Source organism: Micromonospora sp. NPDC049301 (assembly GCF_040678715.1).
Lineage (GTDB): Bacteria > Actinomycetota > Actinomycetes > Mycobacteriales > Micromonosporaceae > Micromonospora.
Window position 1 is genome coordinate 427,950 of the sequence record NZ_JBFAQO010000006.1, and the last position, 112,044, is coordinate 539,993.

Sequence of the window (112,044 nt, forward strand, 5' to 3'; positions counted from 1 at the left end):
TCGCCGAACCACCCGAACGGCGTGAACACCGGCAACGGGCTCAGCCGGACTCCCGGCGGGTGGTTGCGGAACGCCGGTGGCCACCGGCCACCCCGCCCCCGATCACCCGTACGGGTCAGACCTTGGCCTTGCCAAGAATGCGGTTCACTGTTGTGCCGCATACCGGACACTTGCCCTTGGCCATGTTCATTCCGGTCTTCGAGACCTCGACGTGCCCCTCGAAGTCCCGCTTCTCCTTGCACTTCACGCAGTAACCGTTGTAGGTCTGGGCCTGGTCGGCCACGGTGCCCTCCTCGTCTCGTCCGCCGGTCAATGCCGTCCCGGCGGGGTGCCCGGCGGCGGGCCACACGGGGCGCCGGCGCTGGGTCTCACTCCGCGGTCACCCTCGTGACCGCTGGTCCGCGGACCCTACCCAGGTCTGGGCAGTTCCATGTCAGCTGTGCATCGACACTGTGAGCAAGTCGACGTCGAGAGTGTGCATGGCGAATTAGGTCGGATAAGTCAGTTTGGCGGGGACACGCCGACCAAACCCTCTCAGCCACCCGTGCGGGTGCCCCCGAGGCGGCGCCGAGCAGGGTGATCACCTACGGTGGAGGGGGACCGGACGGGGCCGCCATCGCTGTTCACCAAGGGTGACGAGATGGCGCGGCGGCGACCCGGCCAGAAATTTTTCGGGACGCCCAGCGACCAATCACCATTTTCTGGGCGCGTGTCGGGTGGTTGACCCTTGCGGACCCCTGGTCAGTACGCATTAGCTTTCCTTCGTGACACGTAGCCGAGGCTGCGCGGGCCAGTGATGGCGGGGACGCGCAAGCCGGTCGTCGAGGTGCGGCGCAGCCAGCGCCGGCGACGCACGGTGTCTGCGTACCGTGACGGTGAGCGCGTCGTCGTCCTCATCCCGGACCAGTTCTCCCGGGCCGAGGAGAGCGAGTGGGTCGACCGGATGCTGGCCCGGCTCGCCGCACGGGAGGGCCGGCTGGCCCGCTCCGACGCCGAGCTGCTCGCCCGGGCCACCCGACTGATCGACCTCTACCTCGCCGGGTACGGCGCACAGGCGGTGCCGGCCAGCGTCCGGTGGGTCACCAACCAGAACGGCCGATGGGGCTCCTGCACGCCCGCCGATCGCAGCATCCGGATCTCGCACCGCGTACAGGACATGCCCGAGTGGGTGATCGACTACGTGTTGCTGCACGAGCTGGCCCACCTCATCGTGCCCAGCCACAACGCCCGGTTCTGGGCGCTGGTCGGCCGCTACCCCAAGGCGGAACGAGCCCGTGGCTACCTCGAGGGCGTGGCCGCCGCCTCCTGCGCCCCCGTCTCCAGCTGACCCCCTCCAGCTCGCCGCAGGGCCCTGGATCGCCGGCCGGCTGGCGGCGGCGCCTGGCTGGCGGCGGCCGGGGTGAGGCGGGCTGGCTGGGGCGGGCGGGGTCGGGGCGTTAGGGTCGGGGACATGGCACGGCGGGTCGTGGTGGCGTTGCTCGGGCCGGTCCACTGGGCGCCGCCCGGCGTCGACCGGGCGGATTGGCGCGCGGCGCTCGCCGAGGACGTCGTCGACCTGATCGCCACCCTCAACGAGGTGGACGTCGCCGTCGCGGTGACCCCGGCCGACCGTGCCCTGGCCGACGCGCTCGTCTGGCCCGGCACCACCGTGTACGAGGTGGCCGAGCCGACGCCGAACGCGGTGTTCGCCGCGCTGGACGGCTACGACCAGGCGGCGGTGCTCGCCGGCGACGTGCCCGACCTGCCGGCGCTGACCGTCGGCAAGCTGCTGCGCCCGCTCACCACCCGGCCGGTCGCGGTGGCTCCGGTGGAGGGCGGCGGCCCGGGCCTGCTCGGGGTGGCCGTGAGACTGCCCGTGGCGGATTGGCTACCTCCGCTGGACCTGGACACGGCGACGCCGGCCGACGCGCGGGCCGGCGCGCCCCGACCCGGGGACGTCGCCGTCACGGCTGGATGGCGGCGGCTGCGCGGGCCTGCGGACCTGGCCACCCTGGACCCGGCCTTCGAGGGCTGGGAGGCCACCCGCGCCCTGCTCTCGGGCTCGGGCCGACCCGCCTGACCCGACCGCCGGCTCGTCCGCCTGACCCGACCGCGAGTGTGGCCGACCGCGGTGAGTCGCCCGGTGCCCGCCACCGATCGGTGCGGGCACCCGGGCTCGGTCGTCAGGGCTTGGCGTCGCCGTCGGTGTCGGTGTCGTCGGGCTGGCCCGGGGCCTTCTCCTCCGCCCCACCGGGTGCGGTGAAGTCGAAGTTGTCCAGCTCGCTGAGGTCCATGTCGTTCATGGCGAACGCTACCGGGTCGGCGAAGTCGTCGTCCGACGGGAGCAGGTCCGGGTGACCCCAGACGGCGTCCCGGCCGGCGATGCCGCGGTGCTGGGTGAGCGCGGCCCAGAGCGCCGCAGCCTCCCGCAGTCGACGCGGGCGCAGCTCCAGGCCGACCAGGGCGGCGAAGGTCTGCTCGGCGGGACCGCCGGCGGCCCGGCGGCGGCGGAACGCCTCACCCAGCCGGACGACGTTGGGCAGCCGGTCGCTGGCGGCGCTGTCCACCACGTGGCACACCCAGCCCTCGACCAGGGCCAGCGCGGTCTCCAGCCGGGCCAGTGAGGCCTTCTGCGCCGGGCTGTCCTCCGGGGTGAAGATGCCCTCCAGGGCGATCGCCTGCATCGACTCCGGGTCGGTCGGGTCGACCCGCCCCATCGCCTCCTCGATCGCCTCCCGATTGACCCGGATGCCCGAGGCGTACATCTCCACCGCGCTGAGCACGTGCCCGCGCAGCCACGGGACGTGCTGGAACAGCCGCTGGTGGGCTGCCTCGCGCAGCGCCACGTAGAGGCGTACCTCGTCCTCGGGAAGCTCCAGGCCCTCGCCGTACGCCCGGATGTTGGCCGGGATCAGCGCGGCCGTGCCGGCCGGGCCGAGCGGCAGCCCGATGTCGCCGGCGGAGAGCACTTCCGCGGCCAGCGAGCCGAGGGCCTGCCCCAACTGCCCGCCGAAGAGCGCGCCACCGAGGGTGGCCACCATCGACTGCATCGGGCCGAGCTGGGCGCGCGCCTCCGGCGGCACCAGGTCGCCCATCGCGCCGACCATCCGGCTGGCGACCGGGTCGCAGAGCTTGCGCCACACGTCCAGCGTCTTGAAGATCCACTCATTGCGGTTCCAGGCCACCGGGGTCTGGATGCCGGACGGCCACGCCGAGGCGGGCTCCAGCCACAGGTCGGCAAGGCGCAGCGCCTCTTCCACGGCGTTGCGCTCGTAGGGCGACACCGCCGGGTCGCCGGCGGCCGCCAGCTGGCTGGCCGCCACCTGCCGGGCCAGGTCCCAATTGACCGGCCCGCTGCCCGGCGCGGAGAGCAGGTGCTGCAACTGCGACATGAACTGCTGCATCTGCGCGGGATCGTTGGGGTCTGGTGGTTGCCCACCCGGTAGCGCGAAACCGAACGGAATATCAGGCACGACGTCTACGGTACGCGCGCCGCGCCCCTGGTCGCCGTCGCTGGCGTTGCGCTGAGGGCGAAGTCGCGCGGCGCATCCGCCAGCCGGGCCCCGAGCGGTCGGTACGCTCTGCCGCATGAGACGTCGTGGCCTGACGGTCCTGCTCGGTGCCCTGTTCACCGCCCTGCTGAGCATCGGGGTGCTCCGGGTGCCGATCCCGTACGTGGTGCTCGGCCCGGGCCCGACGGTCAACACCCTCGGCACCGCGGACGGCAAGGAGGTCATCCAGGTCTCCGGGCGGGAGACGTCCACCTCCGCCGGCCAGCTCCGGCTGACCACGGTGGGTGTGCAGCCGACAGTGCGGCTCCGGGGGGCGATCGCCGGCTGGTTCTCCGACGACGAGGCGGTGGTGCCGCGCGAGCTGGTGTACCCGCCGGGGGAGTCGACGGAGCAGGTCGAGCAGCGCAACGCCGAGGACTTCAAGGTGTCGCAGACCAGCGCCGAGACCGCCGCGCTGCGCGAACTGGGCTTCCCGGTGCAGGTGGTGATCAAGACGGTGGCCGCGGACGGCCCGTCCGCCGGGGCGCTCAAGGTCGGTGACGTGGTCACCTCGGTCGACGGTCAGCCGGTGCCGGTGGCCTCGAAGGTCACCGAGCTGGTCCGGGCCAAGCCGGCCGGCACGGCCCTGACCATCGGCTACACCCGCGACGGCGCGCCGGCCACCGCGACGGTGACGAGTCAGGAGCAGGACGGCCGGCCCCGGATCGGCGTCGAGATCGACCAGCAGCAGCCGCACCCGTTCTCGCTCAGCATCGACCTGGAGGACATCGGCGGGCCGAGTGCCGGCCTGATGTTCGCCCTGGGCATCGTGGACAAGCTGACCCCGGCCGACCTGACCGGCGGCAAGGTCATCGCCGGCACCGGCACCATCGACGACGAGGGCAACGTCGGCCCGATCGGCGGGATCGCCCAGAAACTGGTCGGTGCGAAGCGCGCCGGGGCCAAGGTCTTCCTCGTGCCGGCGGACAACTGCGCCGAGGCGGTCCGCAATCCGCAGCCCGATCTGCCGTTGCTGCGGGTGGGCTCGTTGGACGAGGGGCTGACCGCGCTGGAGACGCTGCGGGCGGGGGGCCAGCCGACCCGCTGCTGACGCGCGTGACCGTGCCCCGCCACGTTCAGGAACACCCCGTACTCTGGGTGCCTGGTCGGAGCCGATCACAGTCGAGCGTGCGGAGCCAACAGTGGTAATGCGTAGCAGCAGCCCCCTGCCGAGGATGAGCCGGCGCGGCCGAGTCACCATCGCTGTCCTGGTCGGGGTGTTCGTGCTCTTCACCCTGCTCGGCTGGGGTGTCCAGGCGTGGACGGACTGGCTCTGGTTCGACGAGGTCCGCTACACCGAGGTCTTCACCGGCGTGCTGGTCACCCGGCTGCTGCTCTTCCTCGCCGTCGGTCTCGGCATGGCGGTCGTCGTCGGCGGCAACCTGTGGTTGGCCCACCGCCTACGCCCGCGGCTGCGTCCGCACTCGGTGGAGCAGGCGACCCTGGAGCGCTACCGGATGGCGCTCAGCCCGCGCCTCGGCACCTGGATCGCGCTGACCGCCGCCGTGGTCGGGCTCTTCGCCGGCCTCTCCGCGCAGAGCCGGTGGAACCAGTGGCTGCTCTTCCGCAACGGCGGCGACTTCGGGATCAAGGACCCGGAGTTCGGGATCGACATCGGCTTCTACGTCTTCCAGTTGCCGTTCTGGCGCTACCTGCTCGGTGTCGCCTTCACCGCCGTGGTGCTGGCCGTGATCGGCGCGCTGGCGGTGCACTACCTCTTCGGCGGGGTCCGCCTCCAGGGCGTCGGGGACCGGATGAGCAACGCGGCCCGCGCCCACCTGAGCAGCCTCGTCGCGGTGTTCGTGCTGCTCAAGTCCGTCGCGTACGTGCTGGACCGGCGCGCGATGCTGCTGGAGTACAACGAGGGCGCCAAGCTGTACGGCGCCGGCTACGCCGACGTCAACGCGCTGCTGCCGGCGAAGGAGATCCTGGCCTACATCTCGATCGTGGTGGCGATCGCGATCATCGTGTTCTCCAACGCCTGGATGCGGAACCTGGTCTGGCCGGGCATCTCGCTCGCCCTGCTCGGCGTGTCCGCAGTGGCCATCGGCGGCATCTACCCCTGGGCGGTGCAGACCTTCGAGGTCAAGCCGAGCGCCAAGGACAAGGAGGCGCCGTACATCCAGCGCAGCATCGACGCGACGCGGGCGGCGTTCGGGCTGGCGGTCACCGAGACCACCCCGTACGCGGCGAGCAACCTCACCCCGCCGGCCAACCTGGCCACCGACACCTCCGTGGTGTCGAACGTGCGGCTGCTCGACCCGCAGCTGGTCAGCGAGACGTACACCCAGCTCCAGCAGGTGCGTGGCTTCTACGACTTCGGCCCGAAGCTGGACATCGACCGGTACGGGGTGAACGGCAAGACCTCGGACTACGTGGTGGGCGTCCGCGAGATCAACTACGGCGAGCTGACCGACCAGCAGAACACCTGGATCAACCGGCACACCGTCTACACCCACGGGTACGGGCTGGTGGCCGCCCCGGCGAACCAGGTGGTCTGCGGCGGGCAGCCGTTCTTCGTCTCCGGCTTCCTCGGCGAGAAGACCCAGGAGGCGTGCTCCTCGCAGACCGAGCAGATCCCGGCGAAGCAGCCGCGGATCTACTACGGCGAGCGGATGGCCGCCGACGACTACGCGATCGTCGGCCAGTCCGACCCGGACAAGAAGGCCGAGTTCGACCGGCCGGTCGGTGAGGGCGGCGGCGAGTCCTACACCTACACCGGTGAGGGCGGCGTGGAGATCGGCTCCTTCACCCGGCGGCTGCTGTACGCCATCAAGGAGCAGGAGTCGAACTTCCTGCTCTCCGAGGCGGTCAACGAGAACTCCAAGCTGCTCTACGTGCGCAACCCGCGCGACCGGGTGGAGAAGGTCGCGCCGTTCCTCACGCTGGACGGGGACCCGTACCCGGCGGTGGTCGACGGCCGGGTGCAGTGGATCGTCGACGGCTACACCACGGCGGCGACCTACCCCTACGCCGAGCGGGTCAACCTCCAGACGGAGACCACCGACGAGCTGACCAACCGGGGCACCTTCCAGCTGGCCCGGGAGAACGTCAACTACATGCGCAACTCGGTGAAGGCCACCGTCGACGCGTACGACGGCACCGTGAAGCTCTACGAGTACGACGACACCGATCCGGTGCTCAAGGCGTGGAACAAGGCGTTCGGCGGTGACCTGGTGCTGCCGAAGAAGGACATCCCGATCGAGCTGACCGAGCACCTGCGCTACCCGGCGGACATGTTCAAGGTGCAGCGCAACCTGCTCACCAAGTTCCACGTGACCAACCCGGGCGACTTCTACTCCGCCCAGGACTTCTGGCAGGTGCCCAACGTGCCGGACGCACCGGACAGCGGCCAGAAGCAGCCCCCGTACTACCTGTTCACCCAGTTCCCCGGGCAGGAGAGCCCGCGGTTCCAGCTCACCTCCGCGGTGACGCCGAACGGCCGGCAGAACCTCGCGGCGCTGATCTCCGGCTCGTACGTCGAGGGGCAGCCCCGGCTGGAGGTGCTGGAGCTTCCGGACCAGACCCGGATCTCCGGCCCCGTGCAGGTGCACCAGCAGATGACCAACAACGCCAACATCCGCCAGCAGCTCAACCTGCTCTCCAGCAACCAGGCGCAGGTGCAGTACGGCAACCTGCTCTCGCTGCCGTTCGCGGACGGCATGCTCTACGTCGAGCCGGTCTACGTGAAGAGCAACCAGCAGGACGCGTACCCGCTGCTGCAGAAGGTGCTGCTCTCCTACGGCGACGGCGGCTCCTTCGTGGCGCTCGCCGACAACATCAACGACGGCATCAAGCAGTTGGTCGACCTGGGCAAGCGGGCCGGGCAGGGCGCTCCGCCGCCCCCGACGACCGGGGGCAACCCGCCGCCGCCGACCACCGGCGACGGCACGCCGCCGCTGACCGGCGAGCTGGCCGCCGCGGCGGACCGGGTGCAGACCGCCATCACCGAGGTCCGGGCCGCCCAGACCTCCGGCGACTTCGAGCGGTACGGCCGCGCGCTCAAGGCGCTGGACGAGGCGCTCACGGCGTTCCAGCAGGCGCAGCAGGTGGCCAACCCGCCCACGGCGCCCAGCGGGAGCCCGTCGCCGAGTGGCAGCGCTCCACCGTCGCCGACCGCCAGCCCGACCGCCGCCCCGGGCGGCTGATCCGCCCGGGCCGTACCTCCCGGAGCCCTCGTCGTCCGGACCGCACCGGTCCGGACGACGGGGGCTCCGCCGTGTCCGCCCGGTGTGCCACCTGTCGCCTCTGCGACAGGTCCGGTGTGCCCGCAACCTGCGGGACCGGCCCGTCGTCCTCACTGCAACGGGGTGCGGACGAGGGGAGCAGTCGTGAGGGATGCGCAGAGCTTCGACGAGTTCTACCGCAGCACCGCCCGGCGGATGTTGCGGTACGGCTACGCGGTCGCGGGCGACCACACCGAAGCACAGGACCTCGTGCAGGAGGCGTTCGCCCGGGCCTGGCGCCAGTGGGGGCGGCTGGCGGCGCATCCCGCACCCGAGGCGTGGCTGCGCCTGGTGGTGGCGCGGTTGGCGACCGACCGCTGGCGGCACCTGCACCGCCGGCGGGCGGTGCTGAGCCGTACCGGACCCCCGCCGCCGGCCCTGCCGCCGAGCGAGGACGGGGTGCTCCTGGTCCACGCGCTCCGCCGGTTGCCGGCCGCCCAGCGGCAGGCGCTGGCCCTGCACTACCTCTTCGACATGTCGGTGGAGGAGATCGCCCGGGAGACCGAGGTCCCGGTCGGCACCGTGAAGTCCTGGCTGTCCCGTGGCCGTTCCCGGCTGGCCGCACTGCTGCCCGACCTTCGCACCGTGAAGCTGGAGGCGAACGATGTCAGCTGAACTCTCCGACCTGTACCGGTCGCTCGGCGCCGCTGCCGACGACCAGGAGCTCACTCACCCCGAGTTGGTTCGGCGGCGTGCCGACCGGCGCGCCCGGGTCCGGGTCGCCGGGGGAGCGCTCGCGGTGGCCGTGCTGCTCGGCGGGGTGGCCGTCGGTGGCCGGCTGGTGTTGTCGGCGGACGGCGCCGCGCCGTTGCCACCGCCTGCCGACACCCCCGGCCCGGTGCCGACCCGGTCGACTCCGTCCCCGTCCCTGTCCTCGTCGCCGTCGGCTCCGACGCGCAGCACGCCGAGCGGTACGCCGCCGGCCCCCACGACGGGCGCGGCCGTCCCCCGGCCGCCGACCTCGATCCCGGACCGTGCCTTCTTCGTCCTGGCGGCCGCGAACCAGACGGGCGTGGAATCGCGGATCGAGGGGCCGGCGCTGCCGGTGCTCTGCGCGGCAAGCTATCCCAGCGAGTCGGCCGTGGTGCAGCGCCGCGGCCGGTACCTGGCCTACAAGCGGTCGGAAACCCCGAAGGGATACGTGCCGGACGGCAGCTACCGGCACACCATCACCATCTACCGGACCGGCCGTGCCGACGACGCGCTGCGGGAGCTACGGCAGGCCGTCCGCGACTGCCCCGAGCAGAAGCTGCCCGACGACGGCGGGAGGACCTGGCGGCAGCGGCTGCTGGGATCGGGGAGATACGGGGACGAGTCGGTGCTGTTCGAGATGCGGGCGCCGTACCCGGAGGGCAGAGGTGACCCCGGTGCGGACGAGGTCCGGTTGGTGCGGTTGATGCGGGTCGGTGACGTGGTGACGGTGCTCTGGGAGCAGGGCTGGGAGAGCACGTCCGCCGAGCGCGCCCAGGTCGACGCCGACAGTCGGCGGGCGGTCGCGGCGATCGAGGACTGGCTGGATTGACGAAGGCCCAGGTCAGCGCGGTGGGCGGCAGCGGTATCAGGGTCGCTTTGCGGTGCTCCGGGTCGGTGCGCTACCGTTAGCGAGCCGACGCGGGGTGGAGCAGCTCGGTAGCTCGCTGGGCTCATAACCCAGAGGTCGCAGGTTCAAATCCTGTCCCCGCTACGAGAGAAACACCGTTCAAGAGTCCGTCTCCTGTTCCAGGGGGCGGGCTCTTGTTCTCTGTCCGGCTGTTCTCTGCGCGGCCGCGTCAGTCCGGTGCCCAGGCGGGCGGGCCTGATTCGCTGGCTTCCGAGCCGATGCGGGCCCCGCTGATCATCACCGGACCGGATGGGTTAGGGTTAACCAGTCGACGCGGGGTGGAGCAGCTCGGTAGCTCGCTGGGCTCATAACCCAGAGGTCGCAGGTTCAAATCCTGTCCCCGCTACCACGACGAAAGGCCCCCGAGGAGAAGATCCTCGGGGGCCTTTCGCATTTCCCGCCCCCGGCCGCCCGGCCGATCTCCGTCGCACGATTCGGCGTGGACCAGCGTGCCGAGGTTGCGCCCTTCGGCGAGGATGGGCACATGTCTTCATTCGGCAAGTGGTGGGGCCGGCTCAGCGCGGTCCTCGGTGCGGTCGTGCTGGCGGTCTTCGTGCCCGTCGCGGCCTGGGCGTCCACGGGTACCGGCGAGCTGGTGGTGGAGGCCGCCCGCCGGCGGTCCCGCGGCGGCGGCTTCGGTTTCCTCGGCCTGCTCTGCTGCCTGGTGGTGGTGGCGATCATCGTGTTCCTGGTGCTGCGTCTGACCCGCAACCGCCGGGGCGGCCCGCCGCGCTGACCCGGTCGGTGGTCAGGCCGCCAGGGCGCCGTTGGCCTGGGCGATGAACCGGGAGGTGGCCGCGCGGGTGCCGGCGCGCCCGGAACGGACGCTCTCGGCGGCGTTGACCAGCAGGGTACGCACCTTGGCGTGCCCCTTGGGTGGTGGCGCCGGCGCCGGCCCGAGCTGTTCGGCGATGCTGGCGTTGAACGCGGCGGCCCGCCGCTGGGCCGGGTCGGTGATGCTGCCCTCGGTGTAACGCCGGGCGGCGATGCTGGCGTTGAGGCCGCGTTCGTGGCCGAGGACGGTGCCGGCCTCGCCGTTCGTGGTCAGGAAGTTGATCACGTCGATGACGGTGTCCGGGTGACGGGTGCCGCGGAACCCCGCCCAGTACATCGACGCCCGCGCCCACTGCGCGCCCGGCGGGCCCGGGAAGCCGACCAGCCCCAGCTCGGCCTCCGTGAGGCGCTGCAACTCCGGTAGCTGGTGGGACCAGGCGAACGACGCTGCGGTCAACCCGCTGACCACCAGTTGCCGGGCCGGCTCCCCGCTGTCGGCCTGCTCGACCAGCGCCGCGGCCGGCGTGGCTCGCCCACCCCGGGCGCGCTGCCACAGCTCGAACCAGCCGATCAGCTCGTCCGCGCCGAAGCCGAGCTGGTGCCCCCGGTAGAACTCGCCGCCCTGCGAGCGCAGCCACAGCCAGAGCGCGCGGTAGTCGCCGGACGGGTCCATGGTGCCGGCCACCCGGCCGTCGCTGGCCTCGGTGACCTGCGTCGCCCAGGCGATGTAGTCCGCCCAGGACATCCCGCCGCGTGGCTCCGGCACCCGCAACTCCCGCAGCAGGTCCCGGTTGAAGACCACCGCCGCGAGCGTCTGCCCGCCGGCCACCGCCATCGTCCGCCCGTCGACCGTGCCGTAGCGGATCAGGCCCTCGGGCAGGCCGCGCAGGTCCAACCGGTGGTCGGCGACCGGGTCGCTGAGGTCGAGGAGGATCTGGCGCTGGGTGTACTCGGTCAGCACGGCGTCGTCGAGCTGGATCAGGTCCGGTACGTTGCCGCCGGCCGCCTGGGTGGCCAGCCGGTCGTAGTAGCCGTCGGCGCCCTGCCAGGTGACTCGGAAGGCGACCCGGGGATTGCGCTCCGAGTAGAGCCGCAGCACCTTCTCGGTGAGCTCGGCCCGTTTCGCCCCGCCCCACCAGAAGACCGACAGCTCGACCGGCCCCTCCTCGGTCGACGTGGCGGCGTCGTCGCTGCACCCGGTCAGCCCGCCGGCCGCCAGCAGGGGGGCGCCGAGCAGCGCGCCGAGCACTCGGCGCCGGCCCGGGTCGGCACCGAGGCGGTGGATCGGGGGGCGAACAACGGGCACGGGGTCTCCTGGCACCTGCGGGCGGGCGGTCGGACCATTCACGCAGGCGGCGCAGGAGGGTGTCAACGTCCGTCCGGGCACCCCTGCCGGGAACGGCGGCGCGGGTGGTCGAAGCGGGCACCCCGGCGCCGCGTGGTGTACTAGGGCGCGTGGAACTTCTGCACTCGGGCAAGGTCCGGGACGTCTACGCCGACGGCGACGACCTGATCCTGGTCGCCTCGGACCGCATCTCGATCTACGACGTGGCGCTGCCGACGCCGATTCCGGACAAGGGTCGACTGCTCACCGCGCTCTCGCTGTGGTGGTTCGAGCAGCTCGCCGACCTGGTGCCGAACCACGTCATCTCGGCCACCGACGTGCCGGCGGAGTTCGCCGGCCGGGCGATCCGCTGCCAGCGGCTGGACATGGTCCCGGTCGAGTGCGTGGCCCGGGGTTATCTCACCGGCGGCGGCCTGCGGGAGTACGAGCGCACGGGCACGGTCTCCGGCGTGCCGCTGCCCCGGGGGCTCGGCGAGGCGTCGATCCTGCCTGAGCCGATCTTCACGCCGTCGAGCAAGGCGCCGGTGGGCGAGCACGACGAGCCGATCACGTTCGCCGACGTGGTGGACAAGGTGGGTCAGGCCACCGCCGAGCGGCTGCGGGAGATCACCATCGACATCTACCGCCGCGGGGCCGAACTGGCCGCCGACCGGGGCATCCTGGTCGCCGACACCAAGATCGAGCTGGGCTGGGCGCCGGACGGCACGCTGGTCCTCGCCGACGAGCTGTTGACCTCCGACTCGTCGCGGTTCTGGCCGGCCGAGTCGTACCAGCCGGGTCGGGTGCAGTTCTCCTACGACAAGCAGTACGTGCGGGACTGGGCCACCGGCAGCGGCTGGGACAAGCAGGGTCCGGCGCCGGACATGCCGGCCGAGGTGGTCGAGGCCACCCGGGCCCGCTACGTCGAGGTCTACGAGAAGCTCACCGGCAACCGCTGGAGCTGAGCCGGGCGGGTCGCAGCGGGTGCTCGGCTCGCCGTCCTGGACGCCCCCGGACGCCCCCGGGTGGACGCCCCCGGGTGACTGTCGCGCGCCCTTTGCTCTGCTTCACTCAACGCAACACGGACAGCACCCTTTCGTTGCGCCCGTTGAAGCAGAGCAAAGGATGCGCAAGCTGGAACGGCCACCCGGATTTCCCCGTGCACGAAGGGCCAGTGAACGAGGTTCGTGATCCGTGCGACGGGATCCAGGCGAGCCCGGTGGAATTCACTCCACCCAGTCGAGGGTGCGCTGTACGGCCTTGCGCCAGTTGTGCAACTCCCGGTCGCGCAGCTCCGGGGCCATGGCCGGCTCCCACTGCGCGTCCGAGCGCCACTGCGCGCGCAGGGTGGCCAGGTCCGGCCAGAAGCCGACCGCGAGGCCGGCCGCGTACGCGGCGCCGAGGCAGGTGGTCTCGGTGATCCGGGAGCGGACCACCGGCACGTCGAGCACGTCGGCGAGGACCTGCATGAGCAGCCCGTTCGCGGTCATTCCGCCATCCACCCGGAGCCGGCGCAGCGCCACATCGGAGTCGGCGTTCATCGCGTCCACCACCTCGCGGGTCTGCCACGCCGACGCCTCCAGCACCGCCCGCGCCAGGTGCCCCTTGGTGATGTAGCCGGTCAGGCCGGCAATCACGCCGCGGGCGTCGCTGCGCCAGTGCGGGGCGAAGAGCCCGGAGAACGCGGGCACCACGTAGCAGCCGCCGTTGTCGTCCACGGTCCGGGCCAGCGCCTCCACCTCATCGGCGGATGAGATCAACCCGAGGTTGTCCCGCAGCCACTGCACCAGCGACCCGGTGACCGCGATCGCGCCCTCCAGCGCGTACGCCGCCGGCTGGCCGTCGATCCGGTAGGCGACGGTGGTGAGCAGCCCGTGCGTCGACGGGACCGGGCTGGCCCCGGTGTTGAGCAGCAGGAAGCTGCCGGTGCCGTAGGTGCACTTCGCCTCGCCCGGCTGGAAGCAGGTCTGGCCGAACAGGGCGGCCTGTTGATCGCCGAGCGCGCTGGCGACCGGCACCCCGGCCAGCACGCCGGTGGCCGTGCCGTACACCTCGGCGGAGGAACGGATCTCCGGCAGCATGGCCGCCGGCACGCCCATCGCGTCCAGCAACTCCGGGGACCAACCCAGGGTGGCGAGGTCCATCAGCATCGTCCGGCTGGCGTTGGTCACGTCCGTGACGTGCTCGCCGGTCAGCTTCCAGATCAACCAGCTGTCCATGGTGCCGAAGAGCACCTCGCCGCGCTCGGCGCGTTCGCGCAGGCCGTCCACCTCGTCCAGCAGCCAGCGCAGTTTGGGCCCGGCGAAGTAGGTGGCCAGCGGCAGGCCGGTGCGGGCCCGGAACCACTCCTCGCCGTACGTCGACGCCAGCTCACGCAGCAGCGGCCCGGTGCGGGTGTCCTGCCAGACCACCGCGTTGGCCACCGGGCGGCCGGTGGCCCGGTCCCAGATCACGGTGGTCTCGCGCTGGTTGGTGATGCCGACCGCCGCCAGCCCGGCCGCGTCGGTGCCGGCCGACCGCAACGCCTCCTGGACCACCCGTTGGACGTTGTCCCAGATCTCCTCGGCGTCGTGCTCCACCCAGCCGGGTCGGGGGAAGATCTGCCGGTGCTCGCGCTGTGCCACGGCGACGATCTGCCCGGCCCGGTCGAAGACGATGCACCGTGAGGAGGTGGTGCCCTGATCGATGGCGGCGACGTACTGGGGGGTCACGGCAGCACCGTACCCGGACCGGCCGCGCGGTGCGACCGGCGTCACGGTCGGTTGCGGCCCGCCGCCGTCCCGCGCCGGCCGTTTCGCCTACGATGTGCGAACGTGCGCGACATCGCCGTTTTCAGTGGAACCGCCCATCCCGACCTCGCCGCCGAGATCTGCGCCCACCTGGGGGTGCCGCTGCATCCCGTCCGCGTCTCCCGGTTCGCCAACGACTGCCTGGAAGTGCAGTTGCAGGCCAACTGCCGGGAGCGGGACGTCTTCCTGATCCAGCCGCTGGTGCCACCGGTGCAGGAGCACCTGGTCGAGCTGCTGCTGATGATCGACGCCGCCCGGGGTGCGTCCGCCGGGCGGATCACGGTGGTGCTGCCGCACTACGCGTACGCGCGCTCGGACAAGAAGGACGCGCCGCGGATCTCGATCGGCGCCCGGCTCGTCGCCGACCTGCTCACCTCGGCCGGCGCCGACCGGGTGCTCGCGATGACCCTGCACTCGCCGCAGGTGCACGGCTTCTTCAGCGTTCCCGTGGACCACCTGCACGCGCTGCGCGAGCTGGCCACCCACTTTCGCCGCTACGACCTCAGCAACACCGTGGTCGTCTCGCCCGACCTGGGCAACGCCAAGCAGGCCGCCGCCTTCGCCCGACTGCTGGGCACGCCGGTCGCGGCGGGTGCGAAGCAGCGGTTCAGCGACGACCTGGTCAAGATCAGCGCGGTGATCGGCGAGGTGGCCGACCGGGACGTCATCGTGCTGGACGACGAGATCGCCAAGGGCAGCACGGTCGTCGAGCTGATGGAGCACCTGCGTGGCCTCAAGGTGCGCTCGATCCGGCTGGCCTGCACGCACGGCCTCTTCTCGGGTGACGCGCTGCGGCGACTCAGCGAGCAGGACGGCGTACTGGAGATCGTCTGCACCAACACGGTCCCCATCCCGACCGCCAAGCGGGTCCCCGAACTCCAGGTCCTCTCGGTGGCGCCGGCCCTGGCCGAGGCGATGCGCCGGATCCACAACGGCGAATCCGTCTCCGCGCTCTTCGCCTGACCCGCGGGCCCCCGGGCGGGGTCAGTGCGGGGTGTGGTTGGGGATGACGAGGGCCGAGGTGATGCGGACGGTGGTGCCGGCGGTGCCGGTGGCCACCTCCATGGTGTCGGTCAGCTCGCGGGCCAGCCAGAGGCCCCAGCCGCCCGCGGTGTCCGGAGCCGGTCGGCGCCGGTCGCCGAGCCGCTGCGCGCTGATCCCGTGCCCGTGGTCGGCGACCTCGCAGACCAGCGTCCCCGACTCTCGCCAGAGCCGCAGCCACCCTCGCCCGCCGCCATGCCGCACCGCGTTCGTGATCAGCTCGTTGACCGCCAGCACGAAGTCGTCCAGCCGCTGGCCGGCCAGCCCGCAGGCGTGCGCGCAGGAGGTGACCGAGTGTCGGATCTCGGTCACCTCGGCCTGATCGAAGGCCTCGGCGATCAGCAGGGCAGGTTCGATGGGCACAACCGTACGCGGTGCGTGCGGATCTGCGTTCGTCATGGCCCCGTCCCGACGGCGAATCTCGGAGAATTTCGCGGCTTTTCCACCGTACGTCAGGGTTTCTCGAACCGCACTCGCCGCCGGCCGCCCGGCTGGTCCGACTGTGGCATCCTGACCGCCATGCCGTCGCCGTCGGGTGGATTCGAGGTGCCGCTCTGGCGGGCGCTCGCGGTGTTCCGGTTCGCGTCCCTGGCGTACGTCTGCGTGCTCGCGGTGCGCGATGCCGACCGGTACGCCCACCCGTTCGCGGTCGGCGCCCTGGTCCTGGTGATGATCGCCTGGACGGGGGCGACCGCGATCGGGTACGCGCGCCCGGCCTGGCGGCGGTGGCCGCTGCTGCTGGCCGACCTCGGGGTGGTGATGGCCGTCGTGCTGTCCACCCCGTGGGTGGTCGGCCGGGCGGCGCTCGCCACCGGCGTACCCACTCTGGGTGTGGCCTGGATGGCGGGCCCGGTCCTGGCCTGGGCCGTCTCCGGTGGCCGGCGGCGGGGCACCGTGGCCGCGCTGCTGGTCGCCGGCGCGGACCTGGCCACCCGGGAGCGGATCGCCCAGTCCTCGTTCACCGGGGTGATCCTGATGCTGCTCGCCGGAGTGGTGGTCGGGCACGTGGCCCGGCTCGCGGTGACGGCCGAGGAGCGGCTGCAACGTGCGGTGGAGCTGGAGGCCGCGACCCGGGAGCGGGAGCGGCTGGCCCGCGACATCCACGACTCGGTTCTCCAGGTGCTGGCACTGGTGCAGCGGCGCGGCGCCGACCTGCCCGGCGAGGCTGGCGAGCTGGCCCGGCTGGCCGGCGAGCAGGAGGCCGCGCTGCGCGCGCTGATCGCCGGCGCCGCCCCGGCCGATGGCGGCGCCCCGGACGCGGCCGGCGTCGTGGATCTGCGGACGCTGCTCGGCCGGTACGCCTCACCGGCGGTGTCGCTCTCCGCGCCGGCCACCCCGGTGCCGCTGCCCCGTCGCGTGGCCGGGGAACTGGCCGCCGCGACCGGCGCGGCACTGGACAACGTGGGGCGGCACGCCGACGGGCGGGCCTGGGTGCTGATCGAGGACGAGGGGGCGACCGTGACCGTGTCGATCCGCGACGAGGGGCCGGGCATCCCGGACGGCCGGCTGGCGGAGGCGGCCGCTCAGGGCCGACTCGGTGTGACCCAGTCGATCCGGGGTCGGATGGCGGACCTGGGCGGAACGGCCCGGATCGTGTCGGCGCCGGAGGCCGGCACCGAGATCGAGCTGACCGTGCCGAGGGCCGAGCCGTGACCGCGGTGCGGGTGATGGTGGTCGACGACCACCCGATGTGGCGCGAGGGCGTGGCCCGGGACCTCACCGAGGCCGGTTTCCTGGTGGTGGCCACCAGCGGTGAGGGGCGGCAGGCGATCCGGGTGGCCGCCGCAGCCCGACCGGACGTGGTCGTCCTCGACCTGCAACTACCGGACATCTCCGGTGTCGAGGTGGTCCGGGGGTTGCGCGCGGCGCTTCCCGACGTGCGCGTGCTGATGCTCAGCGCCAGCGGGGAACAGCAGAGCGTGCTGGACGCGGTCAAGGCGGGGGCCACCGGGTACCTGGTGAAGTCGACGGCGCCGGCCGAGTTTCTCGACGCGGTCCGGCGCACGGCGGCCGGCGACCCGGTGTTCACCCCCGGCCTCGCCGGGCTGGTCCTTGGCGAGTACCGCCGGCTGGCCGCCGGCCCGGGGGTGGACGCCAGGTCGGCCGGCGGCGGGGAGCCCGGGGCGCCGCGCCTCACCGACCGGGAGACCGAGGTGCTGCGTCTGGTGGCCAAGGGACTGTCGTACAAGCAGATCGCGCAGCGGCTCGGGCTGTCGCACCGCACGGTGCAGAACCATGTGCAGAACACCTTGGGCAAACTTCACCTGCACAACCGGGTCGAGCTGACCCGGTACGCGATCGAGCGCGGCCTGGACGACTGAGACCGCTCAGACCGAGCGCGGCGGCTCCGTCTCGTGGATGGCCAGCTCCTCGGCGCTCGCACCGCCGCCGGCTGAACCGGCGTCGTACGCCACGGAGTCGGTCTCCTGGTCGGTGTGCGCCCCCTCGTCCGGTTCCACCAGCCGGCCCACCGTGTGGTCGGCCACCGTGCCGAGCTGGCCGTGGTCGTAGAGGGAGACCGGCGAGTTCGGGTCCGAGGTGGGGCCCGGGTCCATCACGTCGGCGTCCAGCTGGGCCTCGGCAGCGGCCGCCTCGTTCTCCGCCTCGAAGGCGATCTTCGGGTCGACCGGGCCGGCCAGCGGGTCGTCCACCGGGCGTTCGAAGCTCTCCCGCTGGAGCTTGTAGTCCAACGACTCACCGTCGAGCTGTTCCTCGGCGGTGGTCCCGAACCGGTCCACCGCCACCGGCGTCCGATCGCCGGGCAGCTGGGCCGGATCGGGACCGTCCGCCTCGCGCCCGGTGAGCACGTCGTCGTTGGCGCTCGAGTCGTCGTCGGCGGTGTCGGGCAGCCCGTCCGCCTCGGGGTCGGACACGGGGGTCGGGTACTCGTTGTCGCGCATGTCTGATCACTACCCGCTGCCCTGCCGCCGTAACCGGGGGACCGCCGCCCCGCTGGTGGTGAGCCGGACACCAGGGCGGCAACGCCCCGTCAGGCCAGGGCGTCGGTTTCGTCCTCGGGATCCAGCACGCACCAGACGACCTTGCCGTCCGGTACGGCGCTGCTGCCCCACCGGCGGGCCATCGTGTCGATCAGCAGTAGGCCCCGCCCGCCGGCCCGGGTCGACGGGGCCAGCCCGCCGAACGTGGGCCGGAGCGGGGAGTGGTCGCGAACCGCCACGCGCAGGGTGCCGGCCTGCGGAGCCAGCCGGATGGTCATCGGGGTCCGGGCGTGCGCCACCACGTTGTTGACCATCTCGGTGATCGCGATGCTCGCCGTCTCGGCCAGCGTCCGCACGTCCCAGTGCAGACAGCCGGTCATGACCAGCTCGCGGGCCTCTCGGGCGGCGCCCACCGTCGGTGCCAGCTCGGCGGTGAGGACCGCCGCCAGCGGCGCCGCCGCCAGCGCGTCGCCCAGGTTGGGCCAGGCCGGGACGCCGGCCAGCGTGGCCTGGGCCCCGCCGGAGCCGGAGACCGCCGGGTCGCAGAGCAGCAGGTCCGCGGCGGGCCAGTCGGCAACCTCCTGGCGGACCTCGGCGAAGACGCCCAGCCCGACCTGGTCGGCGACCCGCAGCCCGGTCACGTCGGCCACCACCGGGCCGGGTCGGTCGCAGAGTCGGGAGAGCAGAGCGTCCCGAACCATGCCCGCGCCGGCGGCGTCGAGCACTCCGGTCAGCCGGACCACCGGGGACGACTCGTCGATCTCCACCAGGCAACGCGCGCGGGTCGACATGATCGCCCCATTGTGCTCCCGGGTGACCGGCGTCGCATCCGGGCGACCGAACCCGGTCATCAGCGCTCCAGCCGCGACCGGCGGCTGATCGCCGCCATCGTGCCGACCGCGGTGCCCGCGGCGGCTAGGCCGAACGCGGCGGTCATGCGTACCAGCTGCCGCCGCCGGCCGTGCCAGCCGCCGTCGCGGCGGCCCTGCGCGTCGGCGTGGAACACGTTGCCGCTGGTGTCCACCCGCGCGCCCGGGCCGAACTGCGCGCGGTGGACGTACCAACCGAGGGCCCGCTCCGCCAGCGCCGGTGCCAGCCGCCACTGCAGGCCGAGCAGCCGGGCGGCGCCGCCGGCGTACGCCTCGCGGCGTGGCCGGCGCAGCAGCCGGACGATGGTCTCGGCGACCACCTCCGGCGGGTAGATCGGCGGCGGTGGCACCAGCTCTCGGCCGCTGTGGTTCGCCGAGTGCCGGAAGAACGGGGTGTCGATGGTGGCCGGCAGCACGGTGCAGATCGACACCTGCCCCCGGCCGGTGACCCGCAGCTCCTGGCGGACGGTGTCGGCCAGCCCCCGGATGCCGTGCTTGGTGGCGTTGTACGCCGACTGGTACGGCATCGCCACCTCGGCCAGCACCGAGGCGTTGTTGACCAGCACCCCGCCGCCGGCCGCGCTGAGGTGCGGCAGCGCGGCCTTGATGCCGTGCACCGCGCCGAGCAGGTTCACCTCGAGCACGCGGCGGAACTCGGCGACCGGGATCTCGTCGAACAGCCCCACCGCACTCACCGCGGCGTTGTTCACCCACGCGTCGATCCGCCCGAACTCGGCCGCCGCCCGGTCGGCCAGCCGCTGCACCGACTCCAGGTCCGTCACGTCGGTCGGCACGGCCAGCGCCCGGCCACCCAGTTGCCGACAGTGTTGGGCGACCTGCCGAAGCGCCGGCTCGCTGCGGGCGGCCAGCACGACGGCGGCGCCCCGGCGCGCCAGGGCGTACGCGGTGGCCGTGCCGATCCCGCTGGAGGCGCCGGTGATCACCACTGTCGAATCGTCCAGGCTCCGGGTCAGTGGCATTCCTGAGCGGTACCCCGGGCGGGCCCCGGTCATACCACCGGCCACTACCCGATCGGTGCGGGATCGGCGCCCCGCGGGGTCGCGGCGGGGCTGACGTGATTGCCGTGGCGCAAGTGTCGGTGGCACTCGCGGGGACTGTTCCCGATCTGCCAGGTTTCGGCTTCTGGTCACCGGGTTAATGGGACGCTCTGACCGGGAGGACCACTGCCGAGGAAAGATCGCAGGGAGGTGACCCATGCGCGTCGGCCTCGTCTGCGCGCACACCAGCTCGTACCGGCACGCCGACGGCCCGCCGGTCGGCACCCGACAGCACATCGCGCGGGTCGCCGCCGAGCTGGCCGGCCGAGGCCACGACGTCCGGCTCTACGAGCGTCGGGACGACCCAGGGCTGCCGGTGACGGTGGACGTCGACGGCTACCGGGTGCACCGGGTGCCAGCCGGCCCGCCCACGCCGCTGCCCACCGCCGGGCTGATCCCACACGTCACCGAGTTCGGCCGTTGGCTGACCGACGAGTGGGCCGGTGCCTGGCGACCCGAGGTGGTGCACGGGCACTACTGGATCGGCGGCCTGGCCGCGGCGCACGCCGTCCGGGAGACCGACATCCCGGTGGTGCAGACCTTCCACTCGCTCGGCGTGGAGCAGCTGCGCCACCTGGGCGGCCGATACGACGGCCCGGGGGAGCGGATCCCGCTGGAACGCGCGCTGACCCGGGCGGTGGACATCGCGGTCGCCCAGAACAACGACGAGGTGGACGAGCTGACCCGGATGGGCCTGCAACGCAGCTCGGTGGCGATGGTGCCGGCGGGGGTGGACACCGAGCAGTTCCACCCCGACGGTGAGGCGGCGCCGCGCGAGCAGCGGGCGCGGATCCTCTCCGTGGGCGGGCTCTCGCCAGGGCACGGCCAGGAGGACCTGATCCGGGCGATGCGGCTGGTCGGCGACGCCGAGCTGGTGATCGCCGGCGGGCCGCTGGTCGACCGGTTGGCCAACCACACGGAGGCGCGCCGGCTGCGGGAGCTGGCCGAACAGGCCGGGGTGGCCGACCAGGTGCGGCTCGTCGGTGCGGTGCCGCACGACCAGATGGCCACCTGGTACCGGTCCGCGGACGTGGTGGCCTGCACGCCGCACTACTCGTCGGCCGGGCGGGTCTCGCTCGAGGCGATGGCGTGCGGGGTGCCGGTGGTCGGCTACGCGATGGGCGGTCTGGCGGACGCCGTCGTCGACGAGGTCACCGGCCGGCTGGTGCCGCCCGGCGACGTGCGGACGCTCGGGGTCTCCCTGCGCCGGCTGCTCGCCGACAACGCCGGCCGGTTCGCCTACGGCCACGCGGCGGTGGACCGGGTCCGGAGCAGTTACACGTGGGAACGGACCGCCGGCGCGCTGGAGCGCCTCTACGAGCGGGTGGTGAGTCGCCGCAAGCCGGTCGAAGCCTGAACAGGGCCCGGCGGGTTGGTGCTCGTCAGCCGGGCTGGCCGACGCCCACCATGGTCCGGTCGCGGCGGCGCGCCTTCGCGTGGTGGTGCTGCGGCTCGGCGTACCGGGTCAGCCCGATCACCGAGGCGAGGGTGACCAGGAAGCCGACCGCGGCCAGCCACTCCCGCCCCGGCCAGATCTTGTCGTTGAGCAGCAGGAGGCCGACGATCGCCGCCGGCACCGCCCCGGCGGCGTCCATGGCGGCGACCGCGGCGGTGGTGGAGCCGCGCTGCATCGCCAGGCCGAGCAGCAGCTGGCCGACGATCGAGTGGACGATCAGCAGGTAGAACAGCGGGTCGGCGAGGAACGCCTCGACGGACGGCGCGGAGGCCAGGGGTCGGGCGGCCACCGCGGCCGAGGAGAACGCCAGCCCGGCCAGCGAGCCGAGGGCCACCGAACCGGGCGCCCCCTGCAACCGGACGGCGAAGAAGCCGAGAACCGCGATCACGCCGAGCGCCACCAGCAGGGCGACCGAGCCGGCGGTGCCGAGCTGCCGGGACGGCGCCGGCCGGGCGGCCAGCACCAGCGCGGTGATCCCGGCGAAGAGCAGGGCCAGCAGCGCCACCTCGGCCACCGGTAACCGCCACTTCAACACCAGCACGCCGAGGATGGCGGTCACCCCGAGCCCGGCGGCCACGCTGGCCTGCACCAGGAACAGCGGCAGGTCGCGCCGGGCCAGGAAGGCGAGCACGAAGCCACCGATCTGGCAGGTCAGCCCGACCAGGTACGTCCGGTGCCCGGCCAGCCGCAGCAGCAGGCCCGGATCGAAGGTGTGGTGCACCGTGGTGCGGGCCGCGGCCACCGACTGGAGCAGGTTGGCGACGCCGTAAGCGACGATCATCGCCGCGAGGAAGCACCAGCCGGAGGAGACCACCTGGCGAGGATAGAGGTTGCCGAGGGTCAGCGCTCGGCTGGCCGATCGAGCCGGGCGAGGATGTCGGCGTGCAGCACACCGTTGGTGGCGACCAGGCTGCTCTCGGTGCCCGGCTCGCCCGCCGGGGCCGGTCGACCGGCCAGATCCGTGACCGTGCCACCCGCCTCGGTGACGATGGGGATCAGCGCGGCCATGTCCCACAGCGACAGTTCCGGCTCGGCCATCACGTCCAGTGCGCCCTCGGCCAACAGCATGTAGCCGTAGAAGTCGCCGTACGCCCGGCTGCGCCAGCTGCTGCGCATCAGGTCGAGCATCGCGTCGAGCCGGCCGGCGCGCTCCCACCCCGTCAGGGACGAGTAGCAGAGGCTGGCGTCGGCGAGCCGCCGCACGGCGGAGACCCTGATCCGCTCGCCGGCGGCGGGGCCCGGCCCGGCGTACGCGCCACCGCCGAGGCTCGCCCACCAGCGCCGGCCCAGCGCCGGAGCGGACACCACGCCGACCACCGGCCGGTCGCCGTCGAACAGCGCGATGAGGGTGGCCCAGACCGGCACGCCGCGGACGAAGTTCTTGGTGCCGTCGATCGGGTCGACGATCCACCGCCGACCATCCGGGTCGGTGGCCGGCTGGTCGCCGTACTCCTCGCCGAGCAGTCCGTCGGCCGGCCGGTGCTCAGCCAGCAGCGCGCGGATCTCCCGCTCCACGGCGGTGTCGGCGTCGGAGACCGGGGTCAGATCGGGCTTCGCCTCGACGCGCAGGTCGAGCGCGCGGAACCGGGCCGTGGCGATGGCGTCGGCCCGGTCGGCGAGCAGGTGGGCGAGGTCGAGGTCGTCGGCGTACCCGGTCATGCCGGCAACCTAGCCGACGCGCGGCGGCTCACTCGTCCGGGCCGCGTCGGTCGCCCTCGCCGGGCCCGCGCTGGTCGGTCTCGCCGCGCTGGTCGCCCTCGCCGGCCCGGGAGGCGAGCAACCGGCGGTACGAGGCCAGCCGGCGCGGGTCGGCCTTGCCGGCGGCCACCCAGGCGTCCAGCCCGCAGTCCGCCTCGTCGGCGGTGTGCGGGCAGTTGGGCGGGCAGTCCACGGTCCCCTCGACCAGGTCGGGGAAGCCGTGCAGCAGGCTGTCGGCGGAGACGTGCGCCAGCCCGAAACTGCGGATCCCCGGGGTGTCGATGATCCAGCCGGGGTCGGTGTCGACGCCGGGCACCGGCGGCAGCCGCAGCGCCACCGCGCTGGTCGAGGTGTGCCGGCCGCGGCCGATCGCGCTGACCACGCCGACGGCACGGGCGGCGTCCGGGACGAGGCGGTTGACCAGCGTCGACTTGCCCACCCCGGAGTGCCCGACCAGCACCGACACCCGGCCGGCGAGCAACGCGCGCAGCGCGTCGAGGTCGGAGTCGGGGCGGTTGAGCACGTACGGCAGCTCCAGCTCGGTGTAGTAGCCCAGCACCTCCTCCGGGCCGGCCAGATCGGCCTTGGTGAGGCAGAGCAGGGGCTCGACGTCCGCGTCGTACGCGGCCACCAGGCAGCGGTCGATGAACCCGGTGCGGGGCGGCGGGTCGGCCAACGCGCTGACGATCACCAACTGGTCGGCGTTGGCCACCACCACCCGCTCCAGCCGGCCCTCGGCGGTGGTCTCGTCGTCGTCGGCGGTGCGGCGCAGCACCGAGCGGCGCTCGGCGATCCGGACGATGCGGGCGAGAGCGCCCTCCGCGCCGGAGGTGTCCCCGACCAGGCCGACGCGGTCGCCGACCACCACCGACTTGCGACCCAGCTCACGGGCCCGCATCGCGGTGACGGTGGGCAGCTCGGCACCGACCACCCCGTGCTCGGCCCCGGCCAGCACACAGGTGTAACGCCCCCGGTCGACGGCGATGACGAAGCCGTCCACCGCGTCGGCGTGCCGGGGTCGGGTACGCGTACGCGGACGCGAGGACTTCCCGGGCCGGACCCGTACGTCGTCCTCGTCGTACTCCCGCCGTCTGGTCGCCAGGACCCGTCCTCTTCTCGCGTCAGCTCTTGCCGGTCACCATCGCTGACCATAGTGCCGGGAACTCGGGCATGGTCTTGGAGGTACAGCCCACGTCGTCGACCTCGATGCCCGGCACGGCCAGCCCGGCCACCGCGGCGGCGTGTGCCATCCGGTGGTCGTGGTAGGTGTGGAAGACGCCGCCGCGCAGCGGCCGGGGCCGGATCTCCAGCCCGTCCGGCGCCTCGGTGATGTCCGCCCCGAGCGCGGCGAACTCCCGGGCCAGCGCCGTCAGCCGGTCGGTCTCGTGGCCGCGGATGTGCCCGATGCCGGTGAAGACCGACGGCGAGTCGGCCAGCATGGCCAGCGCGGTCAGCGCCGGGGTCAGCTCGCTCACGTCGGAGAGGTCGGCGGTGAGGCCGTGCACCACGCCGGAGCCCCGGACGGTCAGCCCGGTGGTGGAGAGGGTGACCTCGCCGCCCATCCGGTGCAGCAGCGAGCGCAGCTGCTCGACCGGCTGGGCGCTGCTGCGTGGCCAGCCCTGGAGGGTGACCTCGCCGCCGGTGACCAGCGCGGCGGCGAAGAACGGGACCGCCCCGGAAAGGTCGGGCTCGATCTCCCAGCCGCGGCCGGTGAGCGGGCCGGGCTCGACGGTCCACACGTCGGGGGTGGTGTCGTCGACGGCCGCGCCGGCGGCGCGCAGCATCTGCACCGTCATCCGCAGGTGCGGCGCGGAGGGCACCGGCGGGCCGACATGCCGGACCACGACGCCCTGGTCGTAGCGCGGGGCGGCCAGCAGCAGCCCGGAGACCAGTTGGCTGGACGCGGAGGCGTCGATCACCACCTCGCCGCCGGTGATCCGGCCGGCGCCGAGCACGGTCAGCGGCAGGCTGCCCGCGCCGGTGACGTCGATCCGGACGCCCAGCGAGCGCAGCGCGCCGATCAGCGGGCCGAGTGGCCGGGTGCGGGCCTGCGGGTCGCCGTCGAAGGTGATCCGGCCGTCGGCGAGCCCCGCCACCGGCGGCACGAACCGCATCACCGTGCCGGCCAGCCCCACGTCCACGTGTGCGGGGCCGACCAGCGGGTGCGGCCGGACCAGCCAGCGCTCGTCGTCGCTGATCGACATGTGTGCGCCCATCGCCCGCAGGCCGGCCGCCATGAGTTCGGTGTCCCGGGCGCGCAGCGGCCCGGCGAGCGTCGACGGGCCGGCGGCCAGCGCGCTGAGCACCAGGGCGCGCGCGGTCATCGACTTGGACCCGGGCAGGCGCAGCGTCGCCGCCACCGGGTCCGAGGCGGTCGGTGCGGTCCACGGCTGAGGCGGCCGGGTCGCGGTCAGGTTCCCCACGGTTACATTCTGCCGTGTCGGCCGGTGGGCGGCGGCGACCGGCGGTCCTGCTCCCGGTTGGCGGGACAGCCGGCAGGGCCCTCGACGGGTTAGCGTGTGCCCATGTGCGGCAGGTACGCGACGACCCGGGGCTCCGGCGAGCTGAGCGCGCTGTTCGAGTCGTCCGACGACACCGACGGCGGGATCCGGCCGGACCACAACGTCGCGCCGACCGACCCGGTGCCGCTGGTCCGGGTCAGCCCAGAGGGGCACCGCAGCCTCTGCGTCGGCCGCTGGGGCTTCCTCCCGCACTGGTCCCGGTCCGCCGCCGGGGCGGCCCGCATGATCAACGCCCGGGCGGAGACGATCGCCACCAGCCGGGCGTACGCCGGGGCGTTCGCCCGTCGCCGCTGCCTGGTCCCGGCCGACGGCTGGTACGAGTGGGTCCGCCAGCCCGACGGTGGGCGGCAGGCGTACTACATGACCCGCACCGACGGCTCGGTGCTCGCCCTGGCCGGCATCTGGTCGGTCTGGGAGTCCGGGGCCGACACCCGGCTCACCTTCAGTGTGCTGACCACCGCGGCGCTCGGCGAGCTGGCCGAGGTGCACGACCGGATGCCGGTGCTGCTGCCGCCGGAGCGGTGGTCGTCGTGGCTGGCGCCGACCGACGAGCCGGAGCGTCTGCTGGCCCCGCCGGCGGCCGACCAGCTGGCCGGGTTGGAGGTCCGTCCGGTCGGGCCGGCGGTGGGTGACGTCCGCAACGACGGGCCGCAGTTGATCGCCCGGGTGCCGCTGGCACCGGCGGTGGCGCCGCAGGAGCTGACGCTGTTCTGAGCCCGTGCACATCGTCGGGCGCCGATTTGCCGGGGTTACGCGTGATTCGTCTCCTGGCCGTTCAGTCATCTTCCCGGCAGCCCCTTGTCCCGGTGTCCGGAAGTGCGATAGAACACAGCGCCGGTAGTGGGTGTCGATTCGCACGGGGCGGACGACATCCATCGATCTTGCCGGTCCCACGGGGGAGGTGGGTGGATGACACGGGCGCGTATGCCCCGCCCGCACGAGGTGGCCGCCGCGCGGCGAGATCCGCGACTGCTGCGGGCCTTGCGTGAACGGCGACAGGATGACGCGTGGCGCACCAGAGGGACGTGCCAGAGCGTCGATCCGGAGACGTTCTTTCCGGCGCCGAACGAACCGGCGGACGCCGCCGTCGCGCTGTGCCGCAGCTGCGACGTGCAGGGGTCCTGCCTGGCCTGGGCGCTGGAGGTGGGTGACTGCCACGGCGTGTGGGGCGCCACGACGCCCCGCGAGCGGCGGGCGATGCTGGTCGCCTGGCGCGGTGAGGTCGAGCCGGATCCGGACGCCGTGGACGAGGCGGGCCCCCCGGTGCGGGACCGCCTGCTCACCCTGGTCCCGCTGAGCTGACCTCCGGCCCGGTCCCGTCCCGGGTGCCGGCGGGGGCGGCGCAGAATGAACCGGTGCTGCCCAGCGACGAGATCGAGACTCCGCGCGGTCCGGCGCGCATCGACACCGACCTGCCGGCCGGGCCGGCCGCCGCCCTGCTGGTGCTCGGGCACGGTGCGGGCGGCAGCGTGGACGCGCCCGACCTGCTCGCCGTGCGCGACGCGGCCGTCGCGGCCGGTCTGGCGGTGGTGCGGGTGACCCAGCCCTACCGGGTCGCCGGCCGGCGTGCGCCGGCCCCCGCCGGGCACCTCGACGAGGCCTGGACGGCGGTGCTCGGCGCGTTGCGCGACCGACGTCCCGACGTCCCGACGCTGCTGGTCGGCGGTCGCTCCAGCGGTGCCCGGGTGGCCTGCCGCACGGCCCGCGCGGTGGGCGCGGCCGGCGTTCTCGCGCTGGCCTTTCCACTGCACCCGCCCGGGCGGCCGGAGCGCTCCCGGGCGACCGAGCTGGCCACCGGGCTGCCAACGCTGGTGGTCAACGGCGACCGGGACCCGTTCGGGGTGCCGGAGCCGGGGCCGGCCGTGCAGGTGGTGACCCGGCCGGGGGAGACGCACGACCTGCGAAGGGATCCGACCGGCACGGCAGCCGTGGTGCGAGAGTGGCTGCGCGCCCAGGGCTGGGCGGCCGGCTGACCCCGCCGGGCGGTGCTTCGGATCGCGCTGCCGGGTGCCCGTCGGGCGAGCCGGGTCGGCCGGGCGAACCGTGTCCGGTGCCGGGCGCGGGTCGTTGCATCCGATGGTGCCGCCAACCGGATTCCGACCGGCGGGGCCAGTCCTCCCAGGCCCTTCCTGGTCCCAGCGCCGGCCACCGCCGGGGCCGGGACCAGGAACGGGAGGGTGGGCCGGAATGCCCCACCCGGCTTTTCGCGTTACTACCTCCGGACAACTTTTCTGCGAGGGGGTGACCGGTGCCGACCGAGACACGGAGCCTGGAACAGGGCGAACGGGACACCTGGCAGCTGAGGCAGCTGCTGGATGGCCCGGACTGGCCCGCCACGGCGGGATCGGGCGAGCTGGGTGCGGTGAGCACGGGCACACCGACCGGAAGTGAATCTGTGGGCAGGTCCGTGCGCGTATCCTCGGCGGGAAAGCATCCGACGCGAGGGGATGTGCGGTTGACCACCGAGAAGACGGACGAGCGCAGGGCCCGTTTCGAGCGGGACGCGATGCCATTCGTCGATCAGCTCTACGCTGCTGGGCTGCGGATGACGCGCAACCCGGCGGATGCCGAGGATCTGGTCCAGGAGACCTACCTGAAGGCGTACGCCGCCTTCCACCAGTTCGAGCAGGGCACCAACCTGAAGGCCTGGCTCTACCGGATCCTGACCAACACCTACATCAACTCCTACCGCAAGCGGCAGCGCCAGCCGATCCAGGCGCCCACCGAGGAGATCACCGACTGGCAGCTCGCCGAGGCCGAGTCGCACACCTCCAGTGGGCTGCGCTCGGCGGAGACCGAGGCACTGGACCGCCTGCCGGACAGCGACGTCAAGGAGGCCCTTCAGCAGTTGCCGGAGGAGTTCCGGCTCGCCGTCTACCTCACCGACGTCGAGGGCTTCTCCTACAAGGAGGTCGCCGACATCATGGGCACGCCGATCGGCACCGTGATGTCGCGTCTGCACCGCGGCCGTCGTAATCTGCGCAAGCTGCTCGAGCAGTACGCCGAGGAGCGGGGCTTCAGTGCCGCCCGCTCCTCGAAGGGTTCTGCCGCTGCCGCTGCCGGCCGGGAGGTGTGACGTGAGCTGTGGGGAGCCGCACGAGACCGACTGCCGCGAGGTGCTCGCGGAGGTCTACCTCTACCTGGATCTGGAGTGCGCCGACGAACGGCGCACGCTGATCCGGCACCATCTCGACGAGTGCGGGCCGTGCCTGCGCGAGTACGGGCTCGAGCAGGAGGTGCGGGCGCTGGTGGCTCGTTGCTGCGGCAACGAGACCGCGCCGGACGAGCTGCGCGAGCGGCTGCGGGTCAAGCTCACCGAGCTGGTGGTCTTCGAGACCAGCGACTCCCGCGAACTGGCCGACTGAGCGTCGGCGTCACGAACGAAACCGGTGGCCCGGGTCGATGTCGACCCGGGCCACCGGCGTACCCGGCGTCCGCCGGGCGGGGCTGACCGGTGACGGGCCTGAGGCCCGTCGGCCCGTTCAGGAGTTGGGACGCTTGCCGTGGTTCGCGGCGCTCTTCTTCCGCGCCTTCTTCTTCCGGGACTTCTTCGCCATGCTGACCTCCTCGTGATGGGTCGGATCCGCCCTGCGCACGACCTCGTGCCGGTGCAGCTACCGGCGGTCCGGCGTCGGGTCCGACCCGCTGATGGTAGTGCGGGCGGCACCCGCCGCCGCGCGCCGGGGCGGTGATGGCGCCGGGCCGTGCCGCTCCGCGCCCGCTGCCGGCCGTCGCATGATTGGATACGTCGGCAGGCACATCGGGAAAAGGGAGGGCCTGGCCATGGCCGAGGAGATCCGCGCCGAGATGGTGGCGAACGTCTGGAAGGTCGTCGCGTCGACCGGCGACACCGTGTCCGAGGGCGACACCCTGGTGATCCTCGAGTCGATGAAGATGGAGATCCCGGTCGTCGCCGAGTCCGAGGGTGTGGTCAAGCAGCTCGCGGTCAACGAGGGCGATGTCGTGCAGGACGGTGACCTCATCGCGGTGATCGATTGAGCGGCCTGCTGGTCCGGCGCGCCGACCCGAACGATTTCCCGGCGGTGGCCCGGCTGACCGTGGCCGCGTACGAGGCGGACGGCCAGCTCAAGGGTGAGCACGGTTACGGCGCGGTGCTGGCCGACGTGTCGACCCGGGCCACCAGCGGCGAGGTGCTGGTCGCGGTGGACGAGGCGACCAGCACGGTGCTCGGCTCGGTCACCTTCGTGCTGCCGGGCACCCCGTTCGCCGAGCTGTCCGGGCCGGGCGAGGCGGAGTTCCGGATGCTCGCGGTCGACCCGGCCGCGCAGGGCCGGGGCGTCGGCGCGGCGCTGGCCCGGGCGTGCGTGGAGCGCGCGGCCGAGCTGGGCTGCACGGCCGTGGTGATTTGCGTCCGGGCGGGGATGGCCGTGTCGGCGCACCGGCTGTACGAGCGGCTCGGCTTCGTCCGTGACCCGGAGAAGGACTGGGCGCCGGTGCCGGGTGTGGACCTGCTCGGCCTGCGGCTGGAGCTGCCCCGACGCTGAGCCGCCGGCCGGTCAGCCCTGCGGGCTCCCCGACGCGGTCGCCGCCGCACTCTCGTCGGGCTCCGCGCCGATCGCGGCCAGCAGCTCGTCGGCCACCTCCAGCGCGATCCGGCGGCGCTCGTCGTCGGTGATGTCCGGCGCCCGGACGGCGAACCAGCTGCTGTGCACGGCGAACAGCGACAGCACGGCGCGCAGCTGTGCGGCGGGTGAGTCGTCGCCCCGGCAGAGCGCGTTGGCCAACTGCATCATCCGGCCGCGCATCTGCTGGCCGGAGGCGAGGCTCTTGAGCACGGTCTGGTTCTGCTCGAAGAAGCGCATCACCGACGGCTGGTCGCCGGCGAACATCGTGTCGGCGTACCGGGAGATCAGCGCGCGCCGGGTGGCCAGGGTCGCGGGCTGCGACTCGGCCCAGGTGGTCAGCGCGTCCATCCGCTCCAGCCGGTCCTCGACGAAGCTGGCGACGATGTCGTCCTTGCTCTTGAAGTGGTAGTAGAGCGCGGCCTTGGTGACGTTGAGGCGCTCGGCGATCTCGCGCAGCGAGGTCTTCTCGTACCCCTGCTCGGTGAAGAGCTCCAGCGCGACGGCCTTGATCCGCTCACGGGTGCCGCCTGTGCTCTCCCTCACCTACACCCTCCAATTGGCTTGACCGTCACTCGGTACCCAACTTACCGTGCGGCTAGTAAGGTGACTAGCCGGGCGGCAAGTAAGTAAGGCAATCCTCGGGGGGAGCTTACCCATGACTCAGGCAACCCAGGCCGGCGCGCGACCCAACGTACGGGTCGTGCTGTTCGGACTGATGATCGCGATGATGCTCGCGATGCTCGACAACATGATCGTCAGCACCGCGCTGCCGCGGATCGTCGGCGAGTTCGGCGGCCTCGACCACTTCACCTGGGTGGTCACCGCGTACGTCCTGGGCACCACCGTCTCGACCCCGATCTGGGGCAAGCTCGGTGACCTCTACGGCCGCAAGTCGGTCTTCCTCACCTCGGTCGGCATCTTCCTGCTCGGCTCCGCGCTCTGCGGCATGGCCGGCTCGGGCATCTTGGGCGGCCCCGAGGACGGCATGGTGCAGCTCATCGCCTTCCGGGCCGTGCAGGGTCTGGGCGCCGGTGGCCTCATGGTCGGCGTGATGGCGATCATCGGCGACCTGGTCCCGCCCCGCGAGCGTGGGCGCTACCAGGGCATGATCGCCGGGATCATGGCCATCGCCATGGTGGCCGGCCCGCTGGTCGGCGGCTTCATCACCGACCACCTCTCCTGGCGCTGGGCGTTCTACGTCAACCTGCCGCTGGGCGGCGTCGCGCTGCTTGTGCTGATCACCACCATGCACCTGCCGAAGTACCGCACCGAGCACCGGATCGACTGGCTCGGCGCCGGGCTGCTCTCGGTCGGCATCACCGCGATCGTGCTGATCACCACCTGGGGCGGCAACGAGTACGACTGGACGTCCCCGCAGATCCTCGGCCTGGCCGTGCTGTCCGCGCTCGCGCTGGTGGCGTTCGGCCTGGTGGAACGCCGGGTCCCGGAGCCGATCCTCCCGCTGGGGCTCTTCGCCAACCGCAACTTCGCGCTGATCTCGCTGATCGGCTTCCTGCTCGGCTTCGCGATGTTCGGCGCGATGAACTTCCTGCCGCTCTACCAGCAGACCGTGCAGGGGGCATCGGCGACCAACAGCGGCCTGCTGCTGCTGCCGCTGATGTTCGGCATGCTGGTCGTCTCGCTGGTCATCGGGCGGGCGATCACGAAGACCGGCCGGTACCGGGCGTACCCGATCATCGGTGGCGTGGTGATGGCCACGGGCATGGCGCTGCTGACCCTGCTCGACACCGACACCAGCAAGCTGCAGTCCTCGCTGTACATGGTCGTGCTGGGTGCCGGCATGGGCTTCCTCATGCAGACCTCCATGCTGATCGCGCAGAACAGCGTGGAGCAGAAGGACCTCGGCGCGGCCAGTGGCGCGGCCACCTTCTTCCGGTCGATCGGCGGCTCGTTCGGCATCTCCCTGTTCGGCGCGATCTTCGCCAGCCGGCTGGCGGGCTCCAGCGCGGGCAGCGCCTTCGGTGGCGAGGGCGGCGGGATGGACCTGGAGAAGCTCAAGGAACTGCCCGCGCAGGCGCGCGAGCTGGTGCTCGGCGGTCTCGCCGACGCGATCTCACACGTTTTCCTCTGGGCGGTGCTGTTCACCATCGCGATTCCGGTGCTCGCCTGGTTCATCAAGGAGATCCCGCTGCGTACCGCGAACGACGCGCCGGCGCAGGCCACCCCGGAGGAGGAGGCCGAGATCGCCCTCGGCAAGGCCCCGGTCGCCTGAACCCGTCACACCCCGCGCCGCGCTGTCCCTCCGGGGGCGGCGCGGCGCGTCCTTTACGAGATCACCGACGGCGGCGTGCGGCGGTGAGGCGTCGCCAGATGCGCCGGAGCGGGTTGCGGGGGCGCGGTAGCCGGGGCGACGCTTCGCCGAGCAGTTCGGTGGCGAGCGCGGCGGTGGCCGGGTCCAGTGCCGGGGTGGCCAGCGCCAGGTGGGCCAGGGAGACGGCGATCGGGACCGGCCGCGCCCGTGCCACCGCCGCCGCGTCGGCCAGCCGCTCGGCCACCACCCGGGCCACGTCCGGTCGCACCGCCGGGTCCACCCAGGCGGCGGTGACCAGGGCGAACAGCGCCGCTTCGGTGACCCAGTCCTCCACGCCCCAGACCAGATCCACCAGCACCCGGCGCCGGGCCGACTCCTCCCACGGCTCGTCGGTGCGGTGGTGCAGCAGCCCCAGGCAGGCCCACACCTGCACGCCACGCACCCAGACCGACGGGTCCTGGGCGGCCAGGAGGCGACCCAGCGCGTTGGCCGGCGCCGCCGGCGGATGCACCAGCATCCCCAGCAGATCGGCCACGTCCAGGCCGGCCAGGCCCACCGCCGCGTCGTACGCCGCCGGCGGGTGCGGCCACGCCGGGTGGGCGACCTGCCCGATCCGCTCGACCGCCGCCGCCGAGGGCGCCGGCAGCGCGGGCGTCGGGACGCCGTCGGTGTAGTGCCAGAGCGGCCGGTCGGACACGCGCCGTGGCTCTCGGGGATCCGGCTCCGGCGTGCCGGCGATCTCGATCCGCAGCCCGGGCGCCGCCGACCTGGCCGTCCGCACGGCGCTCGGCGGGGCAGCCGCCGTCAGGTGTACGGCCCTGCCGAGACCGTTGTCGTCGTCGGCCACCGCCTGGCGCAGCGCGTCGACGAGCGGGCCGCCGGCCGGCGTCAACTGACCGAGCCAGGGCCGACCCCGGCAGCACTGGGCCAGGTCGCCGTGCTCGTGGCTGTCGTCGGGGTGGTCACGGACGAAGTCGGCGAGCGCGACCAGGTGGGCGAGGTCGCCGTCGCGCAGGTGCCGCAGGCGGTGGGCGGTGTGCACCGCGCAGTCGAAGGACGCGTCCCGGGCCAGGGCCCGCTCGGTCCACTCCAGCGCCTCGTCCAGCCGGCCGGTCTCGGCCAGGGTGCCGGCGATGTCGGCGTAGATGGCCAGGTCGTCGGGGTCCAGCGCGACGGCCCGGCCGAGCGCCGCGAGGGCCTCGCGGGTGCGGCCACCGCTGCGGTACGCGTACCCGAGCCAGACCTCGCCCATCTTCGACGGCTGGGACCGTACCCCGCGGGTGGCCCAGCGGATCGCCAGGGTGACCTCGCCGAGCCGTCTGGCCAGCGCGGACGCCGCGCCCAGCAGCAGACCGTGCTCGGGGCGGACGGTGACCGCGTTGCGGGCCAGCGTGAGGTACGGCGTCAGCGCGCCCCGGCCGGCGCGCGGCACCGGATCGGGCAACGCGGCGCAGACCTGCATGAGGACCCGGGCGACGTGCTCCGGGTCGAGCCGCTCGGCCAGTTCGGGCGCGGTCACCCATGGCACGCCGGCCCACTCCGTGCCGGGCGCGTACCCGGTCGCCGCAGCCAGCAGCTCCAGTCCTTCGGCGGGACGGCCGGCGGCGGCCAGCAGGTGGGCGCGGGCGACGACGGCGCCGACGAAGGTGTGGTGGTTGATCGGGAAGAGGTCGAGCCCACCCGAGCCGGCCGCGGCCAGCCGGGCCAACATCTCGTGCACCTCCGGCAGGGTCGGCGCCCGGGCCAGCGCGCCGGCGAGGTGACCGGCGGCGTGGTGGAGGTCGCCCTCGTCCAGTGCCAGCCGGGCCAGGGCCAGCTCCTCCGTCGCGGAGAGCGCGGGGTCGTCCCTTCCCTCGGGCACGTCGTCCTCTCGTCGCAGCGACACCGGGTGAAGCGGGACCAGCCTAGTTGATATTGGGATTGTTCGGTGATCAACTGCGCACTGCTGCTCGTTCGATTGCTGTGATCAGATCAAAGATGCAAGACTGAGCAGGAAACGCGCGGCAATCGCGCAAGGGGGGGAGTCTCCGTGACACGTGCAGGGGCCGGGATGGCCGCGGACATCGAGGAGCAGCCGGCCGGTTACGAGCGCCTGCTCTCCACCGCCAACGCCGGAGAGATCGCCCGGGTGGCGGCTGCCGTCGCCGAGCGGCGGCCGCGGCACGTGGTCTTCACCGCCCGGGGCACCTCCGACCACGCGGCCCTCTACGGCGCGTACCTGGCCGAGATCCGGCTCGGGCTGCCCGCCGGGCTCGCCTCGCCCAGCGCGGTCACCCTGTTCGGCGCCCGCCCCGACCTGTCCGACGCGCTCGTCGTCGGGGTCAGCCAGAGCGGCGGCTCGCCCGACCTGGCCGAGGTGCTGCGCGCCGCCCGGGCCTCCGGCGCGCTCACCCTCGCGGTGACCAACGCCCCGGAGTCCCCGCTGGTCGAGGTGGCCGAGCTGAGCATCGACATCGCCGCCGGGCACGAGCGGGCGGTGGCCGCCACCAAGACGTACACCGCCGAGCTGCTCGCTCTGCTGCTGCTCGTCGAGGGGATCCGTGCCGGCGACGGCGCGCTCCCGGCGGCCGAGCGGGAGGCGCTCGCCGCGCTGCCCGAGCTGGCCGCCCGCACGCTGGCCGACGACACCCCGGCCAAGCTCGCCCCGCGCTACCGCTTCGCCCGCCAGCTGGTCACCACCGGGCGCGGGTACGCCTACCCGACCGCCCGGGAGGCCGCCCTGAAGCTGATGGAGACGTCGTACCTGCCGGCGCTCGCCTTCTCCGGCGCCGACCTGCTGCACGGCCCGCTCGCGATGACCGACCCGGAGGTCCCGGTGCTCGCCGTGGTCGGCTCCGGCCCGGGCGGCCGGTCGATGGGGGAGGTGCTGCCCCGCCTCGGCGAGCGCCGCGCCGACGTCGTGGTGGTCGGCTCCGCCGACGTGCCGGGCGCCACCCGGCTCGCCGTTCCCGAGGTCGACGAGCGGTACGCCCCGCTGCTGGACATCCTGCCGTTGCAGCGGCTGGCGCTGGCGTTGGCGCTGACCAGGGGCGAGGATCCGGACGCACCGCGCGGGCTGAAGAAGGTCACCGCGACGATGTGAGGCGCGGCGTGGCAGGCTGGTCACCGTGTCCACGCTGCGCGACCTCGCCGAGGAGCACACCCATCTCCGTCCGGCCGACATCGACCACCTGCACCGGATCGCCGGCGACTGGCAGCTGCTCTCCGACCTGTCCTTCGCCGACCTGCTGCTCTGGGTGCCGGTCGACGAGGACGGCACGTTCCTCTGCGTCGCCCAGGTCCGCCCGACGACCGCGCCCACCGCGTACCAGGACGACCAGGTGGGGCGGATCGTCGGCGGGCCGGAGGTGGCCCACCTGGGTGTGGCCTACTCCCAGGGCCGGATCTGGCGGGAGGGCGACCCGGTCTGGTACGGCGACGTGCCGGCCCGGCACGAGGCGATCCCGGTCCGTCTGCGCACCGCCGAGGGGGAGGCCGGCGAGGTGGTCGCCGTGGTCGGCCGGGACACCAACCTCTCCACCGCGCGTACCCCGAGCCAGCTGGAGCTCAACTACCTGACCACGGCAGACGACCTGGCCCAGATGATCGCGGACGGCACCTTCCCGCCGCCCCGGCACCCGGGCGAGACCACCTCCGCGCCCCGGGTCGGCGACGGCCTGGTCCGGCTGGACGCCGGCGGCAAGGTCACCTACGCCAGCCCGAACGCGCAGTCCGCGTACCGCCGATTGGGCTACGCCGCCCACCTGGTGGGGGAGGACCTGGCCGCGCTGCACCGCCGGCTGGCCGGCGATCCACTGGACGGCACCGAGGCGGCGAACGGCATCCTCGCCGCGCTGCGCGGCGAGGCGCCACCCCGGCGGGAGATCGACGCGCGCGGGGCCACGATGCTCACCCGGGCGCTGCCGCTGATGCCCGCCGGAGTGCCGATCGGCGCGCTGGTGCTGGTCCGCGACATCACCGAGGTCCGCCGTCGGGACCGGGCGCTGATCACCAAGGACGCCACCATCCGGGAGATCCACCACCGGGTGAAGAACAACCTCCAGACGGTGGCCGCGCTGCTGCGGTTGCAGGCCCGCCGGGTCTCCATGCCGGAGGCCCGGGTCGCCCTGGAGGAGTCGGTCCGCCGGGTCGCCTCGATCGCCCTCGTGCACGAGACGCTCTCCATGTCCAGCGACGAGGCTGTCGAGTTCGACGGCATCGTCGACCGGGTGGCGAGCGCGGCGACCGAGGTCGCGGCGACCGAGGTGAGCGTCGGCATGCGCCGGCGGGGCAGCTTCGGCGTACTGCCGGCGGAGATCGCCACCTCGCTGGTGATGGTCCTCAACGAGTTGCTGCTCAACGCCGTCGAGCACGGTTTCCCGCCGGCCGACGAGGCGGACGAGGCCCTCGTCCTGGCCGCGCCCGCCGCGCCGTCCGCGCCCGCCGCGCCGTCCGCGCCCGCCGCGCCGTCCGCGCCCGCCGCGCCGTCCGCGCCCGCCGCCCCGGAGGTGGTGCCCGCCGTCGTTCCCGGGGCCGATCAGTCGGCTCGGCCGGAGGTGGTCGTCTCGGCACACCGGTTCCGCAAGATGCTGCACGTCTCGGTGGCGGACAACGGGCGCGGGCTGCCGCCCGACTTCGACGCCGAACGGGGCAGCCGGCTCGGCCTCCAGATCGTCCGGGCGCTGGTCACCGGTGAGCTGCGCGGCACCATCGAGCTGCGCGCCGGCGCCAACGGCGGCACCGAGGCGGTGCTGGTCGTCCCGCTGGCGCGCAGCGCGCCCGACGGCCGTTCGCAGTCCTGACGCGCCGGCGACTCCCGCGTGCCGCACGGCAGGATCAGCGCCCGGGACGCCTGGTGAGCAGGGCGACGGTCAGGCCGGAGCGCTGCCAGACCTGTGCGACGGTGAAGTCCGCGCGCAGCGCGTCGCCCTTGGCGCCCGCGACCGTGGCCAGCGGGTCGGCGTGCCGCCCGGCGACGACCAACCAGATCCGTGAACTGCCGGCCAGGCACTGCGCCGGTCGGGGGCACTCGGCGGCCCACAGGTCGCCCCGACGGACCTCGTCCTCGGTGACCAGGACGTCCCGTGGCGGGTCGCCCAGGTGGTACTCGACGCCCAGATCCAGGAAGAGCCAACTGTTCCGGGGCGAGTAGACCACCGCGTCCCCGGGCCGCTGCCCGTCGGCGATCACCCGGGCGGCACCCACGTAGTCCACCGAAGCGCTGCGCGGCCACTCGTGGGTCCGCCGGAGCGCCGCCTGATCGGGCAGACCGAGCAACCCGGCGAGGACCACCACGGCCAGCGCGGCCGGCGCGGTCACACCGGCCAGCGCCGCGCCGGCCAGCAGGCAGGCGAACGGCACCACGAAGACCAGGTACCGGGGTACCCACAGCGGCACGGCCGTGCCGGCGGCGAAGAGCAGCAGTACGGGCAGCAGCACCGCGCTCAACGGCAACAGGGCCCGCCGTCCGAGCCGGGCCACGCCGAGCGCGGCGAGGCCGACCAGCAGGCCGCCCACCACGCTGCTCTGGGCCACCCCACCGGGCAGCGCGCTCAGGTCGTCCAGGCGGGCCGCCGCGACCCAGTCCAACTGCCGGGAGCGCTGCTCGCCGGCCTTCAGCAGCAGCGGGCTCACCAGCAGCGCGGCGGGCAGCAGCGCTACCAGCCACCGCCAGACCCGCCGATCCGGCCGGTCCGCCCCGCCGGGTCGGTCCGATCCGGCCGCGTCCGGTGCGCCGGCCGACGCGGCCACCCCGGCGGCGGGGCCGCGCCACCCGGCGACCAGCACGACCAGCGCGTGCGCGGCGAGCAGGGTGAGCGCGAGCAGGTGGGTGAGCCCGAGCGCGGCCACGGCGGCGGCGTAACCGGCCCAGCGGGCCCAGCCGGGCCGGCGCAGCGCGGTCACCAGCAGCAGGGTGGCGAGCACCGCGAGTGCGGTGGCCAGGGCGTACGGGCGAGCCTCCTGCCCGTAGCGGGAGGTGCCGGGGAGCAGTGCGAAGAGCAGGCCGGCGAACAGGCCGGTACGCCGGTCGACCAGCCGCGCGCCGAGCGCGGCGAGCAGGCCGGCGGCGACCGTCATCGCGAGCGCCGCCGGCGCGCGCAGGGCCACCGTGGAGTCGCCGACGAGCAGGACCCAGCCGTGCATCAGCAGGTAGTACGGGCCGGTCGCGGCGTCGATGGTGCCGGCCAGCCGGGCCAGGTCGCCGGGCGACCGGCTCGCGGCACTCCAGGTGGCCAGCTCGTCGCGCCAGAGCTGGGCCGAGCCCAGCCCGGTGCCGGTAACGGCGAGGGTCAGCAGCGCCGGGGGAAGCCAGACCGGGACGCGGCGCAGCCGGACCCGCGCCGCCTCGGCCGACTTTCCGGACAATATGCCCACGACGCGAGCCTGCCACGACACCGGTGGTCCCGGGCCCGAGCCGGCGGGAGACCCGTCGAAGCCGCCGCCCGTGATGTGGGATCCGGCACGCGCACATTGGCCGGCCCCCTTTCGGTGTGGCAGCATGAGCCCATGACCGCCGCTGTCGTCCGCCGCTTCGTGGCTCGTCGCCACGTCGATTACGGCCGCGTGCGCAGCGCGATCTGTCCGGCTCACTGACGACGCCCGACCCATCCGTCTCGGGCGCGCTCCGCGCCGGCTGTCTCAGACACCGTTGTCCCGCCCGCTCTCGACGGGCCGGCCGCCGCGCCCCGCGCCTGCCCCGAGGCACCGCAGACAACGGAGGACGCCGCGATGGCGGTCAGCAGCATCCCGGCCCGTTCCGAGGACCCGACGTCCCGCCCGACCCGGGCGCCGCGCCGGCCCCGAGGTGAGGGTCAGTGGGCGCTCGGCCACCGCGAGCCGCTCAACCCCAACGAGCGGATCAAGAAGGACGACGACCCGCTCAACGTCCGGGCCCGGATCGAGAACATCTACGCGCACCGCGGCTTCGCCTCCATCGACCCGCAGGACCTGCGCGGCCGGTTCCGCTGGTGGGGCCTCTACACCCAGCGCAAGGCGGGCATCGACGGCGGGCGCACGGCCGTGCTGGAGCCGCACGAGCTGGAGGACGAGTTCTTCATGCTCCGGGTCCGCATCGACGGCGGCCAGCTCAGCCTGGCCCAGTTGCGGGTCATCGCGGACATCTCCCGGGAGTTCGCCAGGGACACCGCCGACATCACCGACCGGCAGAACATCCAGTACCACTGGATCCGGGTCGAGGACATGCCGGAGATCTGGCGCCGACTGGAGTCGGTCGGCCTGCAGACCACCGAGGCGTGCGGCGACTGCCCCCGCATCGTGCTCGGCAGCCCGGTCGCCGGGGTGGCCCGTGACGAGGTGCTCGACCCGACGCCGGCGATCGACGAGATCGTCGCCCGGTACGTCGGCGACAAGCAGTTCTCCAACCTGCCCCGCAAGTTCAAGACGTCGATCTCCTGGCTGGTGGACACCCCGTACGAGTCGAACGACATCGCGTTCCTCGGCGTCGACCACCCCGAACACGGCCCCGGCTTCGACGTCTGGGTCGGCGGCGGCCTCTCCACCAACCCGATGCTGGCCCAGCGACTCGGCGTGTGGGTGCCGATGGCCGAGATCCCCGACGTGTGGGCCGGCGTGGTCGGGATCTTCCGCGACTACGGCTACCGGCGGCTGCGCAACCGGGCCCGGCTGAAGTTCCTGGTGGCCGACTGGGGCGTGGAGCGCTTCCGCGAGGTCCTGGAGAAGGAGTACCTGGGCCGGACGCTGCTCGACGGCCCGGCCCCGGCGTTGCCGGCGAAGCCGATCGACCACGTGGGCGTGCACGAGCAGGCCGACGGGCGGCACTACGTCGGGGCCGCCCCGGTGGTCGGGCGGGTGTCCGGCGGGCAGCTCGCCCAGCTGGCCGACGTGGTCGAGGCGCACGGTAGCGACCGGGTGCGGCTCACGCCGTACCAGAAGCTGCTGGTGCTCGACGTGCCGTCGGAGCGGACGGAGTCGCTGGTCGACGCGCTCCGCGGGATCGGCCTGGAGGCCCGTCCGTCGGCCTGGCGGCGCGGCACCATGGCGTGCACCGGCATCGAGTACTGCAAGCTGGCCATCGTCGAGACGAAGGCACGGGGCGAGGAACTGGTGGCCCGGCTGGAGCAGCGGCTGCGTGACTTCGACGCGGACATCTCGATCCACATCAACGGCTGCCCGAACGCCTGCGCCCGCACCCAGGTGGCCGACATCGGGCTCAAGGGCCAGCTGGTGGTCGGTCCGGACGGCCGGCAGGTCGAGGGCTTCCAGGTGCACCTGGGCGGTGGCCTGGGCATGGCGCAGGGGCAGACCGCCGGCTTCGGGCGCAAGCTGCGCGGCCTGAAGACCACCGCCGAGGAGCTTCCGGAGTACGTGGAACGACTGGCCCGCCGCTACCTGGCCGGCCGGAGCGAGGGCGAGACGTTCGCCAACTGGGTGATCAGAGTCGACGAGGAGGACCTGCGGTGAGCAGCGAGAACCGAGCGGCACCTCTGTACTGCCCGTACTGCGGCGAGGAGGACCTGCGGCCGCACGAGGCGGGGCACGGCGCCTGGGAGTGCCACGCCTGCGCCCGGGTCTTCTCGGTGAAGTTCACCGGGCTGCTCCCGCGGGCGGTGACCCGATGAGCCTGGTCTCCGCCACCGGCCTGGGTCTGGTCGGCCCGGGGGGCGGCCCCACACCGGCCGATCCGGCCCGGCGCAGCCCCGACGAGCTGCGGGCGCTGGCCGAGCGGGCGGGTCGGGAACTGGAGGGCGCCCCGGCGCTGGAGATCGCCCGCTGGGCGGCGCAGACCTTCGGCGACCGGTTCTGCGTCACCAGCTCGATGGCCGACGCCGTGCTGGCCCACCTGGTGTCCCGGGTGGCTCCGGGGGTGGACGTGGTCTTCCTCGACACCGGTCTGCACTTCCCGGAGACGCTGCGGGTGCGCGACGAGGTGGCGCGGACGCTCCCGGTGAACGTCCGGTCGATCCGGCCCCGGCTCACCGTCGGGCAGCAGGACGGCCAGTACGGCCCCCGGCTGTTCAACAAGTCGCCGGACGACTGCTGCCAGCTGCGCAAGGTGGAGCCGCTGGAGCGGGCGCTGACCGGGTACGACGCCTGGGCCGCGGGCCTGCGCCGGGACGAGTCGCCGACCCGGGCCAACACGCCGGTGGTGACCTTCGACCCCCGGCGGGGCAAGGTCAAGGTCAACCCGATCGCCGCGTGGTCGCAGGGCGACGTGGACGCCTACATCGCCCGGTGGAACGTGCCGGTCAACGAGCTGTTCAAGCAGGGGTACGGCTCGATCGGCTGCTGGCCGTGCACCCGCCGTACGAAGGCCGGCGAGGACCCCCGCGCCGGCCGGTGGGCCATGTTCGAGAAGACCGAGTGCGGGCTGCACGTCTGACCTCCCCGTCGACGACCCCGACCGGCCCCCGTGCGGCCGGCGGGGCGGATCCGGTGGTGCTGGTCGCGCACGGCAGTCGTGACCCCCGAGCGGCCGAGGCCACCCGGGCGCTGGGTCGGGCGGTGTCGGCCGCGCGTCCGGGCACCCCGGTGTGGACGAGTTGGCTGGACCACACCGAGCCGGGGCCTACCGAGGTCCTGCGGGGGCTGGCCGCGGCCGGCCACCGACGCGCGGTGCTGGTGCCGCTGTTGCTGACCGCCGCGTACCACCATCGGGTGGACATCCCGGCGGCCGTCGCCGCCGCCGCGCAGACCGGGCCCTCGCTGGCGGTACGGGTGACCGGCGTGCTCGGCCCGGCGGACGGGGTGGTGGACCCGGCTCTGCTGGCCGGGCTACGACGCCGGCTCGGCGAGGCGTTGACGGGGCGCTTCGACGCGTTGGTGCTGGCCGCGGCGGGCACCCGGGACGCGCGGGCGCGTGGCTCGGTGGGCCTGGTGGCGGATGCGCTCGGCGCGGAGTTCGGGGTGCCCTGCCGGGTGTCGTACGCCTCGGCGGCCCCGCCGGCGACCGGTGTCGCGGTGGCCCGGCTACGGGCGGCGGGCGCGCGTCGGGTGGCGGTGTCCTCGTACTTCCTGGCGCCGGGCCTCTTTCACGATGCGGTGGCCGAGTCGGCCCGGGCGGCCGGCGCGCTGGCGGTGGCCGACGCGTTGACCGACGCCCCGGAGCTGGCCGAGCTGGTGCTGCGGCGGGTCGACGAACGGTCCGGCCGGTGTGCCCTGGCGCCGGCGGTGTGACCGAGGTCGCCGGCCGCGAATGATCAGAGCCCGGGGGAGCGGGTACCCCCGGTCGGTGGACGTGTCAGCGGGGCAGGACAGCGGAACGCCCCGGCGGGCGGACCCGCCGGGGCGTACAGCTGTGTCGTGGGATCAGGCAGAGTGAGCGCGCAGCACCCGGAGACCGCCGCGACGCTTGACAGCGCGACGCTCCTCCTCGCTCATTCCGCCCCAGACGCCGGCGTCCTGACCGGACTCGAGCGCCCACTGCAGGCACTGGTCGGTCACGGAGCAGCGCCGGCAGACGGCCTTGGCCTGCTCGACCTGCAGGAGAGCCGGTCCGGACGTCCCGATAGGGAAGAACAGCTCCGGGTCCTCGTCGCGGCAGACAGCATGGTGACGCCAGTCCATGGCGGCAACACTCCTCATTCTGGATGGGTGGCAATTATTGCTTGTAGTGCTTTTCCTATATGCGTCCGCAGTGCCGACGGTGACAGTTCGCGTCCGTCCATTCGGCAGTGCGTGAGCAGGCAGTTAGCCCCGTGGGCCTGCTGGAACAGCTCAACCTGACGAGCATATCCAGGCAATGTCCCGGTAACTCAAGTTCGCTTGTGAATACTTTCACGAACGCTCGCGATGTCAAGGGTGACGCTCGGAAAAACTCCGGGCGGTGAGCAAGCCCACAACCCATTTGTCCGGGTTCCAGTGCCTTCCTGGTTACCCGCCGTGCCACAGCCGAGGATCAATATAGTACAGTCCGCGTGACATTGCTGACATTTCCGGCACCTGCCCCCTCGGTGTGGCGGCGACCGCGTCGATGCAGTTGTGGCCGCCGCGTCGACCTAGGGCAGTACCCGAGACCTAGCAGATTACTCTCAGTGCGGCGGGAACGGATGTGAATCTGACTTTCTCCCGCTCGCCCAGGTAGTCGCCATCCAGCTGGAACGCCTGCGGCCGGTTGGAGACCAGCGTGAACTCCGCAGTGTCATGGAGTCGTAACACCTGCCGGCCGCGTGGATCCGGCCGTCGAGACAGGAACTGCGTCACTGTCCGTGTCGTGCTGGCCACCCGCAGCTGACGCAGCGCCAGCACGTCCAGCCCGAGGTCGAACGACGCGTCCGGGTTCGGGTTGATCTCCCGATCGCCCAGGTACGTCCACGGCGCGGTGTTCTGGATGATGACGGTGGCCAGCTCGCCCTCCGCCGGCTCACCGGGACGTTCCAAGCTGATCGCCGGATGCCGCCGGTCCGAGGCGAGGAAGTACTGGTTCATGATCGAACGCAGGTAGAGGCCCGGAGTGGAGACACGCCCCCGGCGGCGGGCCTGCTCCACACGGTGGATCACGGCGGCGTCCAGGCCGAACCCCGCGCAGAAGGTGAAGTAGCGGTCGTCCGCGCGGCCCAGCCCGATCGTCCGGTGCCGGCCCAGACGCAGCCCTTCGAGGATCATGCTGGTCCCCTCCGGCCACTCCCGGGGCAGGCCCAGCGCGCGGGCGAACACGTTGGTCGAGCCACCCGGAACGGTCGCCAACGCGGGCAGCCGCTCCGCGAGGGTGGCGCCAGCGGCACCGGCGGGCGGCTCGGCCGTCATCAGACCGTTCACCACCTCGTTGACGGTGCCGTCACCACCCAGGGTGACGACCAGGTCGACCCCCTCCGCGGCGGCCTCCCGCGCCAGCGCCATGGCGTGCCCGCGCCGGCGGGTGTAGCGCACGTTGAGGTCGACTTCGCTGCGCAGCGCCCGGACAAGCACGTCTCGGCTGCGTTCGCTGGTGGTGGTGGCCTTCGGATTGACCACCAGGACGGCCCGCATGGGCGGCACTGTACCTCCCGGTAGCCCGGGTATCGTGGCGCGCGTGACCATCGACTCGGCCCCGATTCCCGTCACGCTCCGCTGGGCGGTCCGGCTGCTGTGGGCGGAGGCGGCCGTCGTCGGGCTGATCGCCGCCTGGCTGATCTGGGCCGACCTCACGGCCACCACCACCGACCTGCTGTCGGCGTTGCTGGTGACCGTGTTCGCTGTCGGGGCGGCGGTCGTGCTCTGGGCTCTGGGCCGTGCGCTGCTGCGCCGTCAGGCCGGTGCGCGCGCTCCCGCGATCGTGCTCCAGCTGATGCTGCTGCCGATCGGGTGGTTCATGATCCAGGGCGGGCTGGGCTGGCTCGGCGTGCCGCTGATGGCACTGGGCCTCGGCGTCGGCTGGCTGCTGGTCAGCCCCCCGACGACCCGGGCGCTCGGGTTCGAGTGACCGCGCCCGGCACGTGACGGCGCGGCGGGCCGGTCAGTAGCCGCCGGAGCGGCGGGTGAGCAGCGAGATCGTCGCCCGGCCGTCGGCGGCCGTGGCGGACGCCGACGTGGTCAGCGCCGTGAGCACCTTCCAGGCGAAGGACGACTCGGCGGGCAGCGTCGCGCCACGCACGGTCGGCACGGTCACCTCGACGGTCAGCGCGTCCTCGGTGACCGAGAACCGGCACTCCAACTCGGCGTCGCGGGTGGCGATGGCGAGCAGCATGGCGCACGCCTCGTCGACGGCGATCCGCAGATCCTCGATCTCGTCGAGTGCGAACTGCAACCGGGCCGCGAGACCGGCGGTGGCGGTACGGAGCACGCCGAGGTAACCGCCGTCGGCGGGCACCGTGAGGTGCACCACGTCATCGTCGGTCGCTGGCTGGCCGGTCAGTTGAGTCACGCCTCATCCCCCCGGTCGGGGACTCTACCCGGTCAGTCGCCCGGACGCGTGCCGGCGGCGGTGGCCCGGGCGGCCAGGTCGCGCAGCGCGTCGCCGCTGAGCCGGTAGGGGACCCACTCGCTCATCTGCTTCGCGCCGATCGAGGCGTAGAACGCGGCGGCCGGGTTCCAGTCGATCATCCACCACTCCAGCCGTTGGTAGCCGCGTCGTACGCAGATGTCGGCCAGGGTGGCGAGCAGCAGCCGGCCCGCCCCGGTGCCCCGGGCCTCCGGCCGGACGTAGAGGTCCTCCAGGTAGATGCCGTGCACGCCGGCCCAGGTGGAGAAGTTGAGGAACCACAGCGCGAAGCCGATCGGCTGGTCGTGCGCGTCGACCGCGACGTGGCCGAAGAGCGCCGGAGAAGCCCCGAACAGGGCCGAGGTCAACTGCTCGGCGGTGAGGTGGCACTCGCCGGGGGCGCGCTCGTACTCGGCCAACTCGTGAACCATGGCGACGACGGCCGGCACATCCTCAGGACGTGCCGGCCGGATCGTCGGGGTGACGGATGAGGTCACGCCTTCTTGGTCTCCCAGAAGATCTTCGAGATGTCGTCGATCTTCTGCAGCAGCTTGTCGGCGGTGGCCGGGTCGAGGCTGCCCTTGACGCCGCCGGCGCCGGCGAGCTTGGTGGCCTCGTTGAACAGCGTGTGCAGGTTCGGGTACTTCTCGAAGTGGGCCGGCTTGAAGTAGTCGGTCCAGAGCACCCAGAGGTGGTGCTTGACCAGCTCGGCGCGCTGTTCCTTGATGATGACCGCCCGGGTGCGGAACTCCGGGTCGGTGTTCGCCTGGTACTTCTCGCAGATCATTTTGACCGACTCGGCCTCGATCCGGGCCTGGGCCGGGTCGTAGACGCCGCACGGCAGGTCGCAGTGAGCGCTCGCAGTGACGCGGGGCGCAAGGATGCGCGGAAGTCGCATCGGGATCCTCCATGGGAAGTTTGCGATGATCAAAGGCGACATTACTCCTGGGAATGCTCCCCGAAGTGGGTGGAGGTGAAACCAGTGCCGGCCGATCACCCGGCGGAGGTGCCCCGCCTGCGCGGGCCGCTGAGCGCCGTCCTGGTGACCGGCCCGTCCATGGCGCCGACACTGCGCCACGGCGACGCGGTGCTGGTCCGGTCCGGCGGTCGCCCCGTCCGACCCGGTGACGTGGTGGTCGCGGTCTTCCGGACCCGTCCCGAGCTGCTGGTGGTCAAGCGGGCGGTCCGGCCGCAGGACGGCGGCTGGTGGCTGCGCGGGGACAACGACCTGGTCACCGACGACTCCCGCGCGTACGGCGTGGCCGACGTGCGCGGACGGGTCGTCGCCCGCTACTGGCCGCGCCCCGGACGGGTCCCGCGTCGACCGTTATGACCCTGCTCACATCCGAGTGGCAGTGTCGACACTATGCTCGGAAAGTGCCCGGGTGACCCCCCGCACCGCGTGCCACCGCTCGCCGCCCACCTCGCGGCCGGGCCGGCCGCCCCGTCTGCTCGACAGATCCTGGAGTCACCGCCATGCCTTCGTCCACCGTGGACCCCGCTGATCCCGTCTTCCAGCTGCACCGGGGCGGCAAGATGGCCGTCACCTCGACGGTGCCGCTCACCAGCCGGGAGGACCTCTCCCTCGCGTACACCCCGGGGGTGGCCCGGGTGTGTGAGGCGATCGCCGCCGACCCCTCCCTGGTGGACGACTACACCTGGGTGTCGCACACCGTCGCGGTGGTCACCGACGGCTCGGCGGTGCTCGGGCTCGGCAACATCGGCCCGCGCGCCGCGCTGCCGGTGATGGAGGGCAAGGCGGTGCTGTTCAAGCAGTTCGCCGGGGTGGACGCGGTGCCGGTCTGTCTGGACACCCAGGACGTGGACGAGATCGTCGCCGTGGTGCGGGCGCTGGCCCCCTCGTTCGGCGGGATCAACCTGGAGGACATCAGCGCCCCGCGCTGCTTCGAGGTGGAGCGCCGGCTCGACGAGGCGCTGGACATCCCGGTCTTCCACGACGATCAGCACGGCACCGCGATCGTGGTGCTCGCCGCGCTGCGCAACGCCGCCACCCTGCTCAACCGCAAGCTCGGCGACCTGCGGGTCGCGGTGAGCGGCGCCGGCGCGGCCGGTGTGGCCGTGACGAAGATGCTGGTCGCCGGGGGCGTCAACCCCGACCAGGTGGTGGTCTGCGACTCGAAGGGGATCATCGGCCGGCACCGCAGCGAGCTGACCGGCACCAAGGCCGAACTGGCCGCGACCACCAACGCCGACGGCCGCCACGGCGACATCACCGAGGCGTTGCGCGGCGCGGACGTGCTGATCGGCGTCTCCGGCGGGCAGATCCCGGAGGCTTCGGTCGCCGGCATGGCGCCCGGCGGGATCGTGTTCGCGCTGGCCAACCCGACCCCGGAGGTGCACCCCGAGGTTGCTGCCCGGCACGTCGCGGTGGTCGCCACCGGGCGCAGCGACTACCCCAACCAGATCAACAACGTGCTGGCCTTTCCCGGGGTGTTCCGGGGCGCGCTGGACGCCGGGGCCACCCGGATCACCGAGGGCATGAAGGTCGCCGCCGCGGACGCCATCGCCGGGGTGGTCGCCGAGTCGCTGACCGCCGAGGCGATCGTTCCGTCGCCCCTGGACCCCCGGGTCGCCCCGGCGGTTGCCGAGGCGGTCGCCGAGGCGGCTCGCCGCGACGGCGTCGCCCGCCGGTGAGGCTTGTTGGCGCGTTGATGCACAAGAAGGGGCCTTCCTGACCTCCCGTGCCACGGGGCGGCCCCTTCTTAACCGGCGCTCAGCTTGTTACCGTGCCGATCATGCGTGCTGCCTTCGCCTCCCGCTTCGACGACGCCGACCCGCTCGCCGCGCTCACCGTCGGTGAGCGGCCCGAGCCGACCCACCCGGCCGACGAGTGGGTGACCGTGCAGGTGCGGGCCACCTCGCTCAACCACCACGACCTCTGGTCCCTGCGCGGGGTGGGGCTCACCGAGGCGCAGCTGCCGATGATCCTCGGCTGCGACGCGGTCGGCGTCGACCCGGAGGGCAACCAGGTGGTCATCTACCCGGTGGTGGTCACCCCGGGCGACCCGCGTGGGGTCTCCATCCTCTCGGAGCACTTCGCCGGCACCCTCGCCGAGCGGGTCGCCGTACCCCGGTCGAACCTGGTCCCGCTTCCCGACGGGATGGCGGCGACCGACGCGGCCTGCCTGCCCACGGCCTGGCTGACCGCCTGGCGGATGCTGACCACCAAGGGCCGCGTCGCGGACGCCGACAGCGTGCTGGTGCAGGGCGCGGGCGGCGGCGTGGCCACCGCGGCCGTCGCGCTCGCCGTCGCGATGGGTAAGCGGGTGTACGCGACCAGCCGCGACGCCACCAAGCGGGAGCGGATCACGGCGCTCGGCGCCACCGCCGTGGAACCCGGTGCCCGGCTTCAGGAACGCGTCGACGTGGTGATCGAGACGGTCGGCGCGGCCACCTTCGAACACTCGCTGAAGTCGGCCGCGCCGATGGCCCGGATCGTGGTCTCCGGCGCCACCGCCGGTCACGAGCCGTCGATCAACCTGCGCCGGGTCTTCGCCATGCAGCTGGAGATCCTGGGCACCTCGATGGGCACCCCCGGCGAGCTGTACGAGCTGCTGGCGTTCTGCGCCGACAGCGACGTGCGCCCGGTGATCGACAGCGTGATCCCGTTCAGCCGGGTGGAGGACGCCTTCGCCCGGCTGCACTCCGGTGACGCCTTCGGCAAGATCGTCATCGACCACACCGCCTGAACCAGTCCCGGCGTTGCTTTCGCCCGACCCGGCTTCCTACAGGTGGTCGTCGAAGGTGGCGATGTCGCCGCGCTTCGCGTCGGTGGAGATGCGCTTCTTGGCCGCCGGATCGCCGTAGAGCGTCCAGCGGAGGAACTCGACGGAGGTGTCCGAGACCACCCGCAGCGCCGCCCCGTCGCTGAGCAGCGCCCGCCCGTGGTCGCCCTTCGGCAGGCTCAGCATCGCCTTCGGCCAGGGCACCTTGTCGTACGCGGCCTTGCCCGCCGCGTAGTCGACCACCTCGTCCAGCTCGCCGTGCACGAACAGCTGCGGGGCGGCCGCGCCGGCGAACGCGGTACCCACGCCGAGCGCCGTCCCGGCGAACACCACACCCGCGTCCAGCCGCTCGTCCCGGCCGGCGGTGAAGAGACCGATGGTGGTCACCCCACCGGCGGAGTGCCCGGCCGCGGCCACCCGCTCGGCGTCCAGCCGGCCCCGCAGCGCGTCGCCGGCCTTGTCGTTCAACGCCAGCACCTGGGTCAGGGCGTACGACACGTCGGCCGGCTGGTTGAGCACGTCGAGGACGTTGTTGTCGGCGCCCCGGGAGGTGTGCGGGAACGTCGGCGCGGCCACCACGAAGCCCGCCGCCGACCACCGGGTCAGCAGGGTGGCGTAGTCGTCCGGCCGCCCACCCAGGCCGTGGCTGAACATCACCACCGGAAACCGGCCCTCCGCCGCCGTGGCCGCCCGCCTGGCGGCGCCGCCGGGCTCCCCGGCCGCCGGGTACCAGAGCGTCACCGGCAGCGCCCGGCCGTCCCGGTTCAGCTTCAGCTGGCGTACGCCGACGGCGAAGGCGCGCTGTGGCGCGGTCCCGGCGGGTACCCGCGGCGTCGCCGCGGCGGTGGAGGAGGCCTCGACCGGTGCCGGCCCGCTCGCGACCTTCCGGGCGTCCGCGGAGCAGCCGACCAGGCTGGCCGTGAGCAGGGCGCTGGCCAGCAGCGCGGGGGCGACGCGACGGGACATGAAACCAATTGTGCCCTGTCCGGCAGGCCCGCCCGGCCGGGATGGCCCGCCGTGTCCGGGTGGTGACCCGGTGCTCGGCGCCGGGCCCTCGTCAGAGGGCCGGGCGGGACTCGTAGTGCGTCAGTGCCGGGGTGTGGGCGTCGGCGGGGAGGCGTGCGCCGGCCGCGTCGTCGCCGTAGAGGGTCCAGCGGAGGAAGTCGGTGGTGGTGGCGAGGACCGGGGCGAACCCCGGGCTGTCCGGGACCAGGTACTCGCCGTGGTCCTGGCCGAGCAGGCTGAGAAAGGCGGCCGGCCCGGGGGTGCGCCGGTACGCGGCACGGCCGACCGCGACCGGCACCACCGGGTCGGCCGTGCCGTGCACGAAGAGCAGGGGGGCGGCCGGCCCGGCGAAGCTGCCCGGCAGCCCGCCCCCGGCGATCACGATGCCGGCGCGCAGCCGGGCCTGGTGCCCCTCGGTGAACATGCCGGCGGTGGTGAACCCGCCCGCCGAGTGGCCGGCGGCGGCGATCGAAGCCAGGTCCAGGTGACCGGCGAGCGGATCACCGGGATCGGCGTCGAGGCGGGTCAGGTGCCGGATGAGCCGCCAGCAGTCGGCCGGCTGGTTGCGGACGTCGGCCCGGGTGAACCGGGCGGCACCGCGTCGCGTGTGCGGGAAGGCGGGGGCGGCCACCACGAAACCGGCCGCCGCCCAGCGGCTGGCCAGCCCGGCGTGCAGCCCGGGCCGGCTGTCCAGGCCGTGGCTGTAGATGACCACCGGGAACCGCCCGGCGGTCACCCCGGCGGGCGAAGCCGGATACCAGATGGTCACCGGCAGGGGGCGCGCCGAGCGCGGATCGAGGGTGAGCGTACGCACGCCGACGGCGTACGACCCCTCGGGCGCCCGGCGTGCCGACACCGGCCCGGTGGCCTCGCCGGCCACGGCGGTGGCCGGTGCGCAACCGGCCAGCAGCGCTGTCACCGCTACGGCGATCAGCCGCCCCGCCCCCATCGTTCCACGGTAGGCGCCCGGGTGCGTGCGGTGACCCCGCCGTCCGGCCCGGCTGACCCGCCGGCCGGGTCGGGTCGGCTCCGCCGGGCGGGTCGACACGGCCTGGTGGAGTGGGCGGGGGCGGTGCGCCGCGACCGGCTTCGCTAGGGTCACCGGCATGCCTGAGAACTACACCGACCCCAGCGGCAACACCGAGGCGTTCCGCGCCTTCACCCAGACGCCGGAGGCAGTGCCAGCGGCGGACGCCCCGTCCCGCACGCCGCTGATCATCGGTGCGGCCGTGGTCGTCGTGCTGCTGGTGGCCCTCGTCGCCTGGATGGCGCTCTGAGGTAGGGCCGCCGGGCCGCCGCTCCGGCGGCGTCAGTCGGCCGCGACCACGTCCCGGGTCTGCCGGGCGATCTCCCGTTCCTCGTCGGTGCGGATGACGCAGACTGTCACGTCGGTGCCCTCGAACGAGATCACCCGATCACCGTGACCGGCGTTGCGGTCCGGGTCCACGGCGATGCCGAGCCGGTCCAGCCCGGCCAGCGCGGCGGCCCGCACCGGTGCCGCGTGCTCGCCCACCCCGGCGGTGAAGGCGATCGCGTCGACCCGGCCGAGCAGGGCGTAGTACGCGCCCACGTAGCCGGTGATCCGCCGGCAGTACACGTCGAAGGCCAGCTTCGCCGCCTGGTCCCCGGCCGCCCGGCGCTGGAGCACCTCGCGCATGTCGTTGACGCCGGTCAGCCCGAGCAGGCCGCTGCGGTGGTTGAGCAGGTCGTCGATGTCGTCCACCGACAGCCCACCCTCCCGGCGCAGATGGAAGATCACGGTCGGGTCCACGTCGCCGCTGCGGGTGCCCATCACCAGCCCCTCCAGCGGGGACATGCCCATCGAGGTGGCCACGCTGCGGCCGTTCGCCACCGCGCAGGCGCTGGCCCCGTTGCCCAGGTGCAGGGTGATCGTGTTGAGCTGCTCGTACGGGCGGCCCAGCAGTTCGGCGGTGCGCCGGGAGACGTATGCGTGTGAGGTGCCGTGGAAGCCGTACCGGCGGATGCCGTACCGCTCGGCGGTGTCCCGGTCGATCGCGTAGGTCGCGGCGGCCTCCGGCAGGGTGTGGTGGAACGCGGTGTCGAAGACGGCGACCTGTGGGACGTCCGGCAGGGCCTCCCGGGCCACCTCGATGCCCGCCTGGTTGGCGGGGTTGTGCAGCGGGGCGAGCGGCACCAGGTCCCGGATCGCGGCCAGCACCGCGTCGTCGATCAGGACCGGCGTGGTGAACTTCCGGCCGCCGTGCACCACCCGGTGCCCGACCGCCGTCAGCTCGCTCAGGTCCAGCCCGGCCAGGATCTGCCGGACGGCGCTGGTGTGGTCCGCCGGGCCGCCACCGGGTTCACCGACCCGCTCGACGGTGCCCTGGTCGAGCACCTGGTCACCGTCGTAGCGGCGCCACTTCACCGACGACGATCCGCAGTTGAGCACCAGAACCCGGCTCATGAGGCCTCCTCGGTGGCGGCCTGGATGGCGGTGATCGCCACCGTGTTGACGATGTCCGGCACGGTGGCCCCCCGGGACAGGTCGTTCACCGGCCGGCGCAGGCCCTGCATGACCGGGCCGACGGCGACCGCCCCGGCGGAGCGCTGCACCGCCTTGTACGTGTTGTTGCCCGTGTTCAGGTCCGGGAAGATGAAGACCGTTGCCCGGCCGGCGACCGGGCTGCCCGGCAGCTTGGTCGCCGCCACCGCCGGGTCGATCGCCGCGTCGTACTGGATCGGCCCCTCGACCAGCAGGTCGGGCCGGCGCTCCCGGACGAGCGCGGTGGCCTTGGCGACCTTCTCCACGTCCGCGCCGGCACCGGAGCTGCCGGTGGAGTACGACAGCATCGCCACCCGGGGCTCGATGCCGAACCGGGCGGCGGTGTCGGCCGACGAGATCGCGATGTCGGCGAGCTGGGCGGCGTCCGGGTCACGGTTGACCGCGCAGTCGCCGTAGACCAGCACCCGGTCGGCGAGCAGCATGAAGAAGACGCTGGAGGCCACCGAGACCTCCGGCACGGTGCGGATGATCTCGAACGCCGGCCGGATGGTGGCGGCCGTCGTGTGTGTCGCGCCGGAGACCATGCCGTCGGCGCGCCCGGTCGCCACCATGAGGGTGCCGAAGTAGTTGGGCTGCCCGACGATGTCGTGCGCCACCTCGGCGGTGACGCCCCGGTGGGCGCGCAACCGGGCGTACTCGGCCGCGAAGTCGTCGCGCCACCCGCTGGTGACCGGGTCGACGACGTGCGCGTCGCCGAGGTCGATGCCCAGCTCACGGGTCCTCCGGGCGACGTCGTCCGGCCGGCCGAGGAGGGTCAGCTCGACCACCCCCCGGCGGAGCAGGATCTCCGCCGCGCGCAGGATCCGCTCGTCGCCGCCCTCCGGCAGCACCAGGTGCCGGCGCCGCGACCGGGCCCGGTCGATCAACTCGTTCTCGAACATCAGGGGGGTGACCCGGGTCGACCGGCTGACCCGCAGCCGGCGGGCCAGGTCGTCGGTGTCCACGCAGCGTTCGAACGCGCCGAGCGCGGCCTCCACCTTGCGCGGGTTCGCCGCGCTGAGCCGCCCCTCGATCCGGCTGGAGGCGGCCACCGTGTCGTAGCTGTCGGTGCGCACGGAGAGCACCGCCAGGCCGGTGTTCAGCCCCTCCACCAGCCGCATCACCCGCGGGTCGGGCTGCTCGCCGAGGGTCAGCACCAGCCCGGCCACCGACACCTGCCCGGCCACGTGCGCGGCGCTGGCGGCGACGAGCAGGTCGGCCCGGTCCCCGGGAGTGATCACCAGGGCGCCCTCGGTGAGATGGTCCAGCAGCGTGGGTACGTGCGCGGCGCCGACCACGAAATCCAGCACGTCCCGGCCGAGCGCGGCGTCGTCGCCGGCGAGCAGGGTGGCGCCCAGCGCCGTGGCCACCTCGGCCACCGTCGGCGCCGACACGCTCGGCACCTCCGGGATGGCGTACGCGGGCACCGGCAGCTCGGGCAGGGTCATCGGACCGGGCACCCGGTTGGCGATCACCGCGAGCACGGTCGCGCCCAGGTCGGCCAGATCGTGGTACGCCCCGCGCATGGCCGCCGCGACGGTCGCCGGCTCCTGCCCGAAGCCGTCCACCACGGGCACCACCACGCTGCCGAACTCGGTGGCCAGCCGGGCGTTGAAGGCCAGCTCCCGGGGATGGGCCGGGTCGCCCGGGTCGTCGAAGTCGCTGCCCACCACGACCACCGCCGGGCACTGCCGCTCCACCGCCCGGTAGCGCTCGACGATGGCGGAGATCAGCTCCTCCCGCCGGCCGTCGGCGACCAGCGCGGTGGCCTTGGCGTAGCTCGTACCGGCCAGCTCGGCCAGCGGCTGCTCGATCCGGTAGCGGTCGCTGAGCAGGGCGAGGATCGGGTCCGGGCCGGTGTCGGCGACCAACGGCCGGAACACGCCGATCCGGCCGACCTGGCGGGACAGCAACTCGGCCAGCCCGAGGGCGATGGTCGACTTACCGCCGCCCGATCCCACACTCGTCAGGTACACGCTCCGGGCCACGTCCCCACCCTAGAAGATCGCGCACCCGCCGACCCGGGCCCTCCGGCCCCCGCCCCCAGGCTCTTTCGCCGTCGATCATGAAGTTGTTGCCGTGACCCGCCGACGACACGCGCAACAACTTCATGATCAACGGGTGGGTGGGTGGGTGGGTGGGTGGAGTGGGGTGGGGTTAGTCGTCGTCGGGGTCGTCTAGGCGGGCCAGGTAGGTGGCCAGGCGTTCGATGGGGGTCTCGAAGTCGGGGTTGAGGTCGACGAAGTCGCGCAGGCGCTCGCCGAGCCACTCCAGGGTCACCTGCTCGTCGCCCCGGCGCTCGACCAGTTCCTCAATGCCACGGTCGGTGAAGTACATCGGTACGTCCTCCTGCTCGGCCCGGCGCGGGCCGGGCGGGTGGATCGACGGAGCCGGGGCAGGACCGTGGTGACGGCCCTGCCCCGGCTCTCGCGGTGCGTCAGGTCACGGGCGGGGGAGAGCCGCCTCGATCAGCGCGGTCTGCTCGACCTCGTGCGTCTTCGCCGAGCCGACCGCCGGGGCGGCCGCGGCCGGGCGGGAGATCCGCCGCAGCCGGACGTCCGTCAGGTGCTCCAGCAGGTTGAGCGCGACGAACGACCAGGCACCCTGGTTGGCCGGCTCCTCCTGCACCCAGGCGAAGTCCTCCGCGTTCGGGTACTGCGCCAGGGCGGCCCGGATCTCCTCCACCGGCAGCGGGTACAGCTGCTCGATCCGGATGATCGCGGTGTCGGTGACGCCGCGCTCCTGCCGGGCCTGGAACAGGTCGTAGTAGATCTTGCCGGAGCAGAGCAGCACCCGCTTGACCGCCTCCGGCGCCGGGGCGGCCGTGTCGCGCAGCACCGGCTGGAAGGTGCCGGTGGTGAAGTCCTCCACCGCCGAGACGCAGAGCTTGTGTCGCAGCAGCGACTTCGGCGTGAAGACCACCAGCGGCTTGCGCTTCGGCGACAGGGCCTGGCGGCGCAGCAGATGGAAGTAGTTCGCCGGGGTGGTCGGGATGGAGACCCGCATGTTGTCCTCGGCGCACATCTGCAGGAACCGCTCAGGGCGGCCGGAGGTGTGGTCCGGGCCCTGGCCCTCGTGGCCGTGCGGCAGCAGCAGGGTGACCGCGGAGCGCTGACCCCACTTCACCTCACCGGACGAGATGAACTCGTCGATCACCGACTGGGCGCCGTTGACGAAGTCGCCGAACTGGGCCTCCCAGGCGACCAGCGCGTTGATGTTCTCCACCGAGTAGCCGTACTCGAAGCCCATCGCGGCGTACTCGCTGAGCAGCGAGTCGTGCACGAAGAACCGGGACCGCTCGCCGTCGCCGGTGAGCGACTTCAGCGGCAGGTAGTCGTCGCCGGTGCGGGCGTCCACCACGGAGGCGTGCCGCTGGACGAAGGTGCCGCGACGCGAATCCTGCCCGGCGAGCCGGACGGTGACCCCGTCGTGCAGCAGCGCCCCGAACGCGATGATCTCGCCGAAGCCCCAGTCGATTTTGCCCTCGACGGACATCTTGGCCCGCCGGTCGAGCAGCTGCTGGATCCGCTTGTGCGGGGTGAAGCCCTCCGGCAGGTTGACGTGCGCCTCGCCGATCGCCTTCACCACGGAAGCGTCGGTGGCGGTGTCGACCGCCGGCTCCGGCTCCTCCTCGCGGCGCGGCCGGTTGAGCTGGCGCGGCGCGGCGGCGGCGTCCCGGGTGGCCTTGAAGACCTTCTCCAGCTGCGCCTGGTAGTCGCGCAGCAGCTCCTCCGCGTCCTCCACGGTGATGTCGCCGCGACCGATGAGCTCCTCGGTGTAGAGCTTGCGCACCGAACGCTTCGAGTCAATGATCTTGTACATCTGAGGGTTGGACATCGACGGGTCGTCGCCCTCGTTGTGGCCGCGCCGGCGGTAGCAGACCATGTCGATCACGACGTCCTTGTTGAACGCCTGCCGGTATTCGAAGGCCAGCCGGGCCACCCGGACCACGGCCTCCGGGTCGTCGCCGTTGACGTGGAAGATCGGCGCCTGGATCATCCGGGCCACGTCTGTGCTGTAGAGGCTGGACCGGCTGTACTCCGGGGCGGTGGTGAAGCCGACCTGGTTGTTGACCACCACGTGCACGGTGCCGCCGGTGCGGTAGCCGCGCAGCTGCGACAGGTTGAGCGTCTCGGCGACCACACCCTGCCCGGCGAACGCGGCGTCACCGTGCACCGCCAGCGGCAGCACGGTGTAGCCCTCCAGCTTGAGGTCGATCCGGTCCTGCTTGGCCCGGACGATGCCCTCCAGCACCGGGTCGACGGCCTCCAGGTGCGACGGGTTGGCCACCAGCGACACCTTGACGACGTGCTCGCCGTCCGGGGTGGTGAACTTGCCGTTCTGGCCCAGGTGGTACTTCACGTCGCCGGAGCCCTGCGTCGAGCGCGGGTCCAGGTGACCCTCGAACTCGGAGAAGATCTTCTCGTACGGCTTGCCGACGATGTTGGCCAGCACGTTGAGCCGACCCCGGTGCGCCATGCCGATGACGACCTCGTCCAGCCCGCTCTCGGCGGACGACTCCAGCACCTCGCCCAGCAGCGGGATCAGCGACTCGCCGCCCTCCAGCGAGAAGCGCTTCTGGCCGACGTACTTGGTCTGCAGGAAGGTCTCGAACGCCTCGGCGGCGTTGAGCCGGTTGAGCACGTGCTTCTGCTCGTCGGCGGACGGCTTCTCGTACTTGCGCTCGATCCGCTCCTGGATCCAGCGCCGCTCCTCCGGGTCCTGGATGTGCATGTACTCGATGCCGACGCGGCGGCAGTACGAGTCGCGCAGCACGCCGAGGATCTCGCGCAGCTTCATCCGCTTCCGGCCGGCGAAGCCGTTGACCGGGAACTCGCGGTCCAGGTCCCACAGGGTCAGCCCGTGCTGGAGGACGTCCAGGTCGGGGTGCTTGCGGATGGTGAATTCCAGCGGGTCGGTGTCGGCCATCAGGTGACCGCGCACGCGGTACGCGTGGATCAGCTCGTGCACCCGGGCGGTCTTGTTGATCTGACCCTCGGAGTTGACGGCCACGTCGCGCACCCAGCGCACCGGCTCGTACGGAATGCGCAGCGACGTGAAGATCTCGTCGTAGAAGCCGTGCTCGCCCAGGATCAGCTCGTGCATGACCTTGAGGAACTCGCCGGACTGCGCGCCCTGGATGATCCGGTGGTCGTACGTGCTGGTCAGCGTGATGATCTTGCTGACCGCCAGCTCGGCCAGGGTCGCCTCGGACATGCCCTGGTAGGGGGCCGGGTACTCCATCGCGCCGACGCCGATGATCGCGCTCTGCCCCTGCATCAGCCGCGGCATCGAGTGCACGGTGCCGATGCCGCCCGGGTTGGTCAGCGAGATCGTGGTGCCGGAGTAGTCCTCCATGGTCAGCTCGTTGCGCCGCGCCCGCCGGACCACGTCCTCGTACGCCTGCCAGAACTGCCGGAAGTCCATCTGCTCGCAGCCCTTGATGGAGGGGACCACCAGGTTGCGGCTGCCGTCCGGCTTGGCCAGGTCGATCGCGATGCCGAGGTTGACGTGCGCCGGGCGGACCACGGCCGGCTTGCCGTTGGCCTCGGCGAAGCTGTTGTTCATCTCCGGGTGCTGGACCAGCGCCCGGACCATCGCGTAGCCGACCAGGTGGGTGAAGCTGACCTTGCCACCGCGCCCACGGGCGAGGTGGTTGTTGATCACGATGCGGTTGTCCACCAGCAGCTTGGCCGGGACCGCGCGCACGCTGGTGGCGGTCGGGACGCTCAGCGAGGCGTCCATGTTCTGGACGATCTTCGCGGCGACACCGCGCAGCGGCGTGGTCTGCGGGCCGTCGGCGCTCGGCGCGGCGGCCTTCCCGGCCGGCTTGGCCGGGGCGGCCTTCGCCGGGGCGGGTGCGGCGGCGGGCTTGGCCGGTGCCGGCTGCGGGGCGGCCGGCTTGCTGGCGGCCGCCGGCTTGGTCGGGGGGCTGGGCTGGCTGACCGACGCGGCCGCCTCCGGCTGGCCGTCCGGCTCCGGTGCCGCGGCCGGCGTGCCCGTCGACTCACCACGTGGTGTGGCGGCGCCCGGCGCTGGTCGGTAGTCGGCGAAGAAGTCGTGCCAGGCCGAATCGACGCTCGTTGGGTCGGCGAGGTAGCGCTGGTACATGTCCTCGACGATCCACTCGTTCGGGCCGAAACCCGCCAGTGGGTTCTCCTGCGAAGTCTGCTGGGTCGACACGGCCGGTAATCGCCTCTTTCACGCGGGTTTTGTGTGTCACGCGGTGTCCGTCGCGCCCGGATCGGAGCACGGACAGGACGGCTCCCAGGCTACGCCGTACCGAACCCGCAGGCATTTCCGCCTCGGTCGCGTGGTCCGTTTCACAGAAGATGCCAGAAGTTCAGCAAGTCCTGCGGGTCTTTCGGAGGACTGGTAGGGCCCGGCCGGCCTGCGGCGGGCCCCTCGGGCGGCCGGCGACTGAGTACCGGTACGGATGCCCGTCGGGGCGGTCACCGGCAGGATCGCCGGCATGGATGGCACGGGGGCACGGGAGCGGTACGGCAGGAGCATGGCGGTCGCGTTCGGCTGGTACGTCACCGCGATCGCGGCGGTGGTGGTGGGGACGACCAGCGTGCCGAGCCCGCCGCGGCAGGACTGTTCGGCGATGTTCAGTTGCCTCTCGCCCATGGAGTCGTTGGCGCTGGCCGGGCTGATCTGGGGCGGGCCGGTGCTCGTCGGGTTGCTGATCGTCACGGCGGTGGTCAACGCGCTGGTCGTCCGCCGGGTCACCTCGGCGGTGCTGGCCGGCACCCTGTCCGTGGCGGCCAGCGTTGCGGTGTGCTCGGTGGTGGCCGCCGCCTACCTGGGTCGCTCGTGAAGCGGCTCGGCCTCGGTGGGCTCTTCCTCACCTGGCTCTACGGTGTGCCGTTCCTGCTCGTGGTGGGCCTGATCCGACGGACGTCCACGCCGTACACGCCGACCCACGACGCGGCGCGGGCGTTCGGTGCGACCACCGACGCCCTGCTGACCGCCGGGCTCGTGCTCAACGCCGCGCTCCCGCTGACCGGCCTGCTGCTCGCCGGGCTGGCCGGGGAGGCGGGCTGGCGGCGGCACTTCGGCTGGGCGCTCGGCGGGACGGTTCTGCTGTACCTGGTGGTTGCGCTCGCCGGCAGCATGGCGACCAGCACGCTGATCGGTCACACCCCGGCCGACGAGGAGCCGGATCCGCCGGTCGGCCACTGCATCCCGATCAGCGGCGGCCGGGGCTGCCCGGGCGGGTGAGCCGCCGGCGGGTTCGACGGCAGAGGCGTCCCGGGGCGGCGGCCGTGCCGCCGCCCCGGGGGCGGTCCGGGTCAGGAGATGTCGCGCCGGCGCATCAGCAGGGTGCCGACCAGCCCGGTGACCACCGCGTACGCCACCAGCACGACGGCGCCGGCCCAGCGCGGCGGGTTGCCGGGGATGTCCGCCCCGGTGACCATCAGCGACGAGGCCAGCGACGGCACCAGCAGTTGCAGGTTGTTGATCCAGTCACCCCACCGGGCGGCCAGGATGCTGATCACCACGATGGCGCCGATCGAACCGCCCAGGTAGAGCAGGATGCCGGTCACGGTGGCGCCGATCTGGCTGCGGATCAGCACCCCGATGCCGACGCCGAACACCGCCCAGAGCAGGTACGCGAGCAGGTTCAATCCGATCGCCCGCCAGGCCGCGTCGTTGCCCAGTTGGGAGCCCACCCCGACCGCGTTGAGCACCGCCGCGCCGGCGATCAGGTTGAGTGCGGTGGTGACCAGCCAGAACAGCAGCGCCAGCACACCCGCCGCGGCCAGTTTGGCGCTCATCACCGCTGTGCGGTGCGGCGTGGTGAGGAACGTGGTGGTCACCGTCTGGTGGAAGAACTCGCTGGTCACCACGATGATGCCGAGCAGCATCACGATCAGCAGGCCGAAGAACTGCCCGGTGGTGAACAGGTTCGACGAGAGCGCGTCCGGGCTGGCCGCGGCCTCGAACTGGGCCGCCTGCTCGGACGACAGGTCCGTGACGGTGTTGCTGGTCAGGGCGTCGGCCTGCAACCAGTTGATGAGCAGGGTGAGCGCCCAGAGCGGCAGACTGATCAGCGCGAAGACCCACCAGGTGTTGGTGGTACGGATCTTGAGCAATTCGGCTCGGACCAGGTTCATCGGATGCCCGCCTTTCCGGCCGTCAGCTCCAGGAAGACCCGTTCCAGGTCGGGCCGTTCGGTGGTCAGTTCGTGCAGCTCCACGCCCGCCGCGAGGGCGGCCCGGCCGATCGCCGGAGCGTCCACCCCGCCGACCAGCAGGACACCCTGCTCGCCGGTGTCGACGGTGGCCGACAGCGCCTTCAGTGCGGTGATCAGCGCCTCGGCCTGCGGGGTGCGGACCCGGACCAGGGCGCCCTGCGCCATCGACCCGAGGACCTGGTCGACCGGCCCCTGGCGGACCAGTTGCCCGGCCGCGATGATCACCACGTCGTCGGCGAGCAGCTGCATCTCCGACAGCAGGTGGCTGGAGACCAGCACGGTGCGGCCCTCCTGAGCGAGGTTCTTGAGGAACCCCCGCATCCACCGGATGCCCTCCGGGTCGAGCCCGTTGGCCGGCTCGTCCAGGATCAGCACCCGGGGGTCGCCGAGCATCGCGGCGGCGATGCCGAGCCGCTGCTTCATACCGAGCGAATAGCCCTTGAACTTGCGCTTCGCCGCCGGGGTCAGACCGACCAGGGCCAGCGCCTCGTCGGCCCGCTGCCTGGGCAGGCCGGCCGCCGCGCAGATCACCCGCAGGTGGTTGATGCCGGTACGGCCCTTGTGCGCGCTCGACGCCTCCAGGATCGCGCCGACGTGCCGCAGCGGGTCGGTGAGGTCGGCGTACCGGTGGCCGCTGATGGTGGCCGTGCCGGCGGTCGGCGTGACCAGGTTCAGCAGCATGCGCAGCGTGGTGGTCTTGCCGGCGCCGTTCGGGCCGAGGAAGCCGGTCACCCGCCCCGGCGCGACGGTGAAGGACAGGTTGTTCACCGCCCGGACGTTCTTGTACTGCTTCGTCAGACCGGACACCACGATCTGACCGTCGCTGGTGGGGCTTCGCTGCCCGTCAGTCATCGTTCTCCTCCCGTGCGTGGCGTCGAGGTACGCCGTGGCACAGCGTGACGGCCCCGGGCAACAAGGTCAATCAGGCGCGGTCCGTACGGCGTGGTCCCTCTGGGGGTGGACGCGGGTCCTCCCTGCGGACGACGGCGTGGGTCAACGGGAGATCCAGGTGGCTCGGGCAGCGCCCAGCAGCTCGCCGTCCGGACCGTACAGGCTGGTGTGCACGAGGGCCTTGCGCCCCTCGGCGCGGATCAACGCGCCGGTCACCACGCACTCGTCGCCCGGCGCCGGCAGCGCGGCGACCACGGCGGCGATCCGGCCCAGCAGGTACGGGCGGCCCGGCGCGAGCACCGTCCAACCGCCCGGACAGTCCAGCGCCGCCCAGACCGTGGCGTCGCTGACCTGCTCGGGCGCCCGGAACGGCGCGGCGGTCCGGCCGTCCGGCAGGCGGCCCGGGAAGATCCGCAGCCCGTCCGCCCGGTGCGGACCGCAGACGTAGCAGTCGGGGAACGGATGCTCGACCAGGCCCGGGTAGCGGGTCGCGGCGGCCACCGCGGTGTCCCGGTCGACCGGCGGTACGACGGCGTCCACCGCCCCGGCCGGGCGGACCTCGGCCACCAGTTCACCGGCCGGGTCACGGACCTCGCCGTCGACCAGTCGCAGGGCGGTCTCCAGTGGTGGTGGCCGGCGCAGCGTCACCTCGACCGGGCCGGGACCGCCGGCCGCGGCGGCGAAGACTCCGGCGCTCCAGCCGCCGTTGCCGGAGCCGGACGGCCCGTTGTAGCGGGACTCGATGCGCATCGTCGACCTCCGGTGGGGGCGTTCCGGCGCCGTCGCCGGGTGCGTCCGGCAGCCTCGCACGGTCGTGGTCGGACACATACGCCGGCCGGCGTTCACCCGGTCGACACCGGTGGTCACCGCCGATGGCAACCCGAGGCACCTACACAGATCCCATGGCCGTTCTGCATGTCGCTGGCGCACCCCTGACGACCAGCGGATACACCCTGCTGATCGCCGACGACCCCACCCAGGTCGCGGCCGCGCAACGCCTGCGTCACGAGGTGTTCGCCACCGAACTCGGCGCCACCCTCCGCCCGGGCGAGGCCGGGCTGGACGTGGACCCATTCGACGCCCACTGCGACCACCTGATCGTCCGCCAGGAGAGCACCGGCCAGGTGGTCGGGACGTACCGGCTGCTGCCGCCCGGCCGCACCGGCCGGCGGTACGCCGAGGACGAGTTCGACCTCGCCGCGCTCGACCCGCTCCGCGACGACCTGGTCGAGGCGGGACGGTCGTGCGTGCACCCGGACCACCGCTCGGGTGCGGTGATCAACCTGATGTGGGCGGGGATCACCCGGTACCTGCACCTGCGCGGCTCCCGCTGGCTCGGCGGCTGCGCCTCGGTGCCGGTGGCCGACGGGGGCCGGTCGGTGGCCGAGGTGTGGGCGCAGGCCCAGGCCCGGCACCTGGCGCCGCCGCCGCTGCGGGTCCGCCCGCTGCGCCCCTGGTTCGCCGAGCCGGCCGCCGCCGTCGCCCCGGTGGCCGCCGGCGAGCCTCTCGGCCGCGCCGCGGTGCCGCCGCTGCTGCGTGGCTACCTCCGGCTCGGCGCGTGGGTCTGCGGCGAGCCGTCGTACGACCCCGACTTCGGGGTCGCGGACTTCTACGTGCTCTTCTCGCTGGACCGGATGAACCCGCGCTACCTGCGGCACTTCCTGGGCGGGGCGGAGCAGTGACCGCCGCGCAGCGCGACCTCTGGCGGCCCTCGTCCGGCTGCGACGAGGAGTGCCTGCCGGCGGCCGGCGAGGTGCCGACGGTGCCGGTGGCACGCCGGGTGCTCCGGTTGGTCGCCGCGACCGGCATGCTGCTGGCCGGGGTGGGCCTGGTGGTGCTGCTGCCGGTGCTGCCGGCGCCGGAGCGGCAGGCGGCGATGCGCGCTTGGGCCCGGGGCACGGCGCGCGCGTTCGGCGTCCGGCTGGTGATCCGGGGCCGGTTGCCCCGGCGGCGCGCGCTGCTGGTCGCCAACCATGTCTCGTGGCTGGACATCCTCGCGGTGCTGGCGGTCGCGCCGACCCGGATGGTGGCGAAGCGGGAGGTCCGGTCCTGGCCGGTGGTGGGCCTGCTGGCCGCGGCGGCGGGCACGGTCTTCGTGGACCGGTCCCGGCCGCGGGCGCTGCCGGCCACCGTGCGCCGGGTCGCCGACGCGCTGCGCGCCGGCCGGTCGGTCGCGGTCTTCCCGGAGGGTACGACCTGGTGCGCCGGGGACGGCGCGGACGACTGTCGCCCCGGCGGCGGGTTCCGGCCCGCGATGTTCCAGGCGGCCATCGACTCGGGTAGCCCTGTGGTGCCGCTGCGGCTCGCTTACCGGTGCGAGGTCACCGGGGCGGCCACCACCGCAGCCGCCTTCCTCGGTGCGGACACCCTGCTGCGCTCGGTGGCCCGGGTGGTCGCGGCGCGGGAGCTGGTGGTGTCGGTGACGGTCGCCGCCGCACTGCACCCGGCCCGCGACGCCGACCGGCGGTTGCTGGCCCGGGCCGCCGAGTCGGCCGTACACCTGCCGCCCCCGGTGGGGGCCGCGGCGCGGGCCCGGCTGCACGCGGTGCCCACGGCCGTCCCGGTCCGGCCGTCGGCCGTCGGGCCCGCGCCGACGGGGTTGGCATCCGACGCCGGCCGGGAGCTGGACCTGGCCGCCTGACGGAGTCGCGACAGTCTTGTGCTGTCGCGATGTATCGCGTTACTGTCCTCTCGTCGGACGTGCGTCGCGCGTCGTCGAGGGGAGGGCGCCATGACCGAATGGACGGTCGACAGTCCACAGCGACTCACCGTGGACGGTCCGGTCACCCGGTTGGACGTCCGGCTGGTGAGCGGGCGACTCAACGTGGTCGCCACCGACGGCCCGGCCCGGATCGACGTCACCCGGGTCGGCCGCCGGCCCGTCCTGGTCACCCACTCCGACGGCCGGCTCACCATCCGCCAGGAGCGCGGTCAGGGCTGGGCGGACGCCGTGCGGTGGTTCCGGTCCCTCGCCAGGTACCCGAGCGTGGACGTCTCCGTCGCGGTGTCCGCCGACGTCATCGCCGACCTGCGTCTCGTCGCGGGCTCGTTGCTCGCGTCCGGGCTGCGCCGGCAGACCACGGTCGACGTGACCGCCGGCCAGATCACCCTGATGGGGCTGCGCGGCGGCACCTTCGGCAAGATCACCTCGGGGTCGGTGGAGGCGCTCGGCGTCGGCGGCGACCTCACCCTGGAGACGGTCTCCGGGGAGGTGATCGTCGCCGACAGCGCCGCCGACCGGGTGCGGGCGCAGACCGTCTCGGGCGCCATCACCTGCGACCTCGACAACCCCCGCCGCAGCGAGATCCGGCTCACCACCGTCTCCGGCAGCATCACCGTCCGCGTCCGGGAGGACAGCGACCTCGACGTACGGCTGCACACCGCCTCGGGCCGGATCACCAGCGGGTTCCCGCAGGTGCGCACCTCGACGTTCCCCCTGGCCAACAGCGAGGGGGTGCTCGGCGCCGGCGAGGGTAAGCTCTGGGCGTCCGCGACCTCGGGGAGCATCGCGCTACTCGCCCGAGGAGTGGACGCCGACCAGGAGGAGCTGCCGTGACCGCCGTGTTCAGCCACGGCCGGCTCCGGCTCTACCTGCTCAAACTCCTCGACGACGGTCCGAAGCACGGCTACGAGCTGATCCGCCTGCTGGAGGACCGCTTCCTCGGGCTCTACGCGCCCAGCGCCGGCACCATCTACCCCCGCCTGCAACGGCTGGAGGCCGAGGGACTGGTCAGCCACACCGCCGCCGGAGGCCGCAAGACGTACAGCATCACCGACGCCGGCCGCGACGAGCTGCGCCAGCGGGCCGGTGAGCTGACCACCCTGGAGGCGGACATCGCCGCCTCGGTGGCGGACCTCTCCACCCTGGCCGGTGAGATCCGCAGCGAGGTGAGCGGCTCCGTACGCGACCTCAAGCGGGAGCTCAGCGAGGCCGCCCGGCAGACCCGGCGTAACCGGTGGGAACCTCCGGCGCCGCCCCGCCCGGCGCCGGCCAACGGACAACGCGCGGCACTGCTCGACGAGCTCGACCAGCGGCTGACCGCGTTCACCGCCGAGGTTGGCCGGCTGGCGCGGGCCCGGCAGTTCAGCGACGTCCAACTGCGCACCGCGATCCGGTTGCTCGACGGCGCGCTGGACGGCCTGCGCCGGCTGCTGCGCTGACCGACGCCGCCGACCGGTCGGGGTCGACCTCCGACTCACAGGATTTTTGCAGGAAGCGTCCAGCGCCGGTGCAGTGAGGTCACCGATGATGGGCACATGCCCGCTACCCAGACCGAGGCGCGACTGCTCGTCGTCGAGGACGACCCCAACATCCTCGAACTGCTCTCCGCGAGCCTGCGCTTCGCGGGCTTCGACGTGGCCACCGCGACCAGCGGCAGCGCGGCTCTGAACGCCGCCAAGGACCACCGGCCCGATCTGGTGGTGCTCGACGTGATGCTGCCGGACCTCGACGGCTTCGAGGTCATCCGGATGCTCCGCGAGGGCGGCACGCGTACTCCGGTGGTCTTCCTGACCGCCCGGGACGCCACGGACGACAAGATCCGGGGCCTGACCCTGGGCGGCGACGACTACGTCACCAAGCCGTTCAGCCTGGAGGAGTTGACCGCCCGGATCCGCGCGGTGCTGCGGCGCACCACCACCGGCGAGCAGGCCCCGTCCCGGCTCACGTTCGCCGATCTGGAGCTGGACGAGGAGACCCACGAGGTGCACCGGGCCGGGCAGCGGGTGCAGCTGTCGCCGACCGAGTTCAAGCTGCTGCGCTACCTGATGCTCAACGCCAACCGGGTGCTGTCCAAGGCGCAGATCCTCGACCACGTCTGGAACTACGACTTCCGCGGCGACGACAACATCGTCGAGTCCTACATCTCCTACCTGCGGCGCAAGGTCGACACCAGCCAGCCCCGGCTCATCCACACCCTCCGCGGTGTCGGGTACGTGCTGCGCAAGCCGGCGGCGTGAACGGGGTCCAGCAGGCGAAGGGGCGGCTGCGGGCCGTACCACTGCGGATCAAACTGGTCGCCTCGGTGCTGGCGTTGGTCGCCGGCGCCCTGGTGGTGATCAGCGTCTCGACCGCGTACTTCCTGCACAGCTACCTGGTCGACCAGATCGACCTCGAACTGCGCGAGTCGGCAAACCGGATCCAGTTGCCGTCGTCGAACGACGTCTACCTGCCCAGCGACTACGTGGTGGTGCTGACCGACCGCAACACCGGCAAGGTGCTGGGCTTCGCGTACGACAAGTCCCGCTTCACGGTGAGCGACCTGCCGCCGTGGCCGGGCGACGAGGCCGGGTTCGCAGCGCAGGAAAGGGCACAGAAGGACAGCCCGCGCACCGTCCGCGCCCGGGACAGCTCGGTGCGCTGGCGGATGCTCTACACCGAGCTGCCCGGCGGCCAGAGGGCGGCGATCGGCGAGCACCTGACCGATGTCGACCTCGCCGTCAAGCGGTTGGCCTGGATCGACCTGCTGGTCGGCGGGGCAGTGCTGATCATGCTGGCCTCGGTGGGCGCGGCGATCGTGCGGACCAGCCTCAAGCCGCTGGTGGAGATCGAACGCACCGCCGCCGCCATCGCCGGCGGCGACCTGACCCGCCGGGTGCCCGACCCGGAGCAGGGGCAGGAGCATCCCACCTCCGAACTGGGCCGGCTCTCCCGCGCGCTGAACGCGATGCTCACCCAGATCGAGGCGGCGTTCACCGCCCGGGCCGCCTCGGAGACCGCGGCGCGCTCGGCCGAGAGCGCCGCCCGGGACGCGGCGGTCGCCGCGCAGGCGTCCGAGGCGCGGGCCCGGCGCTCCGAGGAGCGGATGCGGCAGTTCGTGGCGGACGCCTCACACGAGCTGCGGACCCCGCTGACCACCATCCGTGGCTTCGCCGAGCTGTACCGGCAGGGCGCGGCCCGGGCGCCGGAGCAGACCGCCGGCCTGCTGCGCCGGATCGAGGACGAGGCGGCCCGGATGGGGCTGCTGGTGGAGGACCTGCTGCTGCTCGCCCGGCTCGACCGGGAACGGCCGCTCTCGCTCGCCCCGGTCGAGCTGCCGGTGCTCGCCTCGGACGCGGTGCAGGCCGCCCGGGCGGTCGCCCCCGACCGGCGGATCGAGCTGGACATCGAGCCGGGCTCCGGCCCCCTCGTCGTGTTCGCCGACGACGCGCGGCTGCGTCAGGTGATCGGCAACCTGGTCACCAACGCGTTGACGCACACCCCACCGGACGCCAAGGTCAGCCTGCGGCTGCGTGCCGAGCCGGGGAACCTCGCCGTGGTGGAGGTGGCCGACACCGGCCCGGGGCTCTCCCCGGACCAGGCGGAACGGGTCTTCGAGCGGTTCTACCGGGCCGACGCGGCGCGGACCCGGCGGGCCGACGGCAACACCGGCACCGGCCTCGGCCTGGCCATCGTGGCTGCGCTGGTCGCCGCCCACCACGGCACGGTCGAGGTGGGCGAGACCCCGGGCGGTGGCGCCACCTTCCGGGTCCGGCTGCCGCAGGTGCCGCAGTCCGACGCGGGAGAATGACTTTCAGGCAACTTCCAGGACGGTTCCAGGTTGGTCGCAGTGGCCGGGGAGAAGGTAGTTCCATGACCGAGTTCGAGTCCGACCCGCAGCGCCGGCCGGCCCCTACCGACGCCGAGCCGTCGCATCCCACCGCCGAGCTGCCGCGCGACGAGCGCGCGCAGTCCGACTCCCCGACCACCCCTGTCCCGGTCGTCTCGACCACCGACGACGCGGCGACCACCGCCGCCAACCCGGCGGTGCCCGCCGAGCCCACAGCGCCTGCTGGGTACGCCGGCCAGCAGGCCAGCGCGCCGCCGGCCGCCGGACAGCCGACCGGGTACGAGCCCCCCGCCGGCACCCACTCCGCGCCGCCGTACCCGGTCTCCGGGCACCCGGCGCCCGGCCAGCCCGGTTACCCGCAGCCGACCGCCGGCCGGTACCCCGGTGCTCCCTGGTACCCGGGCCAGCAGTCCGGCTGGGCCGGCGGGGGCCAGCCGGGCGTGGCGTACCAGCCGCACCAGCACCAGCACCAGCCGCACCCGGGCCAGCCGCACCTGCAGCAGCACCCCGGCCAGCCGGTGCCGCCCTGGGGCCCGCAGGCCACCCCGCCCGGCACCGGACCCCGTCCGGGCCGGATCGCCAAGTTCGCCGGCGCCGGCGTCGCGGTGTTCGCCCTGATGCTCGGCTCCGGTGTGGCCGGCGGTGCGCTCGCACTCGCCCTCGACGGCGACGGTGGGGGCGTGACCCGCACCTACTCCGCAGCCCCGGTGCTCAACAGCGCGGACCTGCCGAAGATCGCCGCCGCCGTGCAGGACAGCGTCGTCTCCATCACCACCACCAGCGGCGAGGGCTCCGGGGTGGTGCTCAGCGCCGACGGTTACGTGCTCACCAACAACCACGTGGTCGCCTCGGCCGCCGGCGACACGGTGCAGGTCGTCTTCGCCGACGGCAAGACCGCCCAAGCGAAGATCATCGGCACCGACCCGAAGACCGACCTGGCCGTGGTCAAGGCCAGCGGGGTGAGCAACCTCAAGCCGGCCACCTTCGGTGACAGCGACGGCATGCAGGTCGGCGATCAGGTGCTCGCCCTGGGCAGCCCGCTCGGCCTGCAGGGTTCGGTGACCTCGGGCATCCTCAGCGCCCGGGACCGCACCATCCGGGCCGGCGAGGGCCAGCCGCAGGACCCGAACCAGCAGGGCCAGGCCGTCAGCTCGATCTCCGGCCTGCTCCAGACCGACGCCCCGATCAACCCCGGCAACTCCGGTGGCGCCCTGGTCAACACCCGTGGCGAGGTGATCGGCGTCAACACCGCCATCGCCACCTCCGGGCAGAGCACCGGCAACATCGGCGTGGGCTTCGCCATCCCCAGCAACAAGGCCAAGGACGTCGCGGGCAAGCTCCAGCGCGGCGAGAAGGTCAGCCACCCGTCGCTCGGGGTCGGCGTCAACCAGGCCGAGGGCGGCGGCGCCCTGGTCGCGTCGGTCACCGCGGGCAGCCCCGCCGAGAAGGCTGGCCTCCAGCGGGGCGACGTGATCACCCGGTTCGGCGACAAGGCGGTCAACGACTCCGACGACCTGGTCGGCGCGGTGCAGGCCGGCAAGGTCGGCGACCGGGTCGAGGTGCAGTTCAAGCGCAACGGCACCGAGAAAACCGCAACCGTGACGCTCGCCGAGACGTCCTGACCGGTATCTGAACCTGCCTCCTCCCTCCGGCGGCGGGTGGCGGGGCCAAGGGGGTTGGCTCCGTCACCCGCCGCTCTTTCCGCCCTGACGGCGGTTCACCCGATTTGGGTGAGCCGCCGTCACCCGTACGCCAGGCACGTTCGGCAGGTGAGCCCGCGACGTACGGGGGGTGGCGATGAGCACGGTGACGGATGTCCGCGACGACCAGCGGATCCAGCGCGACGTCCTGGCCGAGCTGGCCTGGGACCCGCAGCTGCAACCGAACGAGATCGGCGTGACCGTCGACCGGGGGATCGTCACCCTGACCGGGTTCGTGGACGGGGCCGCGCGCAGTTGGGCGGCGACCCGCTGCGCCCAGCGGGTGCGCGGTGTCCGGGCGGTGGCCGACGAGATCGAGGTGCGGCTGCCGGGCACACCGGGGCGTACCGACGCCGAGATCGCCATCGCCGCCAGCCGGGCGTTGGAGTGGGACAGCTTCGTGCCCGCCGAACGGCTGGACGTGACCGTCGCCAACGGCTGGCTGATGCTCCGCGGTGAGGTCGAGTTCGGGTGGCAGCGCCGCACCGCCGAGGGGGAACTGCGCCGGCTGGACGGCGTACGGGGGATCACCAACCTGGTCGAGGTGCGTCCGCCGGCGCCACCGGCCGCTGACCGGCTGCGACGGGACGTCCAACGCGCGCTGCTGCGTACGCTCGGCAGCGAACGGGTGACGGTCGAGGTGGACGGCGAGACCCTGGTCCTCACCGGGGTGGTCCGCTCGTGGTGGGAACGCGACCAGGTCGAGCGGGTGGCCTGGTCCGCGCCGGGGGTGCGGATGGTCCATGACCAGCTCCTGGTCGGTGGGTGATCGTCCGTCGTGTCCGGTTTACCGGTCAGGGCACGGGGAAACCGCTGCGGACCATTCCGGCCGACGGCGACACCGGACCGGGGAGCAACGGGGAGGACTCGTGGCCGTGAACCACCCGCCCGCCGCCCGTGCTTCGGAGCGGCCGCTGCGCATCGCGATGGTGGTGCCGCCGTGGCTGTCCGTGCCGCCGCCCGGATACGGCGGCTTGGAGCAGGTGGTCGCCGGTCTCGTGGACACCCTGAAGGGGCACGGACACGCGGTGACGCTGTTCGGGGCCGGCGGGCATCACGGCACCGCCGGTGACTTCGTCTCGACCATCCCCGAGGTCCAGTACGCGCGACTCGGCGAGTCGTTGCCGGAGCTGGCCCACCTGGCCCAGGTGAACCGGATGGTCAGGGCGGGCGACTTCGACCTGATCCACGACCACACCACGATCGGTCCGCTGGTGGCCGGTCGCCGGGCCGTGCCGACGGTGGCGACGGTGCACGGCAACCCGGTCGGGGAGTACGGCGACGTGCTCAGCCAGGTCGACGAGGGCGTCGCCCTGGTGGCCATCTCGCACGCCCAGCGCCGGCTCAACCCGACCCTGCCCTGGGCCGGCACCGTGCACAACGCACTGGACCTGCGCGGGTTTCCGCGCAAGACGGCGCCCGGCACCGGGCCGGTGCTGTGGCTGGCCCGGTTCAGCCCGGACAAGGGCCCGGACATCGCGATCCGGGCGTGCCGGGCGGCCGGGCTGCCGCTGCTGCTCGCCGGCAAGTGCAACGAGCCGGCCGAACGCCGCTACTACGAGGAGGTCGTCGCGCCGCTGGTCGGCGACGACGTGACCGTCGTGTTCAACGCCGACCGCGCGGAGACGCTGCGGATGCTGGTGGACGCCCGCTGCCTGATCATGCCGATCCAGTGGGAGGAGCCGTTCGGCATGGTGATGTTGGAGGCGATGGCTACCGGCGCCCCGGTGGTCGCCTTCGACCGTGGCGCCGTGCCGGAGCTGGTCCGGCCCGGCGTGACCGGGTTGGTCTGCGAGCACCCGGAGGAGCTACCCGCCGCGTTGCGGGCGGCGAAGGACCTGGACCCGGCGGCCTGCGTGGCGCACGTCGCGGAGAACTTCTCGGTCGAGCGCTTGGCGTACGGCTACGAGGAGGTCTACCGACGCTTCCTCGCCAGCCGGCACGACGTCCGCGAGGCGGCCCGGGTGGCGGACCGCTGACCGGCCAGCCCCGCGTGCGAAAGGGCCCGGATCAGACCCGGGCGGCTCCCAGCTCGGCGATGGCGGCGTCCAGCCTGTCCGCGTACTCCGGGCTGATGGCGCCCTCGCCCAGCCGGACCGCGACCTTCTCGCGCAGCCGCGCCACCGGCGGGGCCAGCTCGTTCCGGTTGCCGGAGCCGGCCGCGGCGGTCAGGTTGCGCAGCTCGTTGCGCAGGTCGAGGCCGACGTCGGCGCGGATCTCCCCGGCGGTCAAACCGGCGCCGATCAGGCCGTCGACCCGGTTGGCGGCCTCCACGAGCGTGCCCGGCGCGGAGGTGGGCGAGCCGGCGCTCGGCCGGGCCGACGGCGTGGGTGCGGGCCGGGACGGCTCGGTGACCGGCGGGGCGGTCGAGAGGGTCGTCACCGGACCGGCGGTGGGTTGGGTCCGCGGTGTCGCCCGCCGCTCGGGCAGCAGCGTCGCGACGGTCAGCGCCACGCCGACCGCCAGGACCGCCGGGACCAGCAGCAGCGCCGGCCGCCGGCGCGACCGGCCCGGCCCGCGGTCGTCCCGATCCGGCGCGGCTGGCCCGGCGCCCGGCCCACCCTCGGCTGTCGGAGCGGGTGGCGCCGGCGGCAGGGTCAGGGTGGGTACCCGGGTGGTGGTCGGCGGATCGGTCGCCAGCAGGTGGTCCCGCAGCACCGTGGCGACCTGCCGGGCGGTCGGCCGGTCGGCCGGATCCCGGGCCAGACTGCGCAGGCAGACCCGGGCCACCGCCGGGGGCAGCTCCGGCAGGCCGGTCAGCGTCGGCGGCGGGCCGCTGGCCAGCGCGTCGCTGAGCTGCTCCCAGGTGTCCGCCGGGTAGGGGACCCGGCCGGTCAGCGCCTCGTACAGCAGCACGCCGAGCGAATACACGTCGGTGGCCGGCTGGGCGGGCGCGCCGTCGAGTCGTTCCGGAGCCACGTACGCCGGGGTGCCGAAGGTGCCGCCGTCCTCGTCCTCGTCGGGGGCGCCGATCCGGGTGGCGATGCCGAAGTCGAGCACCTTCACGCCGACCCCGGTCATCATCACGTTGGCCGGGGTGATGTCCCGGTGCACGATGCCGAGCCGGTGCGCGGCGGCCAGCGCGTCCGCGACCTGCGCGCCCACCTGGACCGCCTCGGCCCACGGCAGCGGGCCCTCGGTGAGCCGCAGCTCCAACTCCTCACCGCTGAGCAGCTCCATCACCACGAACGAGGTGATGGTGCCGTCCGGGGCGACCGTCTCGCCGTAGTCGTGCACCGAGGTCACGTGCGGGTGCACCAGCTGGGCGGCGGCCCGGGCCTCCTCGCGCACCATGTCGCGGAAACGGGCGTCGGCGGCCAGCGACGGGGCGAGCACCTTGAGCGCGACGACCCGGTCCAGCACCTCGTCGTGGGCGCGCCAGATGACCGACATGCCGCCGGCGCCGATCTGGTCGAGAAGCCGGTACCGGCGGGCCAGCAACCGGCCCGGATGCAGTGCTGCCTTCACGGATCGCACCTGCCTCGGGGGTGGGAGCGGTATCAGGTTGCGCGAATGTTTCCTGGCTGTCAACGCCGTCGGTGCCCGCCACCGGTCCGGGACGGGTGCGTGCGCCCACCGCCCCAGCCGGTGGCCGACGGGTCGGCGGCGGGCCCGTGCCAGGATGGGTGGCATGGCGGGGGGACCGGTGGCGTTCGTACTCGGGGGCGGGGGAGTGCTCGGCGCCGTCGAGGTGGGCATGTTGCGTGCCCTGTTCCGTGCCGGCATCCAACCGGACATGGTGCTCGGCACGTCGATCGGCGCGGTCAACGGCGCGCTGGTCGCGGCCGACCCCTCGGAGGCGGTGACCGACCGGCTGGTGCGGCTCTGGGCCTCGCCGGAGGCCAGCGAGGTGTACGGCGACTCGGTCGCCCGGCAGCTGCGCCGCTTCGCCGCCCGGACCCACCTGCACTCGCCCCGGCCGCTGCGCCGCCTGCTGGAATCCGAGCTGGGGGTGGACACCACCTTCGCCGACCTGCGGGTGCCGTTCCGCTGCTGCGCGGCGCACATCGAGCGGGCCGCCGAGCACTGGTTCGACAGCGGCCCGGTGGTGCCCGCCGTGCTGGCGTCGGCCTCGGTGCCGGGCCTGCTCCCACCCACCGAGATCGACGGTGCGCACTACGTGGACGGTGGCATCGTCAACTCCATCCCGATCGGCGAGGCGGTGGCGGGCGGCGCCGGCCAGATCTTCGTCCTTCAGGTGGGCCGGATCGAACGGGAGCTGACGCCGCCCCGCCGGCCGTGGGAGATCGCACAGGTCGCGTTCGAGATCTCCCGCCGGCACCGGTTCTTCCGGGAGATGGCCGCGCTGCCGGAGGGGGTGGAGGTGCACGTCCTGCCGACCGGGGGGCTGAACCCGCGCGACGACACCCCGTGGGCGTACCGCGACATGGCGGCGGTGGGACGGCGGATCAGCCGGGCGTACACCGCCTCCCGGCGTTACCTCGCGGCCAACGTGGAGCGGTGATGCCGCTGCCGCCCAGGTGGCTGCGCCGGTTGCTGCTCGCCCCCGGTGTGGTGCTGCTCGCCGTCACGGTGGTGACCACCCTGCCGGTCTGGGCACTGCTCGCCGCGGCCGCCTCCCCGCTGGTCCCGGGTCGGTTGCGTCCGCTGCGGCTGCTCTGGATCGGCTGCGTCTACCTCGTCTGGGACGCTGCCGCGCTGCTCGCGCTCTTCGCGCTCTGGGTCGCCTCCGGCTTCGGATGGCGGAGCCGGTCGCCGGCCTTCCAGCGCGCGCACTACGTGCTGGCCGGCTGGTTCCTGCGGGTGCTGTTCTGGCAGGCCCGCTGGGCGCTGCGGCTGCGGATCGACGTGGTGGGCACCGACCCCGACACCGCGCTGCCCGGCCGGCCCGAGTTGGTGCTCTGCCGGCACGCCGGGCCGGGCGACTCGTTCATCCTGATCCACGGGCTGGTCAACTGGTTCGACCGGGAGCCCCGGATCGTGCTCAAGGACAGCCTCCAGTGGGACCCGGCGATCGACGTGCTGCTCAACCGGCTGCCCAACCGGTTCATCGCGCCGACGCCGGAGCGCGGCGAGGCGACGGTACGCCAGATCGGGCACCTGGCCACCGGCCTGGACGACAACGACGCGTTCGTCATCTTCCCGGAGGGTGGCAACTTCACCCCCCGACGGAGGCTGCGCGCCATCGCCCGACTGCGCTCCCTCGGGCTGGAGCGGATGGCGCTGCGCGCCGAGCGGATGCGGCACGTGCTCGCCCCGCAGCCCGGCGGGATGCTCGCCGCGCTGGACGCCGCCCCGGACGCCGGGGTCATCTTCGTCGCCCACACCGGGCTGGACCGGATGCTCACCGTCGCCGACGTGTGGCGGGAACTGCCGATGGACAAGCGGATCGTGATGCGGTTCTGGTCGGTGCCGCCGGAGGACGTGCCGACCGGTCGGCAGGAACGCATCGACTGGCTCTACGACTGGTGGGGGAAGATCGACGCCTGGATCGCGGCCAATCGGGACGGCGCCGCGTAGGGTGCGCTCGTGGACCAGATCTGCGTGGTGACGACGGTCGTGGACGCGCGTTCGGTCGCCGACGTGCTGGCGGCCGCGGCCGTCGCCGGACGGCTCGCCGCCTGCGCCCAGGTCGGCGGTCAGGTGGACAGCACCTACTGGTGGCGGGCCGGGGTGGAGACCAGCACCGAGTGGTCGGTGCAGTTCAAGACCGCACCCGACCGGCTCACCGCGTTGGTGGACCAGATCCGTGCCAGCCATCCGTACGAGGTTCCGGAGATCCTGGTGTCCAGGGTGGAGAGTGGCGACCCCGGCTACGCCACCTGGGTGCACGAGCACACCCGCCCCTGAGTACGCGCACTCTGGGCGGCGCCCCGGTGGGGCTTCGATGATGACCGCGTGGATGACATCGGCTATCCCTGCCCCGCCTGCGGTGCCCCGGCCGACCTGAGCGCCGGTTGCGCCGGCTGCCGCCGCCCACCCGACCCGATCGCCGCCGAGGTGGTCCGCCTGGGCCGGGAGGTCGCGCGGCTCGGGCCGGAGGTGGAGCGGGCCCGCCGGACGTACGCCGAGCTGGCTGCGCGGCTGGCCGCGACGTCCCGGCGGCAGGCGGAGCTGGCGGCGATCGTCCGCGCCGGGGTGGCGGCGCCGTTCACCGGGCCGGCGCCCAGAGGGCCTGAGGTGCGCACCGAGCCGGTGGCGGTCGGTGCGGGTTCCCCGGCGCCGGGCGCCGCGGAGGCGTCCACACGGACGGTCCAGGGTCTGCTCTTCGTCCTCGGTGGACTTCTGTTGGGCACCGCGGCGGTGGTCTTCACCGCGGTCGCCTGGGCGTCGGTGGGCGTCGGGGGACGGGCGCTGATCCTGGCGGCGGTCACCGCGCTCGCTCTGGCCGCTCCGCTGCTGGCGGTCCGCCGGGGGCTGCGCGGCACGGCGGAGACGTTCGCCGCCGTGGGGCTGCTGCTGGTGGTGCTGGACGGGTACGCCGCCTGGTCGGTGGACCTGGCGGGTGTGGCCGGCTGGCCGGGCAGCAGGTACGCCGCGCTGGTCGGGGGGGCCAGCGCGGCGGTCGCCGCGGTGTACGCGCGGTGGAGCCGGTTGACCGGTCCCTGGTTCGCCGCGCTGCTGGCCGTCCAGCCGGTGCTGCCGCTGCTCGCCGTGGCGGCGCGGCCGGGTGCGGACGGCTGGGCCCTGGTCCTGCTCGGGGTGGCGCTGGTGGACCTGGCCGTGCTCGCCGCGCTGCGCGGCAGGGGAGGGCAGGCCCCGATGGCCGGCCGGGTGCTGGCCGGGGTCGGGCACGTCGCCGCGCTGGTCGCTGCGGCCGGCTGCGCCCTGGTGCCGCTGCTGCTCGGCCGGGCGGCGGGTGCACCGCTGCTGGCCGGGGTGCCGCTGGTGCTGGTCGCGTCGACCGGGCTCGGCGCGGCCCGACTGGTCGGCGGACGGGCGCTGCGGGCGGTGGCCGCCGGGTTGCTGGTGCCGGTGGTCGCCGCCGCGCTGCTGCGCCCGGTGGCCGAGCTGCGGTCGTCGTTGCTGCTGCTCGCGACGGCCACGGTCGCCCTCGGGCTGGCCGGTGCGGTACGGCTGCTGCCGGCCGGTTGGCGCACCGGGCCGCGCGCCGGGGCGCTGCTGGTCGCGGCGGGCACGGTGCAGGTCGCGGTGCTGATCACCGGGGGGCTGGCGGTCGCCGCCGTGGGCAGGTCGTTGCCGCCGTGGAGCGGTGCCGGAAACGGGCCGGACCTGACCTGGGGCTGGCAGGTGGCACCCGTGCTGGCGTTGGCGCTCGGCGCGACGGCGTTGCTGCTGCCCCGCAGCGCGGGGGTCGTGCTCGCCACGGCCGGCACAGCGGCGGTGCTGCTCGCGGTGCCCGCCGGCTGGGCGGCCGCCTGGCCGGCCGTGGTGACCGTGGACCTGATCGGCGGGGTCGTGCTGCTGCTCGCCGTGCTGGCTCGCCCGGCGGTCCGGCCGACAACGCTGCTCACCGGGGCTCTCGGCGGCGCCGTCCTGCTCGGGCACGGGCTGTTGGTGGCCCTGGCCGCTCCGGCCGCCGCCCTGGTGGCGCTCGGAACGGTCACCGTGCTCGGCCTGGCGCTGGCCGTGCGGCGGGCCGCCGGGCCGTACCGGTGGGTGGCCGGCGCGGGTCTGCTGGTCGCGCAGCTCGCGCTGCCCGGGGTCGCCGCGCTGGCGCTGTTCGCCGCGGGCGCGCCGCCCTGGTGGCAGGCCCGGGTCGCGCTGGTGGCGGCCGGGCTGCCGCTGGTCGCGTTGCTCGCGACGCGTCGCCACCGGGCGGAGCTGACCGGGTACGCGGTGGGCGGCGCCGTGCTCGCGGTGACCGTGCCCGGCCTCGCGCCGCTGGTCGTGGCGGGGAACGAGCCGCTCGCGCTGTACGCCGCGCTGGCGGCGCTGGGCGTCGCGCTCGTCGCCCGCTGGGATGTGCCGACGACCGGTGACCAACCGGAGCGGGCCGCCGTGGGCGCGCCGGTGGCCGGCGACCGCGAGCCGGGCAGCCCGGCGGTCGGGGTGTCGCCGGTGACCGGTCTGGTCGCTGTGGCCGGCGTCGTGCTGGTGGCGGTCGCGGTGCTGGCCGCCCTGCCGGCGCTGCTCACCGCGCTCACCGCCCCGTACGGCAGCCGAGGGCCGGTGTGGTCCGGGGTGCCGAGGGTTGTCGCCGATCCGGCGGCGCTCCCCGCCGGGCTGGCGCTGGTCGTGCTGGCGGTGGCCGCCGTGCTGGCGGGTCGAGGGGTCCGCCCGCCGCTGCTGCGCGCAGTGCCGTTCGCCGCGGCTGCGCTGCCGGTGCTGCTCGTCGCGGCCGGCGCGCCCTGGCCGGTGCTGCCGGCCGTCGTCCTGCTCGCCGGGGTGGCCGCGCTGCTCGTCGCCGCTCTCGCCGTGCCCCGACCGGCGCTCGCGCCGACCGCCGCGCCGGTGGGTGTGGTCCTGGCCGCGTCCGGCGTGGTGGGGCTGCTGGCCACCCGGGCCGGCACGCTCGCCGCGGAGGGTGTGCTGCTGGTGGCGGCGGTCGTCGTCGCCGTCGGAGCGCGGTACGTCGAGGTGCGCGTCACCGGCTGCCTCGCCGCCGTGGGGGCGGCGTCGGCGCTGGCGGTGACCGCCCCGCTCGCCGGCGGGCAACCGCTCCGGGCGGCGGCGTACCCGCTGCTGGCGGTGGCCGCCCTGGTCCTGGCCGTCGCCGCCGCGACCAGCCCGGCGGCGACCGGCCGGCCGGCTGACCCGATCGGTTCGGCGTCCTGGGCGAGCGGCGCGGCCGCGACCGGGAACGTGGCAGGCGGGAGCCCGTCGGCGCGGGCCGGGGTCGGGCGGGTGCTCGATGCCGCCGCGCAGGCGGTGGCGCTGGTGGCGGTGCTGCTCGCCGTCGAGGTGGCACGGCACGTCGCGACCGTCTGCGTGCTCTGGGGTGTCGCCGTCGCGCTGCGGCTGCTGCGCCGGGGCGAGCCCGTCGCCCGGCGGTGGGCGTTCGCCGCCATCGCCGGCGGCAGCGAACTGCTCGGGGCGTGGGTGCTGCTGGCCGCCGGCGGTGTGACCGTGCTGGAGGCGTACACCCTGCCGGCCGCGGCGCTGGCCCTCGGCGCGGGCCTGCTGGCGCTGCGCACCCGGCCCGGTCTGACCAGTTGGCCGGCGCTCGGCCCGGGGCTGGTCGCGGCGCTGCTGCCGAGCCTGGTGTCGGTGCTGGCCGGCCCGGACCCGCAGCCGTGGCGGCGGCTGCTGCTCGGCGCGGCGGCGCTGGGCGCGGTGCTGGCCGGCGCCACCCGCCGTTGGCAGGCTCCGGTCCTGCTCGGTGGCGGAGTGCTGGCGGCGCTGGCGCTGCACGAGCTGGCTCGTGGCTGGGACCTGCTGCCCCGCTGGATCTACCTGGGTGCCGGCGGGCTGGCGTTGATCGGGCTCGCCGCGAGCTACGAGCGACGGCGGCGCGACCTGGCCCGGCTGCGCGACGTGGTGGCCCGGCTGGGCTGAACCGAACCCGGGGGTAGGGCTCGCCCTACCCCCCATTCGGGGGTTGTCAGGGTTACTCACAGCAACTAATCCCGCCAGGCTAGATATAGCCCGGGCCACCCCGGTACGGGCGTGAGCGGGAACGGGAGCAGCCCATGGCGCTCGGAGCGGTGGCGGAACCGCCGGTACGACGGCGAGGCAGTGACTACGCACAGTTGTCCCGACGGATCAGCGAGGCGGGCCTGCTGGAGCGGCGTCCCGGCTCGTACGTCGCCCGCATCGTGCTCACACTCGGTGCCTTCATCGCCGGCTGGGTCGGGGTGTTCCTCGTCGGCGACTCCTGGTGGCAGCTGCCGCTCGCGGCCGTGATGGCCGTGGCCACGACCCAGGTCGCGTTCCTCGGTCACGACGCCGGGCACCGCCAGATGTTCCGCCGGCGTGGTCCCAGCGAGCTGGTGGGCCTGTTCGCGGGCAACGCGGCGGTGGGGATCAGCTACGGCTGGTGGGTCGACAAGCACAACCGGCACCACGCCAACCCGAACCACGAGGACGAGGACCCGGACGTCGGCGCGGGCGCCCTGGTGTGGACGCCGGAGCAGGCGCTGGAGACCCGGGGGTTCGGCCGCTGGCTGGCCAAGCGGCAGGCGTACTTCTTCTTCCCGATGCTGCTGCTCGAGGGGCTGAGCCTGCACGTGGCGAGCATCCGGGCGATCGTCGGCCGGGGGCCGGACGGCCGGTACGCCACCCCGATGCGGCACCGGGCGGCCGAGGCGGCCCTGCTGCTCGCGCACACCGCCGGTTACGTGGCGCTGCTGCTGGCGGTCATGTCGCCGGGGAAGGCGCTGCTCTTCGCCGTCGTGCACCAGGGGCTGTGGGGCCTCTACATGGGCTGCGCGTTCGCGCCGAACCACAAGGGCATGCCGATGCCGACCGCCGAGGACGAGCTGGACTTCCTGCGCAAGCAGGTGCTGACGTCCCGCAACGTCCGGGGCAGCCGGTTCGTGGACACGGCGCTGGGCGGGCTCAACTACCAGATCGAGCACCACCTGTTCCCGAACATGCCCCGGGCCAACCTGCGCCGGGCGCAGCCGATCGTCCGCGCCTACTGCGCCGAGCAGGGCATCTCGTACGCCGAGACCGGGCTGGTCGAGTCGTACCGGCAGGCGCTCGGCCACCTGCACGAGGTGGGCCAGCCGCTGCGCGGCTGAGCACGCGGGCCGCTGGGCGGCTGAGCACGTACGTGGCGGGGGCGGTGCCGCAGGGCACCGCCCCCGCTTCGTCGTACCGGCCCCGACCGACACCCCGCCACCGCTGGTCGATGCCGCTCGCCGGCCCCGGTAGGGTCGGCGCATGGCAGACCTGCTCACCGCGGAAGCGGTGCGAGACGAGCTGGGCGGGCTGACGGGCTGGTCGGGCGACGAGACCGGGATCAGCCGCACGGTGGAGCTGACCAGCTTCCCGGCGGCCATCGCGGTGGTCGACCGGGTGGCCGGGGCGGCCGAGGAACTGGACCACCACCCCGACATCGACATCCGCTGGCGCACGCTGACGTTCCGCTGCGTCACCCACTCGGCCGACGGGGTCACCCACCGCGACATCGACCTCGCCCGCCGGATCGACGAGATCATCCGGAGTGCCCGATGAGGTTCGAGATCAGCAAGGTGCTGGACGCCATCGAGGGCCGGGTCTGCACGGACCCGTCGCTGGTGCGAGCGGTGCTCGACCTGGCCGAGGTGATCCGCTACCAGGACATCGACGGTGGTCGGCCGGCCAGCCTGCTACGGCTCGGCATGGTCATCGACGCGCTCTCCCGTGAGCTGGAGGAGGACAGCGTCCAGGTGTACGCGGTGGTGCACCGCGCGCTGCTCTCCGACGCCGACCTCACCTCAAACGAGCGGATGGTGGTCCGCCGCTGGGCCGACGACGGGCTCGTCGAGGTGCTCGACAACCCGGGCGACCGGATGCTGGAGGTCGCGGACCTGCTCGGGCTGCCGGTGCTCAGCCGGGTCCGCTTCGACGGGCTGCGCGGGCGCTTCCCGTGGCTGGTCGAGCAGCCCGGTCGGCTGCTCGCCCCGGTGCCCGGCGCCGGCGGCCCGGTGTTCATCGCGCACGTCGGCGGCGGGCACTCGCCGGTCTCCGGCACCCGCTCGCCGGCGGGAGTGAAGCTGCTGGCCCGCCAGTGGCGCTGCCCCGAGCCGGGCTGCGCGCTCTTCGGTGGCGGTGGTGGGGGTGGCGCGTTCGCCGACCTGGCGCGGGTGGAGCGCAGCCCGGCCGGGCAGCCGCCGCCCGCGCTGCGCGGCGGCGTACCGACCTGCCCCCGACACGGCGCACGGCTGGGCGACGGTGGCCCCCGGCCGCGTACGGAGGTGCTCGCGGTACGCGTCGGCGGCCTGGTCCGGCGGCGGTTCGTGCTCAGCGAGGAGCAGCCGGTGGTGGCCGGTCGGGCCCCCGAGCAGGACGGCGGGATCATGCTCGGGCAGTGGCTCAACGACGAGGCCCGGCGGTGGATCAGCCGTGGCCACGTCCGCTTCGAGCTGCGGGTCGGCGAGGTCGTGGTGACCGACGTCAGCACCAACGGCTCCGGCATCCGGCCGGCCGGCTCGATGGCTGAGGCGGACCGTATCGCCCTGGCCCCGCAGCAGTCCCGGGTGCTGGGTGAGGGCGACATGGTGGAGCTCTACCCGGGGGTGCAGATCGGCCGGGCCGAGGAGCTGCCCACCGGCGCCCCGTTCACCCCCACCTCGGTGATGGCCGAGGCTCCCACCATGGCGATGCGCCTGCCCCGCGCCTGACGCGGAAGGCGGGCGTCGGGACCGTGGTCCCGACGCCCGCCCCAGGCTCGTGCCGGGTCAGCCGGCCAGCACGGCGGCGAGCTGAGCCACCGCCAGGTCGATCTCCTCCTCGGTGATCACGAGTGGCGGAGCGAGCCGGATGGTGGAGCCGTGGGTGTCCTTGGCGAGCACGCCGCGCTCGGCGAGCCGCTCACAGGCCTCCCGCCCGCTCATCAGCGCCGGGTCGATGTCCAGACCGGCCCAGAGACCACGGACGCGCACCCCGACCAGGCCCTTGCCGACCAGCCCCTCCAGGCCGGCCCGCAGCCGCTCGCCCAGCTCGGCCGAGCGGCGCTGGAACTCGCCGGTGGCCAGTAGCCGGACCACCTCGATCGCCACCGCGCAGGCCAGCGGGTTGCCACCGAAGGTGGAGCCGTGCTGGCCGGGCTTGAGCACGCCGAGCACGTCGGCGTTCGCGGCCACCGCGGAGACCGGCACGATGCCGCCGCCGAGCGCCTTGCCCAGCAGGTACATGTCCGGCACGACGCCCTCGTGGTCACAGGCGAAGGTCGCGCCGGTGCGCCCCAGGCCGGACTGGATCTCGTCGGCGATGAAGAGCACGTTGCGCTCGGTGCAGACCTGGCGCACGCCCGGCAGGTAGCCCTCCTGCGGCACCACCACGCCCTGCTCGCCCTGGATCGGCTCCAGCAGCACGGCCACGGTGTTCTCGTCGATGGCGGCGGCCAGCGCGTCCAGGTCGCCGTACGGGACCACGGTGAAGCCCGGGGTGTACGGCCCGAAGTCGGCGCGGGCGTCCTCGTCGGTGGAGAAGCTCACGATGGTGGTGGTCCGGCCGTGGAAGTTGCCCTCGGCCACCACGATGTTGGCCTGACCGGCCGGCACGCCCTTGACCTGGTAGCCCCACTTGCGGGCCACCTTGATCCCGGTCTCCACCGCCTCGGCGCCGGTGTTCATCGGCAGCACCAGGTCCTTGCCGCACAGCTCGGCCAGCTCGCGGCAGAAGTCGGCGAACTGGTCGTGGATGAAGGCCCGGCTGGTCAGCGTCAGCCGGTCCAGCTGGGCGTGCGCGGCGGCGATGAGCTGGGGGTGCCGGTGGCCGAAGTTGAGCGCGGAGTAGCCGGCCAGGCAGTCCAGGTAGCGCCGGCCGTCCACGTCGGTGAGCCAGGCACCCTCCGCGGACGAGATCACCACCGGCAGCGGGTGGTAGTTGTGCGCCGTCCAGCGCTCGGCGTCCCGGACCGCTCCCGGCGTCCGCAGGATGTCATCCACGATCACTTGCTTGCCTTTCCCTGACGGAGTCGCAGCGTGCAGCACTTCGGTCCGCCGCCGGCCTTACGCAGCTCGGACAGGTCGACGCCGATGGTCTCGTAGCCCCGGTCGCGCAGCTTGGCGGCCAGGTCGGTGGCCTGCGCGGGCAGCACCACGTGCCGCCCGTCGCTGACCGCGTTCAGCCCCAGCACCTCGGCGTCGGCCATGGTGGCGTGCACCGCGTCGGGGAAGAGCCGGCGCAGCACGGCCTGGCTGCCGGGCGAGAACGCCTCGGGCAGGTACGCCACCGTCCGCTCGTCGAGCACGGTCAGCGCGGTGTCCAGGTGGTAGAAGCGCGGGTCGACCAGCTGCATGGTGATCACCGGGTAACCGAAGACCTCCTGCAACTGGGCGTGCGAGGCGTGCGCGGTGCGGAAGCCGGTGCCGGCGAGCAGGTGGTCGCCGGCCAGCAGGACGTCGCCCTCGCCCTCGTTGACGTGCTTGGGGTCGTACATCTCGAAGCCGGCGGCCTCGAACCAGGCCCGGTAGGCCGGCGCCTCGTCGGCGCGCTGCGGGTCGCGGAACTGCACGGCCATCGCCTTGCCGTCGATCACGGTGCCGCCGTTGGCGGCGAAGACCATGTCGGGCAGGCCGGGCACCGGAGCGATCTCCTCGACGGTGTGGCCCAGGTCAAGGTACGTCTGGCGCAGCCGCTCCCACTGCCGGACGGCCAGCGCGGCGTCGACCGGCGCGCTCGGGTCCATCCACGGGTTGATCGCGTAGTCGACGGCGAAGTACGTCGGCCGGCACATCAGCAGGCGCTGGCTGGTGGCGTCCATCGTCATTGTGGTGCTCCCAGGGTCGGGCGCGCCCGGCCACCGTGGCCCACGGGCTGGCGCCGTTGCTCAACGTTATGCGGCGCCAGCGGCAGGATCCACCACCGAGAGTTGCGCGCACCGAACATTCGTTGCGTCTGGGCGGTCAGCGGCTGCGATTCGTTGTGTGAGCGGCTGGGCGGGCCGCGAAAACGCCTCGGAGCCCGGCGAACCGGGCCCCGGACAGACTTCAGGGGCGGCGAATCGCCGCCCCTGAACGGGTGTCGCCCGGCCGGTGAACCACCGGGAGATCGGGCAGCCGGCGAACCGCCGGCCTTGCCGGTGCACCACCGGCGAGCGGGACAGTGCCCGCTAGAAACGATCGACAAACTGTGAGTCGAGCCACTCCCGGAACCGCTGCACCCAGTCGCCGTCGGTGGTCGGCCAGTCGAACTGGCCGGTCATCGCCAGCACGCCGAGCACCACCGCCGCGAGCCCGATGAGCACGCCGAACAGCGCGTCGGTCTTGCCGGCGACGTGCCGGCGGCGGGTGGCCATCAGGCCGAGCACCGAGAGCACCGCGCCGATTGCGCCGAGCCCGATGCCGTACCCGGCCAGGGTGCCGGTGAGCACGAAGAGCGCACCGGCGACCGCGACGATCAGGCCGAGGGTGGCGAGCAGGCTGGCCCGAGGCTTCGGGCCGCGCGTCACCGGCGGCTCCGGCGCCGTCCGGTCCGGGGTCGGGTCGACCGGGCGGTCGGTGGTGACCCGGTCCGTCGTGTCGGGCCGCCGGGTGGTGCTGTCGAGGGCGGCGTTCCGGTCGCCGGTGCGCTCGATGGTCGGGGTGGCGGTGCGCTCCGGCGTCGAGGCCGGGCTGGTGACGGTGCGGGGCTCGGCGTCCGGCCGGGCGGTGGCGGCTCGGGCCCCCGCCGCGCGCTCACTCGCCCGCCGCTCGGCCTCGCCGGCCTGGTCGCCGGTCGCCGTGGTGCTGCGGTACGTCGTCTGGTCGGCGTCCCGGTCGGTGACCACCGGGCGGCCCGTGTCGCCGCTGTCTGACCGGCCCTCGGTCAGCGTCGTGCTCTCCCGGTCGCTGGCCGGGGTGTCTCGGTCGTCAATGCGACCGTCGAGGTTCTCGTCCCGCGTCGGTGCCGGCTCGGACCGGCGGGACAGCGAAGGAATCCTGACCACAACACACCTCCTGATGAATGCGTGGTGGCCGACGTATCGGGTGGCACCCACGCGGTACGTCACGGAGATACCCAGATGCTCGATTTCTGACACCCACCTGAACGGGCGGTGGGCCGCCCCCGACGACCCACCGCCCGTGGTGCGTCCGCGCCCGGTCAGGCGGGCACCGTCCACTTCTGGTTGGCGCCACCGGTGCAGGTCCAGACCTGGGTGGGGGTGGCGTTGGCCGAGGTGTTTCCCAGCACGTCCAGACACTTGTTCGCGCTGACGCTGACCAGGTCACGGGCGGCCGTCGCGGTCCAGCGTTGGTTGGCGCCGCCGGTGCAGGTCCAGATCTGCACCCGGGTGCCGTCGGCCGTGGCGTTATCCCGGACGTCCAGACATTTGCCCAGTGCCCGTACGGTGCCGTCGCTGCCGATCGTCCACTGCTGGGCGGCGCTGCCGTTGCAGTCGTACAACTGGACGGCCGTGCCGTCGGCGCTGTTGGCCGCGGCCACGTCCAGGCACTTGCCGGCGAGGCCGACGATCGCGCCGGTCCGGCCCCCGCCGCCGCCACCCGACTGGGTGCCCGACCAGGTGAACGTCGCCGTGGTGCGGGCTGGCAGCGAGTACGTGAAGGACTGCCCACCCCAGACAACCTTTACCGACTGGGCGCTGGTGCCGCCGTTGTGCGCGATGAGCGCCTTGGAGCCGTTCGGGTTGACGTACGCCACGTTCTGCACGGTGCCGTTGGCGGTCGAGTCGATCCGGTACGCCCCGGGCTGGACGAACTTCGTCAGGTGCCCGGTCGTGTAGTACTCGATCGTGTAGTCGACCTGGCCGGCCCGGGAGCCGCCCTCCTGCACGGTGACCAGACCGGTGCAGGTGGCGCAGCCGCCGTTGTGCGGGCCCATCGACTGGTTGAGGGCGAGACCCCACTTGACCAGGCTGCCGCTCCAGTTCCGGGCGTAGTTCACGATGTCGGCCAGGTCCTCGTTGTGCTGGTTGCCGATCCAGGTGCCGCCGGAGTGCTCGGTGCTGAACTGGCGCACCGCCGGGTACTGGTTGTGCACCTGGGTGCCGACCGCCGGGTCGCCGAAGTAGCCGTGCCAGGCGATGCCGCCGAAGAGTGGGTCGTTGCGGACGCCGGCGTCGGCCAGCAGCACCGCCCCGAAGTTCGGGTGGTCGCCGTAGTTCCAGTCGTGCACCAGCACCTTGGTGGTGAGGCCGGCGGCGCGCAGCGCGGGGTAGAGGTGGTTCTTGGTCAACTCGACCAGCCCGGAGCCGTTCCAACTCATGCCCGGGTACGTCATGGCCGTCGGGTTGGCGGCCTGGCAGCAGTTGGGCTCGTTCTGCACCGAGAGGTAGTTCACGGCGATGCCGGCGGCCTGGTATGCCTGCACGTACTTGACCAGGTACTGGGCGTACATCGGGTAGTACTCGGCCTTGAGCCAGCCCATCTGGTCCATCCGGCCGTTGTCCTTCATCCAGCCCGGCGCGCTCCACGGCACGCCCATCACCCGCAGCGCCGGGTTGAGTGACCGGGCCTGCGCGGTGAGCAGCCGGACGTTCGTGTCGTAGCCGTTGGTGTTGAAGTCGTTGAGGTCGCAGCAGGTGTCGTCGAGGGAGACGTTGCCGGGCCGGGAGAGGTCCGAGGCGCCGATCGGGTTGCGGACGAAGGAGAGCCCGATGCCGTCAGTCGGGGAGAAGAGCTTGCTCATCACCGTGTCGCGGGTGGCGGCGCTGATCGGACCACCCCGGAAGAGGTACGCCGTGCTGTCGGTGATCGACGCGCCGCCGCCCTCGAACTGCTGGTAACGGGTGTTCTCGTTGACAGTGATGGTGTGCGTCGCGCCGCCGCTGGTGGCGGCGAAGGCGATCGGGGTCTGCTGCTGGAGGCCCCGGCTGACCTGGCGGCCACCGGAGTCCGAGGTGGTGGTCAGCCAGATGTTCACCTGCTCGCCGGCTGCGGAGGCGGGAGTCGGCAGCGCGACCGCGGCGGCGGCCGTCGCGGTGCAGATCGCGAGCAGGGCCGCCGGGACGGCTCGGCGTCGGGGCCGCTGACGGTGGCCTGACGGCAGGGGTACGGGGGTGGTGGGCATCGGCGTCTTCCTCTCGCGCGGCGGTGCTGTCGGTGCCGGCCGGGCGTGCTTAACAGTTAATATTCCTTAGTAATAGAAGTCAATAAATTCTTTCCGGGGTGTTCACCGGCTGTGTGGGCCAGGGCGCAACACCGTGACAGCGCCAGGGCTGACGTGGCCGCACGGCTCACTCGGCCCGGCCGGGCGCTGCTGGCTATCCTTGGCACCCGTGCCAGAGGGACACACGATCCACCGCCTGGCGGCCCGGCACACCGAGCTGTTCGCCGGTGACAAGCTGCACGCCGCGAGCCCGCAGGGCCGCTTCGCCGAGGGCGCGGCCCGGCTCTCCGGCACGGTCCTGGAGAGCACTGAGGCGTACGGCAAGCACCTGCTGCACCACTACGCCGGCGAGCTGACGCTGCACGTACATCTCGGGCTGTACGGCAAGTTCGCCGACGGGTCGGGGGAGCCGCCGGAGCCGGTCGGCCAGGTGCGACTGCGGCTGGCCAGCGACCGGCACTGGCTCGACCTGCGCGGGCCCACCGCCTGCGAGCTGCTCACTCCACCCGAGGTGGCCGCGCTGCGGGACCGCCTCGGGCCGGACCCGCTGCGCGCCGACGCCGACCCGGAGCGGGCGTACGCCCGGATCTCGCGCAGCCCGACGCCGCTGGCCGCGTTGCTGCTGGACCAGTCGGTGGTGGCCGGCACCGGGCTGATCTTCGTGACCGAGGCGTTGTTCCGGGCCGGGCTGCCGCCGAGGATGCCCGGCCGACAGCTGACCCGGGCCGGCTGGGACGCGCTCTGGATCGACCTGGTCGGGCTGATGCGTCTCGCGGTCGAGCACGGCCGGATCGACACGGTGCGCGACGCGCACCTCCCGGAGGCGATGGGCCGTCCGCCCCGGGTGGACCGGCACGGCGGCGAGGTGTACGTCTACCGCCGCCCCGGCGAGCCGTGCCACGTCTGCGGCGCCGAGGTCAGTCGCGGCGAGCTGGCCGGTCGCAATCTCTACTGGTGCCGTACCTGCCAGCCCGTCTGATCGGCGCGCCCGGTCACCGCTCGTCGAGCAGCCACCGGACCACCTCGAGGTGGTGCGCGAGGACGGCGTCGCCGTCGAGACTCCAGGCCAGCGTCTGGCCGACCGTCCAGCCCCGGACCCGTTCCCGGTCCAGCCCCAGCTCGGTGCTGAGCCGGTGCAGCCGGTGCCGGACGGCGGCCGGGGAGTGGCCCAGCTCCCGACCGCGCACCATCGGGACCACCGAGAACTCCCGCTCGCCGGTGAGCGGCTTCGGGTCGATCACCAGCCATGGTTCCCGTTCGGCGGAGAGCACGTTGCCGGCGTGCAGGTCCTGGTTGACCAGCACCTGCTCGCCCTGGCTCGACGCCAGTTCGGCGAGCAGGGCGAGCGCCGTGTCGAGCAGTCGCCGCTCGTACGGCCGGCCGGCCCGTGCCCAGTTGCGCGGCATCCGGTCGATCCAGCCGGCGGCCTCCTCGGCCAGTGGGGTGAACGGCGCGCCGGCCGGCCGCCAGAGCCGGGGGAGCAGCCCGGTCAGCACGTCCAACGCCCGGTCGGCGGGCAGATCGTGCAGGGAACCGCCGGGCCGGCAGCGCTCCAGCAGCAGTGCCCGGCGCCGCGGATCGTGCCCGAGTAGTCGGATCGCCCCGTGGCCGTCCCACCGGGCCAGGGCGTCGGCCTCGTGCCGGCTCTCGTCGTCCGGGTACTGGAGCTTGAGCACCGCCGGCGTGCCGTCGGGCATCTCGACGGGGAGCGCCAGGGAGGCGAAGGCGTACCGGAAGGGCGGCCCGAGCCGCAGCGACCACCGCTCGGCGCATTCCGCGAGCCGGTCGGGGAGTGTGGCCAGCCAGTCCCGGCCCTCCGGCGAGCGGCGTAGCCAGCCAAGTCCCTCGGGCAGTTCCATCCGGTCATCCTGGATCATCGGCGGGCGTGTGGCTGTCCGGGGGCGCGGTGCCCGGTGGCGGTGTGACGAAGCAGAATTGACAGCGACCGGCCCCCAGAGCAGGGTGGAGACGAGACAACGATGTCAACGGGCGAATGGGATGAATCCCACCCACCATCGTTGCCGCCCGCCGATTCTGGCCATATGTCCCTTCCCGACCCGACGGTGACCAGCTGAGATGACCGATGTGCCCCGCTCCGCAGCCGAACCGACCCCTGCTCCGGCAGGAACACCCGACCTGCCCGACCTCGACCTGTTCCTCGCCGACCAGACCCGCACGCTGCTCGACACGGCTCGGCGCGCGGTCCGGCCCGAGGGCGGCTTCTGGTGGCTGACCGACGACCGCACCCCGGACCGCAGCGAACCGCTGCACACCTGGATCACCTGCCGGATGACCCACGTGGCCGCCCTCGCCCACCGCAACGGCGACACGGAGGCGGCCGCTCTGGTCGACCACGGGGTCGCCGCGCTCAGCACGCTGCTGCGTGACGACCGGTACGGCGGCTGGTTCGGCGCCGTCGACCAGCAGGGCACACCGACCAACGAGCGCAAGGCCGGGTACGACCACGCCTTCGTGCTGCTCGCCGCGTCCGGGGCGGCGCGCGCCGGGCGGCCCGGCGCGGACCGGCTCCTCGACGACGCCGTCGCCGTGGTGCGGGACCGGTTCTGGGACGCCGAGGCCGGCGCCGTCCGCGAATCCTGGAACCGGGACTGGACGGTCACCGAGGACTACCGGGGCGCGAACAGCAGCATGCACATGGTGGAGGCGTTCCTCGCCGCTGCCGCCGCCACCGGCGACGCGAGCTGGACCGACCGGGCCCTGCGGATCGGCACCCACCTGGTGCACGGCGAGGGCGCCCGGCACGACTGGCGGCTGCCGGAGCACTTCACCGCCGGCTGGGCGCCGCTGCCCGACTACAACCGGGACCGGCCCGCCGACCCGTTCCGGCCGTACGGCTCCACGATCGGGCACTGGCTGGAGTGGGCCCGGCTGCTGCTGGAGCTGGAGGCGGTCCTGCCGCAGCCGCCGCAATGGCTGCTCGCCGACGCCCGCGCCCTGTTCGCCGCCGCCGTACGGCGCGGCTGGGCCGTCGACGGCGCCGACGGCTTCGTCTACACCATCGACTGGGACGACCGGCCCGTCGTCCGCTCCCGGATGCACTGGGTGGTGGCCGAGGCGATCGGAGCGGCGGTCACCCTGCACCGCCGCACCGGGGACGCCGTCTACGCCGACTGGTACCGGGTCTTCTGGGCGTACGCGCGCCAGCACCTCATCGACGACGCCGGGTGGCGGCACGAGCTGGACCCGCGGAACCGGCCCGCCAGCACCGTCTGGCACGGCCGGCCGGACGTCTACCACGCGTACCAGGCGGTGCTGCTGTCCCGCTCGGCCGACGCGCTCGGTGGCCCCGGCCCGCTCGCCCCCGGCGAGGTGCCCGCGTGATCGTGGTGGCGGGTGAGGCGCTCATCGACCTGGTGGTCACCGCCGACGGGCAGCGGGCCGTGCCGGGCGGCTCCCCGGCCAACGTGGCGGTCACGCTGGCCCGGCTCGACCAGCCGGTACGGCTACTGGCCCGGCTCGGCACCGATGAGTACGGCCGGCAGCTCGCCGAGCACCTGAGTGCCAACCGGGTGGACCTGGGCTGGGCGGTCCGCGCCGAGCAGCCCACCTCGGTGGCGGTGGCCACGTTGAATGCCGCCGGGCAGGCCAGCTACGAGTTCCGGCTGGACGGCACGGCGGACTGGCAGTGGACACCGCAGGAGTTGCCCGAGCTGGCGGGGTCGACGGCGACCGCCCTGCACACCGGGTCGCTCGCGCTCGCGCTGGCGCCGGGCGCGCGGGTGCTGGAGGACCTGCTCGCCCGCGAACGCCGCCGGGACGGCCGCACCGTCTCGATCGACGTCAACCTGCGCCCCAGCATCGTCACGGACCGGGCGGCCGAGCAGGCGCGGGTACGGCGTCAGGTCGGCCTCGCGCACCTGGTCAAGGCCAGCGACGAGGACCTGGCCTGGCTCCACCCGGACCGGACGGTGCCCGACGTGATGGCCGAGTGGCGCGAGGCGGGGGTGTGCTGCGCGGTGGTGACCCGGGGTGCGGACGGCGCGTGGCTGCTCGCCCCGGACGGGTCGATGCACCAGGAACCGGCGGTGCCCACCACGGTGGTCGACACGGTCGGTGCCGGCGACGCGTTCACCGGCGGCCTGCTGGCGGCGCTGGCCGACCTGGACGCGCTCGGTGACCGGCCGGTCGACCGGCTCGCCGCGCTGACCGTGGAGCAGTGGGCCACGGTGCTCCGGCAGGCCGCCCTGGTCGCCGCGCTGACCTGCGCCCGCCGCGGCGCGGACCCGCCCAGCCGGGCCGAGGTGGCGGCCCTGCTCGGCGCGTGACTGCGGGGTGCGGGGCCCGCGCCTCAGGCGGCCGGCGGAGTCAGGCCGCGACGCAGCAGCCGGGTCGGGAGCACGGTGGTCGACGGCGGGGAGTCGTCACCGGCGATCCGCCGGAACAGCCGTTCGCTGGCGATCCGGGCCAGCTCCCGGGTGTCGTACGCGACGACGGTGAACGGCCGGGGCATCAGGTGGGCCAACTCGAAGTCGTCGAAGCCGACCAACGCCGCGTCGCTGCCCTGCCGGTGCAGCTCCTGGAGGGCACCGACGGTGAGCCGGTTGTTGCCGCAGAAGAAGGCGGTGGGCGGGTCCGGCAGGTCGAGCAGCGCGGCGACCGCCCGCCCGGCCTCCTCGGGGGCGATGAGCCGGTCGCGGACCAGCGAGTCGTCGGGCTCGATCCCGGCGGCGGCGAGCGCCGCCCGCGCGCCGACCAGCCGCTCCCGGATGGTGGGCACACTCGGCGCGCCGAGCAGGACACCCACCCGGCGGTGCCCCTCATCGAGTAGAGCGCCCACCCCGGCACGGCTGCCGCCCTGATTGTCCAGGAGCACGGCGTCGGCGAGCAGCCCCTGCGGCGGCCGGTCCAGGAAGACCACCGGCATGCCCAACTCCACCTCGCGGCGCAGGAACGAGTGGTCGGGGCCGGCCGGCACCACCAGCAGCCCGTCGACCCGGCGCTGGGTGAAGTCCTGGAGCAGCGCGCGTTCCCGCTCCGGGTCCTCCTCCGAGGAGGCGGTGATCAGCATCGTCCCGTGCGCGGCGGCGATCTCGGCGGCGACACTGGCGATGGTGGCGTAGAACGGGTTGGCGATCTCCTCGATGAGCAGCCCGACGGTGGCGTTGAGCTGCCGGGAACGCAGGTTGCGGGCGATGTCGTTGCGCCGGAAGCCCAGCTCGGCGATGGCGGCCAGCACCCGACCGACCAGTTCCTGCCCCACCGGCTCGTCGTTGACCACCCGGGAGACGGTCTTCAGGCTGACCCCGGCGTGCCGGGCCACGTCGACCATGGTCGGGCGCCGGCGTGCGGTCGGCCGGGTCGGGGTCTGCGTCACGGGGTGGTCCTCCACGGGCGGCGCGGGTCAGCGGCCGACGGCGGTCAGCACGTCGACCGCTTTTCGGGCGGCGATCAGCACCGGGTCCCAGACCGGCGCGTACGGCGGAGCGTAGCCCAGGTCGAGCGCCGTCATCTCGTCCACCGTCATGCCGTTCCACAGCGCCACGGCCAGCGTGTCGATCCGTTTGGCCGCCTCGGACCAGCCGACGATCTGCGCGCCGAGCAGCCGCCCGCTGGGTCGCTCGGCGATCAGCTTGACGGTCATCGGGCGGGCCCCGGGGTAGTAGCCGGCCCGGTTGGTCGACTCGGCGATGACCGAGACGAAGTCGAAGCCGGCCGCGGTGGCATCGCGCTCGCGCAGGCCCGTCCGGCCGACCTCCAGGTCGCAGACCTTGGTCACCGACGTGCCGATCACGCCCAGGAAGGTGGCGTACCCGCCGCCGATGTTGATCCCGGCCACCCGGCCCTGCTTGTTGGCGTGCGTGCCCAGCGGTATGTGCACCGGCAGCCCGCTGACCCGGTGCAGCGTCTCCACGCAGTCGCCGCCAGCCCAGATCCCGGGCAGCCCGATCACCCGCATCCGTCGGTCCACCCGGATCCCGCCGGTCGGCCCGAGCGGCAGCCCGGCCGCCTCGGCGAGCGCGGCGTTCGGGCGTACGCCCAGACCCAGGACCACGACGTCGGTCGGGATCGGCCCCTCGGCGGTGACCACCGCGGACACCCGGCCGTCGCGCTCCTCCAGACCGGTCACCCGCATCCCGGTGCGGATCTGCATGCCCAGGCAGCGCATCGCTTCGGCGACCAGTTCGGCCATGTCGCCGTCCACGGTCGACATGGGCTGGTCGGCCGCCTCGACGAGGGTGACCGACAGGCCGCGTGCGATCAGGGCCTCGGCCATCTCGACGCCGATGTATCCGCCGCCGACCACCACGGCCCGGCGCGGCTGGGGCTCGCCGTCCAGCCAGTCGCGCAGCGCCGCCCCGTCGTCGAGGGTCTGCATGCCGAACACGCCCTGGGTGTCGGTGTCCGCCCACGACGGCTTCACCGGCACCGCGCCGGCGGCGTACATCAGCTCGTCGAAGCGCTCGCGGACCTCGCCGCCCCGCTCCAGGTCCCGGGCCACGACCTCGCGGCGCTCCAGGTCGATGGCGGTCGCCTCGTGACGCAGCCGCACGTCGATGGCGTGCTCGGTGCGGAACGTCTCCGGGGACCGGGCGATCAGATGCTCGGAGTCGGGCACCAGGCCGCTGATCCAGTACGGGATGCCGCACGCCGAGTAGGAGGTGAAGTGGCCGCGCTCGAAGACCACGATCTCCAGGTCGTCAGGGCCACTGCGGCGTCGGGCCTGGGACGCCGCCGACATGCCGGCGGCGTCCCCGCCGATGACGATCAGTCGTTGCGCCACCGGACCATCCTGTCACGCGGTGATCAGCCGCGGGTCTGTCGCGCCACGTCCTGCACCACGTCGATGAGCCGTCCGTTGCGGGCGAACACCGCCCGCTGCCGCGCAGCGCCGGTGCCGTGCCGGCGGAGCCCGCCCAGCAGGTCGGTCACCTCGGCCCAGTCACCGTGCTGCTCCAGCGCCGGTCGCAGGCGTTCCACGAACCGGTCCAGCAGCTCCCAGGCCGGGCGCAGCTCGCCGGTGGTGACGTCGACGCCCTGGCCCTCCAGGCCGTCGTGGGCGGCCCGCCAGTGCGCCCCGACCAGCAGGTGGTGGTCGGTGGGCAGCGCCGGCCGGTCGGCTTCGACGTCCGCCATGGCGGTGGCCACCAGGGCCCGGACCAGCGCGGCGACCAGCACCGCGTCGTCCACCGACGGGCAGACGTCGCCGATCCGCAGCTCCACGGTCGGGTACTTCGCCGAGAGTCGGGCGTACCAGTAGAGCATCCCCTCGTCGAGCATCACCCCGCTGGCGATCAGCTGGCGGATGAGCCGCTGGTAGTGCTCGTGCGACTCGAGCCAGGGCGTCGGCGCCACCGACGGCCAGCGTTCCCACTCGACCGAGCGCCAGCTGGCGTAGCCGGTGTCCTCGCCGCGGGCGAACGGGGAGTTGGTGGTCACCGCGTGCAGCATCGGCAGCCAGGGCCGGACGTGGTTGAGCACCTGCACGCCGGTCTCCGGGTCGGGCACGCCCACGTGCACGTGCATGCCGTTGTTGCCCGGCCCCGGGACGAGCAGCCGGAACCGTTCGACCATCCGGTCGAAGCGGGGCTTGTCCACCACCGGCGGCACCGGACCGTCGGCCGGCCCGGTGCCGATGGCCAGCAGCCGTACGCCGGCCCGCTCGGCGGCGTCGGCGAGCGCCCTGCGCAGCACGCTGAGGGAGTGCCGGATCGAGGAGAGCTCCAGCCCGGGCGGGCTGCCGATCTCGATCTGGCTGGTCTGGAACTCCCGCTCCACCTGCCCGCGCAGCTCCGCCGGCACCTGCTCGAGGACCAGGTCGACGGCGGGTACCGCGGCCCCGCTGTGCGGGTCGACGAGCAGGAACTCCTCCTCGACACCCACGGTGAGCAACTCGGTCCCCGCGGCCGTTCCGCTGGGCGCCTCCGCCACCTGGCCGGTCATCGCCACCACCGTCCGTTCCTGCCGGTCGCGGTCCGTCCGCGTCGGTCGGTCATTTGGTTACCCACCGTGGCGATGGCGGGAAACGTGGTGACGGCGCGTCGACCCGCGTGTCGGGCGAGCACCGCGCGTCGCGCTCGGCGTGTCGGTCGCCGGCGGGTGCCCCGCCACGTGCCGAGGGGCGGCCGCGATTCGATCGGCTGGCGTGACACCGGGCCCTAGGCTGGACCCGTGCCGGTACCGCTGGGGCTTTTCGGGGCTGCGTGGATCTACGTGTTCACGCAGCTCACCACGCTCGCGGCGCGTCCTGCCGACCTGCTCGCCGGCGCCGCGTTGACCGCCCTGGTGCTGCTCGCCGTGCTGCTCGCGGCGCGGATGTCCGGCCGCTCAGGCGCGTCGGGCATCGGCCGGCGCGGGACCGGGCTGCTGGCCCGCTCCCGTGGTCGCCGGGTGCCCCGGCAGGTCGACCCCGACGCCGCCGGCCGGCCCCGCCCCCGCGCACCCGGGCGCCCCTCGGCCGCGTAGCGCCACGCCGCCGCGCGGCCGATCCCGCCGTCATCGGTCCTCCCGCCCGGCGGACGCCGCCGGGGAGGACCCCACCGGAATCGGACCGAGGGGTTTCCCATGCTCGCCTTCGCACCACTGACCGGCGTGGTCGGCGCTGCCGGCACCGCGCTGTCCTGGCTCACCGATCTGCTCGAACCGTTGGCCGGCGGCACCGCGACCGCCGCCGCCATCGTGCTGTTCACCATCGCCGTCCGTTTGCTGATCTCGCCGCTCACCGTCGCCCAGGTCCGCGGGGAGCGACGCCGCGCGGCGCTCGCGCCGCAGGTGCGTGACCTCCAGCGGCGGTACGCCGACGACCCGACGAAGCTCCAGAGCGAGGTGTTCTCGCTGTACCGCTCGGCCGGCGCCAACCCGATCGCCGGCTGCCTGCCGCTGCTGCTCCAGGCGCCGTTCCTGCTGGTCCTGTACCGGCTGTTCACCACGACCGAGGGCGGCACCGGCCTGCTGGAGGAGCGGTTGGCGGGGGTGCCGCTGGGCCACCATCTCGGCGACGGGCTGGCCGGTGCCGCCGGTCCGTTGTTCGCGGGTCTGCTGGCCGCGCTGCTGCTGCTGGCCTGGTGGTCGTCGCGGCGGGCCCGCCGGGCGTCGGCGGTGGTCGGCACGGTGGCCGGTACGCCCACCGAGGGGCCGGGTGCGGCGACGCTCGGCCGGCTGCTGCCCCTGCTGCCGTTCACGACGGTGCTGGTGGCGCTGGTGCTGCCGCTCGCCGCGGTCATCTACCTGGTGACCACGACCGCCTGGTCGGCGCTGGAGCAGGTGGTGCTCCGCCGGCCGCAGGCGGCTCCGGCGAGCGCCAACGTAGATCGACGTTGACAACTGTTTCGGCGGGACGTACAACTCTGAGAGAGCGCTCTCTCGACCCGTCCCCGCAGAGAGGCACGTCCATGTCACCTCCCTCGGCGGCCACTGCCGCCCCGCCCGTCCGACGCCGGCTGCGGCTGGCGTCCGTCCTGCTCGTCGCGACCACCACCGTCCTGGCCGGCGTCACCGTCACCGCGCAGGCGGCCGTGCCGCCACCCCCGGCCGGCTGGAGCACGGTCTGGAGCGACGACTTCACCGGCGCGGCCGGCACCCTGCCGTCGGCCGCCAACTGGATCATCGACACCGGGCACAACTACCCGGGTGGCCCGGCCAACTGGGGCACCGGCGAGATCCAGAACTACACCGCCAGCACCGCCAACGTCAGCCACGACGGCGGCGGCAACCTGCGGATCACGCCGCTGCGCGACGGTGGGGGTGGCTGGACCTCCGCCCGGATCGAGACCGTGCGCAGCGACTTCAAGGCCCCGGCCGGCGGGGTGCTGGCCATCGAGGGCCGGATCCAGATGCCGAACGTCACCGGCGCCGCGGCGGCCGGCTACTGGCCGGCGTTCTGGGCGCTCGGTGCGCCCTACCGGGGCAACTACCAGAACTGGCCCGGCATCGGCGAGTTCGACGTGATGGAGAACGTCAACGGCATCAACTCTGTCTGGGGGGTGCTGCACTGCGGCGTCGCCCCGGGCGGGCCGTGCGACGAGTTCAACGGCATCGGCGCTTCCCGGGCCTGCCCGGGGGCCAGTTGCCAGTCGGCGTTCCACACCTACCGGTTCGAGTGGGACGCCTCGATCAGCCCCCAGCAATTGCGCTGGTACGTCGACGGGCAGCTCTACCACACCGTCACGCAGAGTCGGGTCGGTGAGCCGGCCTGGTCGCAGATGACCTCGCACGCGGGTTACTTCCTGCTGCTCAACGTGGCGATGGGTGGGGCCTTCCCGAACGGGGTGGCCGGCAGCGGCACGCCGACCGCGGCGACGGTGCCGGGTCGACCGATGCTTGTCGACTACGTGGCGGTGTACCGCCGTGGCGGCGGGACCACCCCGCCGCCCACCACGCCACCGCCGGGCGGTGGGAGGGACGCGTACGCGCAGATCCAGGCCGAGTCGTTCAACGGGCAGAACGGGGTGCTCGTCGAGGCGTGCTCCGAGGGCGGGCAGAACATCGCCGCGCTGCGGAACGGGGACTGGGCGCGCTACGACAACGTCGAATTCGGCTCGGCCGGGCCACGGGACTTCCTGGCCCGGGTGGCCTCCGGGGCCGGCGGGGGGGCGAGTGGCCTGGTCGAGGTGCGGCTGGACAGCCCGACCGCGGCGCCGATCGGCAGCTTCGCGATCGGCAACACCGGTGGCTGGCAGAGCTGGCGCTCGGTGCCCGGCAACGTCGGCGGGGTGACCGGCCGGCACACCGTCTACCTCACCTTCACCAGCGGGCAGCCGAACGACTTCGTCAACGTCAACTGGTTCACCTTCCGCCGCTGAGGCGGACCGTCCGGGCCGTCCGCCGCGTGGTCGCACGGCGGGCGGCCCATCCATCTGCGTCGACCCCTGGACAGAAACAGTTAACTATCTTAATAATAAGCGGCAACGTTGATGTCCATGGATGCCCGTCCGGCGTGGAGGGTCACATGAAACCTGCCAGATCCCTTGTCCTGTCCCTGGTCACCGCGCTCGCCGCGACGCTCGGTGCGGCCTGGGTTGCGCTGCCCGCGTTCGCCGCCGGGGCCACCGCCAGCTTCGTCAAGACCGCCGACTGGGGCTCCGGCTGGGAGGGGAAGTACACAATCACCAACGGCGGCGGATCGACCATCAACGGCTGGAGCCTCGCCTTCGACCTGCCGGCCGGCACGACCCTCGGCAGCTACTGGGACGCCCTGCTCAGCTCCGCCGGCCAGCGGCACACCTTCACCAACCGGTCCTGGAACGGCACCATCGCCCCGGGCGCCTCGGTCTCCTTCGGCTTCCTGGCCAGCGGCTCCGGCTCGCCGACGGGCTGCCAGCTCAACGGCGCGCCCTGCGGCGGCGGCACCCCGCCGCCCACCACGCCTCCGCCCACGACCCCTCCGCCCCCGACCACCCCGCCGCCGACGAACCCGCCACCCACCGGTGACCTGCCGAAGCACCTGCTCACCGGCTACTGGCACAACTTCGACAACCCCGCCGTCGAGCTGCGGCTGCGCGACGTCCCCGCCGAGTACGACCTGGTCGCGGTTGCCTTCGCCGAGGCCACCGCGACGCCGGGCGCGCTCACGTTCGGCGTCGACCCGGGGCTCGCCGCGGCGCTCGGCGGCTACACCGACGCGGACTTCACCGCCGACGTACGCACCCTGCACTCGCGGGGCAAGCGGGTGATCCTCTCGGTCGGCGGTGAGGCCGGCCGGGTCACGGTCAACGACGCCGCCTCGGCCACCGCGTTCGCCGACACCGCCGCCGCGCTGATCGCCCGCTACGGCTTCGACGGGATCGACATCGACCTGGAGAACGGGCTCAACCCGACGTACATGGCGCAGGCGCTGCGCGCCCTCCGGGCGAAGGTCGGCGCCGGCCTGATCATCGCGATGGCACCGCAGACCATCGACATGCAGTCCCCGGCCGGCGGCTACTTCAAGCTGGCCCTGGACATCAAGGACATCCTCACCGTGGTCAACACCCAGTACTACAACTCCGGGGCGATGCTCGGCTGCGACCAGAACGCCGCGTACGCCCAGGGCACGGTGAACTTCATCGTCGCGCTGGCCTGCATCCAACTGGAGGCCGGGCTCCGCCCCGACCAGGTCGGCCTCGGCCTGCCCGCCGGTCCCGGCGCGGCCGGCGGCGGCATCGTCGCGCCCAGCGTGGTCAACGCCGCCCTCGACTGCCTGGCCCGGGGCACCAACTGCGGCAGCTTCCGGCCGCCGCGCACCTACCCCGGCATCCGTGGCGCGATGACCTGGTCGGTGAACTGGGACGTCAGCAACGGCAACGGCTTCGCCCGCACGGTCGCCCCGCACCTCGACACCCTGCCCTGACCCGCCTCGACGCCCCGCGCGGGCGCCCGCACCACCCACCCGCAGGGCCGGCGTCGGCCGGCCGTACGGGTGGCACCCCCACCACCCCGGTCCCTGGAGGCCACCGTGAAACTCCGATCCCCCCGCGCGGCGACGTTCGCCGTCGCGCTGGCCGCCGCCCTGGTGGCGGCCACCGTCGTGGCGCCGCCGGCCGCGTCCGCGGCCACCGCCGCCTTCGTCCGCACCAGCAGCTGGAGCAGCGGGTACGAGGCGAAGTTCACCGTCACCAACAACACGTCCACGGCCATCACCTCGTGGAACGTCCAGTTCGACCTGCCCACCGGCAGCACGGTCGGGTCGGCCTGGGACGCGGTGGTGAGCAGCTCCGGTCAGCACGTGACCGCCCGCAACCAGTCCTGGAACGGCGCGTTGGCGGCCGGAGCGAGCACCTCGTTCGGCTTCATCGTCGCCGGCACCGGCGATCCCACCAACTGCACGGTCAACGGCTCGCCCTGCGCCGGCGGTCCGACCACCCCGCCGGGCGCCCCCGCCACCCCCGGCGGCCTGCGCGTCACCGGCAGCACCAACTCGGCCGTCTCGCTGGCCTGGAACGCGGTCGGCGGAACGGTGACCGGCTACCGGGTGTACGAGGGCTCGACGGTCCGCGCCACCGTCACCGGCACCTCGGCCACGGTCTCCGGTCTGGCCGCCTGCTCCGCGCACAGCTACACGGTCACCGCGTACAACTCGGCCGGGGAGTCGGCGCGGTCGGCGGCGGTCGCCGCGAGCACCACGGGCTGCACCGGCGGCGGTGGTGCGATGGCCGCCGCGCCGTACCTCTACCCGGGTTGGGGCGACCCGCCCGCCCCGGCGACCGTCATGTCGGCGACCGGCGTCAAGTGGTTCACCATCGCGTTCGTGCTTTCCGGCGGCGGCTGCGCCCCCGCCTGGGACGGCGGCGGCCCACTCACCAGCGGCGTGCACGCCAGCACCATCGCGGCCATCCGGGCGGCCGGCGGCGACGTGATCCCGTCCATCGGCGGCTGGAGCGGCAACAAGCTCGGCCCGAACTGCTCCTCGGCGAGCGCCCTCGCCGGCGCGTACCAGCAGGTGATCAACGCGTTCGGGCTCAAGGCGATCGACATCGACATCGAGAACAGCGACGAGTTCGAGAACGAGGTGGTGCAGGACCGGATCCTGGGCGCGCTGAAGATCGTCAAGCAGAACAACCCGGCGCTGAAGACCATCATCACGTTCGGCACCACCACCACCGGGCCGTCGTACTACGGCACCCGGCTGATCAACCAGGCCGCCGCGCTCGGCGCCAACATCGACACCTTCACCATCATGCCGTTCGACTTCGGCGGTGGGGCCAACATGTACCAGAGCACCGTCAACGCCGCCGAGGGGCTGAAGAACACGCTGAAGACGGCCTTCGGCTGGTCCGACGCCACGGCGTACGCGCACATGGGCATCTCCGGAATGAACGGGCTCTCCGACCAGCAGGAGCTGACCACACCGGCCACCTGGACGCAGATCCGGGACTGGGCGGAGGCGCGGGGGCTCGCGCGGTTCACCTTCTGGGCGGTCAACCGGGACCGGCCGTGCCCGGGCGGCGGAGTGGTCTCCAACTGCTCCGGCATCGCGCAGAACACGTGGGAGTTCACCTCGATCACCGCCCAGTTCGGCTGAGCGGAGGCGCGGATCAGCGACCGGCGGTCACCGACCGCCGGTCGTCGCGCGCCCGGCGTCGCCGGACCTTACGGATCACCCAGCTGACCACCATGACGACGAAGACCGCGACGATCCCGTAGTTGAACCAGTCGCTGTACCGCTCGACGTCCTGCCAGCGGCTGCCCAGCGCGTAGCCGGCCCCGACGATGAGGGCGTTCCACACCCCGCTGCCGATCGTGGTGAGCAGGATGAACTCGCCCAGCGGCATCCGGTTCGCCCCCGCCGGGACGGAGACCAGGCTGCGGACCACGGGCACGACCCGGCCGATCAGCACCGCCCACCGGCCGTGCCGCTCGAACCAACGGTCGGCCTTCTCCAGGTCGTCCCGGTCCACCAGCGGGATGCGGTCCAGCCACCGCTTGAGCCGCTCCTCGCCCAGCGCCGCGCCGAGCCAGTAGAGCACCAGCGCGCCGACCAGCGAGCCGACCGTCGCGGCCAGCACCACGAGCACCACGTTGAACCGGCCCTCGCTGGCCAGATAGCCGGCGAGCGCCAGCACGATCTCGCTGGGGATGGGCGGGACGATGCTCTCCAACGCCACCAGCAGCGCCACACCGACCGGCCCCATCCCGTCGATCACGGTGGCCACCCAACCGGTCAACCCGGTGAAGCTGGACGGGTCGACATTCTGGGCGAGCGCCATGGTCGTCCTTCCGCGTCGGCAGCAGGGGGATCGGATGGTGATACCCCGTCAGCCGTCGGGCACACGTGCCCGTGGGCCACGCCACGCCGCCCCGGCGGTCAGTGCTCCGGGTGCAGCGCGGTGTCGGCCGGCCCCTGCCGCCAGCCGGTGAACACCACGGTGAGGCCGGCGCGGACCGGCGCGCAGCAGAACGGCCCGGCCATGGCCTCGGCCGCCGGGTCCAGCGGGGCGAGCCGGACCAGCCGCCACGGTTCGTCGTCCACCCGAGCCCGGACGGTCAGCGCGTCGCCGGCCCGGCTGACCCGCACGGTCACCTCCCGGCCCGCCCACTCCGGCACCGGCGCGACCGACCAGTCGGAGAACTCCCGGGTCACCACCCCGCCGAGCTGGAGCTCGCCGTCGCTCACCTCGACGCCAGCCTTGACCCAGTTGCGCTCGTCCACCCGGACCAGCGCACCGGCCTGGTCGAACTGCCCGGTGAGATCGAGTCGGAAGCTCACCTCCATGGCGCTGCCGACCGGCAGCGGGGCCAGCAGGGCGGGGCCGTTGTCGTGCACGAACCCGTAACTGGTCCGCCGCCAGAAGTCGCTCTCCGCCGCCGGTTCGACGGTCAACTCGCCCGCCGGGCTCTCCTCCGCGCGGACCGGCGGGTACAGCCAGCCGCCCTGGGCCCAGTCCAACGGTTGGCTCGGCGGTACGAGGTCGATCTCCATGACCGGCACGCTACCGGCCGGAGGGGGCCGGTCGGTCTCCGCCGCCCGGCGGCGGGTTTGCCGCGGTGATCGACCGGAGAAGTTCATCCGGCATGGGTGACCGTTGGTACTCCGAAGCCGTCGTCTACTGCCTCGACATTGACACGTACGCCGACTCCGACGGCGACGGGGTCGGTGACATCCGTGGCCTGATCGGCCGGCTGGACTACCTGGCCCGGCTGGGGGTGACCTGCCTGTGGCTGCACCCGATCCACCCGTCGCCCAACCGCGACGACGGCTACGACGCCACCGACTTCTACAACGTGGACCCGCGCTTCGGCACCCTCGGCGACTTCGCGGAGCTGCTGCACCAGGCGCAGAACCGGGGCATCCGCGTGATCATCGACCTGGTGGTCAACCACACCTCCGACGAGCACCCCTGGTTCCAGTCCGCCCGCTCCTCGCCGGACTCGCCGTACCGCGACTGGTTCGTCTGGTCCGACACGGAGCCGGACGACCGGCACCAGGGCATGGTCTTCCCCGGCGAGCAGAACGAGACCTGGAGCTACGACCGCACCGCCAAGGCGTGGTTCTACCACCGGTTCTACAAGTTCCAGCCGGACCTCAACTTCGCCAACCCGGAGGTCCGGGCGGAGATCAAGAAGATCATGTCGTTCTGGCTCCAGCTCGGCGTCTCCGGCTTCCGGATGGACGCGGTGCCGTTCATCATCGAGCTGACCGAGCCGGGCAACCCGAACTCACCGAAGGACTTCGAGTTCCTCACCGAGCTGCGCCAGCACGTGCAGTGGCGGCGCGGCGACGCCGTCCTGCTGGCCGAGGCGAACGTCGAGCCGGACCAACTGCCGACCTTCTTCGGTGACGCCAGCGGGTCCGGCAACCGCATCCACATGCTCTTCGACTTCATGCTCAACGGCCGGCTCATGCTGGCCCTGGCCCGGCAGGACCCGGAGCCGCTGGTCGAGGCGCTGCGCGACACCCCGATGCTGCCCGTCGGTGGTCAGTGGGCCACCTTCCTGCGCAACCACGACGAGATCGACCTGTCCCGGCTCACCACCGAACAGCGCAACCAGGTGTACGCGCAGTTCGGCCCGGACGAGAACATGCGCATCTACGACCGGGGCATCCGGCGCCGGCTCGCCCCGATGCTCGGCAACGACCGGCGTCGCATCGAGCTGGCGTACGCCCTCCAGTTCTCGCTGCGCGGCACGCCGGTGCTGCGCTACGGCGAGGAGATCGGGATGGGCGAGGACCTGTCGCTGCCCGGCCGGGAGGCGATCCGTACCCCGATGCAGTGGTCGTACCAGCCGAACGCCGGCTTCTCCACGGCGGACCCGGAGAAGCTGGTCCGCCCTGTGATCGACAAGGGTGAGTTCGGCTACCAGAAGGTCAACGTGACGGCCCAGCGCGGTGACGCCAAGTCGCTGCTCGCCTGGTTCGAACGCATGATCCGGACGCTGCGGGAGGCACCGGAGGTCGGGTCCGGCTCGACCACCCACATCGACGTGGCGGCGCCGGCTGGAGTGCTGGCGCACCGGGCGGACGGGCCGACCGGGACCATGGTGTTCCTGCACAACCTGGGCACCGACGACGTCGAGGTTGACCTGAGCAGCCTGGAGGCCGAGGCCGATCTGCCGAACGACGTGCTCGCCGACCGTGGCTACGGCGAACTGGGCAAGCTGGGCGCGGTCAAGCTCTCCGGCTACGGCTACCGCTGGATCCGGCTCTGTCGGGGCTCGGTCCGGTAAGGCCAGCCCGCCTGGCGTCGTCCGGCTCGCCCGGCCAGGGGTGATCGGCTCGGTGTCGGCGATGTCGCGATGGTCATCGCTGGTGACTGCCGGTGCGGGAGTTAAGCTCCTTCGATCGACCCCAAGTTACCGGGAGGTAATCATGTCGGAGGAGCCCCGAGTCGCCATCGTCACCGGAGCCGCGCGCGGTATCGGTGCGGCCACCGCCCGCCGGCTGGCCGCCGACGGCATGGCCGTCGCCGTGGTCGACATCGAGGAGGCAGCCACCAAGGAGACGGTGGACGCGATCGCCGGCGCGGGCGGCCGGGCGCTCGGCGTGGGCGCCGACGTGTCCGACCGGGCCCAGGTCGAGGCGGCCGTGGAGCGGATCGCCGCCGAGTTGGGTGCGCCCACCGTGCTGGTCAACAACGCCGGTGTGCTCCGCGACAACCTGCTGTTCAAGATGACCAACGCCGACTGGGACACGGTCATGGGGGTGCACCTGCGCGGGGCGTTCCTGTTCAGCCAGGCCGCGCAGAAGCACATGGTGGACCGCAGGTGGGGGCGGATCGTCAACCTGTCCAGCACCTCGGCGCTGGGCAACCGGGGCCAGGCGAACTACTCGGCCGCCAAGGCCGGCCTCCAGGGCTTCACCAAGACGCTCGCCATCGAGCTGGGCCCGTTCGGGGTGACCGTCAACGCGGTGGCGCCCGGCTTCATCGTCACCGACATGACCGCCGCCACCGCCGCCCGCATGAAGGTCGACTTCGAGGACCTCCAGAAGCACGCCGCCGCCGAGATCCCGGTACGTCGCCCGGGCCGGCCGGAGGACGTCGCGCACACCATCTCGTTCCTGGCCAGCGAGGGGGCCGGTTTCGTCTCCGGCCAGGTCATCTACGTGGCCGGCGGCCCGCGGGACTGACCCGTGCACCCGTCGAGGGCGCTCCGAGCGGCAGGGGGCGCCCTCGACGGGTGTGCGGGGTCGGTCAGGCGGGGTCGCGGCGGGTGCGCCAGAGCCAGAACAGGCCGAGCACCGGCAGCACCAGCGGGATGTAGCCGTACCCGCTACCGAACTGCGACCAGACCGTCTCGTCGGGGAAGAGTTCCCGGTCGGCCAGGCTCAGGATGCCGACCGCGACCACCCCGACCAGCTCCAGCGAGCAGCAGGCCAGCGCCACCCGTCGACCGGTGTGCCCGGCGCGGGCCAGCCCCACCGCGGCGACGATGTAGATGAGCGCGGCCAACGCGGAGAGCAGGTACGCCACCGGGGCCTCGTCGAACCTGGTGGCGATCTGCAGGCCCGCCCGGCTGGTCGCGGCGATGGCGAAGAGCAGGTAGACCGCGATCAGCAGCCGCCCGGGACCGCTGTTCGTGGCGCGCCGGACCGGTTGTGTCTCAACCACCGAGGACCTCCCAGGTCTGCTGCAACCGGACCACCACGACCGGGGCCACCAGACAGACCGCGCAGACGATCGCCGAACCCCAGCGGGTCGGCTCCATCCGGGCCAGCACCCAGGCCAGCGGCGGCATGCAGACCAGCGTGACCAGGTAGCCGAAGAAGGCGCCGGGCTCGCCGGGCCGGTCCCCACCGCCGACCGCGACCAGCGCCAGCACGGTCAGCACGAGCAGGGCCAGTTCCAGTACGGCCAGGCCGACGAACTGCACCCGGTCCGGCGGCCGGTGGCGTACCGCCGCCACCAGCGCCCACGCCGCGACGAGCAGCGACAGCACGATCGACACCGTCGCGAGGATCCCGTCCACCGGCGAGTTGGCCGCCGCCGCACTGGTCATCGGTCCCACCCGGTCGTTGCCTCGGTCACCGGCACAGCCTACTAACCGCCGTAGTACCCGCCGAGGCTGCCTCGCTGTCCGCTCCGGTTGGTCGACCCGCCGCCGTCACGGCTGGTGGGGCGACTAGCGTGGATCTCGGCCGTGGCGTCGCCGCGGTGAGGGGAAACGGCGGAGGTACACGTGCTGCGGTTCGGCTTGTTCGGCACCGGTCACTGGGCGATCGAGACGCACGGGAAGGCGCTGCACGCCCACCCGGACGCGGAGCTGGTCGGCGTCTGGGGGCGCAACCCGGAGCGGGCCGCCGCGCTGGGCGAGCGGTACGGGGTGCCGGCGTTCGCCGAGGTCGACGCGTTGCTCGACGTGTGCGACGCGATCGCTGTCGCGCTGCCGCCGGACATCCAGGCCGACATCGCGGTCCGGGCGGCCGCCGCCGGCCGGCACCTGCTGCTGGACAAGCCGTTGGCGCTCACCGTCGAGGACGCCGATCGGGTGGTCGCGGCTGCCGAGGCGTCCGGGGTCGCCTCGGTCGTCTTCTTCACCCAACGGTTCCAGCCGAACGTGACCGCGTTCCTCGCCGCGACCGCCGCCGCCGGGGGCTGGCAGCACGGGCGGACCACCGCGTTCGCCTCGATCTTCCAGGAGGGCAGCCCGTACGGTGGCTCGCTGTGGCGCCGGGAGCACGGCGCGCTCTGGGACATCGCCCCGCACGCGCTCTCCATCCTCCTGCCGGTGCTGGGCAAGGTGACCCGGGTGGCCGCGATGGACGGGCCGAACGGGATGGTGCACCTGCTGCTCACCCACGACGGTGGCGCCACCAGCAGCGCCTCGCTGTCCCTGGACGCCCCGCGGGAGGCGATGGCCCGGGAGTTCGTGTTCTACGGCGAGAACGGCATCGAGACCGTCCCGGTCGGCGAGAACGACCCCGCGACGGCGTTCGGCGTGGCGATCGACCAGCTCGTAGAGCAGGTGCAGGCGGGCACCCGCGACCACCGCTGCGACGTCCGCTTCGGCCGCGAAGTCGTCGCCATCCTCGCCGCCGCCGAAACCGCCCGCACCGAATCCCGCACCATCCCCCTCCCGTAACCCCCGCCCCCGCCCGCCCCCGGCCCCGGCCCGGCCCCGGCCCGCCCCCCGCCCTTTCTCGTTGATCATGGAGTTAGCGACACCCGGCACGGCGTGTCGTGACGCTAACTCCATGATCACCGGGGGAGAGCCGGGGAGAGCTGGGGGCAGGGGCCGGGGGAGGGGTGCGGGAAATGGGTGGGGGGTGGGGGTGGGAGTGGTTAGGGTGGCGGGATGTTTACGCATGCCCTGATCGAGGGGGTCGGTACGCCGGCCGCCGGGGCCCCGATGCTGGTGTCCCGTCCGCGAGTCCGGCGTCCGGCCCTGGCCGGCCGGGACGCGACCCGCCGCTGATCGGTCCACCGTCGCGGCGAGCCGGGGTTGAGCCCCGCCGCCGCTGATCAGCTCATTCCTGCCGCCGCAGGGGCAGCCGCCCCGTCGGCGCCGCGTCCTTGCGCCATCGTCCAGGGCCGTCCGAGTCCCGATCCACTCGGACAGGCCCGGAATCCCGGCTGCCTGTCCAGCCCGTCGCCGAACGGCGACAGACAGGACGACGACCCGTGGCGCCCCGCAACTTCCGACCAACCGAACGCGACCGGTCCCGTCGCGTACTCAGCCAGAACTTTCTCGTCGACCGGGCCGCCGTGGCGCGGCTGGTCGGCGCCGCCGATCCCGATCCGGACGGGCTCCTGCTGGAGGTCGGCGCCGGTCGCGGCCAGCTGACCCGCCCGCTCGCCGCCCGCTGCGGGCGACTGAGGGCGTACGAGGTGGACCCGGCGGCCGGACGGGAGTTGGCCGCCGTCTGTGCGGCCCTGCCCAACGTCGAGCACCGGCAGGCCGACTTCCTCGCCGCCGAGTCACCACCGGAGCCGTTCGCGGTGGTCGGCAACATTCCGTGGTCGCTGACGTCCGCCGTGGTGCGGTGGTGCCTGGCCGCGCCCCGGTTGCGCTCGGCCACCCTGCTCACCCAACTGGAGTACGCCCGCCGCCGCAGCGGCGACTACGGCCGGTGGACCCGGCTCACCGTGTCGACCTGGCCCGAGGTCGACTGGCGGCTGGCCGGGCGGGTGCCGCGTACCGCGTTCCGACCGGTGCCCGCGGTGGACGCCGGGATCCTGCGGATCGAGCGGCGGGCGGAGCCGCTGCTGTCCCGGGCCGCCCTGCCGGCGTACCGGAGGTTGGTGGCGGTGGGCTTCGAGGGCGTCGGCGGTTCGCTGGCGGCGAGCCTGCGCCGGCACCACCCGCCGGCCCGGGTGGCCGCGGCGCTGCGCGCCACCCGGATCGCGCCGGACACGCCGGTCGGGTACGTCTGGCCGGAACAGTGGCTGGTGCTGTTCCGACTGCTGGACGCCCGTTGACCGCGTAGGGGGTCAGGAGAGACTGGACAGCACGGCGTTCAGCTCGTCCGGCGACTCGAACTGCTCCGCCGGCAACGCCCGCAACATCTGCAACATGGCCGTGCTGGCCCCGTTCTCCTGGCCCCAGCGGACCAGGTCCTCGCGGGAGACCGGGTAGTCGAGCCCGGCCAGGTACTCCTGCAACTGCACCCCGGTGACGGTCATGCCGGCCGGCTACCCGCTCGCGGCACCCGTACACCGGTCGACCCGGCGGCCGGCGTACGGCGTGTCGCGGGCGGCGCGCCGACGGTTTGTCGGAGCGGCCGCCGGGTAGCCGCGGACATGCTGGTTCAGCGGCTCGGCGCGCCGAGCGACTTCGACCCGTTGCTGGAGCGCGTCCGGGACGCCCGGGTGGTGATGATCGGCGAATCCACCCACGGCAGCTACGACTACTACCGGCTGCGCGAGCAGCTCACCCGACGGCTGATCGCGGAGTGCGGCTTCTCGTTCGTGGCCGTCGAGGGTGACTGGCCGGACTGCGACCGGGTGCACCGCTCGGTCACCGCCGCGCCGGGCGGTGCACCGGACCCGCAGACGGCGCTCGAGCGGTTCGAGCGGTGGCCGACCTGGATGTGGGCGAACGCTGAGGTGGCCCGCTTCTGCCGCTGGCAGCGGGCGTGGAACCTGGAGCGGCCGGAGGATCAACGGGCCGGGTTCCACGGCCTCGACGTGTACAGCCTCTGGGAGTCGATGCAGGCGATCTTCGACTACCTGGGGGAGGAGGACCCGACCTCGCTGGAGGCGGCGCAGGACGCGTACCGGTGCTTCGAGCCGTACGGCAAGCGGGTCGAGGAGTACGGCGCGGCCAGCCGGTTCGTCTCCGCCCGGTGCGAGGAGGAAGTGGTGCGCCTGCTGGCGCGGACCCGGGAGCAGGCACTCTCCGACGGCCCGGACCGCTTCTCCGCCTGGCAGAACGCGGAGGTGGTGGCCGGCGCGGAGCGTTACTACCGGGCGATGGTGGCCGGCGGGCCGGATTCGTGGAACATCCGCGACACCCACATGCAGGACACCCTGGACCGGCTGCTGGACCGGTACGGCCCGGACGCCCGGGGGATCGTCTGGGCGCACAACACCCACGTCGGCGATGCCCGGGCCACCGACATGGCCGCGGACGGGATGATCAACATTGGTCAGTTGGCCCGGGAGCGGCTCGGTGACGACGACGTGGTCCTGGTCGGCTTCGGCAGCTACCGGGGTACGGCGATCGCCGCCCCCCGGTGGGGGTCACCGGCCGAGGCGATGGTCGTACCCCCGGCGCGGGAGGGGTCGGTCGAGCGGCGGCTGCACGAGCTGATGCCGGAGCGGGCGGTGCTGGTGTTCGGCGGCGACGACCAACCGGGCTGGGTCACCGACACCGCGGACCACCGGGCGATCGGGGTCGTGTACGACCCGTCCTTCGAGTCCTGGGGCAACTACGTGCCCACCCGTCTCGGTGAACGCTACGACGCCTTCATCTGGTGCGACGAGACCACCGCCCTGCACCCCCTGGGCGCCCCGGCGGTGGCGGGCGAGATGGAGACCTACCCGGCCGGCGTCTGACCGGGTGGCGTCGATCATGGAGTTGTGGTGCCGGACGAAGGCCTCGGTTCGGGGCTCAACGGGCACCACAACTCCATGATCGACGAGGTGGTTGGCGCTGTCAGACGCCGGCCGGGGTTCGGTCCGCCAGCTTGGCGCGCAGGCCCTCGCCCTCGATGTCGACGTTGGGCAGGGCGCGGTTGAGCCAGCGGGGGAGCCACCAGGCACGGTCGCCGAGCAGCGACATCACCGCGGGAACGATGGTCATCCGGACCACGAAGGCGTCGATGGCCACACCCACGGCGAGCGCGAAGCCCATCGACTTGATCACCGGATCCTCCAGGAAGACGAAGCCCCCGAAGACCGAGATCATGATGAGCGCGGCGGCGGTGACCACGCGGGCGCCGTGCCCCATGCCGCTGATGGTGGCCTCGCGGGCGGACTCGCCGTGCACGAAGTCCTCCCGCATCCGGGACACCAGGAACACCTCGTAGTCCATGGCGAGCCCGAACAGGATGCCGATCAGCAGGATCGGCAGGAAGCTGATCAGCGGGCCCGGGGTGTCCAGGCCGACGAGGCTGGCGAGGTGCCCCTGCTGGAAGACCGCCACCGTGATGCCGAACGTGGCGGCGACGGTGAGCAGGAAGCCCAGCGCGGCCTTGACCGGCACCAGCAGCGAGCGGAACACCAGCATCAGCAGCAGCACCGAGAGCCCGACCACCAGCAGCAGGTAGACCGGCAGCGCGTCGGAGAGCTTCTCCGAGACGTCGATGCCGATCGCCGTGACGCCGGTGAGCAGCACGTCGGCGTCGCGGATCCCACCGACCGAGGCACGGATGTCGTGCACCAGGGTCTCGGTGGCCTCGTCGGTCGGGCCGGTCTTCGGCACGACGCCGAGCAGCGCCGTCCGGCCGTCCGGGCTGAGCTGCGGCGGCGCCACCGCGAGCACGTTGTCGGTGCGCTGGATCAGCGCGGTGACCTGCGGCACGGCCGCCGAGGTGGCCTGCGGCGTGTCACCGGCGACGACCACCGCGAGCCGGCCGGTGAAGCCCGCCCCGAAGCCCTCGGTGATCAGGTCGTTCGACACCCGGGCCGGCGAGCCGACGGCCGCCGTCGAGGCGTCCGGCAGGGCCAGCCGCATGTCCGGCGTGGGCAGCGCGAGCAGGCCGAGGCCGAGCAGGCCGACCAGGATGACCGGTACGCGGAACCGGGTGACCAGCCGCGCCCAGCGGAAACCGAAGCCGGACCGGTCCTCGGCCGGTGCGGTGGCGGCAACCGGCCGGTCGGTGGCGTCCGCATCGGTGGCCGGCGTGCCGTCGGCGGCTACCGGACGCAGCCGGCGGGGAAGCACCCGGCGACCGGCGAAGCCGAGCAGCGCGGGCTGGAGGGTGATGGCGACCAGCACCGCGACGGTGACGGTGCCCGCGGCGGCGAGACCCATCACGGTGAGGAACGGGATGTCCACCACGGCCAGGCCGGCCAGGGCGATGACGACGGTGGCG

General features: G+C 73.3%; 105 protein-coding genes, 2 tRNA genes and 3 pseudogenes (1 of these 110 cut by a window edge). 66 read left to right on the forward strand and 44 right to left on the reverse strand.

The features are described 5' to 3' along the window. Positions 1-115 precede the first annotated feature (115 nt). Positions 116-283, reverse strand: a complete 168-nt coding sequence (locus AB0K07_RS20700; protein ID WP_007464795.1) for a DUF5679 domain-containing protein — start codon at positions 281-283, stop codon at positions 116-118. 513 nt (positions 284-796) lie between these two features. Between AB0K07_RS20700 and AB0K07_RS20705 the strand changes: the two genes are divergently transcribed. Both AB0K07_RS20705 and AB0K07_RS20710 read left to right on the forward strand, forming a co-directional pair. After that, positions 797-1,327, forward strand: coding sequence for a M48 family metallopeptidase (locus tag AB0K07_RS20705; RefSeq protein WP_363757025.1), 531 nt, complete (start codon positions 797-799; stop codon positions 1,325-1,327). A gap of 123 nt (positions 1,328-1,450) precedes the next feature. Further along, complete coding sequence (locus tag AB0K07_RS20710) at positions 1,451-2,059, forward strand: hypothetical protein (protein WP_363757026.1); 609 nt, start codon at positions 1,451-1,453, stop codon at positions 2,057-2,059. Positions 2,060-2,162: 103 nt separating this feature from the next. Here AB0K07_RS20710 and AB0K07_RS20715 read toward each other — a convergent pair whose 3' ends face one another. Continuing rightward, a complete protein-coding gene (locus AB0K07_RS20715) occupies positions 2,163-3,452 on the reverse strand; it encodes a zinc-dependent metalloprotease (protein WP_363757027.1) in 1,290 nt (429 codons plus the stop codon). Between the two features lie 115 nt (positions 3,453-3,567). On the opposite strand from AB0K07_RS20715, the gene AB0K07_RS20720 reads away from it, so the two are divergent. The 7 genes from AB0K07_RS20720 (at position 3,568) to AB0K07_RS20750 (ending at position 10,092) form a co-directional block, all read left to right on the forward strand. Further along, positions 3,568-4,581 carry a PDZ domain-containing protein gene (locus AB0K07_RS20720; RefSeq protein ID WP_363757028.1) on the forward strand — a complete coding sequence of 338 codons (1,014 nt, stop codon included), beginning with the start codon at positions 3,568-3,570 and terminating at the stop codon, positions 4,579-4,581. Positions 4,582-4,678: 97 nt separating this feature from the next. Further along, positions 4,679-7,678 carry a UPF0182 family protein gene (locus AB0K07_RS20725; protein WP_363757029.1) on the forward strand — a complete coding sequence of 1,000 codons (3,000 nt, stop codon included), beginning with the start codon at positions 4,679-4,681 and terminating at the stop codon, positions 7,676-7,678. Positions 7,679-7,861: 183 nt separating this feature from the next. Next, complete coding sequence (locus tag AB0K07_RS20730; RefSeq protein WP_363757030.1) at positions 7,862-8,371, forward strand: SigE family RNA polymerase sigma factor; 510 nt, start codon at positions 7,862-7,864, stop codon at positions 8,369-8,371. Next, positions 8,361-9,278: a hypothetical protein gene (locus AB0K07_RS20735; RefSeq protein WP_363757031.1), complete on the forward strand. Its 918-nt coding sequence runs from the start codon at positions 8,361-8,363 to the stop codon at positions 9,276-9,278. Before AB0K07_RS20730 ends, AB0K07_RS20735 begins: the two co-directional genes overlap by 11 nt. Positions 9,279-9,366: 88 nt before the next feature. Then, positions 9,367-9,440 (forward strand) — tRNA-Met (locus tag AB0K07_RS20740). Positions 9,441-9,628: 188 nt separating this feature from the next. Continuing rightward, positions 9,629-9,705 (forward strand) — tRNA-Met (locus AB0K07_RS20745). Positions 9,706-9,840: 135 nt separating this feature from the next. Then, the gene (locus AB0K07_RS20750) at positions 9,841-10,092 is read left to right on the forward strand and encodes a hypothetical protein (RefSeq protein ID WP_089019121.1); all 252 of its coding nucleotides are present in this window, start codon (positions 9,841-9,843) and stop codon (positions 10,090-10,092) included. 12 nt (positions 10,093-10,104) lie between these two features. On the opposite strand, the gene AB0K07_RS20755 is transcribed toward AB0K07_RS20750, so the two are convergent. Continuing rightward, the gene (locus AB0K07_RS20755) at positions 10,105-11,436 is read right to left on the reverse strand and encodes an extracellular solute-binding protein (RefSeq protein ID WP_363757032.1); all 1,332 of its coding nucleotides are present in this window, start codon (positions 11,434-11,436) and stop codon (positions 10,105-10,107) included. Between the two features lie 149 nt (positions 11,437-11,585). Between AB0K07_RS20755 and AB0K07_RS20760 the strand changes: the two genes are divergently transcribed. Then, the gene (locus AB0K07_RS20760) at positions 11,586-12,419 is read left to right on the forward strand and encodes a phosphoribosylaminoimidazolesuccinocarboxamide synthase (RefSeq protein WP_363757033.1); all 834 of its coding nucleotides are present in this window, start codon (positions 11,586-11,588) and stop codon (positions 12,417-12,419) included. A gap of 261 nt (positions 12,420-12,680) precedes the next feature. Here AB0K07_RS20760 and glpK read toward each other — a convergent pair whose 3' ends face one another. After that, complete coding sequence (glpK, locus tag AB0K07_RS20765) at positions 12,681-14,165, reverse strand: glycerol kinase GlpK (protein WP_363757034.1); 1,485 nt, start codon at positions 14,163-14,165, stop codon at positions 12,681-12,683. A 102-nt stretch (positions 14,166-14,267) separates the two neighbouring features. Here glpK and AB0K07_RS20770 point away from each other — a divergent pair, with 102 nt between their 5' ends. Continuing rightward, on the forward strand, positions 14,268-15,206 hold the full coding sequence (locus AB0K07_RS20770) for a ribose-phosphate pyrophosphokinase (protein WP_363757035.1): 939 nt from the start codon (positions 14,268-14,270) through the stop codon (positions 15,204-15,206). Between the two features lie 21 nt (positions 15,207-15,227). On the opposite strand, the gene AB0K07_RS20775 is transcribed toward AB0K07_RS20770, so the two are convergent. Continuing rightward, the gene (locus AB0K07_RS20775) at positions 15,228-15,683 is read right to left on the reverse strand and encodes an ATP-binding protein (protein ID WP_363757036.1); all 456 of its coding nucleotides are present in this window, start codon (positions 15,681-15,683) and stop codon (positions 15,228-15,230) included. A 120-nt stretch (positions 15,684-15,803) separates the two neighbouring features. Here AB0K07_RS20775 and AB0K07_RS20780 point away from each other — a divergent pair, with 120 nt between their 5' ends. Then, positions 15,804-16,937 (forward strand): DUF5931 domain-containing protein, encoded by a 1,134-nt coding sequence (locus AB0K07_RS20780; protein ID WP_363757037.1) that lies wholly within the window; start codon positions 15,804-15,806, stop codon positions 16,935-16,937. A 14-nt stretch (positions 16,938-16,951) separates the two neighbouring features. Beyond that, positions 16,952-17,605 (forward strand): response regulator transcription factor, encoded by a 654-nt coding sequence (locus AB0K07_RS20785; protein ID WP_363757175.1) that lies wholly within the window; start codon positions 16,952-16,954, stop codon positions 17,603-17,605. Between the two features lie 6 nt (positions 17,606-17,611). On the opposite strand, the gene AB0K07_RS20790 is transcribed toward AB0K07_RS20785, so the two are convergent. From AB0K07_RS20790 to AB0K07_RS20800, 3 genes are all read right to left on the reverse strand, one after another. After that, a complete protein-coding gene (locus tag AB0K07_RS20790; protein ID WP_363757038.1) occupies positions 17,612-18,184 on the reverse strand; it encodes a DUF5709 domain-containing protein in 573 nt (190 codons plus the stop codon). Between the two features lie 89 nt (positions 18,185-18,273). Continuing rightward, entirely contained in the window at positions 18,274-19,074 is an 801-nt protein-coding gene (locus AB0K07_RS20795) for an ATP-binding protein (protein ID WP_363757039.1), read from the reverse strand. Then, positions 19,074-20,072, reverse strand: a complete 999-nt coding sequence (locus tag AB0K07_RS20800) for an SDR family oxidoreductase (protein ID WP_363757040.1) — start codon at positions 20,070-20,072, stop codon at positions 19,074-19,076. The genes AB0K07_RS20795 and AB0K07_RS20800 overlap by 1 nt, the downstream gene beginning before the upstream one ends. A 235-nt stretch (positions 20,073-20,307) precedes the next feature. Between AB0K07_RS20800 and AB0K07_RS20805 the strand changes: the two genes are divergently transcribed. Next, positions 20,308-21,507, forward strand: a complete 1,200-nt coding sequence (locus tag AB0K07_RS20805) for a glycosyltransferase (protein WP_363757041.1) — start codon at positions 20,308-20,310, stop codon at positions 21,505-21,507. Here AB0K07_RS20805 and AB0K07_RS20810 read toward each other — a convergent pair. The 4 genes and pseudogenes from AB0K07_RS20810 to aroA all read right to left on the reverse strand — a co-directional run bounded on the left by AB0K07_RS20810 (position 21,465) and on the right by aroA (position 25,727). Beyond that, positions 21,465-22,387 (reverse strand): annotated as a pseudogene (locus AB0K07_RS20810) (hypothetical protein). The gene AB0K07_RS20805 and the pseudogene AB0K07_RS20810 sit on opposite strands and share 43 nt — an antisense overlap. A 59-nt stretch (positions 22,388-22,446) precedes the next feature. After that, a complete protein-coding gene (gene hisN, locus AB0K07_RS20815) occupies positions 22,447-23,265 on the reverse strand; it encodes a histidinol-phosphatase (RefSeq protein WP_363757042.1) in 819 nt (272 codons plus the stop codon). A 28-nt stretch (positions 23,266-23,293) separates the two neighbouring features. Next, positions 23,294-24,304: a ribosome small subunit-dependent GTPase A gene (gene rsgA / locus AB0K07_RS20820; RefSeq protein ID WP_363757043.1), complete on the reverse strand. Its 1,011-nt coding sequence runs from the start codon at positions 24,302-24,304 to the stop codon at positions 23,294-23,296. Positions 24,305-24,425: 121 nt separating this feature from the next. Next, the gene (gene aroA, locus AB0K07_RS20825; protein ID WP_363757044.1) at positions 24,426-25,727 is read right to left on the reverse strand and encodes a 3-phosphoshikimate 1-carboxyvinyltransferase; all 1,302 of its coding nucleotides are present in this window, start codon (positions 25,725-25,727) and stop codon (positions 24,426-24,428) included. Between the two features lie 102 nt (positions 25,728-25,829). On the opposite strand from aroA, the gene AB0K07_RS20830 reads away from it, so the two are divergent. The 8 genes from AB0K07_RS20830 to AB0K07_RS20865 all read left to right on the forward strand — a co-directional run bounded on the left by AB0K07_RS20830 (position 25,830) and on the right by AB0K07_RS20865 (position 30,331). Then, on the forward strand, positions 25,830-26,540 hold the full coding sequence (locus AB0K07_RS20830; RefSeq protein ID WP_363757045.1) for an SOS response-associated peptidase: 711 nt from the start codon (positions 25,830-25,832) through the stop codon (positions 26,538-26,540). A 195-nt stretch (positions 26,541-26,735) separates the two neighbouring features. Beyond that, positions 26,736-27,128: a WhiB family transcriptional regulator gene (locus tag AB0K07_RS20835; RefSeq protein ID WP_363757046.1), complete on the forward strand. Its 393-nt coding sequence runs from the start codon at positions 26,736-26,738 to the stop codon at positions 27,126-27,128. Between the two features lie 53 nt (positions 27,129-27,181). After that, a complete protein-coding gene (locus AB0K07_RS20840; RefSeq protein ID WP_363757047.1) occupies positions 27,182-27,799 on the forward strand; it encodes an alpha/beta family hydrolase in 618 nt (205 codons plus the stop codon). A 275-nt stretch (positions 27,800-28,074) separates the two neighbouring features. Continuing rightward, entirely contained in the window at positions 28,075-28,902 is an 828-nt protein-coding gene (locus tag AB0K07_RS20845; protein WP_363757048.1) for a sigma-70 family RNA polymerase sigma factor, read from the forward strand. Between the two features lies 1 nt (position 28,903). Beyond that, entirely contained in the window at positions 28,904-29,191 is a 288-nt protein-coding gene (rsrA, locus tag AB0K07_RS20850; protein WP_089019138.1) for a mycothiol system anti-sigma-R factor, read from the forward strand. A gap of 37 nt (positions 29,192-29,228) precedes the next feature. After that, positions 29,229-29,399: a hypothetical protein gene (locus AB0K07_RS20855; RefSeq protein ID WP_363757050.1), complete on the forward strand. Its 171-nt coding sequence runs from the start codon at positions 29,229-29,231 to the stop codon at positions 29,397-29,399. Between the two features lie 204 nt (positions 29,400-29,603). Further along, complete coding sequence (locus AB0K07_RS20860) at positions 29,604-29,825, forward strand: biotin/lipoyl-binding carrier protein (RefSeq protein ID WP_363757176.1); 222 nt, start codon at positions 29,604-29,606, stop codon at positions 29,823-29,825. Further along, a complete protein-coding gene (locus AB0K07_RS20865; protein WP_363757051.1) occupies positions 29,822-30,331 on the forward strand; it encodes a GNAT family N-acetyltransferase in 510 nt (169 codons plus the stop codon). The genes AB0K07_RS20860 and AB0K07_RS20865 overlap by 4 nt, the downstream gene beginning before the upstream one ends. 12 nt (positions 30,332-30,343) lie before the next feature. Here the strand turns inward: AB0K07_RS20865 and AB0K07_RS20870 are convergent, their stop codons facing one another. Continuing rightward, complete coding sequence (locus AB0K07_RS20870; RefSeq protein ID WP_363757052.1) at positions 30,344-30,955, reverse strand: helix-turn-helix domain-containing protein; 612 nt, start codon at positions 30,953-30,955, stop codon at positions 30,344-30,346. A gap of 112 nt (positions 30,956-31,067) precedes the next feature. Between AB0K07_RS20870 and AB0K07_RS20875 the strand changes: the two genes are divergently transcribed. Further along, positions 31,068-32,645 carry an MDR family MFS transporter gene (locus AB0K07_RS20875; RefSeq protein WP_363757053.1) on the forward strand — a complete coding sequence of 526 codons (1,578 nt, stop codon included), beginning with the start codon at positions 31,068-31,070 and terminating at the stop codon, positions 32,643-32,645. Between the two features lie 61 nt (positions 32,646-32,706). On the opposite strand, the gene AB0K07_RS20880 is transcribed toward AB0K07_RS20875, so the two are convergent. Further along, complete coding sequence (locus tag AB0K07_RS20880) at positions 32,707-34,545, reverse strand: tetratricopeptide repeat protein (protein WP_363757177.1); 1,839 nt, start codon at positions 34,543-34,545, stop codon at positions 32,707-32,709. Between the two features lie 189 nt (positions 34,546-34,734). On the opposite strand from AB0K07_RS20880, the gene AB0K07_RS20885 reads away from it, so the two are divergent. The 3 genes and pseudogenes from AB0K07_RS20885 to AB0K07_RS20895 form a co-directional block, all read left to right on the forward strand. Beyond that, positions 34,735-35,766, forward strand: coding sequence for an SIS domain-containing protein (locus AB0K07_RS20885; RefSeq protein ID WP_363757178.1), 1,032 nt, complete (start codon positions 34,735-34,737; stop codon positions 35,764-35,766). A gap of 25 nt (positions 35,767-35,791) precedes the next feature. Next, a pseudogene (locus tag AB0K07_RS20890) lies at positions 35,792-37,045 on the forward strand (histidine kinase N-terminal domain-containing protein); the annotation flags it as partial. A 168-nt stretch (positions 37,046-37,213) separates the two neighbouring features. After that, positions 37,214-37,465 (forward strand): annotated as a pseudogene (locus AB0K07_RS20895) (ATP-binding protein); the annotation flags it as partial. Positions 37,466-37,499: 34 nt separating this feature from the next. Here the strand turns inward: AB0K07_RS20895 and AB0K07_RS20900 are convergent. Beyond that, positions 37,500-39,029, reverse strand: coding sequence for a glycosyltransferase family 39 protein (locus AB0K07_RS20900; protein WP_363757179.1), 1,530 nt, complete (start codon positions 39,027-39,029; stop codon positions 37,500-37,502). 363 nt (positions 39,030-39,392) lie between these two features. On the opposite strand from AB0K07_RS20900, the gene AB0K07_RS20905 reads away from it, so the two are divergent. From AB0K07_RS20905 to AB0K07_RS20920, 4 genes are read left to right on the forward strand one after another with little or no spacing between them, the layout of a single operon-like run. Further along, positions 39,393-41,105, forward strand: coding sequence for a nitrite/sulfite reductase (locus AB0K07_RS20905; RefSeq protein ID WP_363757054.1), 1,713 nt, complete (start codon positions 39,393-39,395; stop codon positions 41,103-41,105). After that, on the forward strand, positions 41,102-41,263 hold the full coding sequence (locus AB0K07_RS20910) for a hypothetical protein (protein WP_199723315.1): 162 nt from the start codon (positions 41,102-41,104) through the stop codon (positions 41,261-41,263). The genes AB0K07_RS20905 and AB0K07_RS20910 overlap by 4 nt, the downstream gene beginning before the upstream one ends. Further along, the gene (locus AB0K07_RS20915) at positions 41,260-42,024 is read left to right on the forward strand and encodes a phosphoadenylyl-sulfate reductase (protein ID WP_363757055.1); all 765 of its coding nucleotides are present in this window, start codon (positions 41,260-41,262) and stop codon (positions 42,022-42,024) included. Before AB0K07_RS20910 ends, AB0K07_RS20915 begins: the two co-directional genes overlap by 4 nt. After that, complete coding sequence (locus AB0K07_RS20920; RefSeq protein WP_363757180.1) at positions 42,021-42,818, forward strand: CbiX/SirB N-terminal domain-containing protein; 798 nt, start codon at positions 42,021-42,023, stop codon at positions 42,816-42,818. Before AB0K07_RS20915 ends, AB0K07_RS20920 begins: the two co-directional genes overlap by 4 nt. Before the next feature lie 132 nt (positions 42,819-42,950). Here the strand turns inward: AB0K07_RS20920 and AB0K07_RS20925 are convergent, their stop codons facing one another. After that, on the reverse strand, positions 42,951-43,208 hold the full coding sequence (locus AB0K07_RS20925) for a WhiB family transcriptional regulator (RefSeq protein WP_007072794.1): 258 nt from the start codon (positions 43,206-43,208) through the stop codon (positions 42,951-42,953). Between the two features lie 450 nt (positions 43,209-43,658). Further along, on the reverse strand, positions 43,659-44,609 hold the full coding sequence (locus AB0K07_RS20930) for a diacylglycerol kinase family protein (RefSeq protein ID WP_363757056.1): 951 nt from the start codon (positions 44,607-44,609) through the stop codon (positions 43,659-43,661). A gap of 43 nt (positions 44,610-44,652) precedes the next feature. Here AB0K07_RS20930 and AB0K07_RS20935 point away from each other — a divergent pair, with 43 nt between their 5' ends. Continuing rightward, positions 44,653-45,042, forward strand: coding sequence for a hypothetical protein (locus tag AB0K07_RS20935; RefSeq protein ID WP_363757057.1), 390 nt, complete (start codon positions 44,653-44,655; stop codon positions 45,040-45,042). A gap of 33 nt (positions 45,043-45,075) precedes the next feature. Here AB0K07_RS20935 and AB0K07_RS20940 read toward each other — a convergent pair whose 3' ends face one another. From AB0K07_RS20940 to sodN, 3 genes are read right to left on the reverse strand one after another with little or no spacing between them, the layout of a single operon-like run. Continuing rightward, positions 45,076-45,483, reverse strand: coding sequence for an ATP-binding protein (locus AB0K07_RS20940; protein WP_357948779.1), 408 nt, complete (start codon positions 45,481-45,483; stop codon positions 45,076-45,078). A 32-nt stretch (positions 45,484-45,515) separates the two neighbouring features. After that, on the reverse strand, positions 45,516-46,037 hold the full coding sequence (locus tag AB0K07_RS20945) for a GNAT family N-acetyltransferase (RefSeq protein ID WP_363757058.1): 522 nt from the start codon (positions 46,035-46,037) through the stop codon (positions 45,516-45,518). After that, positions 46,034-46,438, reverse strand: a complete 405-nt coding sequence (gene sodN, locus AB0K07_RS20950) for a superoxide dismutase, Ni (RefSeq protein WP_363757059.1) — start codon at positions 46,436-46,438, stop codon at positions 46,034-46,036. The genes AB0K07_RS20945 and sodN overlap by 4 nt, the downstream gene beginning before the upstream one ends. Before the next feature lie 84 nt (positions 46,439-46,522). Between sodN and AB0K07_RS20955 the strand changes: the two genes are divergently transcribed. From AB0K07_RS20955 to AB0K07_RS20965, 3 genes are all read left to right on the forward strand, one after another. Next, positions 46,523-46,873: a S24/S26 family peptidase gene (locus AB0K07_RS20955; protein ID WP_363757060.1), complete on the forward strand. Its 351-nt coding sequence runs from the start codon at positions 46,523-46,525 to the stop codon at positions 46,871-46,873. 143 nt (positions 46,874-47,016) lie between these two features. Continuing rightward, positions 47,017-48,195 (forward strand): NADP-dependent malic enzyme, encoded by a 1,179-nt coding sequence (locus tag AB0K07_RS20960; RefSeq protein WP_363757061.1) that lies wholly within the window; start codon positions 47,017-47,019, stop codon positions 48,193-48,195. Positions 48,196-48,287: 92 nt separating this feature from the next. Further along, the gene (locus AB0K07_RS20965) at positions 48,288-49,250 is read left to right on the forward strand and encodes a zinc-binding dehydrogenase (RefSeq protein ID WP_363757062.1); all 963 of its coding nucleotides are present in this window, start codon (positions 48,288-48,290) and stop codon (positions 49,248-49,250) included. 36 nt (positions 49,251-49,286) lie between these two features. Here the strand turns inward: AB0K07_RS20965 and AB0K07_RS20970 are convergent, their stop codons facing one another. Together AB0K07_RS20970 and AB0K07_RS20975 are read right to left on the reverse strand one after the other, a co-directional pair. Beyond that, a complete protein-coding gene (locus AB0K07_RS20970) occupies positions 49,287-50,252 on the reverse strand; it encodes a chlorophyllase (protein WP_363757063.1) in 966 nt (321 codons plus the stop codon). Between the two features lie 91 nt (positions 50,253-50,343). Beyond that, complete coding sequence (locus AB0K07_RS20975; protein WP_363757064.1) at positions 50,344-51,240, reverse strand: alpha/beta hydrolase; 897 nt, start codon at positions 51,238-51,240, stop codon at positions 50,344-50,346. A gap of 157 nt (positions 51,241-51,397) precedes the next feature. Between AB0K07_RS20975 and AB0K07_RS20980 the strand changes: the two genes are divergently transcribed. Then, entirely contained in the window at positions 51,398-51,568 is a 171-nt protein-coding gene (locus tag AB0K07_RS20980; RefSeq protein ID WP_363757065.1) for a hypothetical protein, read from the forward strand. A gap of 32 nt (positions 51,569-51,600) precedes the next feature. On the opposite strand, the gene AB0K07_RS20985 is transcribed toward AB0K07_RS20980, so the two are convergent. The 4 genes from AB0K07_RS20985 to AB0K07_RS21000 all read right to left on the reverse strand — a co-directional run bounded on the left by AB0K07_RS20985 (position 51,601) and on the right by AB0K07_RS21000 (position 58,977). After that, the gene (locus AB0K07_RS20985) at positions 51,601-52,716 is read right to left on the reverse strand and encodes an acetate kinase (protein ID WP_363757066.1); all 1,116 of its coding nucleotides are present in this window, start codon (positions 52,714-52,716) and stop codon (positions 51,601-51,603) included. Then, positions 52,713-54,782: a phosphate acetyltransferase gene (gene pta / locus AB0K07_RS20990; protein WP_363757067.1), complete on the reverse strand. Its 2,070-nt coding sequence runs from the start codon at positions 54,780-54,782 to the stop codon at positions 52,713-52,715. The genes AB0K07_RS20985 and pta overlap by 4 nt, the downstream gene beginning before the upstream one ends. A 169-nt stretch (positions 54,783-54,951) precedes the next feature. After that, positions 54,952-55,131 (reverse strand): DUF6104 family protein, encoded by a 180-nt coding sequence (locus AB0K07_RS20995; RefSeq protein WP_363757068.1) that lies wholly within the window; start codon positions 55,129-55,131, stop codon positions 54,952-54,954. Positions 55,132-55,236: 105 nt separating this feature from the next. Beyond that, entirely contained in the window at positions 55,237-58,977 is a 3,741-nt protein-coding gene (locus tag AB0K07_RS21000) for a multifunctional oxoglutarate decarboxylase/oxoglutarate dehydrogenase thiamine pyrophosphate-binding subunit/dihydrolipoyllysine-residue succinyltransferase subunit (RefSeq protein ID WP_363757069.1), read from the reverse strand. A 289-nt stretch (positions 58,978-59,266) separates the two neighbouring features. Between AB0K07_RS21000 and AB0K07_RS21005 the strand changes: the two genes are divergently transcribed. Together AB0K07_RS21005 and AB0K07_RS21010 are read left to right on the forward strand one after the other, a co-directional pair. Further along, the gene (locus AB0K07_RS21005; RefSeq protein ID WP_363757070.1) at positions 59,267-59,614 is read left to right on the forward strand and encodes a hypothetical protein; all 348 of its coding nucleotides are present in this window, start codon (positions 59,267-59,269) and stop codon (positions 59,612-59,614) included. Continuing rightward, positions 59,611-60,018 carry a hypothetical protein gene (locus tag AB0K07_RS21010; protein ID WP_363757071.1) on the forward strand — a complete coding sequence of 136 codons (408 nt, stop codon included), beginning with the start codon at positions 59,611-59,613 and terminating at the stop codon, positions 60,016-60,018. Before AB0K07_RS21005 ends, AB0K07_RS21010 begins: the two co-directional genes overlap by 4 nt. Positions 60,019-60,089: 71 nt before the next feature. Here the strand turns inward: AB0K07_RS21010 and AB0K07_RS21015 are convergent, their stop codons facing one another. The 3 genes from AB0K07_RS21015 to AB0K07_RS21025 all read right to left on the reverse strand — a co-directional run bounded on the left by AB0K07_RS21015 (position 60,090) and on the right by AB0K07_RS21025 (position 62,635). Continuing rightward, on the reverse strand, positions 60,090-60,914 hold the full coding sequence (locus AB0K07_RS21015) for an ABC transporter permease (protein WP_363757072.1): 825 nt from the start codon (positions 60,912-60,914) through the stop codon (positions 60,090-60,092). After that, complete coding sequence (locus tag AB0K07_RS21020) at positions 60,911-61,846, reverse strand: ATP-binding cassette domain-containing protein (protein ID WP_363757073.1); 936 nt, start codon at positions 61,844-61,846, stop codon at positions 60,911-60,913. Before AB0K07_RS21020 ends, AB0K07_RS21015 begins: the two co-directional genes overlap by 4 nt. Before the next feature lie 141 nt (positions 61,847-61,987). Beyond that, complete coding sequence (locus AB0K07_RS21025) at positions 61,988-62,635, reverse strand: hypothetical protein (RefSeq protein ID WP_363757074.1); 648 nt, start codon at positions 62,633-62,635, stop codon at positions 61,988-61,990. A 152-nt stretch (positions 62,636-62,787) separates the two neighbouring features. Between AB0K07_RS21025 and AB0K07_RS21030 the strand changes: the two genes are divergently transcribed. The 9 genes from AB0K07_RS21030 to AB0K07_RS21070 all read left to right on the forward strand — a co-directional run bounded on the left by AB0K07_RS21030 (position 62,788) and on the right by AB0K07_RS21070 (position 72,112). Further along, positions 62,788-63,567: a GNAT family N-acyltransferase gene (locus AB0K07_RS21030; protein ID WP_363757075.1), complete on the forward strand. Its 780-nt coding sequence runs from the start codon at positions 62,788-62,790 to the stop codon at positions 63,565-63,567. Beyond that, a complete protein-coding gene (locus AB0K07_RS21035; RefSeq protein ID WP_363757076.1) occupies positions 63,564-64,526 on the forward strand; it encodes a lysophospholipid acyltransferase family protein in 963 nt (320 codons plus the stop codon). The genes AB0K07_RS21030 and AB0K07_RS21035 overlap by 4 nt, the downstream gene beginning before the upstream one ends. A gap of 90 nt (positions 64,527-64,616) precedes the next feature. Then, positions 64,617-65,441, forward strand: a complete 825-nt coding sequence (locus AB0K07_RS21040; protein WP_363757077.1) for a DUF4097 family beta strand repeat-containing protein — start codon at positions 64,617-64,619, stop codon at positions 65,439-65,441. Continuing rightward, entirely contained in the window at positions 65,438-66,046 is a 609-nt protein-coding gene (locus tag AB0K07_RS21045) for a PadR family transcriptional regulator (RefSeq protein ID WP_363757078.1), read from the forward strand. The genes AB0K07_RS21040 and AB0K07_RS21045 overlap by 4 nt, the downstream gene beginning before the upstream one ends. A 96-nt stretch (positions 66,047-66,142) precedes the next feature. After that, the gene (locus tag AB0K07_RS21050; RefSeq protein WP_074314148.1) at positions 66,143-66,844 is read left to right on the forward strand and encodes a response regulator transcription factor; all 702 of its coding nucleotides are present in this window, start codon (positions 66,143-66,145) and stop codon (positions 66,842-66,844) included. Further along, a complete protein-coding gene (locus AB0K07_RS21055) occupies positions 66,841-68,394 on the forward strand; it encodes a HAMP domain-containing sensor histidine kinase (RefSeq protein WP_363757079.1) in 1,554 nt (517 codons plus the stop codon). Before AB0K07_RS21050 ends, AB0K07_RS21055 begins: the two co-directional genes overlap by 4 nt. 62 nt (positions 68,395-68,456) lie before the next feature. Beyond that, entirely contained in the window at positions 68,457-70,055 is a 1,599-nt protein-coding gene (locus AB0K07_RS21060; protein ID WP_363757080.1) for a trypsin-like peptidase domain-containing protein, read from the forward strand. Positions 70,056-70,230: 175 nt separating this feature from the next. After that, a complete protein-coding gene (locus AB0K07_RS21065) occupies positions 70,231-70,902 on the forward strand; it encodes a BON domain-containing protein (protein WP_363757081.1) in 672 nt (223 codons plus the stop codon). Between the two features lie 157 nt (positions 70,903-71,059). Next, positions 71,060-72,112: a glycosyltransferase family 4 protein gene (locus AB0K07_RS21070; RefSeq protein WP_363757181.1), complete on the forward strand. Its 1,053-nt coding sequence runs from the start codon at positions 71,060-71,062 to the stop codon at positions 72,110-72,112. A 31-nt stretch (positions 72,113-72,143) separates the two neighbouring features. Here AB0K07_RS21070 and AB0K07_RS21075 read toward each other — a convergent pair whose 3' ends face one another. After that, entirely contained in the window at positions 72,144-73,601 is a 1,458-nt protein-coding gene (locus AB0K07_RS21075) for a serine/threonine-protein kinase (protein ID WP_363757082.1), read from the reverse strand. 163 nt (positions 73,602-73,764) lie between these two features. Between AB0K07_RS21075 and AB0K07_RS21080 the strand changes: the two genes are divergently transcribed. From AB0K07_RS21080 to AB0K07_RS21110, 7 genes are all read left to right on the forward strand, one after another. After that, entirely contained in the window at positions 73,765-74,598 is an 834-nt protein-coding gene (locus AB0K07_RS21080; RefSeq protein WP_363757083.1) for a patatin-like phospholipase family protein, read from the forward strand. Next, positions 74,598-75,614 carry a 1-acyl-sn-glycerol-3-phosphate acyltransferase gene (locus AB0K07_RS21085; protein WP_363757084.1) on the forward strand — a complete coding sequence of 339 codons (1,017 nt, stop codon included), beginning with the start codon at positions 74,598-74,600 and terminating at the stop codon, positions 75,612-75,614. The genes AB0K07_RS21080 and AB0K07_RS21085 overlap by 1 nt, the downstream gene beginning before the upstream one ends. Before the next feature lie 9 nt (positions 75,615-75,623). Continuing rightward, entirely contained in the window at positions 75,624-75,944 is a 321-nt protein-coding gene (cutA, locus tag AB0K07_RS21090) for a divalent-cation tolerance protein CutA (RefSeq protein WP_363757085.1), read from the forward strand. Between the two features lie 48 nt (positions 75,945-75,992). Then, complete coding sequence (locus AB0K07_RS21095; protein ID WP_363757086.1) at positions 75,993-79,553, forward strand: hypothetical protein; 3,561 nt, start codon at positions 75,993-75,995, stop codon at positions 79,551-79,553. A 134-nt stretch (positions 79,554-79,687) separates the two neighbouring features. After that, the gene (locus AB0K07_RS21100; RefSeq protein ID WP_363757087.1) at positions 79,688-80,740 is read left to right on the forward strand and encodes an acyl-CoA desaturase; all 1,053 of its coding nucleotides are present in this window, start codon (positions 79,688-79,690) and stop codon (positions 80,738-80,740) included. Between the two features lie 142 nt (positions 80,741-80,882). Next, positions 80,883-81,176 (forward strand): 4a-hydroxytetrahydrobiopterin dehydratase, encoded by a 294-nt coding sequence (locus AB0K07_RS21105; RefSeq protein WP_363757088.1) that lies wholly within the window; start codon positions 80,883-80,885, stop codon positions 81,174-81,176. After that, positions 81,173-82,324: an FHA domain-containing protein gene (locus AB0K07_RS21110; RefSeq protein WP_363757089.1), complete on the forward strand. Its 1,152-nt coding sequence runs from the start codon at positions 81,173-81,175 to the stop codon at positions 82,322-82,324. The genes AB0K07_RS21105 and AB0K07_RS21110 overlap by 4 nt, the downstream gene beginning before the upstream one ends. A 57-nt stretch (positions 82,325-82,381) precedes the next feature. On the opposite strand, the gene rocD is transcribed toward AB0K07_RS21110, so the two are convergent. From rocD to AB0K07_RS21130, 4 genes are all read right to left on the reverse strand, one after another. Further along, positions 82,382-83,596 (reverse strand): ornithine--oxo-acid transaminase, encoded by a 1,215-nt coding sequence (gene rocD, locus AB0K07_RS21115; protein WP_363757182.1) that lies wholly within the window; start codon positions 83,594-83,596, stop codon positions 82,382-82,384. Then, positions 83,596-84,411, reverse strand: coding sequence for a dimethylargininase (gene ddaH / locus AB0K07_RS21120; RefSeq protein ID WP_363757183.1), 816 nt, complete (start codon positions 84,409-84,411; stop codon positions 83,596-83,598). Before ddaH ends, rocD begins: the two co-directional genes overlap by 1 nt. Positions 84,412-84,759: 348 nt before the next feature. Further along, the gene (locus AB0K07_RS21125; protein WP_363757090.1) at positions 84,760-85,575 is read right to left on the reverse strand and encodes a DMT family transporter; all 816 of its coding nucleotides are present in this window, start codon (positions 85,573-85,575) and stop codon (positions 84,760-84,762) included. Between the two features lie 155 nt (positions 85,576-85,730). Beyond that, entirely contained in the window at positions 85,731-87,656 is a 1,926-nt protein-coding gene (locus AB0K07_RS21130; RefSeq protein WP_363757091.1) for a ricin-type beta-trefoil lectin domain protein, read from the reverse strand. A gap of 208 nt (positions 87,657-87,864) precedes the next feature. Between AB0K07_RS21130 and AB0K07_RS21135 the strand changes: the two genes are divergently transcribed. Continuing rightward, positions 87,865-88,674, forward strand: coding sequence for a DNA-formamidopyrimidine glycosylase family protein (locus AB0K07_RS21135; protein ID WP_363757092.1), 810 nt, complete (start codon positions 87,865-87,867; stop codon positions 88,672-88,674). A gap of 13 nt (positions 88,675-88,687) precedes the next feature. On the opposite strand, the gene AB0K07_RS21140 is transcribed toward AB0K07_RS21135, so the two are convergent. Continuing rightward, positions 88,688-89,554: an aminoglycoside phosphotransferase family protein gene (locus AB0K07_RS21140; RefSeq protein ID WP_363757093.1), complete on the reverse strand. Its 867-nt coding sequence runs from the start codon at positions 89,552-89,554 to the stop codon at positions 88,688-88,690. Between the two features lie 217 nt (positions 89,555-89,771). Here AB0K07_RS21140 and AB0K07_RS21145 point away from each other — a divergent pair, with 217 nt between their 5' ends. Both AB0K07_RS21145 and AB0K07_RS21150 read left to right on the forward strand, forming a co-directional pair. Next, the gene (locus AB0K07_RS21145; protein ID WP_363757094.1) at positions 89,772-91,037 is read left to right on the forward strand and encodes an AGE family epimerase/isomerase; all 1,266 of its coding nucleotides are present in this window, start codon (positions 89,772-89,774) and stop codon (positions 91,035-91,037) included. After that, positions 91,034-91,981 carry a carbohydrate kinase gene (locus AB0K07_RS21150; protein WP_363757095.1) on the forward strand — a complete coding sequence of 316 codons (948 nt, stop codon included), beginning with the start codon at positions 91,034-91,036 and terminating at the stop codon, positions 91,979-91,981. Before AB0K07_RS21145 ends, AB0K07_RS21150 begins: the two co-directional genes overlap by 4 nt. Before the next feature lie 23 nt (positions 91,982-92,004). Here AB0K07_RS21150 and AB0K07_RS21155 read toward each other — a convergent pair whose 3' ends face one another. The 3 genes from AB0K07_RS21155 to AB0K07_RS21165 all read right to left on the reverse strand — a co-directional run bounded on the left by AB0K07_RS21155 (position 92,005) and on the right by AB0K07_RS21165 (position 95,597). Beyond that, positions 92,005-92,985, reverse strand: a complete 981-nt coding sequence (locus tag AB0K07_RS21155; protein WP_363757184.1) for a LacI family DNA-binding transcriptional regulator — start codon at positions 92,983-92,985, stop codon at positions 92,005-92,007. A gap of 72 nt (positions 92,986-93,057) precedes the next feature. Further along, on the reverse strand, positions 93,058-94,437 hold the full coding sequence (locus AB0K07_RS21160) for an FAD-dependent oxidoreductase (RefSeq protein WP_363757096.1): 1,380 nt from the start codon (positions 94,435-94,437) through the stop codon (positions 93,058-93,060). A gap of 23 nt (positions 94,438-94,460) precedes the next feature. Continuing rightward, the gene (locus AB0K07_RS21165) at positions 94,461-95,597 is read right to left on the reverse strand and encodes a glutamate--cysteine ligase (protein WP_363757097.1); all 1,137 of its coding nucleotides are present in this window, start codon (positions 95,595-95,597) and stop codon (positions 94,461-94,463) included. A 228-nt stretch (positions 95,598-95,825) separates the two neighbouring features. Between AB0K07_RS21165 and AB0K07_RS21170 the strand changes: the two genes are divergently transcribed. From AB0K07_RS21170 to AB0K07_RS21190, 5 genes are all read left to right on the forward strand, one after another. After that, a complete protein-coding gene (locus tag AB0K07_RS21170) occupies positions 95,826-96,119 on the forward strand; it encodes a DUF6412 domain-containing protein (protein ID WP_363757098.1) in 294 nt (97 codons plus the stop codon). Positions 96,120-96,218: 99 nt separating this feature from the next. Further along, positions 96,219-96,974 (forward strand): membrane protein insertase YidC, encoded by a 756-nt coding sequence (gene yidC, locus AB0K07_RS21175; RefSeq protein WP_363757099.1) that lies wholly within the window; start codon positions 96,219-96,221, stop codon positions 96,972-96,974. Between the two features lie 71 nt (positions 96,975-97,045). Next, on the forward strand, positions 97,046-98,455 hold the full coding sequence (locus tag AB0K07_RS21180; protein WP_363757100.1) for a carbohydrate-binding protein: 1,410 nt from the start codon (positions 97,046-97,048) through the stop codon (positions 98,453-98,455). A 146-nt stretch (positions 98,456-98,601) separates the two neighbouring features. Next, positions 98,602-99,981: a cellulose binding domain-containing protein gene (locus tag AB0K07_RS21185; protein WP_363757101.1), complete on the forward strand. Its 1,380-nt coding sequence runs from the start codon at positions 98,602-98,604 to the stop codon at positions 99,979-99,981. 105 nt (positions 99,982-100,086) lie between these two features. Then, positions 100,087-101,652, forward strand: a complete 1,566-nt coding sequence (locus AB0K07_RS21190) for a cellulose binding domain-containing protein (RefSeq protein WP_363757102.1) — start codon at positions 100,087-100,089, stop codon at positions 101,650-101,652. 13 nt (positions 101,653-101,665) lie between these two features. On the opposite strand, the gene AB0K07_RS21195 is transcribed toward AB0K07_RS21190, so the two are convergent. Both AB0K07_RS21195 and AB0K07_RS21200 read right to left on the reverse strand, forming a co-directional pair. Further along, positions 101,666-102,337, reverse strand: a complete 672-nt coding sequence (locus tag AB0K07_RS21195) for a DedA family protein (RefSeq protein WP_363757103.1) — start codon at positions 102,335-102,337, stop codon at positions 101,666-101,668. Positions 102,338-102,435: 98 nt separating this feature from the next. Beyond that, the gene (locus AB0K07_RS21200; RefSeq protein ID WP_363757104.1) at positions 102,436-103,050 is read right to left on the reverse strand and encodes a DUF1349 domain-containing protein; all 615 of its coding nucleotides are present in this window, start codon (positions 103,048-103,050) and stop codon (positions 102,436-102,438) included. Positions 103,051-103,142: 92 nt separating this feature from the next. On the opposite strand from AB0K07_RS21200, the gene AB0K07_RS21205 reads away from it, so the two are divergent. Then, positions 103,143-104,795, forward strand: a complete 1,653-nt coding sequence (locus tag AB0K07_RS21205; RefSeq protein ID WP_363757105.1) for an alpha-amylase family protein — start codon at positions 103,143-103,145, stop codon at positions 104,793-104,795. Between the two features lie 142 nt (positions 104,796-104,937). Beyond that, complete coding sequence (fabG, locus tag AB0K07_RS21210; RefSeq protein ID WP_363757106.1) at positions 104,938-105,696, forward strand: 3-oxoacyl-ACP reductase FabG; 759 nt, start codon at positions 104,938-104,940, stop codon at positions 105,694-105,696. A gap of 64 nt (positions 105,697-105,760) precedes the next feature. Here fabG and AB0K07_RS21215 read toward each other — a convergent pair whose 3' ends face one another. Together AB0K07_RS21215 and AB0K07_RS21220 are read right to left on the reverse strand one after the other, a co-directional pair. Next, complete coding sequence (locus AB0K07_RS21215; RefSeq protein ID WP_363757107.1) at positions 105,761-106,177, reverse strand: hypothetical protein; 417 nt, start codon at positions 106,175-106,177, stop codon at positions 105,761-105,763. Continuing rightward, entirely contained in the window at positions 106,170-106,565 is a 396-nt protein-coding gene (locus tag AB0K07_RS21220; protein WP_363757108.1) for a hypothetical protein, read from the reverse strand. Before AB0K07_RS21220 ends, AB0K07_RS21215 begins: the two co-directional genes overlap by 8 nt. A 180-nt stretch (positions 106,566-106,745) precedes the next feature. Here AB0K07_RS21220 and AB0K07_RS21225 point away from each other — a divergent pair, with 180 nt between their 5' ends. Next, the gene (locus tag AB0K07_RS21225) at positions 106,746-107,648 is read left to right on the forward strand and encodes a Gfo/Idh/MocA family oxidoreductase (protein WP_363757109.1); all 903 of its coding nucleotides are present in this window, start codon (positions 106,746-106,748) and stop codon (positions 107,646-107,648) included. Between the two features lie 539 nt (positions 107,649-108,187). After that, the gene (erm, locus tag AB0K07_RS21230) at positions 108,188-108,985 is read left to right on the forward strand and encodes an ErmE/ErmH/ErmO/ErmR family 23S rRNA (adenine(2058)-N(6))-methyltransferase (RefSeq protein ID WP_363757110.1); all 798 of its coding nucleotides are present in this window, start codon (positions 108,188-108,190) and stop codon (positions 108,983-108,985) included. A gap of 12 nt (positions 108,986-108,997) precedes the next feature. Here erm and AB0K07_RS21235 read toward each other — a convergent pair whose 3' ends face one another. After that, a complete protein-coding gene (locus AB0K07_RS21235) occupies positions 108,998-109,189 on the reverse strand; it encodes a DUF2795 domain-containing protein (protein ID WP_363757111.1) in 192 nt (63 codons plus the stop codon). Positions 109,190-109,306: 117 nt separating this feature from the next. Here AB0K07_RS21235 and AB0K07_RS21240 point away from each other — a divergent pair, with 117 nt between their 5' ends. Beyond that, complete coding sequence (locus AB0K07_RS21240) at positions 109,307-110,563, forward strand: erythromycin esterase family protein (protein ID WP_363757112.1); 1,257 nt, start codon at positions 109,307-109,309, stop codon at positions 110,561-110,563. Positions 110,564-110,663: 100 nt separating this feature from the next. On the opposite strand, the gene AB0K07_RS21245 is transcribed toward AB0K07_RS21240, so the two are convergent. Then, on the reverse strand, positions 110,664-112,044 hold the 3' portion of the coding sequence (locus AB0K07_RS21245) for an MMPL family transporter (RefSeq protein WP_363757113.1). Its footprint extends 839 nt past the window's final position; 1,381 of the gene's 2,220 nt are visible here — the last part of the coding sequence; the start codon falls outside the window, past its right edge; its stop codon occupies positions 110,664-110,666.

What these genes read in the sequence shown, in the direction of transcription:
- AB0K07_RS20705 (WP_363757025.1), top strand. Translation starts at nt 797, where the DNA reads ATGGCGGGGACGCGCAAGCCGGTCGTCGAGGTGCGGCGCAGCCAGCGC.
- AB0K07_RS20710 (WP_363757026.1), top strand. Translation starts at nt 1,451, where the DNA reads ATGGCACGGCGGGTCGTGGTGGCGTTGCTCGGGCCGGTCCACTGGGCG.
- AB0K07_RS20720 (WP_363757028.1), top strand. Translation starts at nt 3,568, where the DNA reads ATGAGACGTCGTGGCCTGACGGTCCTGCTCGGTGCCCTGTTCACCGCC.
- AB0K07_RS20725 (WP_363757029.1), top strand. Translation starts at nt 4,679, where the DNA reads ATGCGTAGCAGCAGCCCCCTGCCGAGGATGAGCCGGCGCGGCCGAGTC.
- AB0K07_RS20735 (WP_363757031.1), top strand. Translation starts at nt 8,361, where the DNA reads ATGTCAGCTGAACTCTCCGACCTGTACCGGTCGCTCGGCGCCGCTGCC.
- AB0K07_RS20750 (WP_089019121.1), top strand. Translation starts at nt 9,841, where the DNA reads ATGTCTTCATTCGGCAAGTGGTGGGGCCGGCTCAGCGCGGTCCTCGGT.
- AB0K07_RS20775 (WP_363757036.1), bottom strand. Translation starts at nt 15,683, where the DNA reads ATGACGAACGCAGATCCGCACGCACCGCGTACGGTTGTGCCCATCGAA.
- AB0K07_RS20780 (WP_363757037.1), top strand. Translation starts at nt 15,804, where the DNA reads ATGCCGTCGCCGTCGGGTGGATTCGAGGTGCCGCTCTGGCGGGCGCTC.
- AB0K07_RS20785 (WP_363757175.1), top strand. Translation starts at nt 16,952, where the DNA reads ATGGTGGTCGACGACCACCCGATGTGGCGCGAGGGCGTGGCCCGGGAC.
- AB0K07_RS20790 (WP_363757038.1), bottom strand. Translation starts at nt 18,184, where the DNA reads ATGCGCGACAACGAGTACCCGACCCCCGTGTCCGACCCCGAGGCGGAC.
- AB0K07_RS20795 (WP_363757039.1), bottom strand. Translation starts at nt 19,074, where the DNA reads ATGACCGGGTTCGGTCGCCCGGATGCGACGCCGGTCACCCGGGAGCAC.
- AB0K07_RS20800 (WP_363757040.1), bottom strand. Translation starts at nt 20,072, where the DNA reads ATGCCACTGACCCGGAGCCTGGACGATTCGACAGTGGTGATCACCGGC.
- AB0K07_RS20805 (WP_363757041.1), top strand. Translation starts at nt 20,308, where the DNA reads ATGCGCGTCGGCCTCGTCTGCGCGCACACCAGCTCGTACCGGCACGCC.
- hisN (WP_363757042.1), bottom strand. Translation starts at nt 23,265, where the DNA reads ATGACCGGGTACGCCGACGACCTCGACCTCGCCCACCTGCTCGCCGAC.
- AB0K07_RS20830 (WP_363757045.1), top strand. Translation starts at nt 25,830, where the DNA reads ATGTGCGGCAGGTACGCGACGACCCGGGGCTCCGGCGAGCTGAGCGCG.
- AB0K07_RS20835 (WP_363757046.1), top strand. Translation starts at nt 26,736, where the DNA reads ATGACACGGGCGCGTATGCCCCGCCCGCACGAGGTGGCCGCCGCGCGG.
- AB0K07_RS20855 (WP_363757050.1), top strand. Translation starts at nt 29,229, where the DNA reads ATGTCGACCCGGGCCACCGGCGTACCCGGCGTCCGCCGGGCGGGGCTG.
- AB0K07_RS20875 (WP_363757053.1), top strand. Translation starts at nt 31,068, where the DNA reads ATGACTCAGGCAACCCAGGCCGGCGCGCGACCCAACGTACGGGTCGTG.
- AB0K07_RS20885 (WP_363757178.1), top strand. Translation starts at nt 34,735, where the DNA reads ATGGCCGCGGACATCGAGGAGCAGCCGGCCGGTTACGAGCGCCTGCTC.
- AB0K07_RS20905 (WP_363757054.1), top strand. Translation starts at nt 39,393, where the DNA reads ATGGCGGTCAGCAGCATCCCGGCCCGTTCCGAGGACCCGACGTCCCGC.
- AB0K07_RS20915 (WP_363757055.1), top strand. Translation starts at nt 41,260, where the DNA reads ATGAGCCTGGTCTCCGCCACCGGCCTGGGTCTGGTCGGCCCGGGGGGC.
- AB0K07_RS20925 (WP_007072794.1), bottom strand. Translation starts at nt 43,208, where the DNA reads ATGGACTGGCGTCACCATGCTGTCTGCCGCGACGAGGACCCGGAGCTG.
- AB0K07_RS20930 (WP_363757056.1), bottom strand. Translation starts at nt 44,609, where the DNA reads ATGCGGGCCGTCCTGGTGGTCAATCCGAAGGCCACCACCACCAGCGAA.
- sodN (WP_363757059.1), bottom strand. Translation starts at nt 46,438, where the DNA reads ATGCGACTTCCGCGCATCCTTGCGCCCCGCGTCACTGCGAGCGCTCAC.
- AB0K07_RS20960 (WP_363757061.1), top strand. Translation starts at nt 47,017, where the DNA reads ATGCCTTCGTCCACCGTGGACCCCGCTGATCCCGTCTTCCAGCTGCAC.
- AB0K07_RS20970 (WP_363757063.1), bottom strand. Translation starts at nt 50,252, where the DNA reads ATGTCCCGTCGCGTCGCCCCCGCGCTGCTGGCCAGCGCCCTGCTCACG.
- AB0K07_RS20975 (WP_363757064.1), bottom strand. Translation starts at nt 51,240, where the DNA reads ATGGGGGCGGGGCGGCTGATCGCCGTAGCGGTGACAGCGCTGCTGGCC.
- AB0K07_RS20980 (WP_363757065.1), top strand. Translation starts at nt 51,398, where the DNA reads ATGCCTGAGAACTACACCGACCCCAGCGGCAACACCGAGGCGTTCCGC.
- AB0K07_RS20985 (WP_363757066.1), bottom strand. Translation starts at nt 52,716, where the DNA reads ATGAGCCGGGTTCTGGTGCTCAACTGCGGATCGTCGTCGGTGAAGTGG.
- AB0K07_RS20995 (WP_363757068.1), bottom strand. Translation starts at nt 55,131, where the DNA reads ATGTACTTCACCGACCGTGGCATTGAGGAACTGGTCGAGCGCCGGGGC.
- AB0K07_RS21005 (WP_363757070.1), top strand. Translation starts at nt 59,267, where the DNA reads ATGGATGGCACGGGGGCACGGGAGCGGTACGGCAGGAGCATGGCGGTC.
- AB0K07_RS21015 (WP_363757072.1), bottom strand. Translation starts at nt 60,914, where the DNA reads ATGAACCTGGTCCGAGCCGAATTGCTCAAGATCCGTACCACCAACACC.
- AB0K07_RS21020 (WP_363757073.1), bottom strand. Translation starts at nt 61,846, where the DNA reads ATGACTGACGGGCAGCGAAGCCCCACCAGCGACGGTCAGATCGTGGTG.
- AB0K07_RS21025 (WP_363757074.1), bottom strand. Translation starts at nt 62,635, where the DNA reads ATGCGCATCGAGTCCCGCTACAACGGGCCGTCCGGCTCCGGCAACGGC.
- AB0K07_RS21030 (WP_363757075.1), top strand. Translation starts at nt 62,788, where the DNA reads ATGGCCGTTCTGCATGTCGCTGGCGCACCCCTGACGACCAGCGGATAC.
- AB0K07_RS21040 (WP_363757077.1), top strand. Translation starts at nt 64,617, where the DNA reads ATGACCGAATGGACGGTCGACAGTCCACAGCGACTCACCGTGGACGGT.
- AB0K07_RS21050 (WP_074314148.1), top strand. Translation starts at nt 66,143, where the DNA reads ATGCCCGCTACCCAGACCGAGGCGCGACTGCTCGTCGTCGAGGACGAC.
- AB0K07_RS21060 (WP_363757080.1), top strand. Translation starts at nt 68,457, where the DNA reads ATGACCGAGTTCGAGTCCGACCCGCAGCGCCGGCCGGCCCCTACCGAC.
- AB0K07_RS21065 (WP_363757081.1), top strand. Translation starts at nt 70,231, where the DNA reads ATGAGCACGGTGACGGATGTCCGCGACGACCAGCGGATCCAGCGCGAC.
- AB0K07_RS21070 (WP_363757181.1), top strand. Translation starts at nt 71,060, where the DNA reads ATGGTGGTGCCGCCGTGGCTGTCCGTGCCGCCGCCCGGATACGGCGGC.
- AB0K07_RS21080 (WP_363757083.1), top strand. Translation starts at nt 73,765, where the DNA reads ATGGCGGGGGGACCGGTGGCGTTCGTACTCGGGGGCGGGGGAGTGCTC.
- AB0K07_RS21085 (WP_363757084.1), top strand. Translation starts at nt 74,598, where the DNA reads ATGCCGCTGCCGCCCAGGTGGCTGCGCCGGTTGCTGCTCGCCCCCGGT.
- AB0K07_RS21100 (WP_363757087.1), top strand. Translation starts at nt 79,688, where the DNA reads ATGGCGCTCGGAGCGGTGGCGGAACCGCCGGTACGACGGCGAGGCAGT.
- AB0K07_RS21105 (WP_363757088.1), top strand. Translation starts at nt 80,883, where the DNA reads ATGGCAGACCTGCTCACCGCGGAAGCGGTGCGAGACGAGCTGGGCGGG.
- AB0K07_RS21110 (WP_363757089.1), top strand. Translation starts at nt 81,173, where the DNA reads ATGAGGTTCGAGATCAGCAAGGTGCTGGACGCCATCGAGGGCCGGGTC.
- ddaH (WP_363757183.1), bottom strand. Translation starts at nt 84,411, where the DNA reads ATGGACGCCACCAGCCAGCGCCTGCTGATGTGCCGGCCGACGTACTTC.
- AB0K07_RS21130 (WP_363757091.1), bottom strand. Translation starts at nt 87,656, where the DNA reads ATGCCCACCACCCCCGTACCCCTGCCGTCAGGCCACCGTCAGCGGCCC.
- AB0K07_RS21140 (WP_363757093.1), bottom strand. Translation starts at nt 89,554, where the DNA reads ATGGAACTGCCCGAGGGACTTGGCTGGCTACGCCGCTCGCCGGAGGGC.
- AB0K07_RS21145 (WP_363757094.1), top strand. Translation starts at nt 89,772, where the DNA reads ATGACCGATGTGCCCCGCTCCGCAGCCGAACCGACCCCTGCTCCGGCA.
- AB0K07_RS21155 (WP_363757184.1), bottom strand. Translation starts at nt 92,985, where the DNA reads ATGGTCGACGTGGCCCGGCACGCCGGGGTCAGCCTGAAGACCGTCTCC.
- AB0K07_RS21165 (WP_363757097.1), bottom strand. Translation starts at nt 95,597, where the DNA reads ATGACCGGCCAGGTGGCGGAGGCGCCCAGCGGAACGGCCGCGGGGACC.
- yidC (WP_363757099.1), top strand. Translation starts at nt 96,219, where the DNA reads ATGCTCGCCTTCGCACCACTGACCGGCGTGGTCGGCGCTGCCGGCACC.
- AB0K07_RS21180 (WP_363757100.1), top strand. Translation starts at nt 97,046, where the DNA reads ATGTCACCTCCCTCGGCGGCCACTGCCGCCCCGCCCGTCCGACGCCGG.
- AB0K07_RS21185 (WP_363757101.1), top strand. Translation starts at nt 98,602, where the DNA reads ATGAAACCTGCCAGATCCCTTGTCCTGTCCCTGGTCACCGCGCTCGCC.
- AB0K07_RS21195 (WP_363757103.1), bottom strand. Translation starts at nt 102,337, where the DNA reads ATGGCGCTCGCCCAGAATGTCGACCCGTCCAGCTTCACCGGGTTGACC.
- AB0K07_RS21200 (WP_363757104.1), bottom strand. Translation starts at nt 103,050, where the DNA reads ATGGAGATCGACCTCGTACCGCCGAGCCAACCGTTGGACTGGGCCCAG.
- AB0K07_RS21205 (WP_363757105.1), top strand. Translation starts at nt 103,143, where the DNA reads ATGGGTGACCGTTGGTACTCCGAAGCCGTCGTCTACTGCCTCGACATT.
- fabG (WP_363757106.1), top strand. Translation starts at nt 104,938, where the DNA reads ATGTCGGAGGAGCCCCGAGTCGCCATCGTCACCGGAGCCGCGCGCGGT.
- AB0K07_RS21220 (WP_363757108.1), bottom strand. Translation starts at nt 106,565, where the DNA reads ATGACCAGTGCGGCGGCGGCCAACTCGCCGGTGGACGGGATCCTCGCG.
- AB0K07_RS21235 (WP_363757111.1), bottom strand. Translation starts at nt 109,189, where the DNA reads ATGACCGTCACCGGGGTGCAGTTGCAGGAGTACCTGGCCGGGCTCGAC.
- AB0K07_RS21240 (WP_363757112.1), top strand. Translation starts at nt 109,307, where the DNA reads ATGCTGGTTCAGCGGCTCGGCGCGCCGAGCGACTTCGACCCGTTGCTG.